Origin of the sequence: Pedobacter jamesrossensis (genome assembly GCF_042650905.1) — a bacterium.
Taxonomy (GTDB): Bacteria; Bacteroidota; Bacteroidia; order Sphingobacteriales; family Sphingobacteriaceae; genus Pedobacter; species Pedobacter jamesrossensis.
The window spans coordinates 57,672-138,995 of the sequence record NZ_JBHSBY010000022.1 but is presented as its reverse complement, the minus strand read 5'-3'; the positions used below and the strand labels follow the sequence as shown (position 1 = coordinate 138,995).

Below are 81,324 nucleotides of genomic sequence, written 5' to 3'. Positions count from 1 at the left end.
AGCTATATGAAACCAGGCCTTTAAAATAAAAAAGTTCTTAGGCAGAAATTAACATTTTGTGGATAACACAACGAATTTTAGAAAATTTTATGCGTTGACCCTGATGGATTTACTTGAGAGAAAGGTAAAAACAGTTTTTTCATATCTTCATCTTCAATACCAATTCCTGTATCTTTTATTGCTGATCTTAAAGTGCTTACTCCATTTTTATCTTCATAATTAAGGTACAAAGTTACATTACCCTCTAAAGTAAATTTAATCGAATTGCTTAATAAATTTATGAGGATTTGTTTGTACTTGATTTCATCTGTAACAACGTTTTTTGGAAGGTTTTCATCGATATGGCAATTGAATTTGAGCTTTAAATTATTTAGCAGCGGTTTAATAATATTTTCAACTTCCGAAATTGAGTTTCTAATATCAAACACATGTTTATAGATTTCCATTTTGTTCGCTTCAATTTTAGAAATATCTAGCAAATCGTTCACAATATCTATCATTATGCTGTTACTGGCTTGCAACGTGTTTAGTAATTGCGACTGTTCATAATCTAGATTTGTAAGTTTGAGTAACTCTGAAGCACCAATAATCCCATTTAAAGGTGTTCTTATCTCATGACTCATGTTGGCTAAGAATCTTGATTTGGCTCTGGTAGCAGCTTCAGCTTCTTCTTTAGCAATAATAAGTTCTTGTTGCGAAGTTTCTAATCTTTGCTTGCTTTTTAGCAGTATAAATTTATCGTGTTCAGTAACTTTCTTATACATGGCAAGCATAAGTATCATCATTATTGAAACATCTAAAAAGCCAAAAAGGATATCAAAATTTCTGGAGTTATCACTTGGGTAGTGTGTTACCCAGTTTGGAAATCTATTTTCTCCTACAATACAAAGACTAACAATAGAAAAGAAGTAAAAAACAAAAATGTATCTTAATTTTTTAGGTAATGAAAGCATTGCTATGCTTAAATAAAATATAAAAAATAAAGGAGTAGAACCTAAAGCGCCTCCATTTAAGAACCATGCTGGTGCAATTGAGGTAATATTAAAAATGAAGTACCATAATCTAGTTTTTTCAAAAACTTTATCCCTTAATGCATAATAATAAAAAGCTGCATGAATGAAAATACCTAAAAATATGTAAATATTAAGTACCCAAGATAAGCCTACAATAAAATTAGCAAATATGTTTATTAAAGATATAATGATAACGCATTTGCACAAAACTGCAAAAAGTTTAGCTTCTATACTTATTTTATGGGTGCTTATATTTAAGGATTTAACTATTTTAAAGATTAAAAAAAACCGTTTTACAGCTAAAGATAATTAAATTAGTTATAATTGAGGCTTATCCAGCTTTAAAGTTTAGTTTAACTCTTTGCATAACAGTTTGTAACACAAACACTGTTTTAAAATTATACTTAATTTATTAGATTTGTAAAAATATGCTATCCAAAAAGACTAAATACGCTATTAAAGCACTTGTTGCACTTGGCAAAAATGTAGAAAAACCACCCATGCAAATCTCAAAGATTGCTGAGGAGGAGCATATTCCCAAAAAATTCTTAGAGCAGATTTTATTAGATTTACGTAATGCAGGCTTTTTATACAGTAAAAAGGGAGCTGGAGGTGGCTATAGTTTAAACAAAAAACCTGAAGAAATTCTTTTGGTACATGTTATGCGTGTAACTGATGGGCCAATTGCAATGGTTCCATGTGCCAGCTTAAACTTCTATCACAAATGTGATGAATGTGTAGATGAAAAAACTTGTGGTATAAGAAGTGCTTTTATTGATGTTAGAGATGCTACTTTGAAGGTTTTAACAGAAACAAGCATTGCCGATGTTATAGGTCGTGAAGATACTTTGAAGTTGAGTATTGAAAATTTATAAGCTTTCAATTTTTATTTCAAAAACCTAAGAAGAACACGGATACTGTATTTTCTTAATTGTTCCCGTTGCGAAGGAAAACAACGGTTCCCAAATTCATTAGAAATACATTTCCTTCTAAATATTAACGAATTGTTTGTCAATCTAAAAGGTTATTCAAAACTTTTTTAATAAAAATTACTACTATTCCTATATACTTTATATATTTGACAGATGAACATCAGTTTTATACATAACTCAATTTGTACCCAAATGATTTATTGTTGTTGCAAAACGCAATAGAAGAGGGTATTAAATAATTTATATGTGTAAAATATTGGATGCTTCTCAGAAAAAAGAGAGGCATTTTTTGAGTAAAGCTAACAACAACTATGCAAAGTTTCAGAACAGAACTCGAAAACAATATTGTCGAGCAGGACATTATTGATTTAGAGAATAAGATTAAAGCTTTTCGCGACGGAACCATTCACGATGAGAAATTTAGGAGCTTACGTTTAGCTCGCGGTGTTTACGGACAAAGACAGCCAGGTGTACAAATGATTCGCATTAAACTGCCTTTTGGTAAGGTTACGTTTAAGCAATTATTGCGTATTGCTGATATTGCAGATGAATATGGAAGTGGCAATTTGCACTTAACAACTCGTCAGGATATTCAGTTACATTATGTAAGCTTGGATAGAACACCAGAGCTTTGGGCTAAACTGGAAAAAGATGATATTACGCTTCGCGAAGCTTGTGGAAATACAGTTCGTAATGTAACCGCATCGCCAAATTCGGGTATTGATAAGGACGAACCCTTTGACGTTTCGCCTTATGCACATGCTGTTTTCAAATACTTTTTGCGTAACCCAATTTGCCAGGAAATGGGTAGAAAGATTAAAATTTCTTTCTCATCGAGCGATAAAGATACAGCGTTTAGTTACATTCACGATTTAGGGTTTATACCAAAGATTAACGAAGATGGCGAGCGTGGTTTCAAAGTTTTATTCGCAGGGGGTTTAGGTGCACAGCCGTTTTTGGCTAACGCGATACACGAATTTTTGCATGAAGACCAATTGATTCCTTTTACAGAATCTGTTCTTCGCGTGTTCGATCGTTATGGAGAACGTACCAACAGAAACAAGGCCCGTTTAAAATATTTGGTGCAGAAATTAGGATTAGAAGAGGTTTTACGTTTGGTAGCTGAAGAGCGCATCGCCAATAAAGTTAAAACTTATAAAATAGATAGAGATACTGTGCCTCAGCCAACTTTGCCATTAACACAAGACTTTAGTGAGGTAGAAATATTGAATGAAACACATTATAAGCATTGGTTTGCTACAAATGTTGTAGAGCAAAAGCAAGCCGATTTTTATTCGGTTTATGTTAAAGTTCAGGTTGGCGATATTAAAACAGATAAAGCTAGAGCTTTTGTTGATGCAATTAAACCTTACGTTGCCGATGAAATCAGGGTTACACAAAACCAAGGTTTACTATTAAAGTTTGTTAGAAAAGAGGCTCTGGCATCTTTATATGCAGCCTTAAATAAAATTGGATTCACAACGGCTGGTTTCGATAGTTTGGCAGATATAACCACTTGCCCTGGAACGGATACTTGTAATTTGGGTATTTCTAACTCAATGACATTAGCCGAAGTTTTGGAAGATGTAATTTACACTGATTTCCCTGAGTTCATTTACGAGAAAAACATTAAAATTAAAATTAGCGGCTGTATGAACTCCTGCGGTCAGCATGGTTTGGCAGAAATAGGTTTCCATGGAAGTTCTGTAAAAGCAGAGGGAAAAGTGGTTCCGGCGGTACAAGTAATGCTTGGTGGTGGTACAGTTGGAAATGGTGTGGGCAGAGTTGCAGAACGTGTGATTAAAGTGCCATCGAAAAGAGCAACCAGCGTTTTGCATTTCATTTTAAATGATTTTAAGGCGAATAACGAGGAGAACGAAAACTTTCATCAATATTATGATAGAAAAGGTAAAGACCATTTTTATCAGTTATTAAAACCTTTGGCCGATTTAACAAATCTACAGCAAGAAGAGTTTGTAGATTGGGGCCATGTAGAGCAGTTTGTTACGGCGATTGGTGTTGGCGAATGTGCGGGTGTGGTAATTGATTTGGTTGCTACTTTGCTTTTAGAGGCTGATGAAAAATTCGGATGGGCAAAGCAAAATTTAGAAAAGGGTGCTTACGCTGATGCAATTTACCATACATACAGCACTTTTGTTAGCGCAGCAAAATCGTTGCTTTTAGATAAGGGTGTAAATAGCAGCACGCAGGTTGGCGTAATTAGAGAATTTGATAATCATTACGTGGAAACTGGTGAATTTAATTTATCTACAAATTTCTCTGATTTGGTTCTTCAAATTAACAAAAATGAACCAACTGCAGTATTTGCAAATAGCTATTTTAACCAGGCGGAAGCGTTTTTAAATCAAATAAAGGAAAAAAGGGCAGTATTAGTAAAGTGAGATTTGAGGCAATAGATTTGAGGCCTGGCAAACGCTTAAAGCGATACGCTAAATGCTTTCATTCAGTCATTCAAAATTCATTCATTCAAAATTTAAACGTATGTTAAATCAAAATAAAGAATCAAAAATCACCCTTTTAGGTGCTGGTCCAGGCGATCCAGATTTACTAACCTTGAAAGGTGTTAAAGCTTTGCAAGCTGCTGATGTAGTGTTGTACGATGCTTTAACAAATGAAGCATTATTAGAGCATGCACGTGCTGATGCCATTAAAATTTATGTAGGCAAACGTTCGGGTGAGCACTCTTATCCGCAAGAAACCATTAACAAATTAATGATTGATTACGCCTTAAACTACGGTCATGTGGTACGTTTAAAAGGCGGTGACCCATTTGTTTTCGGTAGAGGATATGAAGAATTGGATTACGCGGCATCTTACAGCATTCCTGTAGATGTAATTCCAGGTATTTCGAGTTCAATTGGTGTTCCTGGCTTACAACAAATTCCGGTTACGCACCGCGGTTTAAGCGAAAGCTTTTGGGTAATTACAGGTACAACAACTTCGGGCGAAGTTTCGAATGATATTTATCAGGCAGCAGAATCAAACGCTACGGTTTTAGTGCTAATGGGCTTAAAAAAAATAGCTAAAATTGTCGAAATTTTCAAAGCAGCTGGTCGGTGCCATTTACCTACAGCGGTGGTTCAAAATGGTTCATCAGCTGAAGAAAAATTAGTAGTTGGTACGGTTGAAACCATCGAAAGTTTGGTTAAAAAAGAAAATATTAAGGCTCCGGCACTTTTAATTTTTGGCGAAGTAGTTTCCTTACATCCATCGTTTAAAAAATTAGTAAAACAATATGCAAGTATTGCCTAACCAACCTAATAATGCAGAATCTTTCTCCGAACAAGAGAAAGGGAATCAGCTTTTTCCAGTTTTTATAAAGCTGAACAAGCTGCGTACATTATTGATTGGTGCAGGGAATATTGGGCTTGAAAAGCTAACAGCTATTGTAAATAATAGCCATCAGGCTAAAATTACCATCGTTGCAGAAATTGTATCGCCAGATGTTTATGCGCTTGTAGCTAACTATCCTCATATAAATGTGATGCAAAAAAGTTTCGATGTTACCGATTTGGAAAACATTGATATTGTTTTTGCTGCAACAAACAACAACATTTTAAACGAAGAAATTAGAGCAGTTACACACGAAAAAGGTTTATTAATTAACGTAGCTGATAAACCAGATTTGTGTGATTTCTATTTGGGCTCTATCGTTCAGAAAGGTGATCTAAAAATTGCCATTTCTACTAATGGAAAATCGCCAACTATCGCAAAGCGATTGAAACAGATTTTAAATGAGGGTATTCCAGCAGAGCTTGATGAAACTTTGCAAAATATGAGTGCACTTCGCCAAACTTTAAACGGCGATTTTTCATCAAAAGTAAAAAAGCTAAACAAGGTTACGCAGAGTTTAATTAATCCCCGTAAAAGCTTTGCCGAGCGCAATATTAAGTGGTTGATTTGGTTAGCGTCAATTTTACTTGTAGGTGCAATCGGTTTTTCACTTTGGAATACCGAGCCAGAATTTCAGGCATTTTTAATTAATATCGACCCACTATTTTACTGGTTTTTAGGAGCCGGATTTTTATTTGCATTAGTTGATGGTGCAATTGGAATGTCTTATGGTGTAACTACAGCTTCATTTTCATTAGCGATGGGTTTACCGCCAGCATCAGCAAGTATGGCTATCCATATCTCTGAGGTTATGAGCAATGGTATTGCGGGCTGGATGCATTATAAAATGGGTAATGTTAACTGGAAATTGTTCAAAATCCTTATCATTCCGGCAATTATTGGAGCAGTTTTAGGTGCATATATTTTGTCATCTTTGGAGCATTATAGTTCTTATGTTAAGCCAGTTGTAGCCGTTTATACTTTGTTTTTGGGTGGTGTAATTTTAATGAAAGCCTTCAACATTAAAAGGAAAAAGGCTAGCGAAAAAATCAAAAAAATTGGTCTATTAGGTTTTGTGGGTGGTTTTATCGATGCTGCTTTCGGTGGTGGTTGGGGTTCAATCGTATTATCGAGTTTAATTGCAGGTGGTCGCCATCCGTTATTTTCTTTGGGTACCGTAAAAATTAGTAGGTTTTTTATTGCAACCTTAAGTTCCTTAACATTTTTTACGATGTTAGGGGGCAAACATTGGGAAGCTGTTTTAGGCTTAATTATTGGTAGCGCTGTAGCATCGCCAATTGCGGCAAGAGTTTCGAACAAAATTTCGGCAAAAACCATTATGGTTGCCGTGGGGATTATCGTAATGATCGTAAGTTTGCGTAGTGTAATTATGTTTATTTTAAAATTAATTTAGTGATGGGCAATTTAGCGGATATACAAGCAGAATTATCGGGATTAAATACTGTAGATAAACTGAAATATCTGGCAGATAAATACGCCGGTACAATAATTTTTTCGACCAGTTTTGGCTGGGAAGACCAAGCCATTACGCACTTAATTTTTTCAAATAATATTCCCATAAAGGTATTTACTTTGGAAACAGGTCGACTTTTTCCAGAAACTTATTATGTTTGGAACCGTACTTTAGAAATATATAATAAACCGATTCATGCTTATTATCCGCAAAATGAATTGTTGCAGGATATGGTTAACGCGAAAGGGCCAAATAGCTTTTATGAATCTGTAGAAAATAGAAAAGAATGTTGTTACATCCGCAAAATCGAACCGCTAAAACGGGCTTTAAAGGGTAACGAAATTTGGATAACGGGAATCAGGGCTGAGCAGAGCGCAAACCGTGAAGATATGCATGATTTAGAGTGGGATGAGGGAAATCAGTTAACGAAATTCCACCCAATTTTCGATTGGACTTTAGATGATGTAAAATCTTATATCAAAGAAAATAACATCGTTTACAATACCTTGCATGATAAAGGTTTCCCAAGTATTGGTTGTGCACCATGTACAAGAGCGGTACAGCCTGGCGAAGATTTTAGAGCCGGAAGATGGTGGTGGGAAGACCAAAGCAAAAAAGAATGTGGGTTGCACGCTACGGAGGCAGAGGGTAAGGTAGTAGAAAGCTAAAAGCTTAAAGACTAAAGCGAAGAGTTTCACTCCTCGTCTTGCGAGGAACGAAGCAATCTTAAAGCATATTACCTCACCCAGTTATAGCAGCTAGTTAAACTCATGGTTTTGCATCGATCTCCTTGAAGAGAAGGAAACTTGAAACAGATGCCTTATACCATAATGGTTAAATCCAGTTATAATAAATCCCTCTCTTTCAGGAGAGGGAGAGCAGAAAAGAAATTAAACCGCTACCATTAATAGGGTGAGGTTAACAACAAATATAAATAGTTGAACAGCGGAACTTTCCAATGTGTGACTATGAAATTAACTATTATAAATTTTAAACATAAAAGCCCCTTTAGGGGGTTGGGGTATGAGTACATACAATTTTGATTATTTAGACGAATTAGAGGCCGAGGCGATTCACATTTTGCGTGAAGTAGCAGGACAATTTGAAAAACCAGCCTTATTATTTTCAGGTGGAAAAGATTCGATTACTTTGGTTCGTTTGGCTGAGAAAGCATTCCGTCCTGGGAAATTTCCATTTCCATTGGTACATATTGATACCGGACACAACTTCGAAGAAACCATTACTTACCGCGATAAAATGGTCGAAAGAATTGGCGAAAGATTAATCATAGGTTCCGTTCAGGAATCTATCGACCAAGGCAAAGTGATTGAGCAAACTGGTAAAAATGCCAGCAGAAATGCTTTGCAAACCGTTACTTTGTTAGATACGATTGCAAAGCATCAGTTTGATGCATGTATTGGCGGTGCCCGTAGAGACGAAGAAAAAGCAAGAGCTAAAGAACGTATTTTCTCTGTTCGTGATGAATTCGGTCAGTGGGATCCAAAACGCCAACGCCCGGAACTTTGGAACATTTACAATGGAAAAATCCATAAAGGCGAAAATGTTCGCGTGTTCCCAATCAGTAACTGGACAGAGCTTGATGTTTGGAATTATATCCGTAGAGAAAAAATAGAATTGCCAAGTATTTATTTCTCACATGAGCGTGAAGTAATTACCAGAAATGGGCAATTAATGGCTGCATCGCCTTTTTTAAATATGGATGAAGATGATTTTATTTTCCGAAAACAAGTACGTTTCCGTACCGTTGGCGATATGTCTTGTACAGCTGCGGTAGAATCTGAAGCTATATTAATAGACGATATTATTGCAGAAATCAGCGAATCAAAAATCTCAGAGCGTGGCGCACGTTTAGACGATAAGGTTTCAGAAGCTGCAATGGAGGATAGAAAAAAAGGCGGGTATTTTTAAAGGAGTAGCTAATAGAGAGCATCAAGATTGGATGCAAGCTGAAATATAAAAATAAGATTAGCATCAAGTTAAAGACTGCAATTTGTATTATAACACATGTCTTGATACTTGATACTCATGTCTTGATACTAACCTCTTAACACTATAAACAACATGAACATATTAAAATTTTTCACAGCAGGCAGCGTAGATGATGGTAAAAGTACCTTAATCGGCCGTTTGTTATACGATACAGATTCCATTTTAGCCGACCAGTTAGAGGCTTTACAAAGCTCTAACCGCAAAAACGACGATGGGACAATTGATTTAGCCATATTAACCGATGGTTTAAGAGCCGAACGTGAGCAAGGAATAACGATAGACGTAGCGTACAAATATTTCCAAACGGAAAAACGTAAGTTTATTATTGCCGATACACCAGGACACATTCAGTACACCAGAAATATGGTTACTGGTGCATCTACAGCCAATTTGGCTATCATTTTAATTGATGCTAGAAATGGTGTGGTAGAGCAAACTATTCGCCATTCTTATCTGGTTTCATTGTTGGATATTAAACACATTGTGGTTTGTATTAACAAAATGGATATGGTTGATTACAGCGAAGAAGTTTATACCTCAATCATCGAAAAATATAAAGTTTTAGCGCAACAACTGAAATTGAAAGATGTTACTTATATTCCTGTTAGCGCATTAAAAGGCGATAATATCGTTCAAAATTCTGAGCGAATGGATTGGTATGGTGGCGAAAGTTTGTTGCACTTTTTAGAAAAAGTTGACACCGATAACTTGGATAAATCGCAATTGGCTCGTATGCCAGTTCAGTGGGTAATTCGCCCTCAAACAGAAGAATTACACGATTATCGGGGCTATGCGGGTCGTGTTTTGAGCGGAACTTTTAACTTAAATGATAAAGTAACAATTTTGCCATCAGGTGCAAACTCAATTATCGAGAAAATCGAATTTTTCGACCAGGAGCCTGTAGCTGCTCATGCAGGTCAGTCGGTTACCATTCACCTAAAAGATGATGTTGATATCAGTCGCGGAGATACGATTGTGAATGCATCGGCTTTGCCTCAGGAATCGAAATTAATCGAGGCCGATTTATGTTGGATGGATGGACGGGCATTGGATACTTCAATTATGTATCTAATTCAGCATAACAGTAAAACCACCAAATGTAAAATCAGCGAAATTCTGCATAAGATAGATATCAATACTTTAGAAAAACATGATGCCGAAGAATTTAAATTGAACGACATCGGTCGGGTAATTATTAAAACTGCAGATGCTTTGGCTTTTGATTTATATGATGATAATCGTGCAAATGGTTCGGCAATTTTAATTGATAGCCGTACAAATTTAACCGTTGGCGCTTTAATGTTTAGAGCCGCGGTAGAATAATATGAGGATGATGTGTGAAGGAAGATATTTAATAATCCATTAGAACCACAACCAAATATAATAGTGAAACTCTAGTTTTTAATTAGGGGAAAGCAATTTCAGGGGGGCATCGGAAACGATAGCCCCGTTTTTCATTTCAATTTTTTTGAGTCAGTCTGAGGATTAATTTATTTCATAAAAATCAATATAAGTGACGTTTTAAGGCAATCGTCATTGCGAGGTACGAAGCAATCTTATTCGAAAGATAATTGAAATAAGATTGCTTCAGCTCACACAAACCCTGCTTCGCAATGACGACAAACAAAAAACGTCAATGGTAGCTTGTCGAAGACTTGTAACAAAAAATATTTCCACTTCAATCGGGTTTATTTTTACGCAGCTAATCATCTATTTGCGTTCCTTACTGAATAAAGTCTAACAAATTTGTTCTGGCAAATACTCATGGGGCATATCGTCATTAACTCTCGGTTTTGGCATATTAACATTATTAACACCCTAAAATAAATTTATGGCGATGTAAGACCAATTTTATAAAAATATTTATCTTCGCTTACACCCCAAAAATATCCCAAATCAAAGCCTAAATTTATGCATGCCGGAAAAAAATATTCTGTAAAAGAATTTATCCTGTGGACTCGCCGCGATATATATCGATTAACTATACTTGCTGTAATTCCTACAATACTTTATCATTTTTGCGGTCTAACTTTCCTCTCCATATCCTGGGTTCCCATTGCGCTTTTGGGTACAGCAGTTTCATTTGTCATTGGTTTTAAAAATAATGCCAGTTATGCCAGGCTCTGGGAGGCTCGTACAATTTACGGGGAATTATAAATTCGAGTCGAAGTTTTGGTGTAATGGTTAGAGATTTTCTGGCATCGAAAGAAAAATCGGAAGAAGTAAAAATTATCTTTTATCGGCACTTTGCCTGGCTTACTGCACTCCGGTTCCAATTAAGGGAACCAAGAACATGGGAAAATATGACAGATGCGGCAAATGCCGAATATGCTAAACTGTTTCACAATGCCGAACGAACAGATAAACTAGAAGAAGTCTTGGCTCAATATCTTTCACCAGAGGAATTGACTTATGTTTTGGGTAAAAAAAATCGAGCCACACAGTTAATGGCTTTGCAATCGAGCCATATTAATAAATTGGCCGCAATAGGAAGTTTTTCAGATTTGCAATTACAATCATTACAAAATGCCATTGGTAATTTCTACGATAATCAAGGTAAGGCCGAGAGAATTAAAAATTTTCCTTACCCGCGTCATTTTTCTTCAATTGCTACTTTCATGCTTAATTTATTCGTGTTTTTGGTGCCTTATGGTTTACTAAATGATTTTAATAAATTAGGAAATGGTACTCTAATTGAAGGGTATTCGGTTTGGCTGAATATTCCTTTTGCAATATTACTAACTTGGGTATTTAACTCGTTGGATAGAGTTGGAGAGGCATCTAGTAACCCGTTTGAAGGAAATGCGAACGATGTTCCAATAACCAATATTTCTAGAACCATCGAAATAGATATGAGAGATATGTTAAATGAAACGAATTTACCTCCGGCATTAACACCAGAAAATAATATTTTGATGTAAATTTATTCTGTTATGGAAATAGTTTAAAATTTTCATCTCATTACTATACTATAATCAGAAACCTAATAATCCCAATTATGAAAAGAAATTTTTTATACTTAGCATTTGTTGCTGTTCCGTTTATTTTTGCTTGCAATCAATCCGATAAAAAAGCAGATATAGCTAAAGATTCTGTGATTAATCAAACTTGTTATGCCGCATCTTTTGAAAAAGATAGTGCTGCCATGATTGTCAAAACAATGGCATCGGGAAAAGTTACTGGTTCTTTATTAATTAAATATGGAGAAAAGCCACAGAACAACGGTAAAATTGATGGTAAGTTTAGCGGAGATACTCTATTAGTTGATTATCGCTTTAACACAGGTACAGATACCACAAAAGCTTTTACCAATCCATTAGCATTCTTGAAAAAAGACGGCAAACTAGTTATGGGTGTAGCCCAAATTGAAACAACTTTAGGAAGATCTTATTTCGTAAAGGGGAAACCTATTAATTATGAGGCAGGCAAATTTACTTTCGTAGAAGTACCTTGTAAGTAAGGTTAATATGATATGAATTTTAAAATAGTTTTAGCAGTTCTTTTTGTCATCCTAATTATCTCATTTTGCTATGACAATTTTTACACTGCAAATTTGATTTCAGGATCATATAGTTATGATTTTCCTCTTGCGGTTCCAGAAGGACCAAATGAGGGTGATAAATTAATTCTAATGAACAATGGGGATTTTAAAAGTGATACGTGGGGTCGTGGTACTTATAAGATAGAGGGAACGAGAATTACATTTAATACTCATGAATTAGGTTTTCAAACTAAACTATACAGACCTTTTTTTTTGGGGAAACCACGGATTAGCATATCAAGTGACCTTGGATACTATTTTAAGCAGAATTGAGTAGGCTGAAATAAATCCTCTATACTAAATCTTAGCATTCTTCTGAAGGCTTTTTATCTACAATTTCAACCTATCATCGTCATTTCGAGCGCAGCCGAGAAATCTTTTAACGTTGCTATAACCTACCTTAAAAGATTTCTCCATTTCGCTGCACTCCAGTCGAAATGACGGGCATTAGTTTAATTCTTAGCGTCTCGCTAATACTTTTTTGTTTAATAAATTTTAACCTTGGCGGTCGTCATTGCGAGGTACGAAGCAATCTATTAAAAAAGATTGCTTCGTACCTCGCAATGACAATTTTATACAAGCTAAAAATTATTTTAAAATAAATTACTACAATTTCTATAGACTTTGTATATTTGAATAATTAATAAGATTAAAAACGAGCTAAAATTTTCTGTCATGATTTTAAGTAAAGTAGAAAAAGCGAACATTGAACCAAAAATTACATTAATAGGTGCCGGTCCTGGCGACCCGGATTTATTTAGTTTAAAAGGTGTTAAAGCATTAAAAACAGCTGATGTTGTTTTATACGATGCAAATGTGAACGAAGCTTTACTATGTCATGCACCAGATGGTATTCCTAAAGTTTACGTAGGTAAACGTAGCGATGATGAAGATTTTTCGCAAGATGCAGTTAATAAGCTGATTGTAGATTACGCTTTAAACTACGGTCATGTTGTACGTTTAAAAAGTGGCGACCCATTTTTTTTCGCCAAAGGTTACGAAGAAATTGATGCTGCAGAATCTTACAGCATTCCAACTGAAATTATCCCTGGTATTTCTAGTGCAACTGGTGCGCCAAGTTTGCAGAAAATACCTATGATTTATAAAGATTTAAGCGAAAGCTTTTGGGCAGTTACCGGAACAAATTCTAAAGGAGAAATTTCTGAAGATTTATTCATCGCCGCAAAAACTAAGGCGACAATCGTAGTACTTAACGGAATTGAAAAAGTAAAAGAAATTGCAGCTATTTTTCAAGCTGAAAGCAAAGGATTGTTACCTGTAGCGGTTATTCAAAATGGTTCTACACCTGATGAAAAAATTGCTGTAGGCATTGTTGATACCATTGCAGAAGTTGTTGAAGATAAAAGAATAACGGCTCCGGCTTTATTAGTTTTTGGAGATGTGGTTTCATTGCATCCCCAGTTTCAACCCATCAGAGATTTCTACGAGATTATTGCTGAAGAATATTAATAATTAACTTAAACCACATTTATTTGTTTTGTTGTAAAAACCGCAGGTGCGAGCCATGCGGTTTTTTTTACTTATATCCTGCAGTTTTAAATAGGGTCGGTAATGCACCGCGTGATAAACAAGCTTTTGTTTAATAAGCCTGATGGAAGTGGAAATCTTTTTTGTTTGCAGCAACCTCTGAGGTACGAAGCATCTGCAAACGATGAAACAGATGCTTCTTGCCTCAGCATTATTAGGAATTAACAAAAAAATTGCAGCAAAAAGCAGGACTAAAATTGCCACGACTTACGGAACATTCACTTTCAAAAACTTTAACTTCCTAATTTTAAAATATCATTCAAAATTTATTTTTCCATTATTTGCAAACCACAAAACAATTAGTAACTTAACAAAGTTATCTACACCAAATATTTGATGGAAATTATACATATAAGCGCCGAGTGTTACCCTGCTGCAAAAGTTGGCGGATTAGCTGATGTGGTTGGGGCTTTACCGAAATACCAGAATAAAATAGGCCACATTGCCAAAGTGGTTGTTCCCGCATACGATACAAAATTCATTCGCGAAAGCGAATTTGAAGTTGCTTACGACGCTTGGTCGAATTACGGCAATAATCATTTTCGATACAGAATTTTAAAAGAGAAAACTAATAAACTGGGTTTTGATTTATACTTAGTTCATATTCAAGGATTAACCGATAGACCGAATGTTTATGGTTATGGAGATGATACCGAGCGTTTCGTAGCTTTTCAGATTGCTACTTTAGATTGGATTGCACAATGGGAGCATCAACCAGATGTAATTCACTGCCATGATCACCATACCGGTTTAATTCCGTTTATGGTTGCAAATTGCCTGAAATACCAAATAATAAGTAAAGTTCCTACTGTTTTAACCATTCACAACGCACAATACCAAGGCCAGTTTGGCTGGGATAAATTATACTATTTACCTGCTTTCGATTTATGGAAAGGTGGTTTGCTAGGATGGGAAGATTCAATTAATCCTTTAGCTGCCGCAATTAAATGTGCTTGGCGGGTTACGACGGTTTCGCCTAGTTATTTAGATGAAATGATGGATAATGCCCGTGGATTGGAAAGTTTATTAAGGCAGGAGCGTTGGAAGTCTGTAGGTATACTTAATGGGATTGATAGCGAAGTTTGGAATCCGGAAACAGACCCCATGCTTGGAAAAAGTTACAATTTAAAAACAGTTGAGACTGGAAAAGCCGCAAACAAAAAGGCACTTTGCGATGTTTTTCAATTAGATTCTTCTAAACCACTTTTTACTTTTATAGGCAGATTGGTTGATGAAAAAGGTGCTGATTTGCTCCCAGATATTTTTTACACCGCTTTACAACAACACGGCGATAGCATAAATGTATTGGTTTTAGGTTCGGGCGATAGTTGGGTAGAAGGCAGATTAAATCAGCTTAAAGATATTTACGGAGGAAAATACAATGCATATATCGGTTACAACGAACAAGTTTCGCACGAAATTTATGCAGGTGCAGATTTCCTTTTAATGCCATCTAGGGTAGAGCCTTGTGGCTTGAATCAACTTTACGCCTTGCGATATGGAACAGTTCCTATCGTACGTAGAGTAGGTGGTTTGAAAGATACAGTAATTGATATTGGTGATGGTGGCTTCGGTATTTGTCACGACCAAACCAGTATTTGGGATGTTACACACGCCATAAATAGAGCTGTAGAATTATATAATGATAAAAAAGCTTTTAAAACTGTTAGAAAAACAATGATGAAGATTGACCATTCGTGGGATAAGGCAGCAACGAATTACATAGAATTATACCAAATATTAAAATAAGCTTAAACATGATTGACAAAGTTTTAGGCGTTATCCTTGGCGGTGGCCAGGGCTCTAGACTATCGCCACTCACACAAACACGTTCTAAACCGGCAGTTCCAATTGCTGGTAAGTATCGGTTGGTAGACATCCCAATTTCAAATTGCCTTAATTCTGGCATCCACCGTATGTTTGTGCTGACACAGTTTAATTCGGCATCCCTAAATAAACACATTAAAAACACCTATCACTTTAGCCATTTTAGTACGGCTTTTGTTGATATTCTTGCAGCTGAGCAGACAGTTCAAAACGCTGGTTGGTTTCAAGGAACTGCAGATGCGGTGCGACAATGTATGCACCACATTGTTTCTCATGAGTTTGATTACATCTTAATTCTTTCCGGAGACCAATTGTACCAGATGGATTTTAAGGAAATGATTGAAAAACACATTGAAGCTAATGCAGAAATTACCATCGCAACTATCCCGGTTACGGCGAAAGATGCAACTGATTTCGGTATTTTAAAGGCTGATGAGGATAACATGATTACCTCATTTACTGAAAAACCTAAAACGGGTTTAGAGGATTGGGTTTCTGATACTGGCGAGGAAATGCAAAGTGAGGGGCGTAACTTCTTAGCATCGATGGGTATCTACGTTTTTAATCGTGAATATTTAATTAATATTCTGAATGAAAACGAAGAGGAAAAAGATTTCGGTAAAGAAATTTTACCAAGAGCAATTGAGAATAGTAGAGTTTTAAGCTATCAATACGAAGGTTATTGGACGGATATTGGTAACATTTCATCGTTTTTTGAGGCTAACTTAGGCTTAACAGATGAAATTCCTAAGTTCAATATGTTTGATAGTAACCACACCATTTTTACAAGAGCAAGGATGTTGCCACCATCGAAAATTTCGGGCACAACTTTAGAAAAGGCGATTATTGCCGAAGGCTGTATTGTGCAAGCGAGTAGGGTAGAACATGCTGTTTTAGGTATTCGTGCCCGTATTGGCAAACATACTGTGGTAACTAATGCTTATATTATGGGTAGTGACCGTTATCAAACTTTAGAGGAAATTCAATCTGAAACGAGCAAAGGAAATGCGCTAATTGGTATCGGCGACAGGTGTTACATTAACAATGCCATAATTGATAAAAACTGCCGCATTGGTAACGATGTAAAAATTAATGGCGGTTCGCATTTAGAAGATGGCGATTTCGAAACCTATGCTGTTAAAGATGGTATCGTTGTAGTTAAAAAGGGTGCTGTTTTACAAAGCGGAACCGTAATCTAAGATAATCATTATCATTAACTAAGGCCAGTTCCATTTTTTTGGGACTGGTTTTTTTGTGCGCCACCCTATCAAATCAAACCTATAAGGTTTTTGAAACCCTATGGTTTAATCGAAAAATTTCCATCAGGCTTACAAACAATGGTTTGCTCCAGTTAAAATACCTAATCTGAAATTCATAATTATAGCTTTTTCACATTCTTTCCAACATTTTAGGCATAGGCTTGTTAATTTATATATACATAAAAATAGCTTATGGCTGAACAACACCTTTATCAAACCGGAATAATAGGAAACTGTGCTTTTTTGGCGCATGTAAATAAAAATACAGATATATCGTGGCTTTGCTGGCCACGTTTTGATAGCCCTTTCGTTTTTGGAAGTTTGCTGGACAAGAAAAAAGGTGGCGAATTTTCAATTTTACCACAAGGCGAATATTCTTCAACGCAGTATTATATCGAAAATACCAACGTTTTAAGAACAGAAATTACCGCTGAAGATGGTAAATATCGCATCACCGATTTTGCGCCACGTTTTCGCCTTTACGAAAGATATTTTAAGCCTTTAATGTTCATCAGAAAAATAGAACCATTAGATGGAAATCCGAGAATTACTATTAAATGTGAACCCGTTTGCGATTATGGCCAAGGTAAAATGCGAGCAAGCAGAGGCAGTAATCACATCGATTATTCTGGATGTGATGAAAACATTAGACTAAGCACGAACATTTCAACAACATACATTCTCGATGAAAAAGCCTTTGTATTGAATGAGGTAAAATATCTAATCATGACTTATGGTCAGAATTTGGAGGCGCCTATAATTAGCACTGCCGAGAATTTTCTTCGCGAAACGATTGGTTATTGGCGTTTATGGATTAAACATTCATCCATTGCTGGTTTTTATCAACCTTTTGTAATTCGTTCTGCTTTGGTTTTAAAAATCCATCAATATGAAGATACTGGGGCAATAATCGCTGCAAGTACAACGAGTTTGCCAGAATCACCTGGCAGTACAAGAAATTGGGATTACCGTTATTGCTGGTTACGGGATTCTCATTATGTACTTACCTCATTAAATCATATCGGTCATTTTGAAGAAATGGAGAAGTATTTTAATTACTTATCTGATATTTCTCATAATGAAGATACACGTTATCAACCGCTTTATGGCATTGCTGGTGAGCGTGAAATTACCGAAAAAACTTTAGATCATTTAGAGGGATATTTGGGTGAACAGCCAGTTAGAGTTGGTAATCAGGCTTATGAGCATATTCAGAATGATATTTATGGTCAGGTTTTAACTTCGATGTTACCGCTTTACACCGACCATCGTTTCGTGTTTTCGGAGCGTAGCGATTCAGTAAAATGGATTGAAAGTGTTTTATCAAAAATTGAAAGAACAATTGATGAAAAAGATGCGGGAATTTGGGAATTTAGAAATATTGCCAACATGCATTGCTACAGTAATTTGTTTCAATGGGCAGGTGCTCAGGCGGCTTTAAAAATGGCTAAAACTATTGGGTCTAAAGATTTTGAAGAACGTGCACAGATTTTAATTGATAAAGCGGCAGCACATATAGAAGCTTGTTACGACCCCGAAAGGAAAGTTTATACGAATGCAGTTGATAGTCCGTACTTGGATGCGAGTACTTTGCAATTAATAATGATGGGCTATTTAGACTCGGCATCTGATAGAGCAAAAGACCATTTAATTGCATTGGAAAAAGAACTCAAAACTGAAGATGGCTTATTCTATCGCTATTTACATGCCGACGATTTCGGTAAGCCAAAAACAACATTTTTGATTTGTGCTTTTTGGTATGTAGAGGCTTTAGCTTGCGTAGGCAGGGTCGATGAAGCGATTAAAGAATTTGAACATATCATTAAGTACTGTAACCATTTATTGCTTTTTAGCGAAGATGTTGATGCTAAAACGGGTAGTCAGTGGGGGAATTTCCCACAGGCTTATAGTCATGTTGGTTTAATGAATGCGGCTTATCGCATTGCAATTAAATTAGATAGACCAATATTTTTGTAGATTATTTCTTTCGGATTTGTTAAAACTTGTCATATTGAGCTTGTTGAAATGTCTTTGTAGTAAAAGGTTCTTCGACAAGCTCAAAATGATAAATATCTATTAATTTGTTATACGGCCTAATTAATTTACCATCTCTTTCTGTTTTACAGATTGAAAATTAATTGAAAGAATTATAATATTCTGTGAAGACACAGACCATGGAATTGGGTTCTTTAGATGTAAAATATTAACATTTGCCGATAAGCTTTCAGAAACATTACTTTACGATAATTTCTTCTTTTACCAAATTCCAAAGTAACTTCCTTACTTCTTTATAATCATTTAAATAATATTTTGCCTCAGAAATATGGTTGCCAACTTTTATTGTAAAAGCATCATTTGGTAAAGCTCTAAAAATATCTTCGTCGGTATGGTCATCGCCAAGTGCTAAAATAAAATCAGGATTTTTATTATAAAGCCAATTTAAAGCAGCTTTTCCTTTATTCACTTCCATGTTTTTAAATTCGATAACTTTATTGCCAGGCATTAGTTGTAATCCTTTATCTGCTGCTAAAATTTTTAGATGGCTTATAATTTCGTTTGCTCTTAAATCTCCCAAGCCTTCTTCAGCTTTGCGATAATGCCAAACTAAAGAATAACTTTTTTCTTCTATGAAAGAACCTGGTGTTCTATCCGTATAAGTTTCTAAAATGGCCTTCATTTCCTGTTTCCATTGGTCGGTGAGGAGTGGTAGGCAATTCCATTTATCGCCATGTGTTTTCTGCCAAGCACCATGTTCTGCAATTAAATCTACTTTTAAATGCCCGAACCAGTTTTCTAAAGTTTCGTTTCTTCTTCCACTTATAATTACAACGCTATTTTTTTCATCAGTAGTTAACTTTTCAATTAAACTATACAGTTCTTCATCTGGTGATGCATCATCAATATTTCCAGCAAAATCAACTAAAGTTCCGTCGTAATCTAAAAATAACACTCGATTGGAGGTTTCGTGATATCTTTCAATAATGTTTTCGTTTATTAAATTAACTGCGTGTTTGGTAAGTAATGAATTTTGAGAATCTTTCACTTCGTTTAGTCTTAAAATAAAATTATTAACCCAATGTTTAACATTGAATTTTTCTACAATTTCCCGCATGGCTTTCATACGAGTTTGTTGCTCTTCCAAAGGCATTTTTAGGGCCACAACAATAGCCTCCATAATATCACCCATGTTATTTGGGTTAACAATTAGGGCGTCTGTTAATTCTTTCGATGCGCCAGCCATTTCACTTAAAATAAGTACGCCATCGTTATTATTTCTACTGGCCACGTATTCTTTGCTCACCAGATTCATACCATCACGCATAGGCGTGACCAAACAAATATCAGCGGTAGAATAAAGTGCCGATAAAACTTCGATAGGAAATGAACGGTAGAAATAATTTACTGGAATCCAATTTATAGAGCGGTAACGAGCGTTCAAATTACCAACAAACTGGTCAATTTGTTCTTTTAAATCTTTGTATTGTGGAACGGTATCTCTCGATGGAACCACAATCATATATAAACCAATCTTGCCGATATATTCAGGGTGGGTTTGCAGCAGCAATTCTAAAGCCTTTAAACGCTCCAAAATCCCCTTGCTATAGTCTAATCTGTCGATAGAAAGAATTACTTTTAAATCTTCTTTTCCTGCTTTAAAATATTCTACTTCTGTTTGCACATCGTTAAAAGATGGTAGATTTGAGAATTTTTCAAAATCAATTCCCATCGGGAAAGCCTCTACAACAATTTGTCTTTCATGGCTGTTTAAAACATTTGCCGACGAGTTTACAGGTAGCAATCTGGTCGCCGTACTTAAAAAATGACGAACATCATCGTAGGTGTGGAAACCGATTAAATCGGCGCCTAACATTCCATTCAGTAATTCATCTCGCCATGGAATTAATCTGAATATTTCGTAAGATGGAAAAGGGATATGCTGAAAAAATCCAATGGTTGATTGTGGGAGTTTATCACGCAAAATTCCTGATAAAAGTAGAAGCTGGTAATCTTGTATCCATATTTTATCTTTTTCTGAAAGTACTTTTAATGCTGCTTTGGCAAATTTTTCGTTTACAGATTTATAGCAATCCCAGTAACTTTGTTCATAATGGGCGTAAGTAACGAGGTAATGAAAAACCGGCCATAAAACTTCATTTGAAAATCCCTCATAGTATAAATTTATTTCATCTTGAGTTAGAAATACGGGGTAGAGATTAAGTTTTTCGAGTTTGTCTATTACTTCTTGCTGCCGTTCTGCTGGAACCTCAATTCCTGGCCAGCCAATCCAGATGGAGTTGCCTGTTTTGTACACATCTCCAAGGCCCGTCGCGAGGCCTCCCTCGCTTGGAATAAAGGTGTACTCGTTGTTTTCTTCGATGATTTTAACGGGTAGTCTGTTCGATATTATAACTGTTTTCATGCTTGTATTTGATGTATCCACATAAATAAAAGCCATTTAAACATAATTTGTTTGAATTTTGTTTCAAAACAAACATTGAAATGATTTTTTAGAAATATCAACCACGGATAAAATGATAAGCGCAGATGGTGCTGTATTAGAACAAGTTTCGAAATTTATTAACAGAAAGATATTTTGATAGTTCATAATTTCCTTGAAAACGGAAATCGTAATGCTATAGAAAGCTTAAAAATATATCCTAACTAAAGCTTTAAGATTCCCGCATACGTAAGAATGACGGCATTGCATTATTACAAGAAAAATTTCAAATGCTACACGTAATTAAACATTAGCGAAAAAGTTGTCTGTTCATTAGGTATGGAAACAACTTCGATACTACCTCGATGCATTTTCATAATATTTCTGCTAATGGTTAAACCAATACCAGAACCATTTTTGCGAGTGGTATAAAACGGAACGAAAATCTTTTCTAGGTCTGAAGAATCGATGCCTTTTCCATTATCGGTTACATCGATGTAGAGTTTAGTGTTTTCCAAACGATAGTTTACAGAAATATGGGGCATTTCGTTTTCTTCAACAGCGTAAATGCTATTTGTAATGAGGTTAATCAATACCTGCTCAATTAGTTTTAAATCGAGCTGAACGGTAATTTTTGATGAAGTTTGTTCAACATCTAAAACTACATTTTTAACTTTTGCAAAAGGCTGCATCAATACTTTGATGTGTTTTAAAATCTCGCCAATGGTATGCGATTCGAGGCTAGGTGTTGGCAATTCTGCAATCAGGCGATAATCTTTAACGAAATCTAAAAGTCCTGATGAACGGCGTTTAATGGTTTGTAATGCCGTTTTTAAATCTTCCATTTCATCCACATCAAGGTTTTTCTTATCAGTTACCATGCTATTAATCGTATCAGATAAAGAACTAATTGGTGTGATAGAATTCAAAATTTCATGTGAGATAACGCCAATTAACCGATTCCAGGCTTCTGTCTCTTTTTGTTCAATTTCATCCTTAATATTTTGGAAACTGATAATTGTGTAGTTTTTACCATAAAGATTTAATGGAATAACTTCAGTAGAAAGTTGGATGAGCTTCTCCTGAATTTTAAGCTCCAAAAATCTTTTTCCTCCAGAGGATATCTGTTCAATTTCATTAGCAAATTCAGGTAAATGTTGCTTTAAACGATGCCAATATTTGTATGCGGGTACGCCTAAAAGATTGGATGCCGCTTGATTAAAGAAAGCAATTTCTTCGTTTTCGTTTTCATTTGCAGTGTTGTTAATTACAATTACGCCAACGGGAACCTGTTCTAAAATGGTCTTAATCAATTGAAATATGGCCTCTTGCTCTAGCCGAATTTGCTTATGAACTAACAGAATATCGCCAAAAGATTCATACAATTCAGGGAAACTTCCTTTTGTAGCTTTATTTTTGAAGTTTAGTGTATGGTCGCGAGTTTTAACCGCTAAAATAAAGCGTTTAATATCTGAACGGATGTCATTAATATAGTAGTAGAGCGAAATTATTGTGCCTAACAGAATTAAACTTACCCCAATAATGGTAAACCAAAGTTGCGTGTTTCGAATTAAATAAAACAGGAGATAGGCTAGTAAATTGATAACCAGCAATCTAAATATTAAACGAAAAGTAAAGCGTTTGTAAAACATTGTTAAGGCTTGAAGGTTTAGGGTTAAAAGGCGGAGGGTTTGTTTGCGAATTAAACCTTTCGCCTTCTACCATACACCTTAATTAAATTCCAAATTTCTCAATTCTCCTGTATAAAGCCGCCCGGGTTAAACCTAATTCTGCTGCAGCTTTTGATATATTTCCTTTGTGTTTATCGATAGCTTTTTGTACCATCATTTTTTCCATATCTCCAAGGGCCATTTCATCGGGCATAGAATTATTTTGTGCAAATCGCTGCGGGCTTAACTGCAAATCTTCTTCTGTAATTTCATTGCTATCACTCATAATCACAGCACGTTCCAAAACATGCTGTAACTCACGAACGTTTCCAGGCCATTTATAGTTCAAAAGTACATCTTCTGCTTTGGTGCTTAAACTTCTGCTTTCTTTATGATATTTCGAACTAAAAACCTGCATAAAATGATTAGCTAAAAGTAAAATATCTGTACCTCGTTTTCGTAACGGTGGTAATAAAAGTTCAACCGTATTAATGCGGAAAAGTAAATCCTGGCGGAAAGTGTTTTTAGCCACCATTTCGTTTAAAGGCATATTGGTGGCTGTGATTAAACGAACATTAACTTTTCTTTCCTTGCTTTCACCCAAACGAGTTACCGTTCTGTTTTGCAAAACGCTTAAAAGCTTTGCTTGTAACGGTGGGGTTAAATTTCCGATCTCATCTAAAAATATACTTCCGCCATCAGCCAATTCAAAACGACCAGGTTTATCTTCTTTTGCATCGGTAAATGCACCTTTTGCATAGCCGAAGAGTTCGCTTTCAAATAAATTCTCATTTAATGAACCCAAATCAACATGCATAAAAACCTGGTTCTTTCTTTGCGAATTTCCATGAATTTCATAAGCAAAAACCTGTTTTCCAGTTCCGTTTTCGCCTAAGATTAAAACGTTCGCATCGGTTGGAGCAACCTTTAACAAAGTGTTTTGAAGTTGCTTTATTCCTTCTGCCTTACCAACAATATGCTCAAAACCACGAGTCATGTCTTTTTGCAAGGAAGAATGAATTTTCTCTAATTTTTTAACTTTTCTATTCGATTCTCGCAGTTTTGATGCAGCTGAAATGGTAGCAAAAAGCTTTTCGTTTTCCCATGGTTTTAGGATAAAATCTGTTGCGCCAGTTTTAATGGCCTTAACTGCCAGTTCTACATTTCCGAAAGCAGTCATTAAAATAACTACATAATCTTTATCGATAGATAAAATATGTTCCAACCAGTATAATCCCTCTCTGCCATCGCTAGCTCCTTTTTGGTAATTCATATCCAGCAAGATAATGTCAACCTCATTTTTACTCAATAGAACATTAATCTCTTTTGGCGATTTACAGGTAATAACCTGCTTAACTTGTTGTTTCAAAAACAAACGGGCACTCAAAAGAATGTCGTCGTCGTCATCGATAATTAAAACTGTGGCGTTTAACCCCCAATCCCCTAAAGGGGGCTTTCCCGTTTTATCGTTCATAGAAAGTATCTAATTTATTAGTAAATTAAAGTTATTGCAAGGTGTAAAATAATCGCAGATTGTGAAGATTTGATTTTACCTTTTAATAATCGCCCTGCAAGTCCACCATGCTTTTAGCTTCCTCTTTAGGGGGCTGGGGGTAAATTTAACTAAACTGTCCGCTCTCGCACATAAACTGTTCGATAATGAACATAATAAAATTGTTAAAACTTTTAAGGTATTGATTATTAGGTTTTTAATTGTATTTTTTAGCTTTGGCACAAGCTTGGTTATTAAGCAAACCAAACAGTACAACCGAACAATGGATAAGAAAATAGAGAAGAAAAGATTTAGCACTAAAACCTTAATTATAATAGGAGGAGCGATTGCTTTTGTAGCAGTTGTAATTTATGGCTACACTTTATCGCTAAAGAAAACATATAGTGCCGATGCAGAGAAATTAACCATTAGCAAAGTAGAATATGGCGATTTTGAAGATGTAGTTTTATTAAACGCCAGTGTTGTTCCCTTAACTTCGGTTATTGTAAGTTCATCGGAGGGCGGTACGGTTGCTGAAATTTTTACTGAAAATGGTGCATCTGTTGTGAAAGGAACACCTCTATTAAGAATCTCTAACTCAAATGCGATGTTGAGTTATACCTCCAGCCAAACGGCTGCAACCGAACAAATTAATCAGTTGCGTAAATCGAGATTGGATTTAGAGCAAAATCAAAGGGTTTTAAATCAGGATGTTTTGGATGTTGAGAATAGTTTAAGAACCGCATCTCGCCAATATCATTTAGATAGTTCGCTCTTTGCAAAAAAAGTAATTACTCTTCAAGAATTTAATAAATCGAGTCAGGATTACGAATATTATCAGGGTAAATTAAAAATTGTTCGTCAGGCGATTAAGCAGGAAAACCAAAGCCGTAAAATGCAACTTTCTCAAATCGACCAATCGATGGGACAAATGAACGAGAGTTTGGAAATGATTCGTAAAAACATTGAAAACATGACGATAAAAGCGCCAGTTTCTGGTAAGCTTTCTTCTTACGACCCGGTAATTGGAAAATCTTACAATTCCAATGAGATGATTGGTAAAATTGATGTTTTACAAGGTTACAAATTGCAGGCTGGTGTTGATGAATATTATATCAATCGTGTAAAAGAGGGACAAACCGCAAGTTGCGAATTCAATGGTAAAACATACAATTTAACAGTTAGCAAGGTCATCCCAGAGGTTACTGCTGGTCAGTTTCAGGTAGAAATGGTTTTTAAAGGGCCAGCGCCAGAGGGTTTGCGTCGCGGTTTATCGCTACAAACCAAATTAACTTTATCTGATAACAGTAAATCATTGCTGCTGGCTCAAGGTCAGTTTTTCCAAAGTACAGGAGGCTCGTGGGTATTTGTGGTAAGCAATGGTAAAGCAATTAAGAAAAACGTTAAAATCGGAAGAAAAAATTACCTGTATTACGAAATATTGGATGGTTTGGCCAAAGGCGATGAAGTAATCACCTCTTCTTACGACCAATTTAATCAGTACGACCAAGTAGAAATCAATAAATAACATGAATAAAATTTTAATAACAACGGCCCTAGTTTGTATCTCGTTTTTAGCGTATTCACAAAGCATTTTTAAAAAGGAGCTAATTGGATGGATACAAAAAATGGTGTAAGCTATGAAATGAATATTTATAGCAAATCGGTAAAGAATGCTGATGCAAATTTTGCTAAAGCTAAATTTACGACGACTGGAGATTTATCTCTGCTGGAAAAAATTGAATTGGTTCAAGATGGTAAACTAAAGTTTAGCATAGAATTAAAAACCGATTCTACTGAAATACAATTACAGCCTGGTGTTTATAAATTTAAAATCTATCATAAAAAACTTGGGAAAAAGGATTTTGAAGTCGAACTAAAAAAGGCACAAACCAATAATATCAAACTTACTATCAAATAAATCGCTTCATGATTAAAATAGAAAACTTAGAAAAAGTTTACAAAACCGAAGAAGTAGAAACTACTGCACTTAATGGAATTAATCTTCATGTAAAAGAAGGCGAATTCGTTTCCATCATGGGACCATCGGGTTGCGGAAAATCTACTCTATTAAACGTAATGGGTTTATTAGATAAACCCGAAAGCGGAAGTTACAAGTTTATCGACACCGAACTTTTAACTTTAAATGATAGAGAGCGTTCCAATTTCCGTAAAAGAAATATGGGTTTCGTTTTCCAGAATTTTAACTTAATAGATGAGTTAACCGTTTTCGAAAACATAGAATTACCATTAATTTACAATAAAATTCCTACAGGAGAGCGTAAAAAACTGGTTAACGAAATTATCGAAAGAATGAACATCGTTAATCGTAGCGGGCACTTTCCACAGCAACTTTCTGGTGGTCAGCAGCAGCGTGTTGCCGTTGCCAGGGCTTTGGTTACTAAACCAAAATTGGTTTTAGCCGATGAGCCAACCGGTAACTTAGATAGCTCTCATGGTAACGAAGTAATGGAATTACTTTGCGAGTTAAACGAAACCGGAACCACCATCGTAATGGTAACACACTCCAGTCATGATGCAAGTTTCTCCAACAGAATCATTAACCTGAAAGATGGGCATGTGATTTCTGAAAAGATAAACAAAAGTAGAAATGAGGAATTGATATAGAGCCCCGCCCAACCTTCCCGAAAGGGAGGAGAATAAGAGGCAAAAGTCTAAATGAAAAAGAATTTAGTTTTAGTTAATGATAAGCCAACCGATATCTTCCTGGATGGGAAGATTCGGGTTAGGCGAAAAAGGTTAAAGGGTAGAAGGTTTAAGGCGTAAGGTTAAAACGCCCAAACCCTCAACCTTTTACCCTCAACCTTCAACCTTAATAAAATGTTCAAACTCAACTTAAAAATCGCTTTGCGAAACCTTTGGAAAAATAAAGGATTTTCACTAATAAACATTGGTGGCTTGGCCATTGGTTTAGCTAGCTGTATGATTTTGCTTTTATATATTGCTTACGAGTGGAGTTACGACAAGCAATTTGCCAATAATGATAAAACCTATGTGATTTATCAAAGTGTAGTTGCAAATGGTAAAACACTTAGCTGGCCTTGGACCCCGAATGTGATGGCAAAAGAAGTGCAAGAAAAAATTCCTGGCGTTAAGTATGCATCGCGTTCAACTTATCCAAAACCGCAATTAATTACCGTTGGCGATAATAAATTGGGTAGTAAGGCGGTTTTTGCAGATGATAAATTTATTAAAGTATTCGATTATAAATTTATTAAAGGCAATCCTGCACAAGTTTTAAAAAACCTTAATTCTATTATCCTAACAAAATCTTTTGCCGAAAAATTATTTGGTAACGAAGACCCGATTAATAAAACCGTAAAATTAGAAAATGAGGATGTTTTAAAAGTTGAAGCAATAATTGAAGATGTACCAGCGAATAGCAGTATCATTTTCGATTGTATCATGCCTTGGGCTTTGTTCGAGAAAAGAGAAACTTGGGTAAAAGAGAATAACTGGGGTAATAATATGTGCTTAACGGTTGTTCAGCTTAAGGATAATAATTTCTTTCCGGCGGCAAAAGCAATGATGACAGACATTTACAAACGCAATCAGAAAGATAATTTGGCCGTTGCAAGTCTTCATCCATTAACTAAATGGCATTTGTACGCCGATTTTGAGAATGGTAAATCGGTAGGCGGCAAAATAGACCAGCTTAAAATATTTTTGTTGCTTGCCTTTTGCATTTTGTTAATCGCCTGTGTTAACTTCATGAATTTATCAACTGCCCGTTCTGAACGTAGAGCAAAAGAAGATGGTATTCGTAAAGCAATTGGCTCAACACGGAAATCGCTAATCAGTCAGTTTTTTTTAGAATCGCTGCTGATTACATTTATTTCAACGGTTTTAGCCTTTATTTTGGTTGAGGTGAGTTTACCTTATTTCAATAATTTATTAAATATCAAATTGCTAATTGATTACAGAAACATTAATTTCTGGATTGGGCTTTTCGCTTTGATGACATTTACCGGTTTAATTGCCGGCAGTTACCCGGCTTTATATCTTTCTTCTTTTGAGCCTGTTAAAGTATTAAAAGGTTTCAAAATAAAAACCGATTCATCCGTTTCGGTACGCAAAGTATTGGTTGTGGGCCAATTTGTTTTTGCTGCTTGCCTAATTATTTGTACAGCAGTAATTTACCAACAACTTACCTATGTTAAAAATAAACCAATTGGGTATGACCAATCTAACTTAATTCAAATAAAGGTTGAAGGTAAAATGCGTGATGAAGGTAAACTTGAATTGCTTAAAACTCAACTGATAAAATCTGGCGCAGCCACTAATGTTACCTTTTTTAGTTCGGATGTAACCGAGGGCGGAAATAATACAACTGATGTGCAGTGGGAGGGAAAAAATCCCAATGAAAATATTTCATTTAATCATAGAGGGATAGGTTACGATTTTATTGAAACCATGGGAACATCTTTAACCAGCGGTAGAGAATTTTCTCCGAAATTCCCTACTGATACGAGTAATGTAATGCTTAATGAGGCTGCTATAAAAATGATGGGCTTAAAAAATCCAATTGGAAAAGTAATTACTTTCTGGGGATTTAAGTTAAATATTGTTGGTACAGTTAAGGATTTCGTGGTAGAAAGTGCTTACCAAAAAGTAGCACCTATGATTTTCCATTTAAGAACCAATGATAACGCCAATGTGATATTAGCTCGTTTAAATCCTAATCAAAATATAAGTTCTTCCTTAACAAAAATTGATGAACTGGTAAAAGAAATGGAGCCTAATTATCCTGTTAAACGCGTTTTCGTAAACGAATCTTTCGAAGTAAAATTTCAGGATGAAAAACTATTAGGTACACTATCTAACTGGTTTGGTGGTTTTGCGATTTTTATTTCTTGCCTGGGTTTGTTGGGCTTAGCGCTTTTCATGGCAGAGCAGCGTAAAAAAGAAATCAGTATTCGTAAAGTTTTGGGTGCAAGCACTGCAAATATCCTTACACTTTTAAATAAAGATTTTATAAAACTAGTGGCTATAGCTAATGTAATCGCATTTCCCTTGGCATATGTAATTATAAATAAATGGCTTTCTGCTTTTGAATATCGAATATCAATTTCTGCACTACCATTTATCGCAGCAGCCAGCATATCGGTAATTATTGCAGTTTTAACTGTAAGCATTCAATCGGTAAAAGTGGCGAAAGCGAACCCTGTTGATGCATTGAAATACGAATAAAAAGCAGAAAGCTTAAAGATCAAAGCTGAAAGCGATTTGCAAGGAGCTTTTCGCTTTCAGCTCTTGATACTAAATACTTGATACTACCATGTTCAAATTAAACTTAAAAATCGCTTTGCGTAACCTTTGGAAAAACAGAGGGATTACAGCTATTAATGTTGGTGGTTTGGCTATTGCATTAGCTGCTTTTATTTTGGTAACGATGTATTTTACCTACGAAACCAGTTTTGATAAGTCGAACCCGAATTATGAAAATATTTACGTTGTAGGCAGAATTTATCCAGAATTTAAAACCAACTACACATCGCCGCCTTTCGCAAAAGCCATCAAGCAAAATTTTCCTGAGGTTGAATTAGCAGGGATTACTAAAGGTGGCTTTTTTGAATTGGTCATGAAAAAGGATAAAAACACCGTTTTTGCCAAAAACTTTATGCAGGCAGATTATAATGCTGCAAAGATTCTCAATCTTAAACCAAATAATGGATTAGAAAAACCTGCCGGAGATGTTGAAGGACTTTCTTATTTAAGTAGTGAAAATATGAAAACTCTATTTCCAAATAAGAAAGACAATAAACCTGAAATGGTGGGTATTGGGCCTAGCAACTCTGGTATAACAAGTAGAATCGACGGAGGGATAAAAAAAGATTTGCATTCGAACATAATTTTTGATGGAATTTCTATCCGAAATGAATTAGGAAAAGGAGAGAATTATGGCTACAATAACTACACGACATATATTCAGGTAAAACCAGGAGCTGATATTGCCAATCTCGAACAAAAAATAACCAATTTGTATAGAGCTGAACTTTTAAAAGGCGAAACCGATAAAAAAACGATAGAAGAAATCAAAAACGTATCTACATTTTTAGACCCACTTTCTAATCTACATTTAAGGCCAAAAGCAGGTAACGATGCGCCTTACAAAATATTAATTGCCCTATCCGTTTTGGGAATTTTAATTTTGGTTATCGCTTGCATCAATTTTACAAATTTGAGTATTGCTCAAGCTACTAAAAGAGCTAAGGAAGTTGGCGTTAAAAAAGTAATGGGTGCTTATCGTTTCCAGTTAACATCGCAGTTTTTGGTTGAAATTTTTATGCAGTGCTTTGCTGCAACAATTTTGGCTTTAATTTTAGCGGAATTAATTTTGCCCAATTTCAATAACCTTTTTCAACTTAATTTATCTATTTGGCATATTGATAACCATTTATTTTGGCAGTTGCCTTTAGTTTTATTGTCAATTACATTAATTGCAGGTATTTATCCAGCAATGGTTTTATCTGGTTTTAAACCTTCACTCGTACTAAAGGGCAATTTTTCTACAAGTAAGCAAAGCTCATGGTTACGTAATGGTCTGTTAGTTTTTCAATTTAGCGTAGCAGTTATTTTCATTATTGGATTATTCATTATCAATTCTCAATTGAAATATATGCGGAGCCAGGATTTAGGTTTTTCGGCTAATCAAGTGGTTTACATAAAAAATATAGCGCTTTTTAATAAGCCGGAGGTTTTTGAACCAGTAAGAGAGAGGCTCTTGAAAATCCCTGGAATTAAGTCTGCTACGGTAGCTACTGATATTCCAAATGGCGCAGAAAATGGTTCAAATGGCTATACTGTTAACGGTGTGGAGGCCAATATTGATTTTATAGATGTTAATTTCGATTATTTTGAAACGCTTGATATCAAGTTAAATGATGGGCGTTTTTTCTCTGGTTCTTTTAAAACCGATACGGCTAATTCTGCCATAATTAATGAAAGTGCTGTTGCAAAATACGGAATTAAAAATCCCGTAGGGCAAACGATAAGAGGTTGCAATATGGATTATAAAATTGTTGGAGTAATTAAAGATTTTAAAGCTCAGGGCTTTGAAAGCGCCGTTCAGCCAACTATTTATGCTATTAAAAATTCATGCGGGAATTATAAAACTCAAATCATGATTAAAGTTGATGAAAGTAAAATGACCGAAGTCATAGCAACTTTGAAATCACAATGGATTAACATTAATCCAAAAGATGGTGAAGATTTTCGATATGAATTTTTAGATGACTTGTATGGTAAACTATTTAAAAAGCAAGAGCAATTGCAATCCGTGTTTTTTGCTGCGGCTTTGTTAACCATTTTCATTGCTATTTTAGGTTTGTTTGCCTTTGCTAAATACATTACCAGTGGCAGAATAAAAGAAATTGCGGTTCGTAAAATATTGGGTGCAAGTGATGTTCAAATTTTTAAACTCATTAACCGTTCGTTTTTTATAATGGTGGTTTTGGCCAATCTTATTTCGTGGCCGATGGCTTATATTTTAACCAAAATGTGGCTCGAAACCTTTGCTTACCGAATCGATTTATCGATAAGACCATTTTTAGCAAGCGGCGTAATTACCATTTTATTAACCATAATAACTGTGAGCATTCAGGCTAAAAAAGCGGTAAAAGCTAATCCTGTTGATGCACTTAAATACGAATAGTTTAAGCTGAAAGACCAAAGCCAAAAGAGATTTGAATGGTGCTTTAGTCTTTCTGCTTTTCGCTTTCAGCTCTTGATACTCAATACTTGATACTCTAAAAATGTTCAAATTAAACCTAAAAATCGCTTTGCGAAACCTTTGGAAGAATAAAACTTCTTCTTTTATCAATGTTATTGGTTTGGCAATTGGGCTTGCAGCCTGTTTGATGTTGCTGTTATACGTTTCATACGAATGGAATTTCGATAAGCAAGCCAGAAATTGGAAAAATGTTTATTCCGTAATGACAAATATTCCAGGTGAGGGAAATAAAATTGCGGGCACTTTTAGTGCTTCTACTACCGCATTAGGCCCACTTTTAAAACAAAATATACCAGAGGTGAAATACGTTGCCCGAATGAATTATGGTACAAAGAGCCTAATTGCAAACGGACAAAATAGCTATAAAAAAGATTCGAAATTCGCAGAGCCTGATATTCTTAAAATGTATGATTATCAATTCATCTCTGGTGATGAAAAAACGGCATTAAGCAGTCCACTATCTGTAATTTTAACAGAAAGCACAGCAGAAACCTTATTTGGCACAGCCGATGTGTTAAATAAAACCGTTCGCTATCAGGATAAGGAAAATCTAACCATTACAGGTGTAATTAAAGATTTACCCGAAAACAGTTCTAATCGTTTCGATTTTTTAATGCCATGGTCATTTTACGAAATTGTTGATGCCAGTGCAAAAAACATAAACTGGAATAATTACAGTTTTGTAACCATGGTTTCGATCGACCCAAATGCAAATATTGATTTAGTTAATCGTAAGGTTGAAGCTTTAGTAAAGGCAAATACCGTTCAAAATCAACAATCGCAGCCACATTTTTTATATCAATCGAGCAAATTACATCTTTACGGAAAGTTTGAAAACGGCAAAAATGCAGGTGGCGATATAGAGCAAATCTGGCTTTTTATGGGTTTAGCTTTTGGAATTTTATTAATTGCCTGCATCAATTTTATGAACATGGCAACTGCCAAATCAGAAAAGAGAGCTAAAGAAGTAGGAATTAAAAAAACAATTGGTGCAAATCGTACTTCGTTAATATTTCAATTTTTAACCGAATCGATGGTGCTTACTTTGGTGGCTGTGGTTTTAGCCATTGCATTATTAGAAATCTGCCTGCCAGCATTTAACCAATTATTAAATATTAATTTAGGTATTACGTATTTTAATGCGGCCAGTTGGATAGGGATTTTAGGAATTGTAATGGCCACAGGTTTAATTGCAGGTAGTTATCCAGCATTTTATTTGTCATCATTTAACCCAATTCAAACGTTAAAAAGAAAAATCAGTTCTAAGGGGTTACTATCAATTAGCCTAAGACAAGTGCTGGTTGTTGGGCAATTTTGTTTCGCAATAATTCTGATTATTTCCACTTTGGTTATCTACAAACAAATTCAATACATTAAAAATAAGCCAGTTGGTTTTGATGTAAATGCTTTAGTCGAAATTCCTCAAGACGGCGAATTAAAAACGAAATACGAATTATTTAAAGCAGAAATGCTAAAATCGGGAGCAGTTACTTCAATGTATCAATCGTCGATTGGTCTTTCGCACCGTAGTCGAAACTTTATGGATGTAGCTTGGGACGGAATGACTTCGCCCCAAAATACGGTGATGTTTAATCAGGTTGCTACAACCTACGATTTCATAAAAACCAATGGGATAAAATTATTACAAGGGAGAGATTTTTCAAAAAGCTTTGCTTCGGATACGAGTGGAGTCATGGTGAGCGCTTCTGCTGTAAAAGTTTTCGGCTATAAAAATCCCATTGGAAAAAAAGTGAAGATTTTTGGTTCAGAGGCATTTATCATAGGGGTTTTTGATGATTATGTTTGGGATTCTCCATACAAATCCAATAATCCACAAGTTGTTTTTTTAAATGCAGCTCAAACTGGTGCAATAACCATGCGCCTAAATAATTCGAACAGCACGCAAAGTAATATTGAAACGATTAACAGAATTACAAAAGCTATAAATCCAGCTTATCCTGTCGAAATTAATTTTCTAAATACTGTATACCTCGAAAAGTATAAATCAGAAAAAACTTTAGGCATTCTTTCTAATCTCTTTGGTGGCTTAGCAATTTTTGTTTCTTGTTTAGGCTTATTCGGATTGGTGGCTTACAGCGCTGAGCAGCGGACAAAAGAATTTGGTGTACGTAAAGTTTTAGGTGCTTCGGTTGCAAATTTGATGCAGTTGCTTTCATTCTCCTTTATTAAAATGATTGCTGTAGCGATTGTAATCGCCATTCCGATAAGTTATTATGCAATGAATAAATGGCTTAATAATTTCGAATTTCATACCAATATTAGCTGGTGGATTATGGCTCTTGCTGCAGTTGGTACATTATTGTTGGCTTTAATTACGGTGAGTTTTCAAGCTTATAAAACGGCAAAATCTAACCCTGTTGATGCTTTAAAATATGAATAAAAAGCTGAAAGCTAAAAGACCAAAGCTTAAAGCGCTTTATATGAGCTTTAGCCTTTCTGCTTTTCGCTCTTGATACTAAATACTTGATACTACAAAGATGTTGAAATTAAACTTAAAAATCGCCTGGCGAAACCTTTGGAAAAACAAGGGTTACACATTTATAAATGTTCTTGGCTTATCCATTGGGATGGCGAGTTGTATTCTGATTTTTATTTTTATCCGTTATCAAATGAGCTTTGATGAGGGCTTTAAAAATGAAGATAGAATCTATCGTTTAACCACTAATTGGACTACTGCTGATGGATTTGAAGAATCGCAAGGCGTACCACAACCAGCGCCTGCAGCATTAAGAAATGATTTCAAAAATCAAATAGAAAAAGTTGGGGCTATCCGTCAAGATGGTGGAATTATAAAAGTGAAAGACGAGGCCGGCAAAGAAAAGATAAAGAGCCTGGAAGATATTTTTTATGCAGAACCTGAGTTTTTTCAAATTATGAGTTTCGAGTGGTTACAAGGAAACCCCGTTCAATCGTTAAGCCAACCTAACACAGCCGTTTTATCAAAAGATATGGCTACAAAACTTTTTGGCGATTGGAATAAAGCGCTTGGTAAAACCATAAATTTTCAAAATAGAGAGAACTTCACCATAACGGGTATTTTACAAGAAATGCCCGATAATACCTCTTTTCCATTAGGTATTGTGGTTTCTTATCAAACTTTTAAAAACTATAACGGACCTAATTTTAAAGAATGGGGATCTACATCATCAAACGATGAATGCTATTTCATGTTAAAGAAGGGTGTTTCAATTGAAGAAGTGGGTAGTATTTTGCCTAAATTCTCAGAAAAATATTTCCATAAAGACTTAGGGTTTAAGGAAGAAAATGGCATACAAGCGTTAAGCGATATTCATTATAACGAAAATCTAGGCAATTTTGCAAACAAGACTATGCCGAAGAAACAGTTGTACGGTTTGGCAATTATCGGCGCTTTTTTGCTATTAACGGCTTGTATCAACTTTATTAACTTGGCAACTGCGCAAGCGGTAAGTAGAAGTAAAGAAGTTGGCGTTCGTAAGGTAATGGGCAGTTTAAGGAAACAATTAGTTGTCCAGTTTCTAACCGAAACTTTAACCATTAGTGTGTTTGCGTTAATTGTAGCCTGTATTTTAACTGAAATTGCCCTACCTGGAATGAAAAATTTATTTCACGATGATATTTCTTTCAGCATCATCAGCCACCCAAGCATTCTTGTTTTTATGGTTGGGTTGGTACTGGTGGTTAGTTTCTTGGCTGGTTTTTATCCTGCAATGGTTATGTCTGGTTTTAGTCCGGCTTTGGCGATTAAAAATAAAATTACTGCCAATACAGGTGGTTTAAGTTTACGTAAGGTTTTGGTTGTCGTTCAATTTTCTATTACGGTCATTTTAATTATTGGTACCCTTGTCGTATTAAAACAAATGAACTACATGAGGGAAAAACCATTAGGTTTCAATCCATCGGCAATTGCTATGGTAAGTGTGCGTAACGATAGTTTGAGTGTAATGAAATACCAGATTTTACAAGATAGAATTTCGAAAATACCAGGCGTTTTAACAACAAGCTTTTGCAGAAATCCGCCATCATCAAATAATAATAACGAAAGCAATTTTAGATATAATGGTACTGAAAAGGCAAAGTTTCAAGCAAATACTAAACTTGCCGACGAAAATTATTTCAAAACCTTTGGGTTGACTTTTGTAGCAGGTAAAGGTTTTGCTAAAAGTGATACTTTAAGAGAATTGGTAGTGAACGAAACGCTATTAAAAAAACTCAACGTTGTAGATTTTAATGATGCCTTAGGGAAAAAAATTACCATTTGGGGAAAAACCGGGACTATTGTTGGCGTAGTTAAAGATTTTAATAATTTAAGTTTACACGAGCCAATATCACCAATAATGATTACCTCAATAAAAGAGAATTACCAAAATTTAGCCGTTAAAATGGATAGCAAACAAATTTTATCCATCATGCCTCAAGTAGAAAAAATATGGAATGACACTTATCCCGAAAATTTCTACAAAGCATCTTTTGTTGATGATGATATTAGCAAATATTATGAAACAGAAAGAGTAATGGGCGTTTTGTTTAAGGTGTTCGCAGGTGTAATTATCTTTATATCATTTATTGGCTTATTTGGTTTAATCTCATTTGTAGCAACACAAAGAACTAAAGAAGTTGCCATTAGAAAAGTATTGGGTGCATCTACTTTAGAGTTAGTTAAAATGCTAAATGGTTCATTTTTACTGATGGTTTTTATCGCAAATTTGGTTGCCTGGCCACTAGCTTATTTATTCGTTTCTAAATGGCTTTCAACATTTACCTATCGGATAGATTTAAGCATTTGGCCTTTCGTTTTGGCTATGATTATTTCAATGCTGATTACTTTAATTACGGTTAGTTTCCGTTCGTTTAAAGCAGCAAGAGCTAATACCATTGATGCACTTAAATATGAATAAAAGCGGAAAGCTAAAAAGACCAAAGCTTAAAGCGATTTGCAGGTGCTTTAGTCTTCTGCTTTTCACTTTCAGCTCTTGATACTTGCTGCTAAATACTTGATACTATTATGTTCAAACTTAACTTAAAAATCGCCTGGCGAAATCTTTGGAAAAATAAAGTCTACGCCGCTATAAATATTGGCGGCTTGGCCTTGGGTTTAACTGCTTTTGTACTAGTGATTTTGTATGTCAATCACGAAGAAAGTTATGATACTTGGTCACCGGATTTAAAAAATGTTTATCAGCTAAGAGAAAAGCATGATCAGTTTACACCAGATAATCAGGAACATTGGAATGCGCTTGCAAACAGTAAGATTGCTGCACTTTTAAGAGAAAAAATGCCTCAAGTAAAGGCTATAACTAAGGTAAATCCAGATTGGAATTTTGTTAAGGGTTTTGCAGTTAAAATTGCTAATGCAGATCCATTGATTGTCAGTAAGATGAAAGACTCCGACAGTAGTTTTTTCAAAGTTTTTAGCTATAAATTTATTCAGGGAAATGCAGAAAACGCTCTTCGCAAACCAAAGTCTATTGTTCTTAAACAAAGTTTAGCAATAAAATTATTTGGAACGGAAAAAGCTTTAGGAAAAACACTAAAGGTAATGATGTGGACAACTGATCCTGGACAGGATTTGACTGTAACTGGAGTTGTTGCCGAACCGCAATCGCCTCAATCTGTAAGTTTTAATGCTTTAATGAGAACCGGAGATAAAGACACCGATCCGCAAGGAATTGGCAATACAAATTATTGTCAGCTATATGCTAGAATCGATGGGGACCAAAATTCGGCCATGCTGAGCGGTACACTCCAAAAATTATACGTCGATTTTAAAAAAGCTTTAATGAGCCAGCAAAAAATAAATTATAACGACGTTTATAAGAATGGAAAAACACCAGGTTTAAAGTTTATCCCACTTAATGATTTACATTCAAACCCGCCGTTTGAAGTAAATTGGAAAGAAAAATTGAAACCTGTTATTGCAATTTCAATTTTTCTGTTGCTCATATCAGTTATTAATTTTATTAATCTGGCTACTGCTCAATCAGTTCAGAGAGCTAAAGAAGTTGGTGTAAAAAAGGTATTAGGGTCATACAAAAAGCAACTCATTTTTCAGTTTTTACTCGAATCGGCTTTGCAAAGCATCATTTCTTTATTTATAAGCATCATTCTAATCGAACTTGTTCTTCCAGAATTTAATAGTCATTTTAACGTTGATTTGAGCTTTTGGCATAATCCTAATATTTTAGCATTAATGGTGCAGCTAACCGGACTGTTTTTGTTTATTACGTTGTTAGCAGGTTTTTATCCCGCCTGGATATTGTCTAATTATAACCCTGTTTCTGTTCTAAAAGGGAATTATGAGAATGGTTTAAAGGGGATTGCTTTTCGTAATGTTTTAGTAATTTTTCAATTTGTAATTTCTGTAACCTTTATCATCTCAATTGGTGTAATGCAAATGCAATCGAAATATATAAGTAATAAAGATTTAGGTTTCGAAAAAGGAAATTTGATTAATATTAAAACAAACTATGAAGATAAACTAGCAAATAAAATAAAACTGATACCTGGTGTAAGTTATGTAGCCACTACAACCCAGGTAATGGGTAATACTTTTAATGTTCCCGAAAAAATAAAGTATAACGGAAATGAAATAAATTTAAATACGGTAAGTGTAACAATGGATGCTTTGCCCGCTCTTGGTGTAAACGTTTTGCAAGGCAGGATATTTTCGAGAGATTATAAACAAGATACTGTTAACGCGGTTGTTTTAAATGAAGCCGCTGCAAATTTAATTTCGAAAAAGCCTGTTGGCAAAAAATATGAAGTTTTTAATGGTTCGAAGAATGTTACGTTTCAGATAATTGGTGTTATAAAAAACTATCATAACGAGGGTTTTGATAAGGCGGTTTTGCCAACAATCTATAAAGTAACAAGCTTAGGTGGCTCTGCAACGACAAATAATTTATTGATTAGGTTTAACACCTCAAAATATAATGATGTCATAAGCAAGATTGAAAAAGAATGGAGAAAACTTTATCCAAATTACCCGATGGATTATACTTCTCTAGATGATGCTTTTTCTGAGAGTCTGGAAGATAATGAGCGATTTATAAATATGATAATTCTCTTTAGCGGAATTTCTGTATCATTATCATTGTTAGGTTTATTTGCACTTTCTACTTTCGTAGCAAAACGAAGAACTAAAGAAATTGCCGTAAGAAAAGTTTTAGGAGCATCAAATGTTCAGATTGTAAACTTGCTTAACAAATCGTTCTTGATTTTGGTAATTGTAGCTAATTTAATAAGCTGGCCAATTGCCTACATCATTGTGAAAAAATGGCTCGATAGCTTTGCTTACAGAATAGATATACCTGTTATACCTTTTGTAATCGCAACCCTACTTTCGATAGTTATTGCAGTTTTAACAGTTAGTATTCAAGCAAGAAAAGCTGCACTAACCGACCCTGTAAATGCACTTAAATACGAATAAAGGTGAAAGGTAGTTGGTTTTGAGGTTAAGGGTTTAAGCGCCAAAAATTTGCGCCAAAGTCTTTTTTAATATTGAATTAAACATATAAAAATAATTAAACGTACCTCAATGCTTTTGAGTATTGAGGGGTAAAGCCCCTTTAGGGGTTCGGGGTATGATAGAACTAAAAAACATAGAAAAATATTACGCTAACAAAGGCGTAAAGAGTTACATTTTGCGCCACGTATCTACAACCATTAAACAAGGCGAATTTGTATCCATTATGGGGCCGTCTGGTGCAGGCAAATCTACACTACTTAATATTTTAGGGATGTTAGAGGAGCCAACTTATGGTAGTTATGAATTTATGGGTGAAGATGTTACAAGTCTTAACGAGCGGAAGCGAATCGAACTTTACCGCAATCATATCGGGTTTGTTTTTCAGGCTTATCATTTAATTGATGAAATGACGGTTTACGAAAATATTGAAGCCCCGCTATTATACAAGAAAGTTGGAAGCTCGGAAAGAGCAAGCAGAATTGCTAATCTCCTTGATAGGTTTAATATTGTGGCTAAAAAAGATTTATTTCCAAATCAACTTTCGGGAGGCCAGCAGCAGTTAGTTGGTATAGCCAGAGCTTTAGCTGCACAACCTTCAATTATTTTGGCAGATGAACCGACAGGAAATCTTCAATCAGCCCAGGCTGAAGAAATTATGCAGCTCTTTCAAAAATTAAACAAAGAAGAAGGTATTACAATTATTCAGGTTACACACTCTGAAAAAAATGCAGAATATGGTAGCCGGGTTTTAAAGATAGAGGATGGGGTTGTTAAGGATGATGTGCAGGTTGTGAATATGAGGTTGTAAGTTTTACGAAATAAGTTTTAAGCTAACTTATCATCTGGAACTTAAAACTTGGCACTTACCATTTAAAACGTATAACTTCGTTTCATGCAAAAATCTTTTATCGATCAAATGGGGAAGGAGATAACAATTAATTTCCCCCCCAAAAGGATTGTTTCCATTGTACCATCGCAAACGGAACTACTTTTCGATTTGGGTTTAGATAAAGAGATTATCGGTTTAACGAAATTTTGCATTCATCCAATAGAAAAATTTGCCGAGCGCACTAAAGTTGGTGGTACTAAAACGCTCAATATCGATTTAATTAAGGATTTAAAACCCGATTTAATTATCGGTAACAAAGAAGAAAATACGCAAAGCGATATTGAAGAATTAGCTGAGTTTTTTCCGGTTTGGATGAGTGATATTTTTACTTTAGATGATGCGATGAAAACCATTGCCGAAATTGGAGAGTTGGTAGATAGATCGCCTGAAGCAAATTATCTAAATCATTTAATTTCTGCAGGCTTTAACGATTTAAAAACACTCGCACTTCAAAATAAAATTGATAAAAGGGTTGCTTATTTAATTTGGCGCAAACCTTACATGGTTGCTGGTAGAAACACATTTATAAACGATGTTTTGATAACCAATGGGATGATGAATGTGATTAACGAAGACCGATACCCTGAAATTACGCTCGAAAAATTGAAAACTTTAAACTGTGATTTGATTTTACTTTCTTCTGAACCATATCCTTTTAAAGAAAAGCATATCGAAGAGATTCAGAACGCTTTACCTGAAGCCAAAGTTATGCTGGTAGATGGCGAAATGTTTAGTTGGTATGGAAGTAGATTGGTTAAAGCTGTTCAGTATTTTTTTGAATTTCAGAAAGAACTTTATTAACTGCTATTTGTTCTCACTGCGTAAATCGTTAATTAATAAATCTATATCCAGCCATCATGAAAAAAACATTAGTAGTAGCCTTTCTGGCATTTATCTTTTCGGGTTGTGGTGTTATGAAATCGACAGAAAGTGTTAATTTAATTACATTAACAGGAAAGGTTGAAAAACTAGGCATTACAAGTTACAGGTATGGAACACATTCTATTAGAACTCAAGGTCAGATTTATGCTTTAAAAAGTGCTGGTTTTAATTTAGATAATTATTTAGACAGGCAAGTTACGCTAAAGGGCACCAAAGTTGCAGGATACCCTTTAGAAGGCGGACCCGAGCTTATCGAAGTTGTTAATATAAATGGTCAATAGTTACTAATTAAACCCTTCATTCTGGAATTTATCCTTTCAGGCTAAGTCTACTTAATTAGAAAAAAGAAGTTCAGCAAATCCGAACTGTTTTTACTAAAATTGCAAAACCTTAAGCAAATCATCTATTATGAAAAAAATATTAATTCTATCTCTTTTTATTGCTGTTGTATCTAGTTGTACATCAATGAAAGATTCAAACACGGCAAGTCGTATTACAGCAACCGGAACAATTGAAAAAATAGGGATAACAACGTTTCAGTATGGTACACATCTGTTAAAGGCAGAAAATAAAACTTACGCTTTAAAAGGTGGTAGCATTAACCTAGATCAGTACTTGAATAGAAAAGTTACGATAAAAGGGGGTAAGATTTCTGGTTATCCATTAGAGGGTGGTCCTGAGTTTATCGATGTAACATTGGTGAAACTGTATTAATCTTTGTTAATTAACTTGCTTGGATAAAATTATTCTTGCTTAAAATTAGTTAGTTAGCTTTTTTTGCAGAAAATATTTTAGAAATTGTTGTAATTACTTTTTGAAAATTGATTCTAATTTCTATCTTTGCAGTCCAAAATAAATCCTAATTGCGGATGTGGCGTAATTGGTAGCCGCACCAGACTTAGGATCTGGCGCTTCACGGCGTGGGGGTTCGAGTCCCTTCATCCGCACTATAAATGAAGCCGTCCCGATGCAAAATCAGGACGGTTTTGTTTTTTTAAAACATTGATTAACAAAAATTGATGTGGAATTAGTGAACTTGAAACAAGTCTTAGTTCTTACATCCTAATACTCATATCTGAAAAAAAATGAATATTACACAGGAAAAAACCGGCAACTTAAATGCTGTTGTAAAAATCAAAATCGCACCTGCAGATTATACTGGTAAAGTAGATAAGGCTATTAAAGACCAAGCTAAAAAAGCGCAATTACCAGGTTTCCGTAAAGGAATGGTGCCTCCAGCTCACATTAAAAGAATGTATGGTAAAAGTATTTTGGTAGAAGAGGTTAACAACTTGTTAAACGATACTTTATCTAACTACATTGCTGAGCAGAAATTAGAAATTCTTGGTCAACCATTACCTGCAATCAACGAAAGAGATTTTAAATGGGATAATACGGATGAATTCGAATTTGATTATGAATTAGGTTTAGCGCCTGCGTTTGATGTAAACATTTCATCGAAAGATAAATTTACTCAATATGTAATCAAAGCGGATAAAGAAACTTTAGAAAGCCGAATTAAAAATATCCGTCGTAGTTACGGTAAAATGTCTAATCCTGAAGTTTCGGCTGAGGATGATGTTTTATATACAGAATTGACTGAACTTGCCAGCGATGGTTCTGTTTTAGAAGGTGGCGTTGCAAGTACTGCTACAATACGTTTAGATCAGATTAAAGATAAAAAAATACTTAAATCTTTAGTTGGTTTAAAGAAAGATGATGAAGTAACTATCGATATTCAAAAAGCACTTGAAGATGCTGCAATACTCGCAAAAGCTTTAAATATTTCTGAGGAAGCTGCTTCTGAATTGAAATCTAACTTCAAATTAGTAGTTAAAAATGTTAACCGTTTAGAGGAGTCAGACTTGAACCAGGAATTTTTTGATAAATTATTTGGCGAAGGTACAGTAACTGACGAAGCTGGTTTCAGAGAAAAAATTACGGAAGAAGTTGAAGGTATGTTTAAACAAGATGCTGAACGTAAATTATCAAACGATATTTACGAAGATCTTTTAAAGAAACACACATTCGAATTACCTGATGAATTTTTACGTCGTTGGTTAAAAGCTACGAACGAGAAATTAACTGATGAAGAATTGGCAGAAGGTTATGATGATTTCGCTAAAAACCTAAAATGGACTTTAATCGAAAACAAAATCATTAAAGATAACAGTATCGAAATTAAGTACGAAGATGTAGTTGCAGCAGCTAAAGCAAAATTAGATGCGCAGTTCAGAATGTATAGCCCAAGCCCACTTCCTGAAGATCAATTGGCTCAATATGCTGTTCAGTTTTTGCAGGATAAAGAAAATGCTAACCGTACGTTCGAAGAGGTAAAAGCTTTAAAAACTTTCGAGCAAATTAAATCGATTGTTACTTTAGAAGAAAAAGCTATCGATTACGATAAATTTATTGAATTAGATAAAAAATAATTTCTCTGGCTGACCAATTGTCAGTCTTTTAAATATTAATATGATAAGAGCAACTCCAGTAGTTGCTCTTATCATATACAAGCTTTCTTTAAAAATTTTAATTATTTTTAGGTTAATTTGTTCATTTATTGAGTATTGCATATCTTTCGGGTATTAGTACTCTTAATTTGTTTTATCTTTAAAAAGCAAGATTTTAATTTCTGTAACAGAATTGCTTTACATTCCAGTATAAATAAATAAATTGGCATGGAAATTAACAAACTATAGAAAACAATAGTTAAAATTACAGTCGATTGGTTGTTGAGTATTCCCTTTTCAACGGCCAAACGCTTAACCCTAATCAAAGATATGAACATAGATTCACAAGAATTCAGAAAATTTGCCGTTAAACATCAGGGTATTGGCGGTTTACACGTAGATAAATTTATTTCACAGTCTAATCTAAACCCTCAGTGCATGACGCCATATATTATTGAAGAACGCCAGTTGAACGTAGCTCAAATGGATGTTTTTTCGAGATTAATGATGGATCGTATTATCTTTTTAGGCGATGCGATTTATGATCAGAATGCAAATATTATTCAAGCTCAGTTATTGTTTTTACAATCTACAGATGCAGAGAGAGACATTCAGATTTACATTAATTCACCAGGTGGTTCTGTGTATGCTGGTTTAGGTATTTATGATACTATGCAGTACATACAACCTGATGTAGCTACAATTTGTACCGGTATGGCTGCTTCAATGGGAGCTGTTTTATTAGTTGCAGGTGCAGAAGGCAAACGTTCTGCTTTACCACACTCAAGAGTAATGATTCACCAGCCATCTGGAGGCGCACAAGGTGTAGCATCTGATATGGAGATTAACTTGAGAGAAATGTTGAAATTGAAAAAAGAATTATACGATATTATTTCAGAACACTCTGGTCAAACGTATGATTGGGTAGAGAAAGCTTCAGATCGTGATTACTGGATGAGTGCTGAAGAGGCAAAAGGATTTGGTATGATTGACGAAGTATTATCGAGAAACGCAAGAAAAAATGGCGAAACAAAATAAAGAATCCCGTTGTTCATTCTGCCATTCAGGCAAGCATGAAACTTTAATGTTAATAGAAGGTATGGATGCGTTTATCTGTGATAAATGCGTTACCCAGGCCAATCAATTGCTTGCTCAGGAATTGGGTACGAAAAATAGCAAAGGTATTCAATCGACACTTACACTTTTAAAACCGCTAGAAATTAAGCAGCATTTAGATCAATATGTTATTGGCCAGGATGATGCAAAAAAGGTTTTGTCGGTTGCAGTTTACAATCACTATAAACGTTTGAATCAAAAAATTGATAAAGACGAAATTGAGATTGAAAAATCTAACATTATGTTAGTTGGCGAAACCGGAACAGGTAAAACGCTTTTAGCTAAAACAATTGCGAAAATTTTGCATGTTCCTTTTTGTATTTGCGATGCAACCGTTTTAACCGAAGCTGGTTACGTTGGTGAAGATGTAGAAAGCATACTAACACGCTTATTGCAAGCTGCAGATTATGACGTAGCTGCTGCAGAACGTGGAATTGTTTATATTGATGAGGTTGATAAAGTGGCTCGTAAAAGCGATAACCCATCAATTACACGCGATGTATCAGGCGAAGGTGTTCAGCAAGCCTTGTTAAAGATTTTAGAAGGTACGGTTGTAAACGTTCCACCTCAAGGAGGACGTAAGCACCCAGACCAGAAAATGATTCCGGTAAACACAAATAATATATTATTTATCTGTGGCGGAGCTTTTGATGGTATCGAACGTAAAATTGCAAATCGTTTACGTACGCAAACGGTAGGCTTTAAGGTTAAAAAAGACGATGCCGTTCTAGATCTTAAAAACCTTTATAAATACATTACTCCTCAAGATTTAAAATCATTTGGATTGATTCCTGAATTAATTGGTCGTATTCCGGTTCTTTCACATTTAAATCCATTGGATAAAGAAACACTTAGAAATATTTTAACTGCACCTAAAAATGCATTAACAAAGCAATATGAAAAGCTTTTCGATTATGAGGATGTGAAATTGGTTTTTGATGAAGATGTTTTAGATTTTATTGTAGACAAGGCGATGGAATATAAGCTTGGCGCCCGTGGTTTACGCTCGATTTGCGAAGCCATAATGCTTGATGCCATGTTCGATACACCAACGCAGAAAGATATAAAGGAGCTGCATATCGACCTCGATTACGCGATAGAGAAATTTGAAAAGGCCGACTTTGAAAAGTTGCAGGTTGCATAAAAAATTAAATCCTTCCCGTAAATCGGGAGGGATTTTTTTTAACAATAAGATTTTGAATCTTTATAACAGATGCTCGATTTAAAAGCATTTTAATATTCAGCTTAAGTTGAATTTGTTATTTTGAAGAAAATTTCTTATATTATTAAAGAATAAAAATATATGAACGAAGAAAAAGACGTAAAAAAAGACGAAACGATTGTAGAGAAATCAAAGAAAATTAAAGAAGTAGAATCACCTGTTAAGTCAGGATTGAAATCAAAAGATGAAATTGTGAAAAATTGGTTGCCAAGGTATACCGGCAGACCATTAGATCAATTTGGAGATTATATTTTGCTCACCAATTTCAGTAAATATGTTACCATGTTTTCTGAGTGGAATGATAATGCACCGATTATGGGCTTAGATAAGCCTATGCAAAGCGTTACCGCAAACGGAATCACGATCATTAACTTTGGTATGGGAAGTCCGCTAGCAGCAACTATGATGGATTTGTTAACGGCTATTAAACCAAAAGCGGTGCTGTTTTTGGGTAAATGCGGAGGTTTGAAAAAGAAAAATCAATTAGGTGATTTAATTTTGCCAATTGCTGCGATTAGGGGAGAGGGAACATCAAACGATTATTTACCTGCTGAAGTACCTGCATTACCAGCTTTCGCTTTGCAGAAAGCCATTTCTACAACAATTCGCGATCATGGCAGAGATTATTGGACAGGAACTTGTTATACTACAAACAGAAGAGTTTGGGAGCACGATAAAGAATTTAAGAAATATTTAAAAACTTTAAGAGCAATGGCTGTAGATATGGAAACTGCAACAATTTTTACAACAGCTTTTGCAAATAAAATTCCGGCAGGTGCTTTGCTATTAGTTTCAGATCAACCCATGATTCCTGAAGGTGTAAAAACTGCAGAAAGTGATAGTTCGGTTACAGAGAAATATGTTGAAACACATTTAAGAATTGGTATCGATTCTTTAAAACAATTAATTAATAACGGATTAACGGTGAAGCACTTGTTGTTTTAGCTTATATTATTCGTCATTACGAGGAGAAACGACGAAGCAATCTATATGCAAAGAAGATGGCATTTTCAGATCAGCAGTTGCTGGTCTTTTTTTTGCAATATTTTAATGAATCCCAGGAATCTTTATTCTTTATGTGGTAAATAGCCATACAATATCAAGTCATCGGCATTCGATATTTTGTAATTACAGCCATTATGTAGTAAAACAATTCTATCAGAAACATCCAGAATGGAGCGGTAGTAGTGGTCTGTTATAATAAAACCTTTAAACTCTTTTAAATAACGAATGTGCTGTTTTAGTTCTTCGACTAATAACGGGGCTAACTGAGAAAAAGGTTCGTCTAATAAAACAAAGTTAGCATCACTGTAAATCATAAGCAAACATTCTAAAAACCGACTTTCTCCACCAGAGAATTCGCTGAATTTCGTTTTTAGATTCTGATTTATGAATTCGATTTTGAAAAGTTCTTGTGTATGTTTCTTGCAAAAGATGTTAATAGCCTGGATAACATTAACTTTTTTAGGAATGAATTTATCCTGAGGTAGATAGGAAATGTTTCCAGTTAGATAACCCTTCGAAATTATTTCCTCATCAATTTTTAGATGTTTGAAATCAGGTTTAATACTCCCAAATATTATTTTTAACAATGTTGACTTTCCGCTTCCGTTCCGGCCCAATAATCCAACAACTTCACCAATTTTACAATTGATAAAGACACCATTTAGTATTGCTTGTTTATTATATCTGTGGGTAACACTGTCAATAAAAAGTTCCTGCATATTAAGCATGTAGATATTATCAATGTGAAAAAAATGATATCGTATAAAACAATGTTTGCAAATATTTTCCGGAAACCAATTCCCATATTTTTATAAAAATAAGAATGCTTTTTCAAAAATAGCCTATCAATAACAATTGAGAATACCCAGCCTATGGGTTTTACAAATACTGCCATTACGTACGCACCGGGTTTATCAAAACCATCTATAACGAAAAATAAACCTATACTTAAACTAAGTAAAATATTCCATAATATGATTGGCTTATAAACAAATATGGATTTTTTTAAGAGGTTTATCGACATCTTCTAAAGATATGGAACGGATATTTGAATTGGAATATCTGCAATACAAAAAAAGGATTGACAAAACTGCCAATCCTTTTTATATCTATATAAAGTTTATACTTAACCTAAGTACGATTTTAGAATTTTACTTCTTGAAGTATGACGCAAGCGTTGTAGTGCTTTGTCCTTAATTTGCCTCACTCGCTCGCGGGTAAGGTTAAATTTTTCCCCAATTTCTTCAAGAGAAAGTGGATGATTTGAACCTAAACCAAAGAACAAAACGATTATTTCTCTTTCTCTTTCAGTTAAAGTAGATAAAGAACGTTTGATTTCTTCTGATAACGATTCGTTGATTAATGAACTGTCTGTATTTGGTTCGTGGTTTTCCAATACATCTAGTAATGTATTTTCTTCACCTTGAACGAATGGTGCATCCATTGATACATGACGGCCAGAATTACTCAAAGTGTCAGAAATTTTATCAACCGTGGTTTCTAAAATATCTGCCAATTCTTCAGGAGATGGCTCGCGTTCGTATTCTTGCTCTAATTTAGAGAAAGCTTTACTAATTTTGCTTAATGAACCTACTTGGTTTAAAGGCAAACGTACAATACGGCTTTGCTCTGCAATTGCTTGTAAAATCGACTGACGAATCCACCAAACAGCATAAGAAATGAATTTGAAACCCTTTGTTTCATCAAAACGTTTTGCCGCTTTAATTAAACCTAAGTTTCCTTCATTAATTAAATCACCTAATGTTAAACCTTGATTTTGATATTGTTTTGCAACAGAAACTACGAAACGTAAGTTAGTTTTAGTTAATCGCTCTAATGCAGCTTGATCGCCTTCACGAATTTTTCTTGCTAAAATTACCTCTTCCTCTGCTGTTATTAAATCTACTTTACCAATTTCGTGTAAGTATTTATCTAAAGATTGACTTTCGCGGTTGGTAATGGATTGCGTTATCTTGAGTTGTCTCATTTATACGTTTTGTGTGCTCTTTAATTATTGAGTGTGCAAAGTTACGAAATTGTAAAGCAATCCGAAAGGATAAAATGCTGAAAATGTTACTGTTTGCACAAGTTTTTTATAGTTTTACTTATAACAAAAATCATTCCAATAAAGTTTTTGTCACTATTTATATTGTTTAATACTTTATAATTGATAAACAGTTATTATTTATTGTAAATCAATAAATGTATTTTGATTTGTAATAAATAATTTTTTATGTTTGTTTTATTAATAATTATAAATTTATGACTTTTATAAAATTTCTTCTTTGGAAATTGAAGAATACAAGATCAAACTATTGGATTCTTATGGCATTAAAATTTTTATCAGAATTTTTGGCATTTTGACGTTCATCAATTTACTTAATTTTTTTTCTAAAGCAGATTTCTTGTTTCAAGGTGATTATTATAGGGCTGTTAGCGAAGTTTTTTATCTTGCTTTTTTTGTGTTTTTAGATAGTATAATAAAGGTTTCTTCTTTCTTTACTTTATCTGAAAAATTAGTTAAGCCACTTAACATTATAAAATGGATTCCATTTTTAATGATGTGTTATTTAATATATTCTTCTGTTTTGATAAATTCTAATCGTTTAAATAACATTGATTTTTCTAGACCGACATTTATTTGGACAGAAATAATGCCTTTTATTATTATACCTAACCTCGGCTTTATCATTATATCGATGTTAATATTTTACGCTTCGGCAATATTGAATAGAAATAAAGAATTAAAACAAGAAAACGATTTAACAATATAAATTATGAAAAATTCACGATCTCTTACCTTCTACAAATTTCTTATTGATTCATCTTGGTACCTAGGTATTGCAGTCTGCTGTATTTGGGCTATTTTATGCTTTATCTCTATTGTTTCAGAAGATAAAATAATTGGAACAGATTTAGTAGAATTTGAGTTGAAATTAAAAACACCTCATCCAAACATTACATCGATTGGTGAAACATACAATTTTACCGCAGGCAAGCAGCCGAAACTAATAGCCACTTTATCTGATTTCAATTCTAGCAAATTGATTAGTCCATTTGCGCTTACTTATTTTGCATTTATTATTGTTGGATTAATTTTTTCTTTTTACCAACTCGAGCAAATGAAAGATTTAATTAACGACGTAATCAAAGGGAACATTTTCATAACTGAAAACGTTGGCCGTTTGAAAAGGTTTGGCATAGTTGAACTACTTTATATTCCAATAAGTATTGTGTATTATTATTCAACATATTTTATATTCCAACATTCAACAAATTTCAATCACGATTTAAGCGTATCAATGGATGGCAGAGAACTTAGTCAATTATTAGTTCATGGCTTGGAATATTTGATTTTTGCCGGGATATTTGCTCTTGGGCTTAAACTCAAACAAGAAAACGATTTAACCATTTAAATTACATCTAAATCATGCCAATTATCATCAATTTAGATGTCATGCTTGCCCGCCGCAAAATGTCGCTTACCGAATTAAGTGAGCGGGTGGGGATAACCATGTCTAATCTTTCGATTTTAAAAACAGGAAAGGCCAAAGCGGTTCGTTTAGAGACTTTGGAGTCTATCTGTAAGGTGTTAGATTGTCAGCCAGGCGATATTCTCGAGTATCGGACAGATTAAACTTACGAAGTTTTTAATAGGGAGCATGGGTAGGAACTTTGTAAGTTTTGATATAATAGTATCGTTTGAGGGTTTTGTTTCCTAAAAGCTTTTTACTTGTGTTATTTAAACCTGATAGAAGTGAAAAACTCCCGATTTTTCTTCGGGAATTGTAACGAATAGCAGGGCTTTCAGAACCGAAGAATTACCGAACCTTGATTTTCTAAAAAAAAATACGATAAAGTTTATTGAGTAAGATTGACACAGCTGAAGAAAAATCCACTTCGCAATGACGAAAAGTGGAGACAAAAAAACCATCCAGTTTAACTGAATGGTTTTAAATATGATGTCACTTTAAGCTTTAGTCTTTCCGCTTTAAGCTTATTACGCTTGTTCTGCTAATACTTTAGTTACTAAATCAGCAGCTTCTTTTAACGCGATTGCCGAGTAAACTTTAAGTCCAGACTCATCGATCAATTTTTTAGCCTCTTCTGCGTTTGTACCTTGTAAACGACAGATAATTGGTACAGGAATATTTCCGATTTCCTGGTAGGCATCGATAACACCTTGAGCAACACGGTCGCAACGAACTATACCACCAAAAATGTTAATCAAAATTGCTTTAACGTTAGGATCTTTCAAAATGATATTAAAAGCCGCTTTAACTGTTTGAGCATTTGCCGTTCCACCTACGTCTAAGAAGTTAGCAGGCTCACCACCAGCTAATTTAATAATATCCATGGTAGCCATTGCTAAACCAGCACCATTAACCATACAACCTACGTTACCATCAAGGTTAACAAAGTTTAGGTTACTTGCACTTGCCTCAACCTCCATCGGGTCTTCTTCCATGGTATCACGCATTGCGGCATAATCGGGGTGACGATATAATGCATTTTCATCAATATCAACCTTAGCATCAACCGCGATAACTTTATCATCAGAGGTTTTTAATACTGGGTTAATTTCGAACATTGAAGAATCCGTAGTATCGTAAGCTTTATATAATGCGGTTACAAATTTAACCATCTCTTTGTGTGCAGCACCGCTTAAACCTAAGTTAAACGCAACTTTACGAGCCTGGAAACCTTGTAAACCAACTTTTGGGTCGATTTCTTCTTTAAAAATTAAGTGTGGCGTATGTTCAGCAACTTCTTCGATATCCATACCGCCTTCAGTACTGTACATAATAATATTGCGACCTTTTGCACGGTCTAACAATACCGAAATGTAATATTCTTTAGTTTCAGAAGCACCTGGATAATAAACATCCTGTGCAACTAAAATTTTGCTCACCAATTTACCTTCTGGTCCGGTTTGAGGTGTAACCAATTGCATGCCAAGGATATCGGTAGCGCGTTGTTTAACTTCATCAAGGTTTTTGGCTAATTTAACACCACCACCTTTACCGCGTCCACCAGCATGGATTTGCGCTTTAATTACAACCCAATCAGAGTTATAATCAATTTTTAATTGCTTAGCAGCCTCAACAGCTTGCTCAGGCGTATCGGCAACGATTCCTTCTTGAACGTTAACACCGAAACTTTTTAATATTTGTTTACCCTGGTATTCGTGAATATTCATTTGCTACAAAATTTGCCCAAAGCTACAATTCTAAAGCCTTTAAACAAATAGTAATCGCCGATTTTTTCTAGAAAATGAACGTTTTATGTTAATCGGGAATTTCAGTCCCGCTTTCCTCCCTGCCGACAGAAAAAATCGGCATCCATTCAATCGGGTTTATTTAACAATGTTTGCAGTTTTTGGCCAATTGGCTCTGGCAAAGTTTTGAATGCTTAATTAACTTCCTGCAATCGGCGAACCGAAAATGCCTACTGCCATTTCTGCCCAAACCAAAAATAAAATTAATAGGATAACAGCGAGTAGCAAATTTCTTAAAGTAATTGCCTTTACATTTCTAATCACCACTTCGATAGCCAAACCCGTTATGATTAATAATGCTCCGGCGGCAGTAAAATCAGTTAAATTCCATTTTACTTCATTCGTAAATTGCATAGCTACTAACGGAATGCTTAATATTATAGTGATAATAACTAAAATAATGGTAATTCTTTGGCTTGAAGTGCTAAGTGTTTGTTGGTTTTTCATGATGTATTAAATTAATGGTTTTTAAAAATATGTTGAAGAATTTCCGATTGCGAGGCACGAACAATCTCTCTCAATAGACTAGCTGAAATTAGATTGCTTCGTACCTCGCAATGACGATTGCCTTGGGTTATTGATTTTGAAGCCTTATTTAATATTGAAATATTCAGCCGTTTTCCAATCTTGTAAATTCCAAGATAACCAACTTACTTTTTGGTAACGTTCTTTAAAAAAGCCAATGCGTTGGTCTAGCTGTTGCTGGTAAAACGCTGGGGTTTCCGGACTTGCATAAGTTCTGTTGCTGGTATCAGTGCCTTCTGTAAAGTGTAGTCTGGCTCTGTTTTTATCCAGAATAGGTAAAGTTTTATCTGATAAGGAAAGTAAATAATCAGCATCTAAAGAAATTCTATCACTTTGTGATAAATTGTATTTGGCAATTAATACATCCCAGTTAACAATGCTAAAAGCTAATAATAAGGCAAACCAAATGTTTCCGTTTACTTTAAATAAGTAGAATAATGTTTTTTGTTTTACTAATTTTAAATAAACAGTAGCTAAGCCGATAATGCAGAGTAAAGCAAAAACTAAAACCCCAATTCGATTGTGTGTCAATCCATAAAATTCTATGTAATAACCATCGCGAATGAAAACTGAAATGATTAAAATGAAATTTTGAATCATCCAGGCAAATGCTAAAGTTTTAAGCGTTTTATTTTTGTAGTAAAAATTTAGGTTCCCTCTAAAGAAATATAAAATAACAGCCATTGCCAAAACAATACTAAAAATTAATGCATTTGTGCCATCGTGTAAATCAGATGAGTAGTTGGTTTCAGCCACGTTTTTGCCTTTTCCGAGCCATAACCACCAAATATCAATTCCATTTAAACAAAGTAATAATAAGTTTAAAGCAGAGAATGAAATAATTGCAATAATGTATTCAGTTTTTAAAGCCATTTTTTTATTAACTATCTGCCCAAAAAAGGTTTTAACAACTTCATTGCAAACACTTGATTCGCCCTTGTTTTTCCTTTTTCGTAAAAAACTTTCACCGAAGTAACTTTCAACTTTTTCAACACCTTTATTGTAAAAGGTTATCAGTAAACCTCCCGTAACTAAAGTCCCGAAGCAGAAATGCATAAAGCGACCAAAGCTTAGGTTTTGAAAAATAAAGCCAAAAGTGTTATTAAGAAAAGTACCAATGCTAGTAAATGTAACTTCTAGGTAATGTCCAAAAACATGATTTGCACCACTATAAATCATTGTAAAAACAAATAAAATAAACAGTGGAAGAAGTATGAATTTAATGGGACTAATGATTGGTTTTAAATTAAAATTGCCAATGCTAACTTCTGATAATCGCTTAATTAAACTAATTGGAGTGGTAATAAATTGCAGTATTGCAGCTAAAAATGCAGCATATATACTTCGTATGGTTTGATAATGTACATAGCCTATAAAAAGTATCAAACTGATATAATAAGCAACTAATGTTAAACTAGAATTATTAACAATCACTAAAATTACAGCTAGTAAATGAGCTGCAGCATAAACTTTAAATTTTGCGCTTTTGGTTACCTCATTATTAAAAAAGGTAATAATTATAATAAATATGCTGTAAAGTAACGAGTTTACAGCCATTCTCTCCATCCAAAAAGTAGAGCTAAATAAAAGACCACCAATTAAAGTGGACAGTAGGAGGTAACCAGATTTTGTTTTCATTTTATGTTTTTTAAAAGTGCTTTGAATTTCAAAGTGATTGGTAAAAAAAATATTATAGTTTTTTAATCATTTTTTCGAGCGCATCTAAATGCGCTTTAAAGGCTTGTTTTCCTAAAGTGGTAATAGAATAAGTGGTACTGGTTTTTCGGCCAATAAAACCTTTGTGTACTTTAATAAATTCGGCTTGCTCTAAAGTGTTTAAATGCGAAGCCAAGTTTCCATCTGTTAACTCTAACATTTGCTTTAAATCGTTAAAACCAATTTCATCATTAACCACCAGAATAGACATTACGCCTAACCTAATTCGGCTATCGAAAATTTTATTTAGATCTGCTATCGGATTCTTCATATTATTGGCCTCTTTCGTATTTAAAATACATCACTAAGCCATAAATAATATGAAGTGCACCAAAACCTATTGCCCAAAATATTAAACCATAGCCAATGTTAAACATGCAAACCAAACCCAAAATAATCTCCAGATAACCTAAATAACGGATATCACTATAGGTATATTTACTTGCATTTATTAATGCTAAACCATAAAAAATCAGGCAGGTTGGGGCAATAATGCTGTAGGTATTTGGATGGTTTAAAAGCAAAGCAATAATGAAAAGGCCGCCAGCAACCAAAGGAACAAAAAGGTTAACAATTAATGATTTGGAAGTTTTATCCCAAATGGGCAGTTTATTACGCTGACTTTTTCTGTAGGTGAAAAGAATTCCACCAGCTAAAGCAACAAATAAAACAATAAATGCAAGCTTTATAAGGTTGTATTCTAAATCTATTTCTCCTTGAACACCTAGACTATATCCTCTGCCATTTACGAATTTATCTATTTCGTCATTAGCAAAATAGGCGCCTATTAAAGCAATAAAACCAGCAAAAACACCAGAAAGTCCACTCAATGAGATAAATCTTGATGATCTATCCATCATTTGTCTGATATCTTTCAATGCATTTAATTGTTCTTCTGAATTACTCATTTTAAAAGTGCTTTGTTTTTCAAAGTTAAATAAGAAAATGATATTTGCAAATTTTTTTTACTTAATTTGGCTCTGTCCCCGGTTGACTAAAGTCAACGGCAATGAAGTTGGGGAGTTAAGTATTTGGGTATTTGCTTTCATTTTTGTTCTTTCTGCTTCATATTAAACCCTAACCTCTAACCTTCCACCTTTCCGCTCTCTATCTTCTTCGCTTTAGTCTTTAAGCTTTGTTCTTTTAGCTTTCCGCTTTTTTACTAAATTTGAACCATGCTAAAAGCCACTGGAATAAGAAAGTCGTATGGAAATTTACAAATACTAAAAGGTGTAAATTTTGAAGTGCAAAAGGGGGAGATTGTGAGCATTATTGGGCCATCTGGAGCTGGAAAAAGCACCTTATTACATATTTTAGGTACGCTAGATAAACCAGATGATGGCGTAGTTGAACTCAAAGAAACCATTATTAGTAAATTAAGTGGAGAATTATTAAGTAGTTTTCGCAATCAAAATATTGGCTTTGTGTTTCAGTTTCATCATTTATTGCCCGAATTCAGTGCAATCGAAAATATTTGTATTCCTGCTTTTATCGCGAAAACAAATAAAAAACAAGCAGAAACAAGGGCTTTAGAATTACTTGATTTGTTCGGTTTGAAAGACAGAGCAAACCATAAACCTAACCAACTTTCTGGTGGCGAACAGCAACGAGTTGCAATAGCGAGGGCCTTAATAAATAACCCGGCTATTATTTTAGCCGATGAACCTTCAGGAAATCTGGATTCTGAAAATGCAGCAGCATTGCATCAACTTTTTGTTAGTTTGAGAGATAATTTTCAACAAACTTTCGTAATTGTAACGCATAACGAGCATTTGGCGAAAACAAGCGACCGAGTGGTGACTATGAAAGACGGACTAATTGTTTAATAGGTGATAGGATTAAGTTATTCATTCAATTATTCAAAATTTATTATTAATTCAATCATTTAAAAGTTGAAAATATTAATTACTGGCGGTAACAACGCAAAAGCATTAAAGCTGTTAAAAGCTTTCCCAAGTCATTTTATTTTATTTGCCGATTATGGCGATGTCCCTGGAATTGTAACTGAAAATTATGCTTTTTCTTCACTAGGTGTTTTAAATAAGGATAGTATTGCTCACATTTTATTAAATTATTGTATTACAGAATCTATCGATAGTATTATTCCCTTGCACAGTTTTGAAGTAGAACCCATTGCAAAATCTGCGGTTCTGTTTGGCGAATATGGGATTGATGTTGTAACACCTCATGCAGATTCAGTTCATGATTACTTATCTACAGAAAGAAATAATTTTCCAAATTTTGCCGTATTTGTTAAAGGTGAGTGTATTTTTGCCAGTGGAGGCGAAATTTTTATAAAAAGAGAAGAAGAATTTAGTGGCATTTTCGGCTACAATTCTGCCGATGATGATTTTAAACTTTTTACGGTATAAAGTATGGAATCAAATCAATACGCCAAAGATAAACAGCTTATAATTTTTGAATTGGATGATGTTTTGTTTCCTGCAAAAGATTATTTATTGCAGGTTTATTATTTATTTGCACAATTTATAGAATATACAGAGCAGAAAAACGCACAATCTATTTTAAATTTTATGCGTTTGGAGTATGAAAATAACGGTGCAGATGAACTTTTTAAGAAAACGGCAAAAGCCTTTGAACTAGCTGATAGTTACGAGCATAATTTTGATTTGTTGCATTTAACTGCTCGCTTGCCATTAAAGTTGCTGCTATTTAAAAATATGCTTCAATTTTTGCAGGAATTGGTCGTTGATAGGAAAAAAATCTACATTGTAACATCGGGTAACCCTGAACAGCAGCTAAACAAAATAAAACAAACGGAGTGGAATGGGTTAGAAAAATATTTAACTGTTTTCTTTGCCGATGAACTAAATCTACCTAAATCAAAAATTTTTCAGAACATATTAACCAGCAACAATTTATCTGTTGAAGATGCGTTAGTTGTTGGTGCAAATAAATTTGATGAGCAGCAATCCAAAATAATTAATTTGCCGTATATTGTGTCACTAGAAATTTACAAATAATATGGTTAAAAAGCTTTCTGCACAAAATGTTCTATTGTGCGCCTTAATTGCTGTTGTTGGGGTAACAGCATCTTGTAAAAAATCTTCGACTCCTAACGAGGCTGAAAATACATCAGAAGCAAACACTTTGCAAATAGCTACAACTAATAGAGATTATTTAACTAAAGATTCTATATTTCTCTACGCAAAGCAAACTTATTTCTGGAATACTGGTTTGCCTAGTTATGACGCTTTTAATCCACGTAAGTACGCTAAGAATGAAGATGTTGCTGCGGCTTTAAGGGTATTGCCTGCTTCCGGTGGTAAAGATAAGTATTCCTTTATTGATGACGGTTCAGTAGCAACACAATTGGGCGGTGTTAGCGGCGATTATGGCTTTTCTGCTGATTTTGATGTAAACAATTTATTAAGAGTAAAATTTGTTTATCCATCTTCTCCGGCAGCTCTTCAGGGCTTAAAGAGAGGATATCAGATTATGAAGGTCAATGGTGGAGGTGTATCTAGAACTAGTCAAGCTGACATTGATAACTTAAATAATTCAATCTTTGGTTCAAATCCAGCTATAACGATGACGGTTTTAAAGCCAGATGGCAGTAGCGCTGATATTACAATAAATAGGGCCACTTATAATATTAATCCAATTTTATATACAAATACTTACACAACAGGAACAAAAAAAGTTGGGTATATCGTTTTTAATAGCTTTACTACTAATTCAGTTTCTTTATTGGATGCTGCGTTTGCGAAATTTGCTGCCGATGGTGTTAGTGAACTGATTGTAGATTTACGTTATAATGGCGGTGGTTCTGTTGCAACCTCAGAGGCTTTTACAAATTTAATTGCACCTTCAGGTCAAAATGGTAAAGTAATGTATACCACTTACTGGACTCAGACCATGCAGGACAATAAAGCAACCATTCTTCAAAATCAAAAATTTTACGCTAAAGGAAACGATGGGGTTACCAGATTATATTCATACTTTGATTATCCATGGGTGCCAACCATTGCAGCAGGTAATCAAGAAGTTTTTGCTAAAAGAGGGCCTTTAAATAATCTTTCTAAAGTTTATTTTCTTGTAACAAGGGGTACAGCTTCGGCCAGTGAGTTATTGATTAACAATTTAAAACCGGTAATGGATGTTAAATTAATTGGTAAGACTACCTATGGAAAACCTGTTGGTTTCTTTGCAATACATATTGATAAAAGTGATTTGTATATCCCGCAGTTTCAAACTAAAAATCAATTAAACCAAGGTGATTATTTTAATGGAATGACAGTTGATAAAGATGTTGCCGATGACCTTACAAAAGATTTTGGAGACCCAACTGAGAAATTATTAGCGCAAGCACTCTATTATTCTGTCAATGGTAATTTTTCTGCAATTGCTAGCATGAATACCCTAAGTAGTACATCGGGTATTTCCCGTGCTCAAATTGATTATGCTAATGAGAAATTAGATCACGAGTTTAAGGGTATGGTTGAAACCCGGAAACTGAAGCCAAATAAATAAAAGAAATACAATTACAGAGTCGGTCACAAATCAGTACCGGCTTTTTTTCTCTTAATTATTTCATAAAATGCAGCTTTTGGGTTGCTTTTTTTGCAAAATTTTGATAAGCTTGTTTAACATTAATCGTTAAAAAGATACCATGCCAATAGAAATTGTAGAAAAGGAACATATAAGCTACCTAAATATTATCAATGCAAATGAAGATCATAGTCAGGAATTAAAGATTAAACTTGATGAAGCTCAGCGACTTGGGAATGAATTTAAATCAAAAGCAGTAATTACATTTAATACTACAATAGGGCCAAAACGGGTAGATACAACCGTTTGGGCAGTTACAGAAAAGTACATTCAACTAAAGAATAATATTCATATTCCGCTTAAAAGCTTAATCGATATTGATTTTTAGGCTATTTATTAAGGAAATAAATCATCCCGCATTTATTAACCTTAGCCTAAAAATTAATGAGTACGCTCCACAAAATTGCCTTAACTTTTATTAAATCCATTGGTCCGGTAAACACCAAAAATTTGCTGGCCTATTGCGGTAGTGCAGAGGCTGTATTTCTAGCCACCGAAAAGCAGTTGCTTCAAATTCCGGGCATAGGAGAGAAAACAGTTAAAGCGATATTAAATACTGATGCTTTGAAAAGAGCAGCTGAAGAGTTAAAATTTATTGAAAAACATGGCATTGAGGTGTTGTTTTTCTCTGATGATAACTACCCTAAAAGATTAAAAAATTGTTTTGATTCTCCCATCTTGCTTTATTTTAAAGGTAATGCTGATTTAAACCATAATAGGATAATTAGCATTGTTGGAACCAGAAATGCAACTGATTACGGTAAAAATTTATGTAAACAGCTTTGCGAAGTTTTGGCACCTTACAATGTTTTAATTGTTAGTGGTTTAGCTTATGGAATTGATGTTACAGCTCATAAAGAGTGTATTGTTAATAATATTTCTACTGTCGGAATTTTAGGACATGGTTTGGATAGACTATATCCGCAGGTTCATAAATCGGTTTCACAAAAAATGGTTTTAAATGGAGGTTTACTTTCTGAATACCCAACATTAACGAATCCCGATAGACAGAATTTCCCCCAACGAAATCGAATTATTGCCGGTATTGCCGATGCGACAATAGTTGTAGAGGCATCAATAAAAGGTGGAGCAGTTATAACTGCTGAAATTGCAAATTCTTACAATAAAGATGTTTATGCTTTTCCGGGTAGAACAAATGATGTTTTTTCTGAAGGTTGTAATTTTCTTATTAAAACGAATAGGGCAGGTCTTATCAACAATCCTCACGATTTAATTTACTATTTGGACTGGGATGAAGAAGTTAAAGAGAAGAAAAAAATAACTCAAACTACGTTGCAGCTTAACCTCACCGTAAACGAACAAAAAGTTGTAGATGTTTTGCAAAGCGGCCAGCTATCTATTGATGAACTATGTATTAAATTAAATATTCAGCAAAGCAAATTATCTATTGTTATCCTCACTTTAGAAATGCAAGGTATTATCGTTTCGCTGCCAGGAAAGGTTTATAAGCTTGCTTAATATAAGCCGCAGATTTACAGATTAAAAGCCATTATTTATCGGTTAGTTAGTGTTTCCATATGTCAATCATACATGGACGGTCGTCTCCCTGGATTTATTTCAGGGTCTTAAAAATACAGGAATTATAATATGCAACTAGTATACAATAATTATTAAACCCGAAGAGAATGATTTTGCCTGTCAAAAATAATCTGTAAATCTGTGGCGGAAAGAATAAAAGGTTATTCAGATTAAAACCAATATTGCAATTCGCCCAATAATCAATCTATAATGCCTATCATAATTATAGATTATGCAATAAAATTCTATTAAATTTTAATTTTCGAAATTATGTTTCAAATAAAATATAGTTTATAAAATACTTAATGCCTTTGCTTAATTTTGTTGCATGTGGTATAATAATATTCTAGAAACCATTGGTAATACACCATTGGTTAAATTAAATACAATAACGAAGAACGTTCCGGGTACAATTTTAGCCAAAATTGAAACAACTAACCCTGGTAACTCCATTAAAGACCGTATGGCGGTTAAAATGATTGAGGATGCAGAGAAAAGTGGTAAGCTAAAACCTGGTGGAACCATTATCGAAGGAACATCGGGAAACACTGGAATGGGGCTTGCAATGGCTGCCATTATTAAAGGGTACAAATGTATTTTCACCACAACTGATAAACAATCGAAAGAAAAGGTTGATGCTTTACGTGCCTTTGGTGCAGAAGTAATTGTTTGCCCAACGAATGTAGAACCAGAAGATCCACGCTCTTATTATTCGGTTTCTTCTCGTTTAGAACGAGAAGTTCCAAATTCATGGAAACCAAATCAGTATGATAACTTAGCTAATTCCCAAGCTCATTATGAGCAAACTGGTCCTGAAATTTGGGAACAAACTGAGGGTAAAATCACGCACTTGGTTGTTGGTGTCGGTACAGGCGGAACCATTTCTGGAACAGGAAGATATTTAAAAGAGAAAAATCCAAATATTCAAATTTGGGGAATCGATACTTACGGTTCGGTATTTAAAAAATATAAGGAAACCGGTATTTTCGATAAGGATGAAATTTATCCTTACATCACAGAGGGAATTGGCGAAGATTTCTTGCCGGCAAACGTAAATTTTGATGTTATCGATTTATTTGAAAAAGTAACAGATAAAGATGCAGCATTGATGACTCGTGATATTGCCCGTAAAGAGGGGATTTTCGTAGGTAATTCTGCTGGAGCAGCAATTGGTGGTTTAATTCAGTTAAAAGATAAATTAAAGCCAGAAGATGTTGTTGTCGTTATTTTCCACGATCATGGAAGTCGTTACATGGGTAAAATGTATAACGAAGATTGGTTACGTGAACGAGGATTTTTACAAGATGAAAAATTAACAGCGAAGTCAATTCTAGCTAAAAAAGAAGCAACAGAAATTGTAACGCTTGATGCAACTAAATCTGTTTTAGAGGCTATCAATACTATTAAATCGATGAATATTTCGCAAATTCCGGTTACGCAGCAAGGCATGATTGTTGGTAAAATTGCCGAAAGTGATATTTTATCAGCACTACTTGAAAACCCAGGATTGAAATCTGCACCAATTTCAGAAATCATGACGGCTACTTTCCCTTTTGTTGATTTAAATACTTCAATTGATAAAATTTCATCATTGATTAATAAAGAAAATTCTGCTGTTTTAGTGGAAGATGAGTCTGGAAAAATTGAAATTATTACGCAGTACGATATTATAAACGCGATTTCAGGATAAAAGCCCCACCTAACCTCCCCGAAGGGGAGGAACACCAGGCTAAAGTTGGTCGATATTTAAATTTGACCAGCAGAGATATGTACTAAACGATCGTCGTTGCGAGGCACGAAGCAATCTTAATACTTTAGTGTTACCCATAAATGAGATTGTTTCATGCCTCGCAATAAAGATAAAACAAATAAAAAATCCCATAGTAAAATTTTACTACGGGATTTTTTGCTTCACGCTATTTTCGCTTTAAGCTTTCTGCTTTAGTCTTTAACCTTTAATGGCTTGGCGCATCAGCATTTACACGCTTAATTTGTGCACCTAAAGCACGTAAACGTGTATCAATATCCTGGTAGCCACGCTCAATCTGTTCGATATTATAAATGGTAGATTTACCCTCTGCAGATAAAGCCGCAATTAATAACGAAACTCCAGCTCTAATATCAGGAGAAGTCATACTGATTCCTCGAAGTTTGTATTTTTTATCGATACCATTAACCGTTGCACGATGTGGATCGCAAAGAATAATTTGGGCACCCATGTCAATTAATTTATCAACGAAGAATAAACGGCTCTCGAACATTTTTTGATGAATTAATACGTTTCCTTTAGCTTGAGTGGCTACAACCAAAACAATACTCAGTAAATCTGGCGTAAAACCAGGCCATGGCGAATCGGCAATTGTTAAAATCGAACCATCAATAAACGTATCAATTTCATAATGCTTTTGCGATGGCACATAAATATCATCGCCTCTGCGTTCTAATTTTATACCCAGTTTTTTAAAAACTTCAGGAATTACACCAAGCTCATCGTAACAAACATTTTTAATGGTAATTTCTGATTCTGTCATGGCAGCTAAACCAATGAAAGAGCCGATTTCAATCATATCGGGTAACATTCTATGTTCTGTACCGCCTAAAACTTTAACACCCTCAATGGTTAATAAGTTAGAGCCAATGCCCGAAATTTTTGCACCCATGCGGTTAAGCATTTTACAAAGTTGCTGTAAATAAGGTTCGCAAGCTGCGTTATAAATAGTTGTTGTGCCTTTTGCTAAAACGGCAGCCATTACAATATTTGCCGTTCCGGTAACTGATGCCTCATCTAATAAAATATAAGCACCCTTTAGGTCTGTTGCATCAACGTTAAAGAAAGCTTTTTTGCTATCGTAAACAAATTTTGCACCTAATTTTTCGAAACCTATAAAGTGAGTATCTAATCTTCTCCGACCGATTTTATCACCACCAGGTTTAGGAATTGCAGCTTTACCAAAGCGAGCTAATAACGGGCCAACAATCATAATCGAGCCACGTAAACCACCGCCTTTAGCTTTAAAAGTTTCCGATTCAAAGAATTTTAAATCTATGTTTTTTGCCTCGAAAGTATAAGTATCTTTATCAATACGTTCAACAATAACACCCAAATCACCTAATAATTCAATCAGCTTATTTACATCTTTAATATCTGGGATGTTGCTGATGGTTACTTTCTTTTCAGTAAGTAATACAGCCGATAAAATCTGTAAGGCCTCGTTTTTGGCGCCTTGAGGAGTAATTTCGCCTTTTAATTTAATTCCGCCTGTTATTTCAAATGCGTTCATATAGCTTTTTATTATTTAGTACCAAGCAATTCAGTATCAGGTAATAAGTATAAAGTATCAAGATTGGGTGCTTAAATAAACGCTGGCGCCAACCTCTGTTTTTAACCTTTTACTTTTCTCCTTCAGCCTTGTACTTATCCTTTAATATTTAGGTTTATTATTGTTATTTCTTCCGCGATTATTGCTGTTGTTATTCTGGCGGTTTTTGCCGTTGTTGTTATTATTGTTGTTTCTACCACGGTTATTGTTATTGTTTTGACGAGGATTTTGTGCTCTAAATTCAACCTTAGCTAAATTTACACCTTCATCAAGAGATAACAAACCACCAGATAGATATTTCAAATCTTTAATAATTGTCTCATCAGAAACATTATCCTTATTCCAGGTAACATAAGCCATTTTCATAAAGTTTGCAATTCCCTGCACCATAGCTTTTCTGCGTTCTGGATCTTGCTCTCCCATTGCTTTTTCAATCAATCCCTCAACCGTTTTACCATAATGTTTATAGGTAATTCTTTGTTGTGGATAGGCTAAAGGTGCTGGTTTTATGTAAGCATTCTCAATTAGCGGCTTTGGATACGGACTATCAACATCAATCTGGTAACCAGAAATAATGTGTAAATGATCCCAAAGTTTATGCTTAAAATCGGCAACATCGCGTAAATGCGGTTGCAAAAAACCCATAAGGTCGATAACTGCCTGGGCATATTTATTACGTTCTTCAATGGTGGGCAATTCGCAAATATATTTCACCATGTTTTGAACATTACGGCCATATTCTGATAAAATCAAATGGCTACGTGTAGTATTATAGTCAAAATTCATGTTCTGATAAATTAATTGGAAAAATAGCCCGGCGATACGAATTATGAAATAACCAAGTGAGATTAGGTTATGAATTCACCGAAATGTCTATTGCCGGACTTTCGTTTTGATATGCTCAAAGATAATAAAATTATTTACGATTCCAGATTTATGATTTTAGATTTTTTTTTGGAAATGAACGTTTCAGTAATTCTTTTGATTTTTCAGTCCTGCTTTACATTACAAGCCCAATAAAAAATTGGGGCTTTTCATTAAAATCAGGTTTATTTAACAAAGAAATATGCTTTTGGGTAATATCCTACCATTGACGTTTTTGTATAATGTTTTAAACCGTTTAAGGCACCTATGAAAATCTAAGCTGCTCCATGGTCTGTGTCTTCACAGAACATAATCATTCATTCCCTTAGTTTACTTACTGTTAACGTCACTTATATTGATTTTATGAAATAAATAAACCCTCATCTCGACTGCACGTAACTGAATGGATAGAGCTTTGAATAACCATAATCGACAAGTAGAAAAGATTTCTTCACTTCGGTCGTAACGGTTCTATATTTTTCCGTGGCGAAAAACTACATCTCATCGCTATTCTTCGGATAATCGAAGAAAATCAACTCTCCGGTGCCTTTACTAACCATTTTCCACGAATCAAAAGGGAAAGAAATTAATACCATTCCAGCTGTTGGAATATTGTAAATATCTGCATCACTCAGTTCATTAGCAAAATCCGTAAATCCTGGATTATGGCCAAACATTATTATCGTATTAGCTGAATCGTCAAAATCATTCACTATTTTTAAAAGTGTTCGGACATTCGCTTCGTAAATAGATTCTTCATATTGGATATCCTCAATATGGTAAGCCTCTGCAAAATATTTGGCAGTAGATTTAGCACGTTTCGCCGGACTGCTTACTATCAAATCGAACTTAAAATCTCGGTTTATTAAACGTTCTGCCATTTCAGGGGCATTTTCTTTGCCGCGTTTGTTTAATGGTCGGTCGAAATCTTTTAAATCTAAATTTCCCCAATCCGATTTTCCGTGTCGAACCAATAGTAATTGCTTAGCCATGTAGTTTTTCTTTAATTTTTTTAATGATTATTTCAGGCTCAATTAAGGCCATACAACTCTCAACACCACATAAGCAAGGTTTGTTTCCATAAATGGAATTTGGTCTGGCAGGGTCATCAATTTGTATACAATCACTTTCCAGCTGACCATAACCTAAAAAGCCGGCATAAGGATGTGTTGGTCCCCAAACGGATATAACAGGAATACCAACTAAAGAAGCCATGTGCATTCCAGAAGAATCCATACTAAGCATTAAATCTAAATTGGAAATAATCGAAAGTTCTTCGGTTAGGTTGTAGCTGCCAATTAAATTATGTGTGTTTTCATTATTTGCTGACCAAATTTCGGCAGTTTCCTGCTCTGATTTACCACCACCAAAAATAAAAAGTTGGAAACCCAAATTTGAAAGGGCAGCAATTACTTGCTCCATTTTATCTAATGGGTAAATTTTGTAAATATGTTGTGCGAAAGGAGAGATGCCTACTTTCTTCTTTATATTATTGAATAAGCTTTTGGCTTTATCTGGAATTTCCTGTGGTGCAGAAACTAATTTATGACTTAGGTTAATCTGAAATCCCAGTTCCCTAAAAACATCTGCATAACGTTCAACGGTTTGCCTTAAAGGTTTAAAATTTTTATTTACAGTACGTGTTAAATCTTTTTTCTCCGCCCTGCCTTTATTAATTCGCTTAATTTTTGTTCCATTTAACCGAAAGAAAGTAGAAATTGCCCTACTTCTTAAATTATCATGCAAATCTGCAATTGCGTTTGGTTTATATTTACTTAGTTCTTGGTAAAGTTTATACAATCCACCAATTCCTTTGTGAATAGTTTTAGGTTGTATGGCATGAAAAACCAAATTAGGAATGCTATTAAAAAATGGTTTAAAAGCCTCGCGACTAACCATTATAATTTCGGCTGTTGTGTTTTGTTCTGAGAATTCTTTTAAAACAGATGCCACCATCGCTACGTCGCCCATGGCCGAAAAACGTAAAACGATAATTTTTTCTTTGTATGACATTTGTTTTTAGCTTTCAGCTTTGGTCTTTTAGCTTTATCCTTTCTTATACAATACCGGATTTAAACTCGGATCGTTGTACATTTTCATTTGTTTGTACACTTTCATATATTTTTTACCAGCCTCGATATCAGCTAATAATTCATCAATGCTTTGCGATAAATCATCGCGTTGCGATAACAGAACATTTAATTTGGTTCGACATTGCTCACGATGTTCTGCCGATGCGCTTTCCCGTTCTGCTTCTTCTTTCATGTGGTAAATTTTCAGCGCTAAAATAGAAAGTCTGTCTATCGTCCAAGCCGGACTTTCAGTGTTTATTTTAGCATCTGGCAAAGCCGAAATGCCTTGATATAAATTCAAAAAGTAGCCATCAATAAACTCTACCATATCCGTACGAACCTGATTTTGTGCATCAATGCGTCTTTTCCAACTCAAACCTTCAACCGGGTCGATTTGTGGATTGCGAACTACATCTTCCATGTGCCATTGTGCGGTATCAATCCAATTTTTAACGTAGAGTAGGTGTTCTAAACTTTCAACATCGTATGGGTTTTCAACCGGATGGTCAATCTCATCAAACTTATGGTAGTCGGTAATAACCTGATTAAATATGCGGTTGGCAATTTCACTTATCATGAGGGCAAAGTTAGGTTTTTTACCACAGATTTGCACAGATGAACATAGATTTGGGTGTCAAATTATATTATCAAAAGCATATCTGTGTTTATCCTGTATATCAGTGGTTAATCAATGTTAAAAGCGTTTGGTTCTCTATTATCTGGGTTTCCGTGGCTAGATCAAAATCATCAAAGGCTACTTTTTTTGAAATCGAAGTAATTCATTATCTCTTCCAACGAAAAAGCATTTAAGCATTTATCTGCACTTAAACCGCCTTTTCGGGCTACCAAAATTCCATATTTCATATCGTGGAATCCTTCAGTTCTATGTGCATCTGGATTAACGGAGAGCAAAACGCCTTTTTCTAAAGCATAACGATGCCAACGCCAATCTAAATCTAAACGTAACGGATTTGCATTGATTTCAATCACCACTTTATTTGCAGCGCATGCATCAATAATCTTTTTGTAATCTATCGGATAACCAGCACGACTTAACAATAAACGCCCAGTTGGATGCCCCAAAATTGTGGTATAAGGATTTTCTATAGCTTTTAGTAAACGAGCGGTAGCTTTTACCTCATCCATACGCAAATTGCTGTGCACCGATGCAACTACAAAATCGAAAGTTTTTAAAATATCGTCCGAATAATCTAAAGAACCATCGCTTAAAATATCGCTTTCAATACCCTTGAAAATTTTAAAGGGGGCCAGTTTTTTATTCAATTCATCAATTTCTTGGTGTTGACCAAAAACACGTTGTTCATTTAAACCTTTGGCATAAACGGCAGTTTTTGAGTGATCGCAAATACCCAAATATTCAAGGTTCAATTCATTTTTGCAATAAACAGCCATTTGCTCTAAGGTATGTACTCCATCGCTCCAGGTAGAGTGGTTGTGTAAACTGCCTTTTAAATCGTCGTATTTTATTAAAGTTGGTAATTTGTTTTCTTTTGCTAATTCAATCTCATCAAAATCTTCCCGTAGTTCGGGTTCAATAAAAGCCAAACCTGCTTTGCTGTAAATCTCATTTTCGTTTGCAAACGGACCATCGCCAGCTAATTTTAATACTTTTTCTACGTGTTCTCTATTCCCTGTTAGTTTAAACCATTCTATGTAGAAATCTGCTTTATCAACAACAAATATCTTTATTCTTAAACCCGTTTCGGTTGTGGTTATAAAAGCAGTTTCGCCAGCTATTAAAGACAGCGATTCAAATTCTGGTAATTCAAATTCAACTCTTTCAGGGTGTTCTGCACCAATTACAATTTCAAGTTCATCTATAATTTCACAAGAACGGCGGTATTGCCCCGCAAAACCTAATGATGAATGATTATCAACTTTAATTAACCATCTTGAGATTTCATCCAACAAACTGTTGGCGAAGCTTTCAACCTGAGCATATAAAAATCTGCCATTTGCAGCCAATTTAAACTCGATGGCTTTTTTAATTTCTTCCTGTGTTTTTAAACCGAAACCTTTGGCCTCAATTAAGCGGTTTTCGTTACAAGCGTAATACAATTCGCCAATACTTTCGATGCTTAAATCTCTCCAGATAATCAATATTTTTTTTGGTCCGATTCCTTTAATGCTAAGCATTTCGATAATGCCTTCTGGCGTTTGCTGAATAATATCATTTAACTCTTTAAGTTCGCCAGTTTGCAATAACTCTATTATTTTTGACGCCAAACCTTTGCCAATTCCATCAATTTTATCTATTTCTTCAATAGGTTTGTCTTTTAAAGCAAAGGGCAATTTATCTACTTTAAAATAGGCATTAGCAATAGATTTAATTTTGAAGGGATTCTCTTCATGCAGTTCCATTAACTGCGATAAGAGACGCAAAGTACGGGCGATGGTTTTGTTTTCCATAAGGTGTAAAATTAGGAAATTAAGCCTAAAAATTTGACAGGTAGAAGTTTTTCAAACAGAAATTACTAATCCATTGTTCTACAGCTATGAAATCTATAAAAATAATGTTCTTTGGTTTAGGTTTAAGCTTAGCAGCCTGCCAGTCATCAACTAATTCTCAGTACAAATCGGATTCAATTGCAAGCATAGAATCGGGGCCGGGCAAAATTGTTGACGAACGTTTTTTAATCGTTCCAGGGCATTCTGTTGGAGAGATTTCTTTGGGCGAAGATATGCAGGAAGTAGGAAAGAAATTAGGTCGGCCTGATGCTGGCGATGCCGCCATGGGCAAAGCTTGGGGGATTTGGTATAGCAACGATTCTACCAACGGACAAAAAAACGAACTGGCAATTTACTCATCTTATCGAGATACAAGTATGCGTGTAAAGGATGTAAAACAAATTCGCATCACTTCCGGTAAATTTAAAACGCAGGACGGATACACAACAGGTCAGTCTGAATATGATACGAAATTAAAATTTCCTGCAATGGAGAAAATTTCGTCGTATTTGAATCAACAGAAAGATACGGTGCTGGTTTATGATGCGAAACAAGATGGGATTGGCTTTGAGTTTTTAAAAGGCAAAAGCATTTCGTTAACCATACATCAAATAAATCAATCGGTTAATGCTACTTATTTAACCTTACATCCAGAATGGAAGTTGATTGAATAATGATTGAAGATGTAATTATGTAAAATGGATGATGGAAATTTCCATCATCCATTTTACTTTTTAAATTATTTTATAATGGCCTCAAACGGCATTCTCATTTGAATACCAGAACTTGCAATAACCTTTTTCATTTGCTGGTAAAGCATATAATTCTCTCCAAGTTCTTGTTTGGTATAGTAGGTTTTAATTTTATCAGTGCTTTCTTCTAATAAAGATTTTAAAGGGTCAATTACATCCGGATATTCTACAACTTTATAATCTTTAAGCTTCGCTTTTTTAGCTGCAGCCGCAATTGCATCATTAAAACTTCCGATTCTATCCGCCAATCCGATTTGAACAGCATCAGTGCCAATCCAAACATGGCCACCACCAATGCTATCTATGTAAGCCTTGCTTTTCTTTCTTCCATCAGCTACGCGGCTAACAAAACCACTATAAATTCTGTTCAACTCGTTTTGGATAATAAAACGTTCGCCTTCTGTCATTGGACGATTAGTCGCCATAATATCAGCATATTTTCCGGTTTTAACGCCGTCGAAAGTAATTCCCAACTTGTTGGTCATTAAGTTTTGGAAGTTCGGAATAAGACCAAAAACACCAATAGAACCAGTAATTGTATTCGGTTGAACGAAAATACTATCAGCAGCGCAGCCAATATAATAACCACCAGATGCAGCAACATCGCCAAAAGAGGCAATAACTGGTTTTTCTTTTTTAGTTAATACAATTTCTCTCCAAATCACATCAGAAGCTAAAGCACTACCGCCCGGAGAGTTTACACGAATAACAATTGCTTTAATATCATCATCTAAACGAGCTTTACGAATGGCTCTCGAAATACGTTCAGAACCAATTTGATTATCAGAACCTTCGCCACCCGTAATTTCGCCATTTGCATATATAATTGCTACTTTATCTTTTCCTGTTCCGGAAGACGTATTGTTTTTGATGTAGTCGTTTATAGAAACTGAACTAATGTTTTGTTTTTTGGTTTTGCCTGATAACGCTTTAAGTTCTTCAAGAATTTCATCTTTATACTTTAAGCCATCAATCATTTTAAAATTTAAAGCATCTTTTGGCTCTCTAATTTTATAATTATCGGCAATGCTGTAAAGACTATCTTTTTGAATTGATCTTGTTTGTGCAATATCGGTTAGGAAGGTGTTGTATAAACCGCCAACGTATGCCGTTACTTGCTTGCGGTTATAATCGCTCATTTTGTCTAAGATATAGGGCTCAACAGCACTTTTGTAATTTCCAACTCGGATAACCTGCATTTCTACACCAACTTTTTCTAAAGTTCCTTTAAAGAAGGTAAGTTGAGAGCTAAAACCTTTAAATTCTAAAGCACCTTCGGGATTTAAGTAAACTTTATCTGCAACAGAAGCCAGGTAATAGGCACCTTGTGTGTAAACCTCGCTATAAGCTAAAATCTTTTTGTGCGATTTTTTAAAATCGATTAATGCATTTCTAACTTCACGCATGGTTGCAAAACCAGCATTCGGGCTGATTACATTTAAGTAGATACATTTGATGTTATCGTCGTTTTTAGCTCTTTTTATTGATTTTAAAACGTCGTTTAAGCCAATTCCATCACTTTCTTCTGAGCCGATTATTGGAAGATTGCCGAAGCTTCTTTTTGGTGTACGTTCGGTAATTGCCTGGTCGAGATTTAAAAATAGAACAGAATTATTGCCTACTGCAACCGATTTATCATCATCGATAGATGAAATTGCCGCTGCAATAACAACGAAGCAAATGATGAAAATAACAACAATAGAAAGGAAAAAGCCTAACATTGATGCAAATAAATACTTAAAAAAATCTCTCATTTAAATGTTTTAATTTTGTGGTGTAAAGATATAAAAAATACAAGGCTAATATGGCATTAGAGCACACAATTGCTTATTTGTTACTAGGTGGAAATCTGGGTGATAGAAAGAAAAACTTAGAACTAGCAATTCAGCTTTTAAATGAGGAAGCCGGCACTGTTTCTGCCGTTTCTTCTATTTATGAAACGGCAGCATGGGGAGTTACAGAGCAACCAGATTTTTTGAATCAAGCGGTGCAGTTGGAAACAAACTTATCGCCTCTGGAATTGTTAGAAAAGATATTAGAGATTGAACAAAAGTTAGGTAGAATAAGAAAAGAGAAATGGGGAGAAAGATTAATTGATATAGATTTAATTCTATTTGGAGATGAAATTATTAATATCGAAAATAGGCTTCAGGTACCGCATCCACAAATGCAAAACCGAAAGTTTGTAATGAAACCACTGGCAGAGATTGCGCCAAATGTTAATCATCCGCTTTTGGGGAAAACTATTTTGGAAATTTCTGAAAATATTTCTGATCTTTTAGAGGTAAACAAGTTGTAAATAGTTAGCTTTGGTTATGGAAGATAACAGAGATAATCATCCCTTAGATTTATCCTATCTTACAGAAATGGTTGGTGATGACCCAGAATTCATCATCGAAATTTTTGAAACCTTTATAGAGCAAACTCCATTTTATATGGCAGAACTTGAAGATACCTTGTTAGTTAAGGATTGGAAAAAATTAGCAAATTGTGCTCATAAAATAAAACCAACCTTTAGTTATGTTGGGCGGAATGATGTAAAAGATTCTGTGCAATTTATTGAGACTTGTGCTCGTAATGAGCAAAATATCGAAATAATACCTAAAAAAGTTGAAGAACTTCATCAGATTCTGGATGAAATTTATGTTCAGCTAGACAGGACCATTGCAGAGGTAAAAACTAAGTTTAATATGGTTTAAGAACTTTAATTGTGCTAGCTTATATTGCTTTATTATTATTTCTAAAATGAAGTATTGATAAAGCAATATAAATTACCAATACGAAAGGTATTGCTGCAAATTGCAAAACTGCAATCAGTATAGCCGATAAAATCAGAAAGATAAATTTGATTTTATTCTTCGCCCAACTTAAATCACTAAACTTTAAAGAGAAAATTTTAATCTCGCTAATCAATAAGAAACTGGTAATTGCGGTAATAGAAATTAATAAAATTGTAGAACCGATTACCTCAGGATAATCTACTGCGATAAAAGGTAAAGAACAAATGAAGAGTGTATTCATTGGTGTATTTAAACCGATAAAATCTTCTGTTTGTCTCTCATCATTATTAAACTTAGCTAAACGCAAAGCTGAAAAAATGGTGATAAAAAAGCCCAAATAAGGTAAATATTCAGAAGAATAATCACTTGCTTTTAGCAAATGAAACATGATTACGCCTGGTAAAAAACCAAAGCTTACCATGTCGGCTAATGAGTCTAAATCTTTACCAATAGCCGATTTTACATTTAATAAACGGGCAACCATTCCATCGAAAAAATCAAAAATCCCTGAAAGAATAACGAAATATGCTGCGGTTTGTAAATCGCCTTTAAATGCAAAAACGATTCCAATACAACCAGAAAATAAGTTTGCACAGGTAATCGCATTAGGGATATGCCTTTTCATGAGGTTTAAGGTTTAGGGTTTTAGGTATAAGGTTTGAATGAGTTTAAACCAATAAATGTGTAAGACTTAATCTCCCAAGTTGGATACCTTAAGCCTTACACCTTTTACCTTTCAGCCTTAAATTAGCTGTTCATAGAAATTAAGAATTCTTCGTTGCTTTTAGTGCCTTTTATTTGCGCTTGTACAAATTCCATAGCCTCTTGACTGTTCATATCAGCAAGGTGATTACGTAAAATCCAAACACGTTGTAAAATATCTCTATCTAATAATAAATCATCTCTACGTGTACTCGATGCTGTAATGTCAATAGCAGGGAAGATACGCTTATTCGATAATTTACGGTCTAATTGTAACTCCATGTTACCAGTACCTTTAAATTCTTCGAAGATAACCTCATCCATTTTAGAGCCTGTATCAGTCAATGCTGTAGCTAAAATGGTTAATGAACCACCATTTTCGATGTTACGAGCCGCACCAAAGAAACGTTTTGGTTTGTGTAATGCATTTGCATCTACACCACCCGATAAAATTTTACCCGATGCTGGAGCTGTTGTATTGTAAGCTCTCGCTAAACGTGTAATCGAATCTAATAAAATCACCACATCATGACCACTTTCTACCAAACGTTTAGCTTTTTCTAAAACAATATTGGCAATTTTTACGTGGCGTTCGGCTGGTTCATCAAAAGTAGAAGCAATAACTTCTGCTCTTACGCTACGAGCCATATCTGTAACCTCTTCCGGACGTTCATCAATTAAAAGGATAATTAAATAAACTTCCGGGTGGTTTTTCGCTATGGCATTTGCAACCTCTTTAAGTAAATTGGTTTTACCAGTTTTTGGTTGTGCTACAATTAAACCACGCTGTCCTTTACCAATTGGCGTAAATAAATCCATAATACGGGTAGAGTAATTACTGTTATCCGTAAATAAATTTAATTTTTCTGTCGGGAAAAGTGGTGTTAAATAATCAAAAGGAACACGGTCGCGAACTTCAGCAGGAATTCTTCCGTTAATGGTTTCTACGCGAACCAATGGGAAATATTTTTCGCCCTCTTTCGGCGGACGGATACTACCTTTTACGGTATCACCAGTTTTTAAGCCGAAAAGTTTTATTTGAGACTGAGATACATAAATATCATCAGGAGAAGTTAAGTAGTTGTAATCTGCCGAGCGCAAGAAACCGTAACCATCAGGCATAATTTCTAAAACCCCCTCGTTTGTAATTACATTATCGAAATCTAAGTTAGAATAACTGTTTTCGTTTTTGTGGTGGTTGCCACCACCGGGTTGTTTTTGTACGCGATTATCTTCGCGTTGCGGTTTTTCCTGCTTTTCTCTAGGTTCTTGTTTTTGTCTAGGCGTATTTGTTGGAGCGGCTGTTGGTAAAACCTCTGCCGATTCTTCAATTAAAGCTGAAATTGGCTTAACGCTTTCCTCGCTTTCTACAATCCTGTCTGGTTGTCTTTCAGGCTGTTGTTGATGCTGTGGTTCATCAAACAAAGTAACTGAATCTCTTCTTCTTTCGATTGGAGCTGCAGGTTCGTCTTTGCTTAATCTAGCTCTTTTTTTAACAGGTTTATCTGTTGCAGTAGCTGCGGCGGCAACTTTTGGAGCTTTTTCAGCTTTAGTTGCTTTTGCTTTTGAAACTGGTGCTGATTCTACTTCGACTTCGGCAGTTTCTGCTTCGCTATACGGGTCGGCACCTGCTTTAGCGGCATTAATAATTTCTTGCTGGTGTAAAAGCACTTCAACAAGGTCGATTTTTCTTAAGGAGTCGGCACTTTCAATGCCATAAGATTTTGCTAGCTCACGTAATTCTGGAGTAAGCTTATCATTTAATTCTGTTTTGCTAAACATTCTAAATATATATGTTTCAAGAAATTTTTCATTTGTTTATAACGGATGCTTCCTGTTATAAATGTGCCTGGACTTAAATATTATGTTAGTTTTCTAAAAGCCAGACTTTTAAATTGTATATAAATTCTTTAGGTTATAAAACCGAAAATGAGTGGTTATAAGAAAAACTCAAAATGGTTTCATAATTGTTTACGTGCTGAATAAAAACGATTAATCGTTTTCAAAAAATGGTAACAAAAAACAAGTCTTGATAAATTTTTTCTGGGATATTCAGATAAACGGTTGAGAATTATGTTGCAATTGTATGTATTTGAAACGTAAACTGCAAGCAAAAGTTTAAAATGTTTATAAAAATATTTAATGTGAAGATATTTTAGTCGTTCTAAAAACTTAAAAAACCTCATATTTGCAGCAAATAAGCCCATATATGACTAAGCAACAACTTTTTGAGCAGATACAAAAAAAACGTTCTTTTTTATGCGTCGGATTAGATTCTTCGCTAGATAAAATCCCACAACACCTGTTAAAGTACGAAAATCCAATTTTGGAATTTAACAAACAGATTATCGATGCAACAAAAGATTTGTGTGTAGCTTATAAACCGAACACCGCTTTTTACGAGTGTTACGGAAAAAAAGGTTGGGAGAATTTAATCGAAACCTGGAAATATATCCCTAACGATATTTTCAGTATTGCCGATGCAAAACGTGGTGATATTGGAAATACCTCCGCCATGTATGCAGAAACTTTTTTCAATGATAAGTCTTCGGAAATGAGTTTCGATTCGGTTACCGTAGCGCCTTATATGGGTAGCGATTCGGTTACACCTTTCTTAACTTTTAAAGATAAATGGGTTATTTTATTGGCATTAACTTCCAATTCTGGTCATGCTGATTTTCAATTACAACAAATAGGAGAGGATAAGCTTTTCGAAAAAGTATTAAAAACTTCGCAAGAATGGGCAACGGATGAACAGATGATGTATGTTGTTGGTGCAACACGAGGTTCTGCCTTTGCTGATGTTCGTAATTTAGTTCCTAATCATTTTCTTTTAGTCCCTGGAGTTGGTGCACAGGGCGGCGATTTACAGGAAGTTTGTAAATATGGTTTGAATTCGCAATGTGGATTATTAATCAATTCATCGCGAGGAATTATTTATGCCAGCAAAGGTGAAGATTTCGCTGAAAAAGCCAGAGAAGAAGCATTGAAGCTGCAAAAAGAAATGGAGGAGATTTTAATTAACGCTGATTTGGTTTAGCCATAATACCGCAAAAAACTTATTTACCGCGGAAACGCCGAATACACTGAGTAATTTTCTTAATTATGTGCGTTCACTGATTCGGTGGCAATCTTTTTCTTCTTTTCCTTTGCGCAAAACTTAGCGTCCTTTGCGGTTAATACTAAATCAAACATGAAATCCAAAATAGATTTAAAACTTATTCTTGCTTTAACTGGCGTAGCCTTAATCTGGGGAACTACCTATTTAGGCATTCGTATTGCTGTAGAAAGCATCCCGGCCTGGTATGTAACAGCTATTCGACAAAGTATTGCATCGTTAATTATTCTTGTTATCCTTATTAAACAAAAGGAATTAAAATGGATTGGGTGGCCAAGTTTTAAGCGACAAATATTGCTTTCTATTTTAATGGTTGTTATTGCAAATGGAATGACTACCGTTGCCGAAAAAACAATTCCGAGTGGCTTAACATCTTTAGTTAACGCTACTTCTCCCTTGCTTGTGTTTTTGGGCTGTGTGTTTTTAGGTATTCAAAAAGCAAGATTGAGAGGCTTTATTGGTGTGTTCATAGGTTTTTTAGGTGTTGTTTTTATTTTTAGAGATGGAATTAACGATTTGTTAGAACCAAACTATAGAAATGGAATTTTATCTTTAGTTGTGGCGGTTTCGGGCTGGACAATTGGAACTATTTATTCTAAAAAACATAGTGGAAAACCGCAGTATATTTTCTTAAATCTATTTTATCAATTTGTTTTCTCCGCAATTGTACAATTTTGTTTGGCACTTATTTTCTCTGGTAAAGCAGATGTAAGCTCGTGGAAAATTGAAAGTATTTTTGCAGCAGTTTATTTGGCTATATTCGGTTCTGTATTGGGTTATTTCTGCTATCACTATGCATTGAAGAAAGTTTCTGCATCCGAAGTCTCCATTCTTACCTATTTCAATACCGTAATTGCAATATTTTTAGGCTGGCTGATTTTAAACGAAAAAGTAAATATGGATTTAATTGTAGCAACAGTTTTAATTATTGCTGGGGTTTTTATTACAAACTACAAGAAAAAAGTAGAAGTTAAAGCAATTTAATATTTGTTTTTTAGACCTTTTAACGAACCAAGGGCACAAATCTTTTCCTAGAAATTGATTAGATAAAAATTATTCATTCGATGTAAAACTTTTAGGAATAATTATTTATCTTCAATAATGAATTTTCCAGAAGATTTTCTTCATTATGTGTGGCAATTTAAATCGTTTGATTATAACGAGCTGAAAACTGCTGATGGAGAAGATTTAAACATCATCCATCAAGGTTTCCTGAATAAAAATGCTGGTCCAGATTTTAATAATGCTAAAATTAATATTGGGGAAACAATTTGGGCTGGGAATGTAGAAATCCATTTAAAATCTTCAGACTGGCTTAAACACAACCATCAAACTAATCCAAGTTATGAAAACGTTGTGCTTCACGTTGTTTACGAAAATGATATCGAAATCAAAAGAATTGACGGTTCAGTTTTACCTGTTTTAGAGTTGAAGAACAGAATTTCACATGAATTTATTCAGAAATATGAAAAACTATTTCTAACACTTACTGATTTTCCCTGCATAGCTCAAATTCATTCTGTTGATAGGCTAATTGTAGATTCCTTTCTTTCTCGCACTTTAATTGAGCGATTTGAGCAAAAAACGAATGCTGTATTGGAAACTTTAAATGAGCTAAATGGAAATTGGGATGAAACTTTCTATCGTTTCATGGCTCGGAATTTAGGTTTCAAGGTAAATGCCTTACCATTCGAACTTTTTGCTAAAGCAATTTCACAGCAAGTTTACGGTAAACACAAAGATAATTCTTTGCTAATTGAGGCTTTGGTTTTCGGGGCGGCAGGTTTTTTAAATGATAATTTTGTTGAAGAATATCCGAGAAGATTGAAAACAGAATTTCAATTTTTGAAAAAGAAATATAATATAAAACCAGTTGAAGTTTCGATTTGGAAGTTTATGCGAATGCGTCCGCAGAATTTCCCAACTATTCGTTTAGCACAATTTGCGGCACTAATTATACAATCGAATCACCTTTTTTCTAAAATTATGGAGATTAAAGATTTGGTAGAATTACGGAAGCTGTTTGAAAATTTACCTGTAAATCCATGTTGGAAAACGCATTATCATTTTAAAAAGGAAACAGAAAATGTGAGTACTCAGATTGGTAAAACATCTGTAGATAACATTTTATTAAATACCGTGGCGTTGTTTTTATTCGCTTATGGTAAACATACAGGAACTCAGTTTTACATTAGCCGAGCAATAAAACTTTTAGAAAGTTTGCCAGCAGAGCATAATGCAATTGCCGATAAATTTACTGAAGCAGGTGTGAAAATTGATAGTGACTTTGCATCGCAAGGGATTTTGCAATTGAAAAATCAATATTGCGATGAGAAAAAATGCCTATCTTGTGGTATAGGTATTAAGATTTTAAAACAGGCCTAGCAAACATTATCATTCTAAAAAGGTTTAACCAGTATGGAATTTTCACATGAACTTAAAGAACTTTATCCCGATAAAATTATCGAAGTTAGAGGCAATGCAGATGCGTTAACAGTTATATTGCATGCTGAAGTTGACATAGAAAAGTTTAAAGATGAACTTAAGGAAAAGTTTACTCACTTAGATGATAAACAGATTTTGTTTATCAAACATGAAGACAGACAAGATTTTGAAAAGCTCATTCTTGATTAATATGTTTTGAAATTAACCAAATATTATTAGTAAATTAGTTTCGAAAAGTTATATATTATCCTAGCTTTCTTTAATTTTACCCTGTGATTAAGATTTAAAATAAGCTTAAAATGTTTCAGAGAATCATAACCTATTTTGAACAACAAAGTTTCGGTGTTTCTACATATTTAGCAAATAAGTTAAATATGAGCACCGCAAAAGTGCGCTTGTTTTTTATCTATTCTTCTTTCCTGGCAGTTGGTTTTCCAATACTTTTTTACTTTTTAGCTGCTGTAGTTTTGGATATAAGAACTTATATGAAAAAAATGCGGTTAAGAATTTGGGAGTAACCCCCCAATCCCTAAAGGGGGCTTTTCCTTTCTATTGTTCATAGAAAGTTCTAAAATCTTTCCGTTACATTTCCTGAAATTTTTAAAGCATTATTTGCGCCTTAATTTTACTCCATGCTTTTGTGCCCCTTTAGGGGGCTATGGGGTCAATCTTCCCTTAAAATTTCTGCTATTTCATGAAAACCTTTTTCTGCGGCTAAATCTGCCGGCAATTTTCCGCCTTCCATACGCAAACCCACTTCTGCACCATGTTCTAGAAGCAAAATAATTAATTCGATGTTTCCGAGTTGTGCCGCAGTATGTAAAGGTGCCAATCCAGCTTTCTGGCAAACATTTGGATAAGCCCCGGCATCTAAAAGCGTTTTAGTGATATTGATGTTATTCGCCGCAACCGAAGAATGGATTGGGAAAACATTGAATCCGTTTTTGGAAGCCAGATTTACATCGGCTCCTTTTAATACTAAAAAGCGTGCTAAATCCTCATGCCCAAAATAACAGGCTAAGCCAAGTGGTGTAAAGCCGTCTTCAGAAAAGTTGTTAATATACTCTGGATTTTGAAAAATAAGTAAAGTAGCTGCATCAAACTTACCAACTGCACATGCTTCAAATAAGGTTAGGTCATCTGTAAATTCTGCAATTAAATTGGCAATTTCTTGCTTTTTGTAGTAGCAAGCCAGTAACAATGGGGAAATATTGTGCGAAGTATTTGTGCTAGCTAATTTTGGATTTTGAACCAAAAGTTCTTTTACAATCTGCAAATTACCTGCTTCAATTTGTTCTTCGAGTTGCGCTATACTCATATTATATGTGTCTTATTTCAAAAACCGATTTAAATTAACAAAAAATAAGCAATTATTTAATTTTCTAAATATATAGGAATTATGCGAATTGCAAAATGCAGGGTTTTTAATAACTTGAAATGTATTAAATAATTTAGCTGACAATTACTAGTGAAATGCTAAAATAGTTTTAGTCATACTTATGTTATATATCAATTTTTTTTGTATGAACTGGAGCAAAATATAGATATTAAAGAAACTATAAGCATCAACTTATGTTTTCAAAAAAAATCCTGTTTCACCTCTCCAGGCAAAACAGGACAAAACCTAAAACAAAATCCGTTTCATTTGACAAAACGTAACAACTTGTGAGTTGTTAAAATAATAGACCAAAATTTCTGTTTAAGGTTTAATGCTTACAAAATAATATTATTAAATTATTGTAGATTTAAACTTGCGAGATATTCAACTATATATTAAATTTCCTCTGAGTTATTGATTTTCTTAGTATAAGAGGAGAGAACAATAAAAT

Annotated in this window: 68 protein-coding genes, 1 tRNA gene and 1 pseudogene; 49 read left to right on the top strand and 21 right to left on the bottom strand. The window is 34.6% G+C overall.

Features of this window, described 5'->3' with window-relative positions:
• Positions 1–77: 77 nt before the first annotated feature.
• On the bottom strand, positions 78–1,220 hold the full coding sequence (locus ACFOUY_RS04060) for a histidine kinase dimerization/phospho-acceptor domain-containing protein (protein WP_378959181.1): 1,143 nt from the start codon (positions 1,218–1,220) through the stop codon (positions 78–80).
• Positions 1,221–1,441: 221 nt separating this feature from the next.
• Between ACFOUY_RS04060 and ACFOUY_RS04055 the strand changes: the two genes are divergently transcribed.
• The 14 genes and pseudogenes from ACFOUY_RS04055 (at position 1,442) to ACFOUY_RS03990 (ending at position 18,935) form a co-directional block, all read left to right on the top strand.
• Positions 1,442–1,888 (top strand): RrF2 family transcriptional regulator, encoded by a 447-nt coding sequence (locus ACFOUY_RS04055; protein ID WP_378959180.1) that lies wholly within the window; start codon positions 1,442–1,444, stop codon positions 1,886–1,888.
• 368 nt (positions 1,889–2,256) lie between these two features.
• The gene (locus tag ACFOUY_RS04050; protein ID WP_378959179.1) at positions 2,257–4,347 is read left to right on the top strand and encodes a HEPN domain-containing protein; all 2,091 of its coding nucleotides are present in this window, start codon (positions 2,257–2,259) and stop codon (positions 4,345–4,347) included.
• A 100-nt stretch (positions 4,348–4,447) separates the two neighbouring features.
• On the top strand, positions 4,448–5,218 hold the full coding sequence (gene cobA, locus ACFOUY_RS04045) for a uroporphyrinogen-III C-methyltransferase (protein WP_378959178.1): 771 nt from the start codon (positions 4,448–4,450) through the stop codon (positions 5,216–5,218).
• The gene (locus ACFOUY_RS04040; RefSeq protein WP_378959177.1) at positions 5,202–6,713 is read left to right on the top strand and encodes a TSUP family transporter; all 1,512 of its coding nucleotides are present in this window, start codon (positions 5,202–5,204) and stop codon (positions 6,711–6,713) included. Before cobA (ACFOUY_RS04045) ends, ACFOUY_RS04040 begins: the two co-directional genes overlap by 17 nt.
• Before the next feature lie 2 nt (positions 6,714–6,715).
• Positions 6,716–7,441, top strand: a complete 726-nt coding sequence (locus tag ACFOUY_RS04035) for a phosphoadenylyl-sulfate reductase (RefSeq protein WP_378959176.1) — start codon at positions 6,716–6,718, stop codon at positions 7,439–7,441.
• Positions 7,442–7,796: 355 nt separating this feature from the next.
• Positions 7,797–8,702 (top strand): sulfate adenylyltransferase subunit CysD, encoded by a 906-nt coding sequence (cysD, locus tag ACFOUY_RS04030; RefSeq protein WP_378959175.1) that lies wholly within the window; start codon positions 7,797–7,799, stop codon positions 8,700–8,702.
• Between the two features lie 153 nt (positions 8,703–8,855).
• Positions 8,856–10,106, top strand: a complete 1,251-nt coding sequence (locus tag ACFOUY_RS04025; RefSeq protein ID WP_378959174.1) for a sulfate adenylyltransferase subunit 1 — start codon at positions 8,856–8,858, stop codon at positions 10,104–10,106.
• A 588-nt stretch (positions 10,107–10,694) separates the two neighbouring features.
• A pseudogene (locus ACFOUY_RS04020) lies at positions 10,695–11,704 on the top strand (bestrophin family protein).
• Positions 11,705–11,781: 77 nt separating this feature from the next.
• Positions 11,782–12,243, top strand: a complete 462-nt coding sequence (locus ACFOUY_RS04015) for a hypothetical protein (protein WP_378959173.1) — start codon at positions 11,782–11,784, stop codon at positions 12,241–12,243.
• A gap of 12 nt (positions 12,244–12,255) precedes the next feature.
• Positions 12,256–12,597, top strand: a complete 342-nt coding sequence (locus tag ACFOUY_RS04010; protein ID WP_378959172.1) for a hypothetical protein — start codon at positions 12,256–12,258, stop codon at positions 12,595–12,597.
• 402 nt (positions 12,598–12,999) lie between these two features.
• On the top strand, positions 13,000–13,794 hold the full coding sequence (gene cobA / locus ACFOUY_RS04005) for a uroporphyrinogen-III C-methyltransferase (RefSeq protein ID WP_378959171.1): 795 nt from the start codon (positions 13,000–13,002) through the stop codon (positions 13,792–13,794).
• A 414-nt stretch (positions 13,795–14,208) separates the two neighbouring features.
• Positions 14,209–15,621, top strand: coding sequence for a glycogen synthase (locus tag ACFOUY_RS04000; protein WP_378959170.1), 1,413 nt, complete (start codon positions 14,209–14,211; stop codon positions 15,619–15,621).
• An 8-nt stretch (positions 15,622–15,629) separates the two neighbouring features.
• A complete protein-coding gene (locus tag ACFOUY_RS03995) occupies positions 15,630–16,898 on the top strand; it encodes a glucose-1-phosphate adenylyltransferase (RefSeq protein WP_378959169.1) in 1,269 nt (422 codons plus the stop codon).
• A 252-nt stretch (positions 16,899–17,150) separates the two neighbouring features.
• Positions 17,151–18,935 carry a glycoside hydrolase family 15 protein gene (locus ACFOUY_RS03990; RefSeq protein WP_378959168.1) on the top strand — a complete coding sequence of 595 codons (1,785 nt, stop codon included), beginning with the start codon at positions 17,151–17,153 and terminating at the stop codon, positions 18,933–18,935.
• Positions 18,936–19,191: 256 nt separating this feature from the next.
• Here ACFOUY_RS03990 and ACFOUY_RS03985 read toward each other — a convergent pair whose 3' ends face one another.
• The 3 genes from ACFOUY_RS03985 to ACFOUY_RS03975 form a co-directional block, all read right to left on the bottom strand.
• On the bottom strand, positions 19,192–21,378 hold the full coding sequence (locus tag ACFOUY_RS03985; RefSeq protein WP_378959167.1) for a bifunctional alpha,alpha-trehalose-phosphate synthase (UDP-forming)/trehalose-phosphatase: 2,187 nt from the start codon (positions 21,376–21,378) through the stop codon (positions 19,192–19,194).
• Between the two features lie 311 nt (positions 21,379–21,689).
• A complete protein-coding gene (locus ACFOUY_RS03980; RefSeq protein WP_378959166.1) occupies positions 21,690–23,048 on the bottom strand; it encodes a sensor histidine kinase in 1,359 nt (452 codons plus the stop codon).
• An 82-nt stretch (positions 23,049–23,130) separates the two neighbouring features.
• Positions 23,131–24,540 carry a sigma-54-dependent transcriptional regulator gene (locus ACFOUY_RS03975; RefSeq protein ID WP_378959165.1) on the bottom strand — a complete coding sequence of 470 codons (1,410 nt, stop codon included), beginning with the start codon at positions 24,538–24,540 and terminating at the stop codon, positions 23,131–23,133.
• Positions 24,541–24,841: 301 nt separating this feature from the next.
• On the opposite strand from ACFOUY_RS03975, the gene ACFOUY_RS03970 reads away from it, so the two are divergent.
• From ACFOUY_RS03970 to ACFOUY_RS03890, 17 genes are all read left to right on the top strand, one after another.
• On the top strand, positions 24,842–26,086 hold the full coding sequence (locus ACFOUY_RS03970; RefSeq protein ID WP_378959164.1) for an efflux RND transporter periplasmic adaptor subunit: 1,245 nt from the start codon (positions 24,842–24,844) through the stop codon (positions 26,084–26,086).
• 87 nt (positions 26,087–26,173) lie between these two features.
• The gene (locus ACFOUY_RS03965; RefSeq protein WP_378959163.1) at positions 26,174–26,479 is read left to right on the top strand and encodes a hypothetical protein; all 306 of its coding nucleotides are present in this window, start codon (positions 26,174–26,176) and stop codon (positions 26,477–26,479) included.
• An 8-nt stretch (positions 26,480–26,487) separates the two neighbouring features.
• Complete coding sequence (locus ACFOUY_RS03960; RefSeq protein ID WP_378959162.1) at positions 26,488–27,186, top strand: ABC transporter ATP-binding protein; 699 nt, start codon at positions 26,488–26,490, stop codon at positions 27,184–27,186.
• 213 nt (positions 27,187–27,399) lie between these two features.
• On the top strand, positions 27,400–29,769 hold the full coding sequence (locus ACFOUY_RS03955) for an ABC transporter permease (RefSeq protein ID WP_378959161.1): 2,370 nt from the start codon (positions 27,400–27,402) through the stop codon (positions 29,767–29,769).
• Between the two features lie 88 nt (positions 29,770–29,857).
• Positions 29,858–32,233, top strand: coding sequence for an ABC transporter permease (locus ACFOUY_RS03950; protein ID WP_378959160.1), 2,376 nt, complete (start codon positions 29,858–29,860; stop codon positions 32,231–32,233).
• A 100-nt stretch (positions 32,234–32,333) separates the two neighbouring features.
• Positions 32,334–34,712, top strand: coding sequence for an ABC transporter permease (locus ACFOUY_RS03945; protein WP_378959159.1), 2,379 nt, complete (start codon positions 32,334–32,336; stop codon positions 34,710–34,712).
• 97 nt (positions 34,713–34,809) lie between these two features.
• Positions 34,810–37,209, top strand: coding sequence for an ABC transporter permease (locus tag ACFOUY_RS03940; RefSeq protein WP_378959158.1), 2,400 nt, complete (start codon positions 34,810–34,812; stop codon positions 37,207–37,209).
• A gap of 107 nt (positions 37,210–37,316) precedes the next feature.
• A complete protein-coding gene (locus ACFOUY_RS03935) occupies positions 37,317–39,740 on the top strand; it encodes an ABC transporter permease (RefSeq protein ID WP_378959157.1) in 2,424 nt (807 codons plus the stop codon).
• 154 nt (positions 39,741–39,894) lie between these two features.
• Entirely contained in the window at positions 39,895–40,587 is a 693-nt protein-coding gene (locus ACFOUY_RS03930) for an ABC transporter ATP-binding protein (RefSeq protein WP_378959156.1), read from the top strand.
• A gap of 84 nt (positions 40,588–40,671) precedes the next feature.
• Entirely contained in the window at positions 40,672–41,469 is a 798-nt protein-coding gene (locus ACFOUY_RS03925) for an ABC transporter substrate-binding protein (RefSeq protein WP_378959155.1), read from the top strand.
• A gap of 56 nt (positions 41,470–41,525) precedes the next feature.
• Positions 41,526–41,831, top strand: a complete 306-nt coding sequence (locus ACFOUY_RS03920; RefSeq protein WP_378959154.1) for a hypothetical protein — start codon at positions 41,526–41,528, stop codon at positions 41,829–41,831.
• Between the two features lie 184 nt (positions 41,832–42,015).
• Complete coding sequence (locus tag ACFOUY_RS03915) at positions 42,016–42,264, top strand: hypothetical protein (RefSeq protein ID WP_378959153.1); 249 nt, start codon at positions 42,016–42,018, stop codon at positions 42,262–42,264.
• A gap of 151 nt (positions 42,265–42,415) precedes the next feature.
• Positions 42,416–42,497 (top strand) — tRNA-Leu (locus ACFOUY_RS03910).
• 138 nt (positions 42,498–42,635) lie between these two features.
• A complete protein-coding gene (gene tig / locus ACFOUY_RS03905; protein WP_378959152.1) occupies positions 42,636–43,982 on the top strand; it encodes a trigger factor in 1,347 nt (448 codons plus the stop codon).
• A 348-nt stretch (positions 43,983–44,330) separates the two neighbouring features.
• Positions 44,331–45,038, top strand: a complete 708-nt coding sequence (clpP, locus tag ACFOUY_RS03900; RefSeq protein ID WP_378959151.1) for an ATP-dependent Clp endopeptidase proteolytic subunit ClpP — start codon at positions 44,331–44,333, stop codon at positions 45,036–45,038.
• Positions 45,022–46,260 (top strand): ATP-dependent Clp protease ATP-binding subunit ClpX, encoded by a 1,239-nt coding sequence (clpX, locus tag ACFOUY_RS03895; RefSeq protein WP_378959150.1) that lies wholly within the window; start codon positions 45,022–45,024, stop codon positions 46,258–46,260. The genes clpP and clpX overlap by 17 nt, the downstream gene beginning before the upstream one ends.
• Before the next feature lie 159 nt (positions 46,261–46,419).
• On the top strand, positions 46,420–47,283 hold the full coding sequence (locus tag ACFOUY_RS03890; protein WP_378959149.1) for an AMP nucleosidase: 864 nt from the start codon (positions 46,420–46,422) through the stop codon (positions 47,281–47,283).
• Between the two features lie 122 nt (positions 47,284–47,405).
• Here the strand turns inward: ACFOUY_RS03890 and ACFOUY_RS03885 are convergent, their stop codons facing one another.
• Together ACFOUY_RS03885 and ACFOUY_RS03880 are read right to left on the bottom strand one after the other, a co-directional pair.
• Positions 47,406–48,062, bottom strand: coding sequence for an ATP-binding cassette domain-containing protein (locus ACFOUY_RS03885; protein ID WP_378959147.1), 657 nt, complete (start codon positions 48,060–48,062; stop codon positions 47,406–47,408).
• A gap of 407 nt (positions 48,063–48,469) precedes the next feature.
• A complete protein-coding gene (locus ACFOUY_RS03880) occupies positions 48,470–49,330 on the bottom strand; it encodes a sigma-70 family RNA polymerase sigma factor (RefSeq protein ID WP_010601359.1) in 861 nt (286 codons plus the stop codon).
• A gap of 298 nt (positions 49,331–49,628) precedes the next feature.
• Here ACFOUY_RS03880 and ACFOUY_RS03875 point away from each other — a divergent pair, with 298 nt between their 5' ends.
• Genes ACFOUY_RS03875 through ACFOUY_RS03865 form a run of 3 tightly spaced genes read left to right on the top strand, consistent with a single transcriptional unit; the run spans position 49,629 to position 50,980 of the window.
• Entirely contained in the window at positions 49,629–50,117 is a 489-nt protein-coding gene (locus ACFOUY_RS03875; RefSeq protein ID WP_378959146.1) for a hypothetical protein, read from the top strand.
• A gap of 3 nt (positions 50,118–50,120) precedes the next feature.
• Complete coding sequence (locus tag ACFOUY_RS03870; protein WP_378959145.1) at positions 50,121–50,759, top strand: DUF2975 domain-containing protein; 639 nt, start codon at positions 50,121–50,123, stop codon at positions 50,757–50,759.
• 14 nt (positions 50,760–50,773) lie between these two features.
• Positions 50,774–50,980 carry a helix-turn-helix domain-containing protein gene (locus ACFOUY_RS03865; RefSeq protein WP_378959144.1) on the top strand — a complete coding sequence of 69 codons (207 nt, stop codon included), beginning with the start codon at positions 50,774–50,776 and terminating at the stop codon, positions 50,978–50,980.
• Positions 50,981–51,343: 363 nt separating this feature from the next.
• Here ACFOUY_RS03865 and sucC read toward each other — a convergent pair whose 3' ends face one another.
• The 5 genes from sucC to ACFOUY_RS03840 form a co-directional block, all read right to left on the bottom strand.
• A complete protein-coding gene (gene sucC / locus ACFOUY_RS03860; protein WP_378959143.1) occupies positions 51,344–52,543 on the bottom strand; it encodes an ADP-forming succinate--CoA ligase subunit beta in 1,200 nt (399 codons plus the stop codon).
• Positions 52,544–52,759: 216 nt separating this feature from the next.
• Positions 52,760–53,068 carry a hypothetical protein gene (locus tag ACFOUY_RS03855; RefSeq protein WP_378959142.1) on the bottom strand — a complete coding sequence of 103 codons (309 nt, stop codon included), beginning with the start codon at positions 53,066–53,068 and terminating at the stop codon, positions 52,760–52,762.
• A gap of 144 nt (positions 53,069–53,212) precedes the next feature.
• Positions 53,213–54,784, bottom strand: a complete 1,572-nt coding sequence (locus ACFOUY_RS03850) for a DUF4153 domain-containing protein (protein WP_378959141.1) — start codon at positions 54,782–54,784, stop codon at positions 53,213–53,215.
• Positions 54,785–54,836: 52 nt separating this feature from the next.
• A complete protein-coding gene (locus ACFOUY_RS03845) occupies positions 54,837–55,133 on the bottom strand; it encodes a winged helix-turn-helix domain-containing protein (RefSeq protein WP_378959140.1) in 297 nt (98 codons plus the stop codon).
• 1 nt (position 55,134) lies between these two features.
• Positions 55,135–55,770, bottom strand: coding sequence for a hypothetical protein (locus ACFOUY_RS03840; RefSeq protein ID WP_378959139.1), 636 nt, complete (start codon positions 55,768–55,770; stop codon positions 55,135–55,137).
• Between the two features lie 267 nt (positions 55,771–56,037).
• Here ACFOUY_RS03840 and ACFOUY_RS03835 point away from each other — a divergent pair, with 267 nt between their 5' ends.
• The 7 genes from ACFOUY_RS03835 (at position 56,038) to ACFOUY_RS03805 (ending at position 62,663) form a co-directional block, all read left to right on the top strand.
• Positions 56,038–56,688, top strand: coding sequence for an ABC transporter ATP-binding protein (locus ACFOUY_RS03835; RefSeq protein WP_378959138.1), 651 nt, complete (start codon positions 56,038–56,040; stop codon positions 56,686–56,688).
• 66 nt (positions 56,689–56,754) lie between these two features.
• Entirely contained in the window at positions 56,755–57,234 is a 480-nt protein-coding gene (locus ACFOUY_RS03830) for an ATP-grasp domain-containing protein (protein WP_378959137.1), read from the top strand.
• Between the two features lie 3 nt (positions 57,235–57,237).
• Entirely contained in the window at positions 57,238–57,846 is a 609-nt protein-coding gene (locus tag ACFOUY_RS03825) for an HAD family hydrolase (RefSeq protein ID WP_378959136.1), read from the top strand.
• A 1-nt stretch (position 57,847) separates the two neighbouring features.
• Positions 57,848–59,356 (top strand): S41 family peptidase, encoded by a 1,509-nt coding sequence (locus ACFOUY_RS03820; RefSeq protein WP_378959135.1) that lies wholly within the window; start codon positions 57,848–57,850, stop codon positions 59,354–59,356.
• 139 nt (positions 59,357–59,495) lie between these two features.
• On the top strand, positions 59,496–59,762 hold the full coding sequence (locus tag ACFOUY_RS03815; RefSeq protein ID WP_378959134.1) for a hypothetical protein: 267 nt from the start codon (positions 59,496–59,498) through the stop codon (positions 59,760–59,762).
• 56 nt (positions 59,763–59,818) lie between these two features.
• Positions 59,819–60,913 carry a DNA-processing protein DprA gene (gene dprA / locus ACFOUY_RS03810; protein WP_378959133.1) on the top strand — a complete coding sequence of 365 codons (1,095 nt, stop codon included), beginning with the start codon at positions 59,819–59,821 and terminating at the stop codon, positions 60,911–60,913.
• A 388-nt stretch (positions 60,914–61,301) separates the two neighbouring features.
• A complete protein-coding gene (locus tag ACFOUY_RS03805; RefSeq protein WP_378959132.1) occupies positions 61,302–62,663 on the top strand; it encodes a pyridoxal-phosphate dependent enzyme in 1,362 nt (453 codons plus the stop codon).
• A gap of 265 nt (positions 62,664–62,928) precedes the next feature.
• Here ACFOUY_RS03805 and murA read toward each other — a convergent pair whose 3' ends face one another.
• The 6 genes from murA to ACFOUY_RS03775 form a co-directional block, all read right to left on the bottom strand.
• The gene (gene murA, locus ACFOUY_RS03800) at positions 62,929–64,254 is read right to left on the bottom strand and encodes a UDP-N-acetylglucosamine 1-carboxyvinyltransferase (protein WP_378959131.1); all 1,326 of its coding nucleotides are present in this window, start codon (positions 64,252–64,254) and stop codon (positions 62,929–62,931) included.
• A 141-nt stretch (positions 64,255–64,395) separates the two neighbouring features.
• The gene (locus tag ACFOUY_RS03795; protein ID WP_378959130.1) at positions 64,396–65,079 is read right to left on the bottom strand and encodes a DUF4290 domain-containing protein; all 684 of its coding nucleotides are present in this window, start codon (positions 65,077–65,079) and stop codon (positions 64,396–64,398) included.
• 572 nt (positions 65,080–65,651) lie between these two features.
• Positions 65,652–66,149 (bottom strand): SixA phosphatase family protein, encoded by a 498-nt coding sequence (locus ACFOUY_RS03790; RefSeq protein WP_378959129.1) that lies wholly within the window; start codon positions 66,147–66,149, stop codon positions 65,652–65,654.
• Positions 66,142–67,170, bottom strand: a complete 1,029-nt coding sequence (locus ACFOUY_RS03785) for a glycosyltransferase family 9 protein (protein WP_378959128.1) — start codon at positions 67,168–67,170, stop codon at positions 66,142–66,144. The genes ACFOUY_RS03790 and ACFOUY_RS03785 overlap by 8 nt, the downstream gene beginning before the upstream one ends.
• Positions 67,171–67,203: 33 nt before the next feature.
• The gene (locus ACFOUY_RS03780; RefSeq protein WP_378959127.1) at positions 67,204–67,806 is read right to left on the bottom strand and encodes a DUF4254 domain-containing protein; all 603 of its coding nucleotides are present in this window, start codon (positions 67,804–67,806) and stop codon (positions 67,204–67,206) included.
• Between the two features lie 170 nt (positions 67,807–67,976).
• A complete protein-coding gene (locus tag ACFOUY_RS03775) occupies positions 67,977–69,659 on the bottom strand; it encodes a helix-hairpin-helix domain-containing protein (RefSeq protein WP_378959126.1) in 1,683 nt (560 codons plus the stop codon).
• An 86-nt stretch (positions 69,660–69,745) separates the two neighbouring features.
• On the opposite strand from ACFOUY_RS03775, the gene ACFOUY_RS03770 reads away from it, so the two are divergent.
• Complete coding sequence (locus ACFOUY_RS03770; RefSeq protein ID WP_378959125.1) at positions 69,746–70,372, top strand: hypothetical protein; 627 nt, start codon at positions 69,746–69,748, stop codon at positions 70,370–70,372.
• Between the two features lie 65 nt (positions 70,373–70,437).
• Here the strand turns inward: ACFOUY_RS03770 and sppA are convergent, their stop codons facing one another.
• The gene (gene sppA, locus ACFOUY_RS03765) at positions 70,438–72,204 is read right to left on the bottom strand and encodes a signal peptide peptidase SppA (protein ID WP_378959124.1); all 1,767 of its coding nucleotides are present in this window, start codon (positions 72,202–72,204) and stop codon (positions 70,438–70,440) included.
• Between the two features lie 50 nt (positions 72,205–72,254).
• On the opposite strand from sppA, the gene folK reads away from it, so the two are divergent.
• Together folK and ACFOUY_RS03755 are read left to right on the top strand one after the other, a co-directional pair.
• Positions 72,255–72,749: a 2-amino-4-hydroxy-6-hydroxymethyldihydropteridine diphosphokinase gene (gene folK / locus ACFOUY_RS03760; RefSeq protein WP_378959123.1), complete on the top strand. Its 495-nt coding sequence runs from the start codon at positions 72,255–72,257 to the stop codon at positions 72,747–72,749.
• Positions 72,750–72,765: 16 nt separating this feature from the next.
• Positions 72,766–73,149 (top strand): Hpt domain-containing protein, encoded by a 384-nt coding sequence (locus tag ACFOUY_RS03755; RefSeq protein ID WP_378959122.1) that lies wholly within the window; start codon positions 72,766–72,768, stop codon positions 73,147–73,149.
• A gap of 19 nt (positions 73,150–73,168) precedes the next feature.
• On the opposite strand, the gene pssA is transcribed toward ACFOUY_RS03755, so the two are convergent.
• On the bottom strand, positions 73,169–73,855 hold the full coding sequence (pssA, locus tag ACFOUY_RS03750; RefSeq protein WP_378959121.1) for a CDP-diacylglycerol--serine O-phosphatidyltransferase: 687 nt from the start codon (positions 73,853–73,855) through the stop codon (positions 73,169–73,171).
• A 122-nt stretch (positions 73,856–73,977) separates the two neighbouring features.
• Positions 73,978–75,714, bottom strand: a complete 1,737-nt coding sequence (gene rho / locus ACFOUY_RS03745) for a transcription termination factor Rho (RefSeq protein ID WP_378959120.1) — start codon at positions 75,712–75,714, stop codon at positions 73,978–73,980.
• A gap of 427 nt (positions 75,715–76,141) precedes the next feature.
• Here rho and pyrF point away from each other — a divergent pair, with 427 nt between their 5' ends.
• From pyrF to ACFOUY_RS03720, 5 genes are all read left to right on the top strand, one after another.
• Positions 76,142–76,972 carry an orotidine-5'-phosphate decarboxylase gene (pyrF, locus tag ACFOUY_RS03740; protein ID WP_378959119.1) on the top strand — a complete coding sequence of 277 codons (831 nt, stop codon included), beginning with the start codon at positions 76,142–76,144 and terminating at the stop codon, positions 76,970–76,972.
• Between the two features lie 153 nt (positions 76,973–77,125).
• The gene (locus ACFOUY_RS03735) at positions 77,126–78,034 is read left to right on the top strand and encodes a DMT family transporter (RefSeq protein ID WP_378959117.1); all 909 of its coding nucleotides are present in this window, start codon (positions 77,126–77,128) and stop codon (positions 78,032–78,034) included.
• Between the two features lie 117 nt (positions 78,035–78,151).
• Complete coding sequence (locus ACFOUY_RS03730; RefSeq protein ID WP_378959116.1) at positions 78,152–79,435, top strand: DUF2851 family protein; 1,284 nt, start codon at positions 78,152–78,154, stop codon at positions 79,433–79,435.
• Between the two features lie 33 nt (positions 79,436–79,468).
• On the top strand, positions 79,469–79,684 hold the full coding sequence (locus ACFOUY_RS03725) for a hypothetical protein (RefSeq protein WP_378959115.1): 216 nt from the start codon (positions 79,469–79,471) through the stop codon (positions 79,682–79,684).
• Between the two features lie 110 nt (positions 79,685–79,794).
• Positions 79,795–80,013: a PspC domain-containing protein gene (locus ACFOUY_RS03720; RefSeq protein ID WP_010601800.1), complete on the top strand. Its 219-nt coding sequence runs from the start codon at positions 79,795–79,797 to the stop codon at positions 80,011–80,013.
• Positions 80,014–80,159: 146 nt separating this feature from the next.
• Here ACFOUY_RS03720 and ACFOUY_RS03715 read toward each other — a convergent pair whose 3' ends face one another.
• Entirely contained in the window at positions 80,160–80,813 is a 654-nt protein-coding gene (locus ACFOUY_RS03715) for an ankyrin repeat domain-containing protein (protein WP_378959114.1), read from the bottom strand.
• Positions 80,814–81,324 lie beyond the last annotated feature (511 nt).

What these genes read in the sequence shown, in the direction of transcription:
- ACFOUY_RS04010 (WP_378959172.1), top strand. Translation starts at nt 12,256, where the DNA reads ATGAATTTTAAAATAGTTTTAGCAGTTCTTTTTGTCATCCTAATTATC.
- ACFOUY_RS03980 (WP_378959166.1), bottom strand. Translation starts at nt 23,048, where the DNA reads ATGTTTTACAAACGCTTTACTTTTCGTTTAATATTTAGATTGCTGGTT.
- clpX (WP_378959150.1), top strand. Translation starts at nt 45,022, where the DNA reads ATGGCGAAACAAAATAAAGAATCCCGTTGTTCATTCTGCCATTCAGGC.
- ACFOUY_RS03785 (WP_378959128.1), bottom strand. Translation starts at nt 67,170, where the DNA reads ATGTCATACAAAGAAAAAATTATCGTTTTACGTTTTTCGGCCATGGGC.
- ACFOUY_RS03950 (WP_378959160.1), top strand. Translation starts at nt 29,858, where the DNA reads ATGTTCAAATTAAACTTAAAAATCGCTTTGCGTAACCTTTGGAAAAAC.
- ACFOUY_RS03840 (WP_378959139.1), bottom strand. Translation starts at nt 55,770, where the DNA reads ATGAGTAATTCAGAAGAACAATTAAATGCATTGAAAGATATCAGACAA.
- tig (WP_378959152.1), top strand. Translation starts at nt 42,636, where the DNA reads ATGAATATTACACAGGAAAAAACCGGCAACTTAAATGCTGTTGTAAAA.
- ACFOUY_RS03855 (WP_378959142.1), bottom strand. Translation starts at nt 53,068, where the DNA reads ATGAAAAACCAACAAACACTTAGCACTTCAAGCCAAAGAATTACCATT.
- ACFOUY_RS03930 (WP_378959156.1), top strand. Translation starts at nt 39,895, where the DNA reads ATGATAGAACTAAAAAACATAGAAAAATATTACGCTAACAAAGGCGTA.
- ACFOUY_RS03850 (WP_378959141.1), bottom strand. Translation starts at nt 54,784, where the DNA reads ATGAAAACAAAATCTGGTTACCTCCTACTGTCCACTTTAATTGGTGGT.
- ACFOUY_RS03755 (WP_378959122.1), top strand. Translation starts at nt 72,766, where the DNA reads ATGGAAGATAACAGAGATAATCATCCCTTAGATTTATCCTATCTTACA.
- ACFOUY_RS03715 (WP_378959114.1), bottom strand. Translation starts at nt 80,813, where the DNA reads ATGAGTATAGCGCAACTCGAAGAACAAATTGAAGCAGGTAATTTGCAG.
- ACFOUY_RS03805 (WP_378959132.1), top strand. Translation starts at nt 61,302, where the DNA reads ATGTGGTATAATAATATTCTAGAAACCATTGGTAATACACCATTGGTT.
- ACFOUY_RS03955 (WP_378959161.1), top strand. Translation starts at nt 27,400, where the DNA reads ATGTTCAAACTCAACTTAAAAATCGCTTTGCGAAACCTTTGGAAAAAT.
- ACFOUY_RS04025 (WP_378959174.1), top strand. Translation starts at nt 8,856, where the DNA reads ATGAACATATTAAAATTTTTCACAGCAGGCAGCGTAGATGATGGTAAA.
- ACFOUY_RS03725 (WP_378959115.1), top strand. Translation starts at nt 79,469, where the DNA reads ATGGAATTTTCACATGAACTTAAAGAACTTTATCCCGATAAAATTATC.
- ACFOUY_RS03985 (WP_378959167.1), bottom strand. Translation starts at nt 21,378, where the DNA reads ATGAAAACAGTTATAATATCGAACAGACTACCCGTTAAAATCATCGAA.
- ACFOUY_RS03975 (WP_378959165.1), bottom strand. Translation starts at nt 24,540, where the DNA reads ATGAACGATAAAACGGGAAAGCCCCCTTTAGGGGATTGGGGGTTAAAC.
- ACFOUY_RS03780 (WP_378959127.1), bottom strand. Translation starts at nt 67,806, where the DNA reads ATGATAAGTGAAATTGCCAACCGCATATTTAATCAGGTTATTACCGAC.
- ACFOUY_RS03880 (WP_010601359.1), bottom strand. Translation starts at nt 49,330, where the DNA reads ATGAGACAACTCAAGATAACGCAATCCATTACCAACCGCGAAAGTCAA.
- pssA (WP_378959121.1), bottom strand. Translation starts at nt 73,855, where the DNA reads ATGAAAAGGCATATCCCTAATGCGATTACCTGTGCAAACTTATTTTCT.
- ACFOUY_RS03935 (WP_378959157.1), top strand. Translation starts at nt 37,317, where the DNA reads ATGTTCAAACTTAACTTAAAAATCGCCTGGCGAAATCTTTGGAAAAAT.
- ACFOUY_RS04015 (WP_378959173.1), top strand. Translation starts at nt 11,782, where the DNA reads ATGAAAAGAAATTTTTTATACTTAGCATTTGTTGCTGTTCCGTTTATT.
- ACFOUY_RS03825 (WP_378959136.1), top strand. Translation starts at nt 57,238, where the DNA reads ATGGAATCAAATCAATACGCCAAAGATAAACAGCTTATAATTTTTGAA.
- ACFOUY_RS03775 (WP_378959126.1), bottom strand. Translation starts at nt 69,659, where the DNA reads ATGGAAAACAAAACCATCGCCCGTACTTTGCGTCTCTTATCGCAGTTA.
- dprA (WP_378959133.1), top strand. Translation starts at nt 59,819, where the DNA reads ATGAGTACGCTCCACAAAATTGCCTTAACTTTTATTAAATCCATTGGT.
- sppA (WP_378959124.1), bottom strand. Translation starts at nt 72,204, where the DNA reads ATGAGAGATTTTTTTAAGTATTTATTTGCATCAATGTTAGGCTTTTTC.
- ACFOUY_RS03960 (WP_378959162.1), top strand. Translation starts at nt 26,488, where the DNA reads ATGATTAAAATAGAAAACTTAGAAAAAGTTTACAAAACCGAAGAAGTA.
- ACFOUY_RS03835 (WP_378959138.1), top strand. Translation starts at nt 56,038, where the DNA reads ATGCTAAAAGCCACTGGAATAAGAAAGTCGTATGGAAATTTACAAATA.
- ACFOUY_RS04040 (WP_378959177.1), top strand. Translation starts at nt 5,202, where the DNA reads ATGCAAGTATTGCCTAACCAACCTAATAATGCAGAATCTTTCTCCGAA.
- ACFOUY_RS03770 (WP_378959125.1), top strand. Translation starts at nt 69,746, where the DNA reads ATGAAATCTATAAAAATAATGTTCTTTGGTTTAGGTTTAAGCTTAGCA.
- ACFOUY_RS04055 (WP_378959180.1), top strand. Translation starts at nt 1,442, where the DNA reads ATGCTATCCAAAAAGACTAAATACGCTATTAAAGCACTTGTTGCACTT.
- cysD (WP_378959175.1), top strand. Translation starts at nt 7,797, where the DNA reads ATGAGTACATACAATTTTGATTATTTAGACGAATTAGAGGCCGAGGCG.
- pyrF (WP_378959119.1), top strand. Translation starts at nt 76,142, where the DNA reads ATGACTAAGCAACAACTTTTTGAGCAGATACAAAAAAAACGTTCTTTT.
- rho (WP_378959120.1), bottom strand. Translation starts at nt 75,714, where the DNA reads ATGTTTAGCAAAACAGAATTAAATGATAAGCTTACTCCAGAATTACGT.
- murA (WP_378959131.1), bottom strand. Translation starts at nt 64,254, where the DNA reads ATGAACGCATTTGAAATAACAGGCGGAATTAAATTAAAAGGCGAAATT.
- ACFOUY_RS03735 (WP_378959117.1), top strand. Translation starts at nt 77,126, where the DNA reads ATGAAATCCAAAATAGATTTAAAACTTATTCTTGCTTTAACTGGCGTA.
- ACFOUY_RS04000 (WP_378959170.1), top strand. Translation starts at nt 14,209, where the DNA reads ATGGAAATTATACATATAAGCGCCGAGTGTTACCCTGCTGCAAAAGTT.
- ACFOUY_RS03965 (WP_378959163.1), top strand. Translation starts at nt 26,174, where the DNA reads ATGGATACAAAAAATGGTGTAAGCTATGAAATGAATATTTATAGCAAA.
- sucC (WP_378959143.1), bottom strand. Translation starts at nt 52,543, where the DNA reads ATGAATATTCACGAATACCAGGGTAAACAAATATTAAAAAGTTTCGGT.
- ACFOUY_RS04035 (WP_378959176.1), top strand. Translation starts at nt 6,716, where the DNA reads ATGGGCAATTTAGCGGATATACAAGCAGAATTATCGGGATTAAATACT.
- ACFOUY_RS03790 (WP_378959129.1), bottom strand. Translation starts at nt 66,149, where the DNA reads ATGGCTAAGCAATTACTATTGGTTCGACACGGAAAATCGGATTGGGGA.
- ACFOUY_RS03845 (WP_378959140.1), bottom strand. Translation starts at nt 55,133, where the DNA reads ATGAAGAATCCGATAGCAGATCTAAATAAAATTTTCGATAGCCGAATT.
- ACFOUY_RS03890 (WP_378959149.1), top strand. Translation starts at nt 46,420, where the DNA reads ATGAACGAAGAAAAAGACGTAAAAAAAGACGAAACGATTGTAGAGAAA.
- ACFOUY_RS03795 (WP_378959130.1), bottom strand. Translation starts at nt 65,079, where the DNA reads ATGAATTTTGACTATAATACTACACGTAGCCATTTGATTTTATCAGAA.
- ACFOUY_RS04050 (WP_378959179.1), top strand. Translation starts at nt 2,257, where the DNA reads ATGCAAAGTTTCAGAACAGAACTCGAAAACAATATTGTCGAGCAGGAC.
- cobA (WP_378959178.1), top strand. Translation starts at nt 4,448, where the DNA reads ATGTTAAATCAAAATAAAGAATCAAAAATCACCCTTTTAGGTGCTGGT.
- cobA (WP_378959171.1), top strand. Translation starts at nt 13,000, where the DNA reads ATGATTTTAAGTAAAGTAGAAAAAGCGAACATTGAACCAAAAATTACA.
- ACFOUY_RS03870 (WP_378959145.1), top strand. Translation starts at nt 50,121, where the DNA reads ATGAAAAATTCACGATCTCTTACCTTCTACAAATTTCTTATTGATTCA.
- ACFOUY_RS03820 (WP_378959135.1), top strand. Translation starts at nt 57,848, where the DNA reads ATGGTTAAAAAGCTTTCTGCACAAAATGTTCTATTGTGCGCCTTAATT.
- clpP (WP_378959151.1), top strand. Translation starts at nt 44,331, where the DNA reads ATGAACATAGATTCACAAGAATTCAGAAAATTTGCCGTTAAACATCAG.
- ACFOUY_RS03945 (WP_378959159.1), top strand. Translation starts at nt 32,334, where the DNA reads ATGTTCAAATTAAACCTAAAAATCGCTTTGCGAAACCTTTGGAAGAAT.
- ACFOUY_RS03885 (WP_378959147.1), bottom strand. Translation starts at nt 48,062, where the DNA reads ATGCAGGAACTTTTTATTGACAGTGTTACCCACAGATATAATAAACAA.
- ACFOUY_RS03720 (WP_010601800.1), top strand. Translation starts at nt 79,795, where the DNA reads ATGTTTCAGAGAATCATAACCTATTTTGAACAACAAAGTTTCGGTGTT.
- ACFOUY_RS03995 (WP_378959169.1), top strand. Translation starts at nt 15,630, where the DNA reads ATGATTGACAAAGTTTTAGGCGTTATCCTTGGCGGTGGCCAGGGCTCT.
- ACFOUY_RS03915 (WP_378959153.1), top strand. Translation starts at nt 42,016, where the DNA reads ATGAAAGATTCAAACACGGCAAGTCGTATTACAGCAACCGGAACAATT.
- ACFOUY_RS03865 (WP_378959144.1), top strand. Translation starts at nt 50,774, where the DNA reads ATGCCAATTATCATCAATTTAGATGTCATGCTTGCCCGCCGCAAAATG.
- ACFOUY_RS03940 (WP_378959158.1), top strand. Translation starts at nt 34,810, where the DNA reads ATGTTGAAATTAAACTTAAAAATCGCCTGGCGAAACCTTTGGAAAAAC.
- ACFOUY_RS03920 (WP_378959154.1), top strand. Translation starts at nt 41,526, where the DNA reads ATGAAAAAAACATTAGTAGTAGCCTTTCTGGCATTTATCTTTTCGGGT.
- folK (WP_378959123.1), top strand. Translation starts at nt 72,255, where the DNA reads ATGGCATTAGAGCACACAATTGCTTATTTGTTACTAGGTGGAAATCTG.
- ACFOUY_RS03925 (WP_378959155.1), top strand. Translation starts at nt 40,672, where the DNA reads ATGCAAAAATCTTTTATCGATCAAATGGGGAAGGAGATAACAATTAAT.
- ACFOUY_RS03815 (WP_378959134.1), top strand. Translation starts at nt 59,496, where the DNA reads ATGCCAATAGAAATTGTAGAAAAGGAACATATAAGCTACCTAAATATT.
- ACFOUY_RS03990 (WP_378959168.1), top strand. Translation starts at nt 17,151, where the DNA reads ATGGCTGAACAACACCTTTATCAAACCGGAATAATAGGAAACTGTGCT.
- ACFOUY_RS03730 (WP_378959116.1), top strand. Translation starts at nt 78,152, where the DNA reads ATGAATTTTCCAGAAGATTTTCTTCATTATGTGTGGCAATTTAAATCG.
- ACFOUY_RS03970 (WP_378959164.1), top strand. Translation starts at nt 24,842, where the DNA reads ATGGATAAGAAAATAGAGAAGAAAAGATTTAGCACTAAAACCTTAATT.